At 69.8% G+C, this 113,728-nt stretch carries 96 protein-coding genes (2 of these 96 only partly in view); 57 read left to right on the plus strand and 39 right to left on the minus strand.

From position 1 onward, the window contains the following. Both BM393_RS12675 and BM393_RS26145 read right to left on the minus strand, forming a co-directional pair. Positions 1-1,033, minus strand: partial view of an acyl-CoA dehydrogenase C-terminal domain-containing protein gene (locus BM393_RS12675; protein WP_091726165.1) — the 5' portion only. Its footprint begins 758 nt before the window's first position; the window shows 1,033 of its 1,791 coding nt (coding positions 1-1,033); its start codon is at positions 1,031-1,033; its stop codon lies off the left edge, out of view. Between the two features lie 51 nt (positions 1,034-1,084). Then, positions 1,085-1,825, minus strand: a complete 741-nt coding sequence (locus tag BM393_RS26145; RefSeq protein ID WP_254783436.1) for a TetR/AcrR family transcriptional regulator — start codon at positions 1,823-1,825, stop codon at positions 1,085-1,087. A 282-nt stretch (positions 1,826-2,107) separates the two neighbouring features. On the opposite strand from BM393_RS26145, the gene BM393_RS12685 reads away from it, so the two are divergent. The 10 genes from BM393_RS12685 (at position 2,108) to BM393_RS12730 (ending at position 14,697) form a co-directional block, all read left to right on the plus strand. Further along, positions 2,108-2,638, plus strand: a complete 531-nt coding sequence (locus BM393_RS12685) for a chemotaxis protein CheW (protein ID WP_091731412.1) — start codon at positions 2,108-2,110, stop codon at positions 2,636-2,638. Next, the gene (locus tag BM393_RS12690; RefSeq protein ID WP_091726168.1) at positions 2,635-4,002 is read left to right on the plus strand and encodes a protein-glutamate O-methyltransferase CheR; all 1,368 of its coding nucleotides are present in this window, start codon (positions 2,635-2,637) and stop codon (positions 4,000-4,002) included. Before BM393_RS12685 ends, BM393_RS12690 begins: the two co-directional genes overlap by 4 nt. Continuing rightward, the gene (locus tag BM393_RS12695) at positions 3,999-4,574 is read left to right on the plus strand and encodes a chemotaxis protein CheW (protein WP_175538326.1); all 576 of its coding nucleotides are present in this window, start codon (positions 3,999-4,001) and stop codon (positions 4,572-4,574) included. The genes BM393_RS12690 and BM393_RS12695 overlap by 4 nt, the downstream gene beginning before the upstream one ends. A 16-nt stretch (positions 4,575-4,590) precedes the next feature. Then, positions 4,591-6,051, plus strand: coding sequence for a CHASE3 domain-containing protein (locus BM393_RS12700; RefSeq protein ID WP_091726178.1), 1,461 nt, complete (start codon positions 4,591-4,593; stop codon positions 6,049-6,051). Between the two features lie 36 nt (positions 6,052-6,087). Further along, the gene (locus BM393_RS12705) at positions 6,088-8,259 is read left to right on the plus strand and encodes a hybrid sensor histidine kinase/response regulator (RefSeq protein WP_091726183.1); all 2,172 of its coding nucleotides are present in this window, start codon (positions 6,088-6,090) and stop codon (positions 8,257-8,259) included. Then, a complete protein-coding gene (gene cheB, locus BM393_RS12710; RefSeq protein WP_091726187.1) occupies positions 8,256-9,413 on the plus strand; it encodes a chemotaxis-specific protein-glutamate methyltransferase CheB in 1,158 nt (385 codons plus the stop codon). Before BM393_RS12705 ends, cheB begins: the two co-directional genes overlap by 4 nt. Further along, positions 9,410-12,394: a response regulator gene (locus tag BM393_RS12715; RefSeq protein WP_091726191.1), complete on the plus strand. Its 2,985-nt coding sequence runs from the start codon at positions 9,410-9,412 to the stop codon at positions 12,392-12,394. Before cheB ends, BM393_RS12715 begins: the two co-directional genes overlap by 4 nt. Positions 12,395-12,463: 69 nt before the next feature. Next, positions 12,464-13,189 (plus strand): response regulator transcription factor, encoded by a 726-nt coding sequence (locus tag BM393_RS12720; RefSeq protein ID WP_254783512.1) that lies wholly within the window; start codon positions 12,464-12,466, stop codon positions 13,187-13,189. A 213-nt stretch (positions 13,190-13,402) separates the two neighbouring features. Beyond that, positions 13,403-13,963, plus strand: coding sequence for an HNH endonuclease (locus BM393_RS12725; RefSeq protein ID WP_091726197.1), 561 nt, complete (start codon positions 13,403-13,405; stop codon positions 13,961-13,963). A 266-nt stretch (positions 13,964-14,229) separates the two neighbouring features. Continuing rightward, positions 14,230-14,697, plus strand: coding sequence for a glycine zipper 2TM domain-containing protein (locus BM393_RS12730; RefSeq protein ID WP_091726202.1), 468 nt, complete (start codon positions 14,230-14,232; stop codon positions 14,695-14,697). An 87-nt stretch (positions 14,698-14,784) separates the two neighbouring features. Here BM393_RS12730 and BM393_RS12735 read toward each other — a convergent pair whose 3' ends face one another. From BM393_RS12735 to cyoA, 7 genes are all read right to left on the minus strand, one after another. Continuing rightward, the gene (locus BM393_RS12735; RefSeq protein ID WP_091731416.1) at positions 14,785-15,357 is read right to left on the minus strand and encodes a response regulator transcription factor; all 573 of its coding nucleotides are present in this window, start codon (positions 15,355-15,357) and stop codon (positions 14,785-14,787) included. Continuing rightward, complete coding sequence (locus BM393_RS12740) at positions 15,344-16,756, minus strand: ATP-binding protein (RefSeq protein ID WP_091726205.1); 1,413 nt, start codon at positions 16,754-16,756, stop codon at positions 15,344-15,346. Before BM393_RS12740 ends, BM393_RS12735 begins: the two co-directional genes overlap by 14 nt. 10 nt (positions 16,757-16,766) lie before the next feature. Further along, positions 16,767-17,543 (minus strand): SURF1 family protein, encoded by a 777-nt coding sequence (locus tag BM393_RS12745; RefSeq protein ID WP_091726209.1) that lies wholly within the window; start codon positions 17,541-17,543, stop codon positions 16,767-16,769. Next, positions 17,543-17,953, minus strand: coding sequence for a cytochrome o ubiquinol oxidase subunit IV (gene cyoD / locus BM393_RS12750; RefSeq protein ID WP_091726214.1), 411 nt, complete (start codon positions 17,951-17,953; stop codon positions 17,543-17,545). The genes BM393_RS12745 and cyoD overlap by 1 nt, the downstream gene beginning before the upstream one ends. Further along, on the minus strand, positions 17,950-18,558 hold the full coding sequence (gene cyoC, locus BM393_RS12755) for a cytochrome o ubiquinol oxidase subunit III (RefSeq protein WP_091726218.1): 609 nt from the start codon (positions 18,556-18,558) through the stop codon (positions 17,950-17,952). The genes cyoD and cyoC overlap by 4 nt, the downstream gene beginning before the upstream one ends. Positions 18,559-18,596: 38 nt before the next feature. After that, positions 18,597-20,591 (minus strand): cytochrome o ubiquinol oxidase subunit I, encoded by a 1,995-nt coding sequence (cyoB, locus tag BM393_RS12760; RefSeq protein ID WP_091726221.1) that lies wholly within the window; start codon positions 20,589-20,591, stop codon positions 18,597-18,599. A 67-nt stretch (positions 20,592-20,658) separates the two neighbouring features. Continuing rightward, complete coding sequence (cyoA, locus tag BM393_RS12765) at positions 20,659-21,735, minus strand: ubiquinol oxidase subunit II (protein ID WP_091726225.1); 1,077 nt, start codon at positions 21,733-21,735, stop codon at positions 20,659-20,661. 214 nt (positions 21,736-21,949) lie between these two features. On the opposite strand from cyoA, the gene BM393_RS12770 reads away from it, so the two are divergent. From BM393_RS12770 to BM393_RS12795, 6 genes are all read left to right on the plus strand, one after another. Next, positions 21,950-23,308: an MFS transporter gene (locus BM393_RS12770; RefSeq protein WP_091726230.1), complete on the plus strand. Its 1,359-nt coding sequence runs from the start codon at positions 21,950-21,952 to the stop codon at positions 23,306-23,308. 202 nt (positions 23,309-23,510) lie between these two features. Beyond that, positions 23,511-24,017 carry a MarR family winged helix-turn-helix transcriptional regulator gene (locus tag BM393_RS12775; RefSeq protein ID WP_254783437.1) on the plus strand — a complete coding sequence of 169 codons (507 nt, stop codon included), beginning with the start codon at positions 23,511-23,513 and terminating at the stop codon, positions 24,015-24,017. 25 nt (positions 24,018-24,042) lie between these two features. Continuing rightward, complete coding sequence (locus tag BM393_RS12780; protein WP_091726234.1) at positions 24,043-26,256, plus strand: FUSC family protein; 2,214 nt, start codon at positions 24,043-24,045, stop codon at positions 26,254-26,256. Continuing rightward, positions 26,253-26,471: a DUF1656 domain-containing protein gene (locus BM393_RS12785; RefSeq protein WP_091726238.1), complete on the plus strand. Its 219-nt coding sequence runs from the start codon at positions 26,253-26,255 to the stop codon at positions 26,469-26,471. Before BM393_RS12780 ends, BM393_RS12785 begins: the two co-directional genes overlap by 4 nt. 128 nt (positions 26,472-26,599) lie before the next feature. Beyond that, a complete protein-coding gene (locus BM393_RS12790; RefSeq protein WP_091726242.1) occupies positions 26,600-27,484 on the plus strand; it encodes an HlyD family secretion protein in 885 nt (294 codons plus the stop codon). Between the two features lie 8 nt (positions 27,485-27,492). Further along, a complete protein-coding gene (locus BM393_RS12795; protein ID WP_091726247.1) occupies positions 27,493-29,007 on the plus strand; it encodes a TolC family protein in 1,515 nt (504 codons plus the stop codon). A gap of 148 nt (positions 29,008-29,155) precedes the next feature. On the opposite strand, the gene BM393_RS25270 is transcribed toward BM393_RS12795, so the two are convergent. Next, positions 29,156-31,630 carry a CehA/McbA family metallohydrolase gene (locus tag BM393_RS25270; RefSeq protein ID WP_141225326.1) on the minus strand — a complete coding sequence of 825 codons (2,475 nt, stop codon included), beginning with the start codon at positions 31,628-31,630 and terminating at the stop codon, positions 29,156-29,158. 22 nt (positions 31,631-31,652) lie between these two features. Then, positions 31,653-32,372 carry a PEP-CTERM sorting domain-containing protein gene (locus BM393_RS12805; protein WP_091726250.1) on the minus strand — a complete coding sequence of 240 codons (720 nt, stop codon included), beginning with the start codon at positions 32,370-32,372 and terminating at the stop codon, positions 31,653-31,655. Positions 32,373-32,732: 360 nt separating this feature from the next. Between BM393_RS12805 and BM393_RS12810 the strand changes: the two genes are divergently transcribed. After that, complete coding sequence (locus BM393_RS12810; protein WP_091726253.1) at positions 32,733-33,797, plus strand: flavodoxin family protein; 1,065 nt, start codon at positions 32,733-32,735, stop codon at positions 33,795-33,797. A gap of 63 nt (positions 33,798-33,860) precedes the next feature. Beyond that, on the plus strand, positions 33,861-34,115 hold the full coding sequence (locus BM393_RS12815; RefSeq protein ID WP_091726258.1) for a hypothetical protein: 255 nt from the start codon (positions 33,861-33,863) through the stop codon (positions 34,113-34,115). Between the two features lie 107 nt (positions 34,116-34,222). On the opposite strand, the gene ubiE is transcribed toward BM393_RS12815, so the two are convergent. The 3 genes from ubiE to BM393_RS12830 form a co-directional block, all read right to left on the minus strand. Continuing rightward, positions 34,223-34,954 (minus strand): bifunctional demethylmenaquinone methyltransferase/2-methoxy-6-polyprenyl-1,4-benzoquinol methylase UbiE, encoded by a 732-nt coding sequence (ubiE, locus tag BM393_RS12820; RefSeq protein WP_091726261.1) that lies wholly within the window; start codon positions 34,952-34,954, stop codon positions 34,223-34,225. A gap of 70 nt (positions 34,955-35,024) precedes the next feature. Further along, a complete protein-coding gene (locus BM393_RS12825; RefSeq protein WP_091726263.1) occupies positions 35,025-35,459 on the minus strand; it encodes a gamma-butyrobetaine hydroxylase-like domain-containing protein in 435 nt (144 codons plus the stop codon). 212 nt (positions 35,460-35,671) lie between these two features. Further along, complete coding sequence (locus BM393_RS12830; protein WP_091726268.1) at positions 35,672-37,480, minus strand: S8 family peptidase; 1,809 nt, start codon at positions 37,478-37,480, stop codon at positions 35,672-35,674. Positions 37,481-37,892: 412 nt separating this feature from the next. Between BM393_RS12830 and BM393_RS12835 the strand changes: the two genes are divergently transcribed. The 4 genes from BM393_RS12835 to BM393_RS12850 all read left to right on the plus strand — a co-directional run bounded on the left by BM393_RS12835 (position 37,893) and on the right by BM393_RS12850 (position 44,191). Then, complete coding sequence (locus BM393_RS12835) at positions 37,893-39,929, plus strand: M13 family metallopeptidase (protein ID WP_091726273.1); 2,037 nt, start codon at positions 37,893-37,895, stop codon at positions 39,927-39,929. A 420-nt stretch (positions 39,930-40,349) separates the two neighbouring features. Then, entirely contained in the window at positions 40,350-40,865 is a 516-nt protein-coding gene (locus BM393_RS12840) for a hypothetical protein (RefSeq protein ID WP_091726279.1), read from the plus strand. Between the two features lie 73 nt (positions 40,866-40,938). Further along, complete coding sequence (locus BM393_RS12845) at positions 40,939-41,976, plus strand: tripartite tricarboxylate transporter substrate binding protein (protein WP_091726283.1); 1,038 nt, start codon at positions 40,939-40,941, stop codon at positions 41,974-41,976. Positions 41,977-42,256: 280 nt separating this feature from the next. After that, entirely contained in the window at positions 42,257-44,191 is a 1,935-nt protein-coding gene (locus tag BM393_RS12850) for a Cache 3/Cache 2 fusion domain-containing protein (protein ID WP_091726287.1), read from the plus strand. Positions 44,192-44,349: 158 nt separating this feature from the next. Here BM393_RS12850 and BM393_RS12855 read toward each other — a convergent pair whose 3' ends face one another. Continuing rightward, the gene (locus BM393_RS12855) at positions 44,350-48,252 is read right to left on the minus strand and encodes a DUF3683 domain-containing protein (RefSeq protein WP_404932662.1); all 3,903 of its coding nucleotides are present in this window, start codon (positions 48,250-48,252) and stop codon (positions 44,350-44,352) included. A 409-nt stretch (positions 48,253-48,661) separates the two neighbouring features. Between BM393_RS12855 and ugpB the strand changes: the two genes are divergently transcribed. The 5 genes from ugpB to ugpQ all read left to right on the plus strand — a co-directional run bounded on the left by ugpB (position 48,662) and on the right by ugpQ (position 53,714). Next, the gene (gene ugpB / locus BM393_RS12860; RefSeq protein WP_091726290.1) at positions 48,662-49,984 is read left to right on the plus strand and encodes a sn-glycerol-3-phosphate ABC transporter substrate-binding protein UgpB; all 1,323 of its coding nucleotides are present in this window, start codon (positions 48,662-48,664) and stop codon (positions 49,982-49,984) included. 27 nt (positions 49,985-50,011) lie between these two features. Beyond that, positions 50,012-50,899, plus strand: coding sequence for a sn-glycerol-3-phosphate ABC transporter permease UgpA (gene ugpA, locus BM393_RS12865; protein ID WP_091726295.1), 888 nt, complete (start codon positions 50,012-50,014; stop codon positions 50,897-50,899). A gap of 1 nt (position 50,900) precedes the next feature. Next, on the plus strand, positions 50,901-51,749 hold the full coding sequence (gene ugpE / locus BM393_RS12870; protein ID WP_091726300.1) for a sn-glycerol-3-phosphate ABC transporter permease UgpE: 849 nt from the start codon (positions 50,901-50,903) through the stop codon (positions 51,747-51,749). 21 nt (positions 51,750-51,770) lie between these two features. Further along, entirely contained in the window at positions 51,771-52,856 is a 1,086-nt protein-coding gene (locus tag BM393_RS12875) for a sn-glycerol-3-phosphate import ATP-binding protein UgpC (RefSeq protein ID WP_091726304.1), read from the plus strand. A gap of 81 nt (positions 52,857-52,937) precedes the next feature. Beyond that, entirely contained in the window at positions 52,938-53,714 is a 777-nt protein-coding gene (gene ugpQ, locus BM393_RS12880) for a glycerophosphodiester phosphodiesterase (RefSeq protein ID WP_091726308.1), read from the plus strand. Between the two features lie 46 nt (positions 53,715-53,760). On the opposite strand, the gene BM393_RS12885 is transcribed toward ugpQ, so the two are convergent. The 3 genes from BM393_RS12885 to BM393_RS12895 all read right to left on the minus strand — a co-directional run bounded on the left by BM393_RS12885 (position 53,761) and on the right by BM393_RS12895 (position 57,780). Continuing rightward, complete coding sequence (locus BM393_RS12885; RefSeq protein WP_091726312.1) at positions 53,761-54,375, minus strand: GNAT family N-acetyltransferase; 615 nt, start codon at positions 54,373-54,375, stop codon at positions 53,761-53,763. Between the two features lie 7 nt (positions 54,376-54,382). After that, positions 54,383-55,777 carry an MFS transporter gene (locus BM393_RS12890; RefSeq protein ID WP_091726318.1) on the minus strand — a complete coding sequence of 465 codons (1,395 nt, stop codon included), beginning with the start codon at positions 55,775-55,777 and terminating at the stop codon, positions 54,383-54,385. Positions 55,778-56,148: 371 nt separating this feature from the next. Continuing rightward, entirely contained in the window at positions 56,149-57,780 is a 1,632-nt protein-coding gene (locus BM393_RS12895) for a gamma-glutamyltransferase family protein (RefSeq protein ID WP_091726322.1), read from the minus strand. Between the two features lie 188 nt (positions 57,781-57,968). Between BM393_RS12895 and BM393_RS12900 the strand changes: the two genes are divergently transcribed. Next, the gene (locus tag BM393_RS12900) at positions 57,969-58,241 is read left to right on the plus strand and encodes a hypothetical protein (protein WP_091726326.1); all 273 of its coding nucleotides are present in this window, start codon (positions 57,969-57,971) and stop codon (positions 58,239-58,241) included. A 142-nt stretch (positions 58,242-58,383) separates the two neighbouring features. Here the strand turns inward: BM393_RS12900 and BM393_RS12905 are convergent, their stop codons facing one another. Then, complete coding sequence (locus BM393_RS12905; RefSeq protein ID WP_091726330.1) at positions 58,384-58,623, minus strand: bacterioferritin-associated ferredoxin; 240 nt, start codon at positions 58,621-58,623, stop codon at positions 58,384-58,386. 230 nt (positions 58,624-58,853) lie between these two features. Further along, positions 58,854-59,330, minus strand: coding sequence for a bacterioferritin (bfr, locus tag BM393_RS12910; RefSeq protein WP_067068504.1), 477 nt, complete (start codon positions 59,328-59,330; stop codon positions 58,854-58,856). A gap of 202 nt (positions 59,331-59,532) precedes the next feature. Here bfr and hemP point away from each other — a divergent pair, with 202 nt between their 5' ends. From hemP to BM393_RS12955, 9 genes are all read left to right on the plus strand, one after another. Next, complete coding sequence (hemP, locus tag BM393_RS12915; RefSeq protein ID WP_091726334.1) at positions 59,533-59,757, plus strand: hemin uptake protein HemP; 225 nt, start codon at positions 59,533-59,535, stop codon at positions 59,755-59,757. A 151-nt stretch (positions 59,758-59,908) separates the two neighbouring features. After that, complete coding sequence (locus BM393_RS12920; RefSeq protein ID WP_091726337.1) at positions 59,909-62,134, plus strand: TonB-dependent hemoglobin/transferrin/lactoferrin family receptor; 2,226 nt, start codon at positions 59,909-59,911, stop codon at positions 62,132-62,134. A gap of 15 nt (positions 62,135-62,149) precedes the next feature. Further along, entirely contained in the window at positions 62,150-63,244 is a 1,095-nt protein-coding gene (locus BM393_RS12925; protein ID WP_091726343.1) for a hemin-degrading factor, read from the plus strand. After that, entirely contained in the window at positions 63,238-64,119 is an 882-nt protein-coding gene (locus tag BM393_RS12930; protein WP_091726348.1) for a hemin ABC transporter substrate-binding protein, read from the plus strand. Before BM393_RS12925 ends, BM393_RS12930 begins: the two co-directional genes overlap by 7 nt. A 22-nt stretch (positions 64,120-64,141) precedes the next feature. Next, on the plus strand, positions 64,142-65,215 hold the full coding sequence (locus BM393_RS12935; RefSeq protein WP_091726353.1) for an iron ABC transporter permease: 1,074 nt from the start codon (positions 64,142-64,144) through the stop codon (positions 65,213-65,215). Continuing rightward, on the plus strand, positions 65,215-66,003 hold the full coding sequence (locus tag BM393_RS12940) for an ATP-binding cassette domain-containing protein (RefSeq protein ID WP_091726358.1): 789 nt from the start codon (positions 65,215-65,217) through the stop codon (positions 66,001-66,003). The genes BM393_RS12935 and BM393_RS12940 overlap by 1 nt, the downstream gene beginning before the upstream one ends. Further along, positions 66,000-66,842: an energy transducer TonB gene (locus BM393_RS12945; RefSeq protein WP_091726363.1), complete on the plus strand. Its 843-nt coding sequence runs from the start codon at positions 66,000-66,002 to the stop codon at positions 66,840-66,842. Before BM393_RS12940 ends, BM393_RS12945 begins: the two co-directional genes overlap by 4 nt. Before the next feature lie 12 nt (positions 66,843-66,854). Then, positions 66,855-68,309, plus strand: a complete 1,455-nt coding sequence (locus BM393_RS12950) for a DUF2325 domain-containing protein (protein ID WP_254783438.1) — start codon at positions 66,855-66,857, stop codon at positions 68,307-68,309. A gap of 164 nt (positions 68,310-68,473) precedes the next feature. Then, positions 68,474-72,055, plus strand: a complete 3,582-nt coding sequence (locus BM393_RS12955; RefSeq protein ID WP_091726368.1) for a hypothetical protein — start codon at positions 68,474-68,476, stop codon at positions 72,053-72,055. Between the two features lie 18 nt (positions 72,056-72,073). On the opposite strand, the gene BM393_RS12960 is transcribed toward BM393_RS12955, so the two are convergent. Further along, positions 72,074-72,958 (minus strand): hypothetical protein, encoded by an 885-nt coding sequence (locus BM393_RS12960; RefSeq protein WP_141225327.1) that lies wholly within the window; start codon positions 72,956-72,958, stop codon positions 72,074-72,076. A 393-nt stretch (positions 72,959-73,351) separates the two neighbouring features. Here BM393_RS12960 and BM393_RS25275 point away from each other — a divergent pair, with 393 nt between their 5' ends. Together BM393_RS25275 and BM393_RS12970 are read left to right on the plus strand one after the other, a co-directional pair. Then, the gene (locus tag BM393_RS25275) at positions 73,352-75,706 is read left to right on the plus strand and encodes a hypothetical protein (protein WP_141225328.1); all 2,355 of its coding nucleotides are present in this window, start codon (positions 73,352-73,354) and stop codon (positions 75,704-75,706) included. Positions 75,707-75,771: 65 nt separating this feature from the next. Then, positions 75,772-77,469, plus strand: coding sequence for a phospholipase D-like domain-containing protein (locus tag BM393_RS12970; protein ID WP_091726382.1), 1,698 nt, complete (start codon positions 75,772-75,774; stop codon positions 77,467-77,469). Between the two features lie 293 nt (positions 77,470-77,762). On the opposite strand, the gene BM393_RS12975 is transcribed toward BM393_RS12970, so the two are convergent. The 7 genes from BM393_RS12975 to BM393_RS13005 all read right to left on the minus strand — a co-directional run bounded on the left by BM393_RS12975 (position 77,763) and on the right by BM393_RS13005 (position 85,776). After that, the gene (locus BM393_RS12975) at positions 77,763-78,071 is read right to left on the minus strand and encodes a protease inhibitor I42 family protein (RefSeq protein WP_175538327.1); all 309 of its coding nucleotides are present in this window, start codon (positions 78,069-78,071) and stop codon (positions 77,763-77,765) included. A gap of 136 nt (positions 78,072-78,207) precedes the next feature. After that, positions 78,208-79,416, minus strand: a complete 1,209-nt coding sequence (locus BM393_RS12980) for a C2 family cysteine protease (RefSeq protein WP_186830319.1) — start codon at positions 79,414-79,416, stop codon at positions 78,208-78,210. Between the two features lie 250 nt (positions 79,417-79,666). Next, a complete protein-coding gene (locus BM393_RS25740) occupies positions 79,667-79,993 on the minus strand; it encodes a DUF4148 domain-containing protein (RefSeq protein ID WP_091726393.1) in 327 nt (108 codons plus the stop codon). A gap of 54 nt (positions 79,994-80,047) precedes the next feature. Then, on the minus strand, positions 80,048-80,854 hold the full coding sequence (locus BM393_RS12990; RefSeq protein WP_091726396.1) for an oxidoreductase: 807 nt from the start codon (positions 80,852-80,854) through the stop codon (positions 80,048-80,050). Beyond that, a complete protein-coding gene (locus BM393_RS12995; RefSeq protein WP_091726401.1) occupies positions 80,847-83,960 on the minus strand; it encodes an efflux RND transporter permease subunit in 3,114 nt (1,037 codons plus the stop codon). The genes BM393_RS12990 and BM393_RS12995 overlap by 8 nt, the downstream gene beginning before the upstream one ends. Next, complete coding sequence (locus tag BM393_RS13000) at positions 83,957-85,072, minus strand: efflux RND transporter periplasmic adaptor subunit (RefSeq protein WP_091726406.1); 1,116 nt, start codon at positions 85,070-85,072, stop codon at positions 83,957-83,959. Before BM393_RS13000 ends, BM393_RS12995 begins: the two co-directional genes overlap by 4 nt. Before the next feature lie 86 nt (positions 85,073-85,158). Beyond that, positions 85,159-85,776 (minus strand): TetR/AcrR family transcriptional regulator, encoded by a 618-nt coding sequence (locus BM393_RS13005; RefSeq protein ID WP_091726409.1) that lies wholly within the window; start codon positions 85,774-85,776, stop codon positions 85,159-85,161. Between the two features lie 104 nt (positions 85,777-85,880). Between BM393_RS13005 and BM393_RS13010 the strand changes: the two genes are divergently transcribed. Beyond that, positions 85,881-87,380, plus strand: coding sequence for an efflux transporter outer membrane subunit (locus BM393_RS13010; protein ID WP_091726412.1), 1,500 nt, complete (start codon positions 85,881-85,883; stop codon positions 87,378-87,380). 39 nt (positions 87,381-87,419) lie between these two features. Here the strand turns inward: BM393_RS13010 and BM393_RS13015 are convergent, their stop codons facing one another. Further along, the gene (locus tag BM393_RS13015) at positions 87,420-87,920 is read right to left on the minus strand and encodes an endonuclease V (RefSeq protein WP_175538329.1); all 501 of its coding nucleotides are present in this window, start codon (positions 87,918-87,920) and stop codon (positions 87,420-87,422) included. A gap of 163 nt (positions 87,921-88,083) precedes the next feature. On the opposite strand from BM393_RS13015, the gene BM393_RS13020 reads away from it, so the two are divergent. From BM393_RS13020 to BM393_RS13030, 3 genes are all read left to right on the plus strand, one after another. Continuing rightward, complete coding sequence (locus tag BM393_RS13020; RefSeq protein WP_091726421.1) at positions 88,084-88,539, plus strand: RidA family protein; 456 nt, start codon at positions 88,084-88,086, stop codon at positions 88,537-88,539. Between the two features lie 129 nt (positions 88,540-88,668). Further along, on the plus strand, positions 88,669-89,055 hold the full coding sequence (locus BM393_RS13025) for a response regulator (RefSeq protein ID WP_175538330.1): 387 nt from the start codon (positions 88,669-88,671) through the stop codon (positions 89,053-89,055). Further along, a complete protein-coding gene (locus tag BM393_RS13030; RefSeq protein ID WP_141225331.1) occupies positions 89,055-89,969 on the plus strand; it encodes a hypothetical protein in 915 nt (304 codons plus the stop codon). The genes BM393_RS13025 and BM393_RS13030 overlap by 1 nt, the downstream gene beginning before the upstream one ends. A gap of 77 nt (positions 89,970-90,046) precedes the next feature. On the opposite strand, the gene BM393_RS13035 is transcribed toward BM393_RS13030, so the two are convergent. Further along, entirely contained in the window at positions 90,047-90,277 is a 231-nt protein-coding gene (locus tag BM393_RS13035; protein ID WP_091731432.1) for a DUF3606 domain-containing protein, read from the minus strand. A 359-nt stretch (positions 90,278-90,636) separates the two neighbouring features. Beyond that, positions 90,637-91,515 carry a LysR family transcriptional regulator gene (locus tag BM393_RS13045; protein WP_091726436.1) on the minus strand — a complete coding sequence of 293 codons (879 nt, stop codon included), beginning with the start codon at positions 91,513-91,515 and terminating at the stop codon, positions 90,637-90,639. Positions 91,516-91,628: 113 nt separating this feature from the next. Between BM393_RS13045 and BM393_RS13050 the strand changes: the two genes are divergently transcribed. Continuing rightward, a complete protein-coding gene (locus BM393_RS13050) occupies positions 91,629-92,501 on the plus strand; it encodes an NmrA/HSCARG family protein (protein ID WP_091726439.1) in 873 nt (290 codons plus the stop codon). 31 nt (positions 92,502-92,532) lie between these two features. Here the strand turns inward: BM393_RS13050 and BM393_RS13055 are convergent, their stop codons facing one another. From BM393_RS13055 to BM393_RS25745, 4 genes are all read right to left on the minus strand, one after another. Next, positions 92,533-93,036, minus strand: a complete 504-nt coding sequence (locus tag BM393_RS13055) for a GNAT family N-acetyltransferase (RefSeq protein WP_091726443.1) — start codon at positions 93,034-93,036, stop codon at positions 92,533-92,535. Between the two features lie 25 nt (positions 93,037-93,061). Then, positions 93,062-93,730, minus strand: a complete 669-nt coding sequence (locus BM393_RS13060; RefSeq protein ID WP_091726447.1) for an SH3 domain-containing protein — start codon at positions 93,728-93,730, stop codon at positions 93,062-93,064. Positions 93,731-93,743: 13 nt separating this feature from the next. Further along, complete coding sequence (locus BM393_RS13065) at positions 93,744-94,706, minus strand: hypothetical protein (protein WP_091726450.1); 963 nt, start codon at positions 94,704-94,706, stop codon at positions 93,744-93,746. A gap of 68 nt (positions 94,707-94,774) precedes the next feature. Next, positions 94,775-94,951 (minus strand): hypothetical protein, encoded by a 177-nt coding sequence (locus BM393_RS25745; protein WP_175538331.1) that lies wholly within the window; start codon positions 94,949-94,951, stop codon positions 94,775-94,777. A gap of 94 nt (positions 94,952-95,045) precedes the next feature. Between BM393_RS25745 and BM393_RS13070 the strand changes: the two genes are divergently transcribed. The 11 genes from BM393_RS13070 (at position 95,046) to BM393_RS13120 (ending at position 106,474) form a co-directional block, all read left to right on the plus strand. After that, a complete protein-coding gene (locus BM393_RS13070) occupies positions 95,046-95,921 on the plus strand; it encodes an alpha/beta fold hydrolase (protein WP_091726453.1) in 876 nt (291 codons plus the stop codon). 80 nt (positions 95,922-96,001) lie between these two features. After that, positions 96,002-96,328: a helix-turn-helix transcriptional regulator gene (locus BM393_RS13075; protein ID WP_091726457.1), complete on the plus strand. Its 327-nt coding sequence runs from the start codon at positions 96,002-96,004 to the stop codon at positions 96,326-96,328. 45 nt (positions 96,329-96,373) lie between these two features. Further along, positions 96,374-96,877 (plus strand): arsenate reductase ArsC, encoded by a 504-nt coding sequence (locus tag BM393_RS13080; RefSeq protein ID WP_091726460.1) that lies wholly within the window; start codon positions 96,374-96,376, stop codon positions 96,875-96,877. Positions 96,878-97,017: 140 nt separating this feature from the next. Then, the gene (arsH, locus tag BM393_RS13085; RefSeq protein WP_091726463.1) at positions 97,018-97,794 is read left to right on the plus strand and encodes an arsenical resistance protein ArsH; all 777 of its coding nucleotides are present in this window, start codon (positions 97,018-97,020) and stop codon (positions 97,792-97,794) included. 124 nt (positions 97,795-97,918) lie between these two features. Continuing rightward, positions 97,919-99,037 carry an ABC transporter substrate-binding protein gene (locus tag BM393_RS13090; RefSeq protein WP_091726466.1) on the plus strand — a complete coding sequence of 373 codons (1,119 nt, stop codon included), beginning with the start codon at positions 97,919-97,921 and terminating at the stop codon, positions 99,035-99,037. Positions 99,038-99,239: 202 nt separating this feature from the next. After that, complete coding sequence (locus BM393_RS13095; RefSeq protein ID WP_091726471.1) at positions 99,240-101,204, plus strand: TonB-dependent siderophore receptor; 1,965 nt, start codon at positions 99,240-99,242, stop codon at positions 101,202-101,204. A gap of 10 nt (positions 101,205-101,214) precedes the next feature. Next, positions 101,215-101,790: a YfiR family protein gene (locus BM393_RS13100; protein ID WP_091726475.1), complete on the plus strand. Its 576-nt coding sequence runs from the start codon at positions 101,215-101,217 to the stop codon at positions 101,788-101,790. Further along, the gene (locus tag BM393_RS13105) at positions 101,787-103,637 is read left to right on the plus strand and encodes a bifunctional diguanylate cyclase/phosphodiesterase (protein ID WP_091726479.1); all 1,851 of its coding nucleotides are present in this window, start codon (positions 101,787-101,789) and stop codon (positions 103,635-103,637) included. The genes BM393_RS13100 and BM393_RS13105 overlap by 4 nt, the downstream gene beginning before the upstream one ends. Positions 103,638-103,762: 125 nt before the next feature. After that, positions 103,763-104,881, plus strand: a complete 1,119-nt coding sequence (locus tag BM393_RS13110) for an ABC transporter substrate-binding protein (protein ID WP_091726485.1) — start codon at positions 103,763-103,765, stop codon at positions 104,879-104,881. Positions 104,882-104,974: 93 nt separating this feature from the next. After that, positions 104,975-105,520 (plus strand): DUF2867 domain-containing protein, encoded by a 546-nt coding sequence (locus BM393_RS13115; protein WP_091726489.1) that lies wholly within the window; start codon positions 104,975-104,977, stop codon positions 105,518-105,520. Between the two features lie 102 nt (positions 105,521-105,622). Then, entirely contained in the window at positions 105,623-106,474 is an 852-nt protein-coding gene (locus tag BM393_RS13120) for a class I SAM-dependent methyltransferase (protein ID WP_091726494.1), read from the plus strand. Positions 106,475-106,543: 69 nt separating this feature from the next. Here the strand turns inward: BM393_RS13120 and BM393_RS13125 are convergent, their stop codons facing one another. After that, entirely contained in the window at positions 106,544-107,806 is a 1,263-nt protein-coding gene (locus tag BM393_RS13125; RefSeq protein WP_091726497.1) for an MFS transporter, read from the minus strand. 195 nt (positions 107,807-108,001) lie between these two features. Between BM393_RS13125 and BM393_RS13130 the strand changes: the two genes are divergently transcribed. Both BM393_RS13130 and BM393_RS13135 read left to right on the plus strand, forming a co-directional pair. Further along, positions 108,002-108,868, plus strand: a complete 867-nt coding sequence (locus tag BM393_RS13130) for a CsgG/HfaB family protein (protein ID WP_091726501.1) — start codon at positions 108,002-108,004, stop codon at positions 108,866-108,868. A 37-nt stretch (positions 108,869-108,905) separates the two neighbouring features. After that, on the plus strand, positions 108,906-109,625 hold the full coding sequence (locus tag BM393_RS13135) for an SH3 domain-containing protein (RefSeq protein ID WP_141225332.1): 720 nt from the start codon (positions 108,906-108,908) through the stop codon (positions 109,623-109,625). Between the two features lie 39 nt (positions 109,626-109,664). On the opposite strand, the gene BM393_RS13140 is transcribed toward BM393_RS13135, so the two are convergent. The 3 genes in view from BM393_RS13140 to BM393_RS13150 are tightly spaced (at most 24 nt apart) and all read right to left on the minus strand, a layout consistent with a single transcriptional unit that may run on beyond the window. Beyond that, positions 109,665-112,499, minus strand: coding sequence for an alpha-galactosidase (locus BM393_RS13140; protein WP_091731435.1), 2,835 nt, complete (start codon positions 112,497-112,499; stop codon positions 109,665-109,667). Then, a complete protein-coding gene (locus tag BM393_RS13145; RefSeq protein ID WP_217648440.1) occupies positions 112,496-113,650 on the minus strand; it encodes an amidohydrolase family protein in 1,155 nt (384 codons plus the stop codon). The genes BM393_RS13140 and BM393_RS13145 overlap by 4 nt, the downstream gene beginning before the upstream one ends. Before the next feature lie 24 nt (positions 113,651-113,674). After that, positions 113,675-113,728: the final stretch of an endo alpha-1,4 polygalactosaminidase gene (locus BM393_RS13150; protein WP_091726510.1), read on the minus strand. It continues 762 nt past the right edge of the window; the window shows 54 of its 816 coding nt (coding positions 763-816); its start codon lies off the right edge, out of view; its stop codon occupies positions 113,675-113,677.

Genomic DNA, 113,728 nt, shown 5'->3' on the forward strand with positions numbered 1-113,728 from the left:
GGACGATGATCGGATCGGCCGGCTTGTCCGGCGCCTTCGGGCCCGACAGCGCGCGCATCTGGATGCGGTCCTTGGCGTAGGCGACGGCGTTCTGGTACGCGACTTCGGTCAGGCCCAGCGACTGGTTGCCCACGCCCAGGCGGGCGGCGTTCATCATCACGAACATCGCCTGCAGGCCCTTGTTGGGCTGGCCCACCAGCGTGCCGACGGCGCCGTCCAGCACGATCTGCGCGGTGGCGTTGCCGTGGATGCCCATCTTGTGCTCCAGGCCGCCGCAGTAGACCGGGTTGCGCTCGCCCAGCGAGCCGTCGGCGTTGACCTTGAACTTGGGCACGATGAACAGCGAGATGCCCTTGGAGCCGGCCGGGGCGTCCGGCAGGCGCGCCAGCACCAGGTGGACGATGTTCTCGGCCAGGTCGTGCTCGCCGGCGGAGATGAAGATCTTCTGGCCGGTGATCTTGTAGGTGCCGTCGCCCTGCGGCTCGGCCTTGGAGCGCAGCAGGCCCAGGTCGGTGCCGCAGTGCGGCTCGGTCAGGCACATCGTGCCGGTCCACACGCCCGAGGTCAGCTTGGGCAGGTAGGTGGCCTTCTGCTCGTCGGTGCCGTGCGCATGCAGCGCCTCGTAGGCGCCGTGGCTCAGGCCCGGGTACATCGTCCAGGCCTGGTTGGCCGAGTTCATCATCTCGTACATGCACTGGTTCAGCAGCACCGGCAGGCCCTGGCCGCCATAGGCCGGGTCGCACGACAGCGCGGGCCAGCCGCCCTCGACGTACTGCGCGTAGGCTTCCTTGAAGCCCTTGGGCGCCTTCACCTCATGGGTGGACTTGTCCAGCGTGCAGCCTTCCTGGTCGCCCGACAGGTTGATCGGGGTCAGCACTTCCGCGGCGAACTTGCCGCCCTCTTCCAGGACCGCGTTGATCGTGTCCTCGTCGACCTCGGCATGCGCGGGCAGCAGCTTCAGCTCGTCGACCGCGTGCAGCAGCTCGTGCAGCACGAACTTCATGTCGCGCAGGGGCGGGGTGTACTGAGGCATGAGGACTCTCCTGAATGGTTCTGTGAAGGGATCGAAAGGGACTCGCCCCGCTCAGGCGCGCTTGCGGCTCGGGGCCGGGCTCGCGGAGGCGGAGTGAGGAGGCGTCTGCCGCGTCTGGGCATCGGCCTTGCGGCCGGCCGGCGTGGCGAAGCTGTCGAGGATGCGCTCCAGGCCCGTGCGAGCGCGGGCGAGCGCACCGGGGCTGCGCAGGAAGCGCGCGTCGTGATGCAGCGACAGGATCAGGCCGTGCATCTCGAAAAGCACCTGGTCCGGATCGGCCTCGGGCACCAGGTGGCCGACCTCCTGCGCCAGCAGGATGGCCTTGCGGATCGCGGCGTGCCAGTCGCGCACCATGCCGACCAGCGCGTCGCGCACCGGGCCGGGCCGGTCGTCGAATTCCACCGCGCCGCTGATGTAGATGCAGCCCGAGTCGACTTCCACCGAGGTGCGGTGCACCCAGCGCTCGAACAGCGCGCGCAGGCGCGGCAGGCCGCGCGGCTGGCGGATCGCGGTGTAGAAGACTTCTTCCTCGAACTTGGCGTGGTACTCGCGCACCACCGCGATCTGCAGTTCCTCGCGCGAGCCGAAATGCGCGAAGACGCCGGACTTGCTCATCTTCGTCACATCGGCCAGCGCGCCGATGGACAGGCCTTCCAGCCCCATGTGCGAGGCCAGCCCGAGCGCCGCGTCCAGGATCGCGGCGCGCGTCTGCTGGCCTTTCTGGAGCGAACGGGCGCCACGGCGCGCGACGGCGGCGGCGGGCTTGGCGGCGGTGACGGGGGAGGTGGACACGATGCCCGGAATAATAAAACGAACGATCGTTCTATTTTGAGCAGTTCCGGGTCGGAAAGGCAATCCTTGCCCACCCCTTTTTAGTGGTGCAGACCTAAAAAAGCCAGGCTGCAGACCCGAGTTGGCAGGCTGGGGTCGGGCGATGTCCGAGGGTTTACCCGAACTCGAGGCGTGGACTTCTCTGCGACGCTGGGTGACTCGCGGGCGCGCCGGCCAGTGACCTTCGGCAACGCCTGTCCGCCCGACGCCGGCATAGACTGGCGCAAACAGGGAGCCAGAAGAATGCACAAGCCATTGAATGGCATGTTCCGGGTTCTGGTGTGCCGGGTGCAATCCCGGCTGTGTGGCCTGCCGCTGGATGCCGTCGAGGAGACCCTGCGGCCGCAGCCACTGCGGCCGCTGAAGTCGCCGGCCGTTCATGTCCAGGGGCTCGCGCGCATCCGCGGCGACTGGCTGCCGGTCGTCGACCTGGCCGGCCTGCTGGGACTGACCGAGTCCGGCGTGGTTCCCGCGCCGGCCGACGCCGCGGCGGTGCGCCGCTATGTCGTCGTCCGCGCCGGCGAACGCCGGGTGGCGCTGGCGGTCGCCGAGGTGCTGGGCCTGCAGACCTTCGCGGCGGAGCAACTCCGCGCCCTGCCCCCGCTGCTGCGCGACCGCGACCATGGTGCCGTCAGCGCGCTGGCCGAGCGCGACGATGAACTGATCGCCGTGCTCGACCAGGCCCGGCTGTTTCCGGACGACCTGCCGCCGACCGCGGCCCTCTCCGCCGCGGACGGCGGCGAGGCCGCCAGCCATCGGGGAGCGGCCTCATGACGCGGCCGTCGCCGTCCGATGCCGCCCTGATCTCGCTGCTGCCGCGCCTGCGGACGTTGCTCTCCGCCCGCCTGGGCCTGCAGTTCGACGACCGCCAGGACGACCGGCTCGCCGCCGCGCTGGCGCGGGTGGCCGGGCCGGGCGGTCCGGCGCGCTTCCTGGACCAGATGGAGCAGGCGCCGACGCGCGCCCGGCTCGATGCGCTCGCCGCCGAGCTGACGGTCGGCGAGACCTTCTTCTTCCGCCACCCGGAGCAGTTCGACGCGCTGCGCGTGGACCTGCTGCCGTCGATGGTGCGCCGCGCGACGTCCACCGGCCTGCGGGCGCTCTCGGCCGGCTGCGCGAGCGGCGAGGAGGCCTACACCCTGGCCATCACGCTGCATCGCGCCGGCCTGACGGCGCAGGGCGTCGACTGGCAGGTGCTGGCCGTCGACGTGAACCCGGCGGCGCTGGCGCGCGCGGCCGCCGCCCGCTACGGCGAATGGAGCTTGCGCGCGACGCCGCCGGAGCTGCGCGAGCTGTGGTTCCGCGCAGTCGAACCGGGCGTCTGGACGCCGCTGCCCGCGATCCGCGAGCGGGTCCGCTTCGAGCCCCGCCAGCTGGGGCAGCCCGACGCCGCCTTCTGGACACCGGACCGCTTCGACATCATCTTCTGCCGCAACGTGCTGATGTACCTGGCGCCCACGGCGCTGCGCCAGGCGATCCAGCACCTGGTCGGCGCGCTGGCACCGGGGGGCGTGCTGTTCCTGGGCCATGCGGAGACGCTGCGCGGCCAGTCCGAGGCACAGGCCGCGGGGCTGACGCTGCGCCAGGCGCATGGCTGCTTCTTCTATCGCCGCGAAGGCGCGGACGTGGCGCCCGCCTGGCCCTTTCCCTGGCCGACCCCCGTGCCGGAGCCGGCGACGGCCCCGCTGGCGCACGCGCCGGCATTCGAGGCCACGCCCGTCGACCACGCCGACCAGGCCCTGCTCGACGAGGCGCTGCTGCTGGTCGAGGCCGGCCAGATCGAGGACGGCCTGCGCGCCTGCGCCCGGCTGATCGCGCCGCAGACACCGGCCGCGCTGCAGGCCGAGGTGCTGTTCCTGCAAGGGCTGGCGATGGAGGAGCGCGGCCAGCTCCCCGCCGCGGAATGGCATCACCAGCGCGCCGCCGCCAAGGACGCCGCCTTCGCCCTGCCGCACCTCCGCCTGGGCCTGCTGGCCCGGCGTCGCGGCGAGATCGTCGCCGCGCGGCGCGAACTGGGGCGGGCGCTGGCGCTGCTGGACGACGAATCGCCCGAGCGGCTGCGGCGTTTCGGCGGCGGCTTCGAACGCGACGACCTGCGGCGCCTGTGCCGCGACGAGATCCAGGAGGCCCGCGCATGACGCTCGACCGCTCCGACCGCTCCGACCCGCTGGAGGGCCAGCTCGACGAATGGCGGGCGGCCTTCGACCGCTCCTTCGCCGAGCCGCGACGGCTGGGCGATGACGACGCCGTCCTGGACGTGCTGGGCATCCGGATTGCCGGCGACCCGTTTGCCCTGAACTTGGCCGATCTGGCCGGACTGCAGCCCGCCATGCCCGCCGCGCCCTATCCCGCCACCGCACCCGGGCTGCTCGGGCTCGCCGGGCACCAGGGGCAGGTCTTGCCGCTCTACGACCTGCGCGCGCTGATCGGCCGCGGGGCCGCGACGGCGGTGCGCTGGTGGGCCATCGCGCGCGCCGCGCCGCTGGCGCTCGCCTTCGAGGGCTTCGACGGCCAATGGCGCCTGACGCCTGGCGATCGCCTGCAGCAGAGCGACGCGGCCGGCACCGGCTGGGCGGTCCGCTGCGGCGGCGCGCTGCGCCCGCTGATCGAGCTGGAAGGCCTGATCGCCGCCGTCGCCGGCAGCCAGCTCGGCGAGCCGTCGGCGGGATCCTTCACCACAACGACAAGCGCCGGCGCCGCCGGCCGATGACAGGGAGCACCGTGCCATGTGGACCTTCGGAAGAAAGCTGTCGATGGGTTTCGCGCTGTCCTTCGCGCTGCTGCTGCTCATCGGGACGCTGGCCTATCGCGGCGTCGACCTGCTGACGCAGACCAGCTACCAGGTCACCCGCACCCATGCGGCGCTGACCCACGTCGAGGCGCTGATGAGCCTGATGAAGGACGCCGAGACCAGCCAGCGCGGCTACCTGCTCAGCGGCGAGGATCCTTATCTGGACCCCTATCGCCACGCCGTCGCCAACCTGCCGCGACAGCTGGCCGAGCTCAGGCCGCTGATCCGCGACAACCCCGGGCAGCAGGCCCGGCTGAACCAGGCCACGGCCATGATCGAGGGCCTGATGCAGCTGCACAAGGAGCGCATCGAGTCGCGCCGCACGTCCACCATCGAGGCGGCCATGCGCGTCCAGGGCCTGGGCGAGGGCAAGCGCCGCATGGATGAACTGCGCGCGGTGATCTCCCAGATGGAGGAGGAGGAGAACGACCTGCTGCGCCAGCGCGCGCAGGAGGTCGAGTCCGCCGCCACCGGCGTGCGCATGGCCATCGTCTGGGGCACCGTCGCCGGCGCGCTGCTGGTGCTGGCGGCGGCGCTGACGCTCAACCGCGCGCTCAGCGGCCAGGTGGGCACGGCGGTCAAGCATGTGCAGCGCTCCTCGGCGGAGCTGCAGGCGGCCGCGAACCAGCAGGCCGCCGGCGCCCGCGAGACGGCCACCTCGATGACGGAGATCTCCACCACCATCTCCGAGCTGCTGGCCACCTCGCGCCAGATCGCCGACAGCGCGCAGCGCGTCGTGGTCATCGCCGAGCAGACGGCTGGATTGGCCCGTGGCGGCGACGGCACCCTGCAGGCGGCGCGCGAAACCATCGCCGCGATGCGCCGGCAGATCGACCTGGTGGTCGACCACATGCTGGACCTGGGCCGCAAGTCGCAGCAGATCGGGGTGGTGATGGACCTGGTCGGCGAACTGGCCGAGCAGACCAACATCCTGGCGATCAACGCCACCATCGAGGCCACCGTGGCTGGCGACGCGGGCCGGCGCTTCAGCGTCGTCGCGGACGAGATCCGCAAGCTGGCCGACCGCATGACCGCGTCGACCAAGGAGATCCGCCTGCAGATCGACGACGTGCGCGGCGCGGTCAACACCACGGTGATGGCGACAGAGACCGGCTCCAAGGCGGTCGATGCCGGCGCGCGTCAGTTCGACGACGTGGCCGCCACCTTCGCCAAGATCGCCGGCCAGGTCGTGACCACGACCGACGCGGCGCGCGAGATCGAGCTGTCCACCAAGCAGCAGGCCACCGCGGTCGAGCAGCTCAATGTCGCGCTGTCCAACACCGCGCAGGCCTCGCGGGAGACCGAGGCCAGCTCCGGGCAGACCTCGCAGACGGCCACCGAGCTGGCGGAGATGTCCCGCGACCTGCTGCGCCTGGTGCAGGCCCAGCCGACCTGAGCCCGACCCCTTCAAGAACCGGACACCCCGCGCGCCGTGGCCAAGGACCCCTACCGCTTCTTCCGCATCGAAGCCCGCGATCTGCTGCGGCAGATGAGCGAGGCCGTGCTCGCCGCCGAGCAGGCGCCGGCGCCCGACCTGCCGCCGCGTTTGCTGCGCCTGGCCCACACGCTCAAGGGCGCCGCCAGCGTGGTGCGACAGCCCGGCATCGCGGCGCAGGCGCACGCGATCGAGGACCTGCTGACGCCGCTGCGTGACCGTGCCGAGGCCCCTGGCCGCGCCGACCTCGACGCGCTGCTGGCGCTGATCGACGTCGCCGGCGACGCGATCACCGCGCTGGACGCCCCGGCGGCGGCCGGGGCGCCGACGCCGCCCCGGGCCGAGAGCACTGGCACCAGCACGGGTTCGGGTTCGGGTTCGGCGGCCGCGGCGTATGAGCGCGTCCCCGACCCCGCCGGCGCGAGCGCCGTCAACGCCGGCCTCACGGGCCTCACGGGCCTCGTGGGCCTTCCCGCCGACGCGGGCACCGCCGAGCCGGACGACGCCGGGGACCCGGATCCGATCGGCGCCATCCTGACCATTCCCCAGTTGATGCCGGAGGAGCTGGACGGCCTGCTCGCCGACATCGCGCGCACGCAGGGGCACCTCGCGCCGATCGAGCGCGCCGCAGCGCTGCTGCGCGAGCTGCGCGCCGGCCTGCAGGGCCAGCAGGAGGCCCTGGCCGGCCCGCTGGCGCGGATCGAGGACCAGATCGAGCGCGGCGCGCGCCAGCTCGCGCGCGAACTGGTCGCGCTGCGCGATGGCGCCGAGCAGCTGCGGCTGCTGCCCGCCGCGCAGCTCTTCGCGCCGCTGCAGCGGACCGCGCGCGACGCCGCGCGCTCCCAGGACAAGCAGGCCCGGCTCACCGGCCACGGCGGCGACGTCAAGCTGGAAGCGGCGCTGCTGAACGCCGTCTCCGGCGCGCTGGTGCAGATGGTGCGCAACGCCGTCGCGCACGGCATCGAGCTGCCGGCCGAGCGCATCGCCGCCGGCAAGCCGCCGCAGGGCCGGATCGAGCTGCGGATCGAGCGCCGCGGCCGCGAGGTGCTGTTCTGCTGCGCCGACGACGGGGCCGGGCTCGACCTCGAGGCAGTGCGGCGCACCGCCATCGACAAGGGCATCCCCGGGGCGGCGCGGCTCGATGACGACGCGTTGATCGAGCGCCTGCTGCGCGGCGGGCTCAGCACCGCGCGGCGCGTGGACGCACTGGCCGGCCGCGGCGTCGGCATGGACCTGGTGCGCGACACGGCCGACCGCCTCGGCGGACGCCTGACCTTGAGCAGCCGGCGCGGCGAAGGCACGACCGTCGAGCTCTGCGTGCCGCTGCAACTGGCCGCGTTGCGCGCGATCCGCGTCGGCGCCGGCGCGGTCGCCGCCTGGGTGCCGCTGGACGCGGTCGAGTGCGTGCTGCAGCGGCCGGTGCTCAACGGCGCGCACCTGATCGTCGGCGACGAACTGCTGCCCCACCTCCCGCTGGCCGACGCCCTGCAGCCGGGCCAGACCACCGCGGCGGCGCCGCGCTCGGCGCTGGTGCTGCGCGCCGGTGGACAGCGCGCGGCGCTGGGCGTGGACGCGCTGGACGGCGTCACCAGCGTCGTGCTGCGGCCGCCACCAGCGCTGCTGCCGCCGTCGCCCCTGATCGCGGGCCTGGCGCTGGACGCGGCACAGCAGCCGGTGCCAGTGCTGGCCGCCGAGGGCCTGATCGCCGCGGCGCGCCAGGCGCGGCCACGGCCGGTGCCGGCGCCGCCGCGCACCGGCACCATCCTGGTCATCGACGATTCGCTGACCACCCGCATGCTCGAGCAGAGCATCCTCGAGGCCGCCGGCTACCGCGTGCACATGGCCGCGTCCGCCGAGGACGGCCTGGAGGCGGCGCAGCGCGAGCGCTACGCGCTCATCCTGGTGGACGTGGAGATGCCGGGCATGGACGGCTTCGAGTTCGTCGCCCGCATCCGCGGCGACGCGGCGCTGCGCCACATCCCGGCGGTGCTGGTGACCTCGCGCAACGCGCCCGAGGACCTGGCCCGTGGCAAGGCGGTCGGCGCCGACGGCTACATCGTCAAGGGCGAGTTCGCGCAGAACGAGTTCCTGGCGCAGGTCGCGCAGTTGATGGCACGCTCGGCCGGCACGGTCGACGACGACGCGGCCGTCGAGGAGCCCGCCGCATGAGCGCATCAGGAGGCGTTGGCGGCGGTGGCGGCATCGGCGGCATCGGTGGACTGGGCGGCGCCGCCGGCGCAGCGCCGCCGGCCGGCCCCGGACCGGCCCGGCCGCTGCGGGTGCTGGTCGTGGAGGACTCGATCACGGTGCTGGCGCACATCCGCGAGGTGCTCGCCGCGCACGGCGACATCGAGGTCGTCGGCGAGGCCCACGACGGCGCGCAGGCCGTCGCGCTGTGCCAGCGGCTGCGGCCGGACGTCGTGTCGATGGACATGATGCTGCCCGGCATGGACGGCCAGGCGGCGACCGAGGCCATCATGGCCCACTGCCCGACGCCCATCCTCATCGTCTCGTCGTCGACCAATCGCGGCGAGCTGCTGCGCACCTACGAGGCGCTGGCCGCCGGCGCCGTCGAAGTGCTGGAGAAGCCGGACGCGAACGCGCCCGCGGGCGAGTGGGAGCGCCGCTACGTGACGCTGCTGCGGCTGGTGGCGCGGATCCGCGTCATCACCCATGTGCGCGCTCGCCTGGGCGGGCGCCCCGCCGCCGGCTTGGCGGCCCAGGCGCCGACACCGGCGCGCGCCCTGCTCGCGCTGGGCGCGTCGACCGGCGGCCCGGGCGCGCTGATGAAGGTGCTGCAGTCGATGCCGGCGCCGGCGCCGCTGCCGGTGCTGATCGTGATGCACATCAATGCGGTGTTCAGCCGCGGCTTCGCCGAATGGCTGGACGCGCAGACGCCGCATCGCGTGCGCTACGCCCGGGGCGGCGAGCGCCTGCGCGACCTGGCCGGCCAGGTGGTGCTGGCGCCGCCCGACGTCCACCTGGTGCTGCGCGCCGGCGTGCTCGAACTCAGCCACGCGCCGCCGCGCCACTCGTGCCGGCCGTCGGTGGACGTGCTGTTCGAATCGCTGGCCGCCGAGAACGGCCCGGGCACCGCCGCCGCGCTGCTGACCGGCATGGGCCGCGACGGCGCGCAGGGCCTGCTCGAGATCCGCCGCGCGGGGGGCGCGACGCTGGCGCAGGACGAAGCCAGTTCCATGGTCTACGGCATGCCGCGCGAAGCCGCCCAGCTGGGCGCCGCCGAGCGCATCCTGCCGCTGTCCGACATCGGCCCCGCCCTGATGGGATTGAGCGGCATGGCCTGGGGAGGAGCCCACAAATGAACAAGAGAACCTTCATCGTCGAGGACAGCCTCACGGTGCGGATGGACCTGCGCGAGGCGCTCGAGGACGCCGGCTTCGACTGCGTCGAGTGCGCCACGCTGGCCCAGGCCCGCGCCGCGCTGGCCCAGGGCGTGCCCGCGCTGGTGCTGCTGGACAACCTGCTGCCCGACGGCGACGGCGGCGCCTGGCTGCCCGAGCTGCGCGCCGCGCCGCAGGGCGGCGACTGCGTCGTGCTGATCCTGTCCAACGCCTCGCAGGCCAGCGACCGGCTGCGCGGCCTGGCCCATGGCGCCGACGAATATGTCGGCAAGCCCTATGACCGCCTCTACGTCATCGACCGGGCGCGCGAGCTGGTCCGCCAGCGCCAGGCCCGCCTGGCGACGCCCATGCCGCAACCGGCCTCGGTGCTGCTGATCGACGACAGCGAGACCTTCCGCGAGGCGCTGCGCGACGCGCTGGAGCCGCACGGCTACGGCATCCACACCGCCGCGCACGGCGAGGAAGGCCTGCGCCAGGCCGCCGCGCTGCGGCCCAACGCGGTGATCGTCGACCAGCACATGCCCGGCATCGACGGCGCGGCGGTGATCCGCCGGCTGCGCCTGGATCCGGCGCTGCGCCACACGCCCTGCCTGCTGCTGACCGCCGACGAGGGCCCCGAGGCCGAGCTGCGCGCGCTGGAGGCCGGCGCCGACGCCTTCGCCCGCAAGCAGGACGACGTCGACCTGATCCTGGCGCGCGTGGCCGCGATGCTGCGCAGCGCCAAGGCCAGCCTGCCCGAGCAGGGCGCCAGCCTGCTCGGGCCCAAGCGGCTGCTGCTGGTCGACGACAGCGCCAACGTGCTGGCCGAGCTCGGCGCGCTGCTGCGCGACGACGGCTACGACGTCATCGCCGCGGCCAGCGGCGAGCAGGCGCTGGAGCTGCTCGCGGTGCAGGCGGTGGACGCGGTGCTGCTGGACGTGCAGATGCCGGGCATCGGCGGGCTGGAGACCTGCCGGCGCATCAAGTCGGCGCCCTCGCTGCGCGACATCCCGGTGCTGCTGCTCACCGCCTTCGAGGGTCGCGCGTCGATGCTGGCCGGCCTGGAGGCCGGCGCCGACGATTACGTCGTCAAGGCCAACGGCGAGGTCGAGCTGCTCAAGGCCCGGCTGCGCGCGCAGCTGCGTCGCAAGCAGTTCGAGGACGAGGCCCGGCGCGTCCACGCCGAGCTGCACAACAGCGCGATGGAAGCAGCCGAGGCGCGCGCCGCGCGCGAGCTGGCGGACAGCCGCGCCGAGCTGCTGGCCGCGCTGCAGCAGCGCAACGACGCGCTGGAGCAGCTCAATGCCGAGCTCAGCCGCGCCAGCAGCGCCAAGACCGCCTTCCTGTCGACGATGTCGCACGAGCTGCGCACGCCGCTGAACGCGGTGATCGGTTTCGCCCAGCTGATGCGCGACGGCGCAGCCGGCCCGGTCAGCGATCGCCAGGCCGAGTTCTGCGGCCACATCCACAACGCCGGGCAGCATCTGCTCTCGCTGGTCAACGACCTGCTGGACATGGCCAAGATCGAGGCCGGCCGCGTCGACCTGGACATCGAGCCGGTCGAGCTCGACGAGCTGCTGCGCGACGCGCTCGCGATCGTGCAGGAACGGGCCCGGCTCAACCGCATCGAGATGAGCTTCTTCGGCGTCGGCGGCCACCAGCGGCTGTGCGTGGACCGCCGCCGGCTGCGGCAGATCATCTACAACCTGCTGTCCAACGCGGCCAAGTTCACGCCCAAGGGCGGCAGCATCCGGCTCGAGGCGCGGCGGGTGCCCCGGGCGCGGGCGCGCGAGGCGCTGCCGGGCTTCCCCAACGGGCGGCGCTCCGAGCTGCCCGACAGCGAGCACGCCGAGTTCGTCCAGATCAGCGTCACCGACAACGGCATCGGCATCCCGCCGGACGGCCTGGACAAGCTGTTCCAGCCCTTCAACCAGATCCGCAACGTGCTGACCCACAAGGTGGAGGGCACCGGCCTGGGCCTGGCGACGGTGGCGCGCCTGGTGCAGCTGCACGACGGCGCGGTGGCGGTGAGCAGCCAGCCCGACAAGGGCAGCTGCTTCACCTGCTGGCTGCCGTGGCGCGAGCCGGTGATCCCCGACGTCATCCTGCCCGACGAGACCGGCGAGCGTCCGCTGGCGCTCGTGATCGAGCACAACGAGCAGGCCGCGGCGCTGATGCAGACGCAGCTCAAGGCGGCGGGCTTCCGGGTGCGGCACGTCGCCTCGGCCGAGGCGGCGCTGGAGCTCGCCCCGCACCTGCGGCCCGAGCTGATCACGCTGGAGGTGAACCTGCCGGGGCTGGACGGCTGGGAGCTGCTGTCGCGGCTGAAGAACCTGCCGGGGTGGGCACACATCCCGGTGGTCGTCGTGTCGGTGGACGCGGGGCAGGAAGTGGCGCTGTCGCTGGGCGCCTCCGCGGTGCTGCACAAGCCGGTGTCGCGCAAGGCGCTGAGCAAGGAGCTGGAGATGCTCGGCTTCAAGCCGACCGCGACGCGCAAGTTCCTGGTGCTGGCGATCAGCGACGCGCCCGGCGACCTGCAGTCGCTGAGCGCCCACCTGTCGCAGCCCGGCTTCTCGGTGCTGCGCGCCACCGGCGGCAAGGAAGGCATCGAACTGGCCCGGCGCCACGTGCCCGACCTGATCGTGCTGGACCTGCTGATGGCGGAGGTCGACGGCATCGGCGTCGTCGAGGCGCTGCAGCGCGATCCGCTGACCGCGGCGATCCCGGTGATCGTGGTGGCGGCGTCTCAGCTCACGCCGCGCGACCGCGAGCTGCTCAACCGCCATGTGCAGCGCGCCACCGTCAACCGCGAGACGGCCGCCGCGGCCGCGGCCGGCGGCGCGCCGGTGCCGGCGCCGCCCGGCGCGCGCACGCCGGCCGGGCCGCGGGGCCATTTCATGGACGAGGTGAAACGCGCGATCAGCCGCACCAGCTGGGGCGACCTCGACCCCTTGGACGATTGACACTCCCTGACGAGGGAAACACGAGGGAAACGCGACAGCACGATGCAAGCGAATGCGACACCATTGACCGTGGTCCTCGTCGAGGACTCCTTCACCATCCGCCGGCAGCTGCTGCAGCGGCTCGACACGGTGCCCGGGCTGCGCGTCGTCGGCGAGGCGGCCGACGAGGCGACCGCGCTGACGCTGATCGGCTACCTGCAGCCGGACGCGGTGCTGCTGGATCTGTCGCTCGCGCAGGGCGGCTCGGGCATCGCGGTGCTCAAGGCGCTGCGCAAGCAGGGCTACCGCGGCCAGGTGCATGTGCTGTCCCACCAGACCGAGGCCTATCGCGCCGCGGTGCTGGCCGCCGGCGCCGACGGCTTCTTCGACAAGGCGGAGGAACTCGAGCTCATGCTGCGGCAGCTGACCGGACAGCCGGAGGTGCCGCCGCCTCGCCCGTTCGATGCGGCGGCCCTGCACGAGCGCCTCGACCAGATGGTGCGGCTGGCGGTGCGGGACGGCTCCGACCTCGTCGTGCATGTGCTCGCCGGCAGCGCCGAGGCGCTGCAACCGCTGGCGGCGCGCTTGATCACCGGCCTGGATGGCGGCGACCTGGTGGGCTGGCTCGGCACCTCGGACGGCGCCCGCCTCTGCATCGCCCAGATCGACGGCGAGGACGCCCCGCCGCTGGCTTCGCGTGCGGAGCTCCAGGGATCGGCGCTGCGCCTGGGCCGCGCGCAGCTGCCTGACGACGCGCTGTCGGCTGGGGGACTGGTCACGCTCGCGGAGCTGCGCGCGCTCGGCCGCCTGCCGTGAGGACGCTGCACACCGCTTGACCGCGGTGCGACGCGGCGCCTGGCCCGGACGAGCCCCTCGATCGAGGTCGGTCGGCGGCTTGAACCTCGGCAATCGGGCGCCTATGTTGGGCGAACAGCCTGAATATCGTTCCTGGCGGCGCTTCCCTGCGCGTCCGGCACTTGAGTTGCCCCCTGCGACTGGATTACCCTTTGTCGCTGGAGGTCAACGACCGTGGACGTTCTGCAGCTGGACATCTCGGGCCGCCCGCAGGCCTGGATCTCGACCAAGGAAGCAGCGGTGCTCTATGCCAGCGACGCGATCGCGTGGACGCTGGGCGAGCCCTTCCACGTGCTGCGCGGTGGCTACCAGCGGCTGTCCGGCCTGCAATCCCGCATCGAACTGCACCCGATCGTGGCCGTGCGCGGCGCCATTCCCAGCCGCGCCTGGCGCCAGGCGCCGGCGCTATCCAATTTCAAGCTGTTCGCGCGTGACCGCCATGTCTGCGCCTACTGCGGCCACCGCTTCCACGCCGACCTGCTGACGCGCGAGCACATCCAGCCGGTGTCGCGCAACGGACGGGATTCGTGGATGAACTGCATCACCGCCTGCCGTGCCTGCAATGGCCGCAAGGGCAACCGCACGCCCGAGGAGGCGCGCATGGCGCTGCTGTACCTGCCCTACGTGCCCAGCCTGCACGAGGACATGATCCTGCGCGGCCGGCGCATCCTGGCGGACCAGATGGAGTTCCTGCTGGCGAGCGTGCCCAGGTCGTCGCGGCTGTATGCGTCGTGACCCGGAGAGGGAGCGGTGATCGACGGCGATCGACAGTGTTCAACGGTCTTCGGCAAAGACCAGCTGTGAGCGGCGGCGTGGCTTTCCCGCGCTGACGATGCTGGTGTTACGCCGCGCTTAAGAGCCCTCAAAGGCGGTACCGGTAGAGTGGACCCACGCGCCATTGCTGCGCGGGAAGCCCGAGGGCGCCGAGGTAAAGACTTGTTGCGCGGTCAACGGAATGTCACCGGTCGTCGTTGGCCGGCACATCGATTTGGAGAGACGAGATGAAGAAGCTGCTGATTGCCACCCTGGTGGCCGCCCTGGCCGCCTGTTCGACGACGAACCCGGACGTGATCCAGCGCGGTGACGCGCAGCGCCTGTCGCAGGTGCAGGATGCGACGGTGCTGTCGGTGCGGCCGGTGACGGTGGACGGCTCGCAGAGCGGGGCCGGCGCGGTGACGGGTGCGGTCGTCGGCGGTGTGGCCGGCGGCAGCGTCGGCGGCAGCCGCGAGGGCGTGATCGTCGGCGTGCTCGGCGCGGTGGCCGGCGCGGCGCTCGGCAACGCGGTCGAACGCGGCGTGACCAAGGAACAGGCGGTCGAGATCCTGCTGCAGCTGCGCAACGGCGAGCGCCGCGCGATCGTCCAGGCGCAGGGCAACGAGAACTGGGTCTCCGGCGAGCCGGTGATCATCGTCACCACCGGCGGCAAGGCCCGCGTGGTGCGCGCGCCGGCGGCGACCCGCACGTACTGAGCGCGCTGCGCTCATCAACGACCAGGGGCCCTCGCGGCCCCTGCGTCGTTTCAGCGCCGCGATGGTCGGGGCGCGCGTCGCCGCGCCTCACTTCACCCGCTGCTTCTCCAGCTTTCTCGCCAGCGTGCGCCGGTGCATGCCCAGCCGCCGCGCGGTCTCCGAGATGTTGAAGTCCGTCGCCGCCAGCGTCTCGTGGATGTGCTCCCACTCCAGCGTCTTGATGGAGGTGGTCGCGCGCTCGGTGACCTCGACCTCGGCGTCGCCCTGGGCGCGCGCGAAGGCGGCCTCGATGTCATCGGTGTTCGCCGGCTTGGCCAGGTAGTGCCGCGCGCCCAGCTTGATCGCCTCCACCGCCGTGGCGATGCTCGCGTAGCCGGTCAGCACCACGATCACCATCTCGGCATCGTGCTCGTGCAGCGTCTGCACGCAGGCCAGCCCGGAGCCGCCCCCGGCGAGCTTCAGGTCAACGACCGCGTACTCCGGCGCCTCCTCGGGACCGCGCTCGGCCAGCAGCTTCTGCACCTGCTCCACCGTCGTCGCCCGCAGCACCTGGTAGCCGCGGCGCTCGAACGAACGCGACAGCGTGCGCGCGAAGGCGTCGTCGTCCTCGACGATCAACAGCAGGCGGTCGGTATCGGCGGCAAGGTCATCCGGCGTCATGAGCGGCATTGTCAGGCAGTCCTAGAGGCTCGAGCGCGGACAGGGGCATGCGGATCTCGACCTCCGCGCCGCCGCCCTCCTCCGCCAGCCGGTTGCGCGCCTGCAGGCGCCCGCCCAGCGAGCGCACGACGTTCAGCGCCAGGAACAGCCCCAGCCCGCCGCCCGCCCGGCCCTTGCTCGATTGATACGGCTTGCCGAAACGCTCCAGCATCTCCGGCAGGAAACCAGCGCCGCGATCGGTGACGCGCAGCACCAGCTGACCGTCCTCGACCAGCGCGCGCAGCGACACCGGCTGGCCCGGCGCGGCCTCGAGCGCGTTGTCGAGCACGTTGTCGATCATCTGCTTGAGACCGACGTCCGACACGATGCGCACCTTCGGCAGGCCGGCGTCCGGCAGGTAGTCCAGCCCGTGATGCGGCCGCGTCGCGCGCCAGTGCGTCACCAGGTCGTCGAGGAAGGCCTGCAGCGTCGTCACCACCGGCGCCTCGCCGCGCAGCTCGCCCGCCGACATCAGGATCCCGCTGACGATCGCCTTGCAGCGCCGCAACTGGACCTGCATCTCCTCGATCTCCTCGCGCAGCTCGGGATCGCCGGCGAAGGGTGCCATCCGCGACCAGTCCCCGAGGATCACCGACAGCGTCGCCAGCGGTGTGCCCAGTTCATGCGCGGCGCCCGAGGCCAGCAGGCCCATGCGCACGATGTGCTCCTCCTCGGCCGCGCGCTGGCGCAGGTCGGCCAGGCGCGCGTCGCGCTGGCGCAGGTTGCGCCCGATGCGCTGGATGAAGATCACCAGCAGCGAGGCGTTGATCGCGAAGCAGATCAGCAGGCCGCCGATGTAGTGCGTCGGCAGCGACAGCCCTTCCATGTCGGGCACCAGCAGCGGCAGGTGCCACTGCGTCAGCGCGACGAAGCAGCCCCCCGTCACCGCGACCGTGAACCAGATGTAGCGCGAGGGCAGCAGCACCGCACCCACCGCGATCTGCAGCAGGAACAGGAAGATGAAGGGGTTGGTGACGCCACCGCTGTAGTAGAGCTGGCCGCTCAGCACCGCGATGTCGACCAGCAGGCCGGCGAAGAGCTCGGCGTTGCGCACGCTGGGCACCCAGCGGGTGCGCAGCCAGCAGGCCAGGTTGAAGAGCACCAGCACCGCCAGCAGCGTCAGCATCTCCGGCATCGGCAGCCGGATGTGCAAGGCGTAGTGCACCGAGAGCACGGTGCCGAACTGCCCCGCCGCCGCCAGCCAGCGCAGCTGCACCAGCTGCTGCAGGTTGTTGCGGCCGGCCTGCAGCGCGCGGCCCTCGCCGGAGGATTCCTCGATGCCCAGCGCCCCGGCGGCGCCGTCCAGGTAGCGACTGTCGTCGGGGTGGTCGTCGTCCGGATCGGGACGGCTCAGCGGCATGGTCGCGGCCTCAGTCCGCGGCCGCGTCCAGGCCGAGCGCGCGGCGGCGCTCGACCCGCCACAGCCAGACACCGATGCCTGCGGTCATCGCCGCCATCGCGAACCAGGTCAGCGCGTACTGCAGGTGATGGTTGTTGAAGCGCACCACCGTCAGCCCGCCGCGCGGCCAGCGCGTGCGGTCGTCCGCCGCGGCGGCGTCGACGAAGTACGGCGCCACGGGACCCTCGACGATCCGGCGCGCCTGGGCGATCGCCTCGACGTCGCGCGAGTACCAGCGCTCCTGCGCCGGATCGTTCTTGCGCAACAGGCTGCCGCCGGGCTCGCTCAGCCGCAGCAGCCCGACGACGCGGTCCTCGCCCTGCGTCTCCGACGCGGTGCGCGACGCGCGCGTCTTGAATTCCGGCGGCACGAAGCCGCGGTTGACCAGCACCCAGTCGCCGCGCACGGTGCGCAGCGGCGTCAGCACCCAGTAGCCGGTGCCCAGCTCGGTGCTCGCGCCGACCAGGGTCTCGCGCGAGTGGTCGAAGGTGCCGTTGAGCACGACCTTGCGGTACTCGTCGCCGGCCTTCGTGATCGCGTCCCAGCGGTCGGCGCCGGGCGCGCGTTCCGGCTCGGCGGCCAGGCGCTTGTCCAGCCGCGCGATCAGGTCCTCCTTCCACGCCAGCCGCTGCAGCTGCCAGGCGCCCAGCGCGAGGAAGGCCGCAAACAAAAGGGCCGCGCCCAGCAGCAGCGCCCAGAAGGCGGTGCTGCGGCGCGGCCGCGGCGGTTCCGGATGAACGGCGGTCATCAGGGCATGTTGCGCATGTCGTGGACCGGCATCATGTTGCTGTTCAGGTGGAACATCACCCAGATCGAGCCGGCCAGCATGATCACCACGACGGCAATCGTGAAGATCAGCGACAGCATCGACCAGCCGCCCTCGACCTTCGAGTTCATGTGCAGGAAATAGACCATGTGCACAACGATCTGCACCGCCGCGAAGATCAGCAGCACGATGCCCATCGCCTGCGACGAGGCGATCGACTTGGTCATCACCAGGAAGAAGGGGATGGCCGTCAGGATCACCGACAGCAGGAAGCCGATCAGGTAGCCCTTGACGGTGGCGTGGTAGCCGACGTCGTCGTGGTCATGGTCGTGCCCGCCGTGGCCCTGGTCGTGGCCGTGCGAGTCATGCTTGTGGTTGTGGTCGGCGCTCACGGCAGCACTCCCATCAGGTAAACGAAGGTGAAGACACCGATCCAGATCACGTCCAGGAAGTGCCAGAACATCGACAGGCAGATCAGGCGGCGCTTGTTCTCCTTGGTCAGGCCGAATTTGGACACCTGGACCATCAGCGTCACCAGCCAGATGCAGCCGAAGGTGACGTGCAGGCCGTGGGTGCCCACCAGCGTGAAGAACGAGGACAGGAACGCGCTGCGCTGCGGACCCGCGCCTTCATGGATCAGGTGCGCGAACTCATAGAGTTCCACCGCCAGGAAGCACAGGCCCAGCACGCCGGTGATCGCCAGCCAGGCCAGCGTGCCCGACTTCTTGTTGCCCAGCATCTTGATCATGGCGAAGCCATAGGTGATCGACGAGAGCAGCAGGAAACCGGTGTTGAGCGCCACCAGCGGCAGGTCGAAGAGGTCGGCGCCCGACGGGCCGGCGGCGTAGCTGCGGCCCAGGACCGCATACGTCGCGAACAGCACCGCGAAGATCAGGCAGTCGCTCATCAGGTAGATCCAGAACCCGAGGAGCGTGCCGTGCTGCGGATGGTGGTCGCCGTTGTCGTAGAACACCGGCGCGCCGGTGTTGTTCGTCATGGTCGTTGCTTGCATGTTGGATATCGCTCGCTGCGGAATCAGGCCTGGGCGGCCAGCACCTTCGTGCGGGCGTCCTCCGTGCTGGCCACTTCATCGGCGGGGATGTAGTAGTCGCGCTTGTAGTTGAAGGTGTGGACGATCGCGGCGATCACGGTCACCGCGAAGGCGACACCCGCCACCAGCCACATGTGCCAGATCAGGGCGAAACCGAACAGCGTCGACAGGCCGGCCAGGATCACGCCCGCGCCGGTGTTCTTCGGCATGTGGATCTCCTTGAAGCCGCCGACCGGCCGCTGGTGGCCGCGGGTCTTCATGTCGTGCCAGGCGTCGTGGTCGTGGACCACCGGCGTGAACGCGAAGTTGTACTGCGGCGGGGGCGACGAGGTCGACCACTCCAGCGTGCGGCCGTTCCACGGGTCGCCATCGACGTCACGCAGCTGCTCGCGCTTGAGGAAGGACACCACCAGCTGGATCAGGAAGCAGCCGATGCCGGCGGCGATCAGCAGCGCGCCGAAGGCGGCGACCTGGAACCAGATCTGCAGCGAGGGATCGTCGAAGTGGCTCATGCGGCGCGTCACGCCCATCAGGCCCAGCACGTACAGCGGCATGAAGGCGACGAAGAAGCCGATCTGCCAGAACCAGAACGAGGCCTTGCCCCAGAACGGGTCCAGCTTGAAGCCGAAGGCCTTGGGGAACCAGTACGAGATGCCCGCCAGCAGGCCGAACAGCACGCCGCCGATGATCACGTTGTGGAAGTGCGCGATCAGGAACAGCGAGTTGTGCAGCACGAAGTCGGCAGGCGGCACCGCCAGCAGCACGCCCGTCATGCCGCCGATCACGAAGGTGACCATGAAGCCCACGGTCCAGTACATCGGGACCTCGAACTTGATGCGGCCGCGGTACATCGTGAACAGCCAGTTGAAGATCTTCGCGCCCGTCGGGATCGAGATGATCATCGTCGTGATGCCGAAGAACGAGTTGACGCTGGCGCCCGAGCCCATCGTGAAGAAGTGGTGCAGCCACACGAGGTAGGACAGGATCGTGATCACGACCGTCGCGTAGACCATCGAGGCGTAGCCGAACAACTTCTTCTGGCTGAAGGTCGACACGACTTCCGAGAAGATGCCGAAGGCCGGCAGCACCAGGATGTAGACCTCGGGGTGACCCCAGATCCAGATCAGGTTGACGTACATCATGGCGTTGCCGCCCAGGTCCGTCGTGAAGAAGTTGGTGCCGGCGTAACGGTCCAGCGACAGCAGCGCCAGGGCCGCGGTCAGGATCGGGAACGAGGCCACGATCAGGATGTTCGAGCACAGCGAGGTCCAGGTGAAGACCGGCATCTTCATCATGGTCATGCCCGGCGCCCGCATCTTGATGATGGTGGCGATCAGGTTGATGCCCGAGAGCGTCGTCCCCACCCCGGCCACCTGCAGCGACCAGATGTAGTAGTCCACCCCCACGCCCGGACTCGCGAGCAGGCCCGACAGCGGCGGATACGCCAGCCAGCCGGTGCGCGCGAACTCGCCGACGAACAGCGAGGCCATCACCAGCACCGCGCCGCCGGTGGTCATCCAGAAGCTGAAGTTGTTCAGGAACGGGAAGGCCACGTCACGCGCGCCGATCTGCAGCGGCACCACGTAGTTCATGAAGCCTGTGATCAGCGGCATCGCCACGAAGAAGATCATGATCACGCCGTGGGCGGTGAAGACCTGGTCGTAGTGATGCGGCGGGAGGAAGCCGAGCTGGTCGCCGAAGGCGATCGCCTGCTGGGCGCGCATCATGAGCGCGTCGGCGAAGCCACGCAGCAGCATGACCAGGCCCAGCACGATGTACATGATGCCGATCTTCTTGTGGTCGATGCTGGTCACCCAGTCCCGCCAGAAGGGGCCCCAGAGCTTGTACTTCGTCATCATCGCGAGGACGAAGAGGCCGCCCAGGACGACCATCGCGAAGGTGCCGACCAGGATCGGCTCGTGGAGCGGAAGCGCCTCTAGGCTGAGGCGTCCGAAGATGAGCTTTTGAGCGTCAATCATCTTGGATCTCGGTAGTGCTTGCGGTCCCGGCGCGGCGATTCATCGCGGTCGCGCCGGGGGACGCCAATCAATTACGGGTGGCCGAGGCCTGCCATTGCGACGCGTACTGCCCCGCGTTGTCAGGCGTGCACAGCGCGGCCACGAAGATCCGCTTCTGCTCGTTGCTCCAGGGCTTGCTGGCCAGGCCGTCGATCGCGCCCTTGCCGCCGCCGCCCGCGGCGTCGATGGCCATCATCTGGCCCATGCACATCTTGGTGCCGTCGACGCAGCGGTTCACGACCGCGTCGAACAGGCCCGGCGCGACGCTGGCGAAGCGGCGCACCGGCTGGCGCTCGGACGGCTTCTCCAGGTCCAGGTACAGCTCCTTGGTCAGCGCGACGCCGTCGGCCTTGTTGCGCTCGACCCAGGCGGAGAACTCGTCGTTGGACAGGCCGTGGAACTTGAAGCGCATGTGCGAGAAGCCATCGCCGCTGAAGTTGGCCGAGAAGCCGTCATACACGCCGGGCTTGTTGATCACCGCGTGCAGCTGGCTCTGCATGCCGGGCATCGCGTAGATCATGCCGGCCATGGCGGGCACGTAGAACGCGTTCATCACGGTCGACGAGCTGATCTTGAAGTGGATCGGGCGGTCCACCGGCGCGGCCAGTTCGTTGACGGTGGCGATGCCCTGCTCGGGATAGATGAACAGCCACTTCCAGTCCAGCGCCACGACCTCGACGGTCAGCGGCTGCACGCCGGCGGGAATCGCGCGCTGCGCGTCCAGGCGCTCCAGCGGGCGGAAGGGATCGAGCTTGTGGGTGCTGATCCAGGTCATCGCGCCCAGCGCGATGATGATCAGCAGCGGCGCGCCCCAGATGATCAGCTCCAGGCGCGTCGAGTGGTCCCACTCTGGCGAGTAGGTCGCCTGCGTGTTGGACGCCCGGTAGCGGAACGCGAAGACCAGCGTCAGGATGATCACCGGGACGATGATCAACAGCATCAGCAGCGTCGAGGCGACGATGAGCTGCGCCTGCTGGTTCGCGATGTCGCCGGACGGCTTCATCACGACCATGTTGCAGGCGGACAGGGGCAGCGCCAGGGCCAGCAGCCCGAGACGGGCGAGTGGGCGGGCGAGACTTGTTTTTGGAGAGGCTTTGAGGTACATGGGACTTCAGCAGACCAGCAGGCGTAGTTCACGCGGAGCCCCCTTTGACCACCGCACCTGGCAGTGGGTTCCCGCCGTCCGAAACCTGGGGTTTCCTCTGGAGGGAAAGCGATAAAGGGGAAAACGACACTTGTCGACCGTTGCACGCCGGGCGCAGATTTTGCCCGATTGACTCAAACCAACTATTGGACATTTTGTCCCAGGTAGGAGACGTATGAACAGCAGCACCCTTTCGACAGCCGGGCAACACCTCTCGACCGTGGGCCAGCCGCTGCCGCGAGGCAGCGGGGTCGCCACGCAGGAGGAGCAGGACGCGATCGCCCCTGGCGACATCGCCGTCGGCGTGGTGATCGGGCGGGCGTCCGAGTACTTCGACTTCTTCGTCTACGGGATCGCCTCGGTGCTGGTCTTCCCGTCCATCTTCTTCCCCCACATGGAGCGGCTGGAGGGCACGCTGTACGCCTTCGCGCTGCTGGCGCTGGCCTTCGTGGTGCGGCCGATCGGCACGCTGGTGGGGATGGACATCCAGCGGCGCTTCGGCCGCAGCGTGAAGCTGACGGTGGCGCTGTTCCTGCTGGGCATCTCCACCTGCACGATCGCGGTGCTGCCCGGCTTCAACACCTGGGGCGGTGCGGCCATCGCCCTGCTGGCCGCCTGCCGGATCGGACAAGGCCTGGCACTGGGCGGGTCCTGGGACGGCCTGCCCTCGCTGCTGGCGCTGAACGCACCGGAAGGCCGCCGCGGCTGGTACGCGATGCTGGGGCAGCTCGGCGCGCCGATCGGCTTCCTGATCGCGGCCGCGCTGTATGCCTACCTGTGGAGCAGCCTGGATCCGATCGACTTCCTGAGCTGGGGCTGGCGCTACCCCTTCTTCGCGGCCTTCGCGATCAACGTCGTGGCGCTGTTCGCGCGGCTGCGCCTGGTGGTGACGCACGAGTACGAGAAGAACATGGAGGAGCACGAGCTCGACCCCTGCGACACCGACGAGCTCTTCGCCCAGCAGGGCACCACGCTGTTCATCGGCGCGTTCGCGGCGCTGGCCAGCTATGCGCTGTTCCACATCGTCACCGTGTTCCCGCTGTCCTGGGTGCTGCTGTACGGCGACCAGAACGTCACCCAGTTCCTGACCGTGCAGGTCATCGGGGCGCTGCTGGCCGCTGCGGCGATGCCGATCTCCGGGATGATCGCGGACCGCATCGGCCGGCGCAGCACGCTGGGCACCCTGGCCACGACGATCGGGATCTTCAGCCTGTTCACGCCCATCCTCCTGGACAGCGGCGCGATGGGCCAGAACATCTTCATCCTGGTCGGCTTCGTGCTGCTGGGCCTGTCCTACGGCCAGTCCTCGGGGGCGGTGACGTCCAACTTCCTGCCCCACTTCCGCTACACCGGCGCGGCGCTGACCTCCGACCTGGCCTGGATCATCGGCGCGGCCTTCGCGCCGCTGGTGGCGCTGGGACTGTCGGCGAAGTTCGGCCTGTGGGCGGTGACCGCCTACCTGCTGTCGGGCGCGATCGTCACCCTGGTGGCGCTGCGCACCAACCGCATGCTCCAGATGAAGGACAAGGACTGATCCCCGGGGCCGATGAGCCCCGAACCCGCGACATGGGCTTGACAGCCCGCGACGCGAAATAACAACGGCCGGTCGACAAGACCGGCCGTTCTGCTTTCTGCCTCGAGACGGTGCCTCGTCCTGCCAGCCGCTCCCGGCTTCCGCCATTCGCCCAATAACCCCACCGAAATAGATAGCAAGCTAACTATTTAAACTCGCCGGCATGAACACCTCCAAGGACAAGCCGGCCCGCTCGCTGACGCGCACCGCGCGGGAATCGGCGCTGATGACGGTCGGGATGATGCTGCCGGTGCTGGAGCGGGCGTACCGCGCCCGCGCCAACCTGGCGATGGCGCACGTGGGCCTGTCGCAGGCGCTGGCCTGGCCGCTGGTGATGATCGGCCGCCAGGGCGACGGCATGCGCCAGGGCGAACTGGCGACGCTGCTGGGCATCGAGGGGCCGTCGCTGACGCGCTCGGTGGACCAGTTGATCACCGGCGGCTACATCGAGCGCCACGAGGATCCCGACGACCGTCGCGCCAGGACGCTGCACCTGACGGCGCTGGGCGCGGACGCCTGCGAGCAGATCGAGGTCACGCTGCGCGACCTGCGCAATGAGCTCTACGAAGGCATCGCGGACGCCGACGTCGAGGCCGCGCTGCGCGTCTTCTCCACGCTGGCGGAGCGCGTCGGCGCGCCGACGCCGGCCGTGCCGCCGCGGCGCAAGTGAGGGTGCCCGTCGCGCCTCACAGACCATGAAATTCCCCGCTCTCTCCTTTCCCGCGATCCGGCTACCCACGCTGCGGCTGCCCACACTGCGGCTGCCTGCGATCCGGTTGCCCGCGCCGCCGAAGCTGCCGGCCGCGCTGCGGCCCGGCTTCACGCGCGCCGAATGGATCTTCTCGATCAAGGCCTTCGCCGCGGCGATGCTGGCGGTCTTCCTGGCGAGCTGGGCCGGCCAGCCGCGGCCGTTCTGGGCGCTGATGACGGCCTACATCGTGGCCCATCCGATGGCGGGCGCGGTGCGCTCCAAGGGTGTGTTCCGCGTCGCGGGCACGCTGGTCGGCGGCATGGCCGCGGTGCTGCTGGTCCCGAGCCTGGCCAATGCGCCTGAACTGCTGAGCCTGGCCCTGGCCTTGTGGGTGGCGGGTTGCCTGGTGCTGTCGCTGCGCGACCGCACGCCGCGCGCCTATGCCTTCATGCTGGCGGGCTACACCGTGGCGCTGATCGGTTTCCCGGCGGTGGACACGCCGCTGACGATCTTCGACACCGCCGTCGCCCGCCTCGAGGAGATCGGCCTGGGCGTGCTCTCGGCCACGCTGGTACACAGCCTGGTGCTGCCCAACAGCCTGGCGGGCTCGGTGCTGGGGCTGCTGGATCGCACGCTGGGCGACACCCGCGCCTGGCTGACCGACATCGCCGCGCGCCGCGATGGCGGCGCCGACCGGCGCCGTGTCGCCGGCGACATCTCCCAGCTGCGGGTGCTGTCGACCCACATCCCCTTCGACACCAGCCACCTGCGCTGGACCGCCGACGCGGTGCATGCGATGCAGGACCACGTGGCCGCGCTGACGCCGCTGCTGGCCGGCGTGGAGGATCGTCTGCGAGCGCTCGAAGCGCATGGCGGCCTGCCGGACGACGTGCGCGCGCTGCTGGATCGCCTCAGTCCCTGGCTGACGCTGCCCGCCGATCAGGCCGAGGCGCGCTTGCCCGCGTTGCGAGCGCAGCTCGACGCGCTGACCGGCGCGGACGCGCGCGACCGCCTGGCCGGCGATCCCTGGGCGCGGCTGCTCCGCGTCGCGCTGGCGCAGCGGCTCGGCGAGCTGCTCGACGGCTGGCTGCACTGCGTCCACCTGCGCGCCGACATCGACCGCGGCCTGTCCGGCGCACCGATGCCCGCGCGGCCCGCGCCCGCCCCGGGCGGGCCCAAGCTGCACCTGGACCTGGGCATGGCGCTGTGGTCCGGCGCGGCCGCGCTGATCGCGATCCTGGTGTGCTGCGCCTTCTGGATCCTCACCGGCTGGCCGATGGGCGCGGCCGCCGCGATGATGGCCGCGATCTTCTGCTGCTTCTTCGCGTCCATGGACGACCCGGTGCCGGCCATCAACGGCTTCCTCGCCTGGACGCTCTGGTCGATGCCCTTCGGCGCGCTCTACGTGCTGGTGCTGCTGCCGCTGGTGCAGGACATGTGGACGCTGATGGCGGTGTGCGCGCCGGTCTTCCTCCTCCTGGGCGCCTTCATCGGCCGCCCGGCGACCGTCGGCGCGGCGCTGCCCTTCCTGTTCGGCGTCATGGGCACCCTGGTCATGCACGACACCGCGCAGGCGGATCTCACCAGCTACCTGAACTCGATGTCGGGCCAGCTGGCCGGCATCTTCGTCGCGGCGCGCGTCACGCGGCTGATGCGGTCGGTCGGCGCCGACTGGAGCGCCCGCCGCATCCAGCGCGCGACCTGGCGCGAGCTCGACGACCTCGCGCGCCTGCCGCGCCCGGCGGGCCGCGGGCAGGCCTACCTGCTGCGCATGGTCGACCGCATCGCGCTGCTGGCGCCGCGCGTCGCGCAGTCGGGCGGCTCGGTGCCCGGTGTGCCCACCGATGACGCGCTGCGCGACCTGCGCATCGGCGCGGACCTCGTCGCGCTGCAAAGCGTGCGCGGCCAACTGCCGGCCTTGGCGCAGCGCCCGCTGGGGCCGCTGCTGAGCGCGCTCGGCGACTGGCTGCGCGCCCGCATCGACGGCCGTCCCGGCGCGCTCGACGAGTTCGACGCACCGCCGGCATCGCTGCTGGAGCGCCTGGACGCCGCGCTCGCCGGATTGCTCGAGGCCTACGCCGGCGCCGGCGACCTGCCCGCCGAGGCACATCCCGCGGCCGGCGCGCTGATGGGCCTGCGTCGCAACCTGTTCCCGGATGCGCCCGTGCCGGCGCTGCCGCCGCGCACCGTGGACAACGACAAGGAGGACCGGCCATGACCGGCGCCGTGGATTTCTTCGGCCTCTACCTGCCGTGGCTGATGCCGCTCGCGGCCCTCGCGCTGATCGCGCTCTCCGCCGTGCGGCGGCTGCTGGCCTGGGTCGGTGCCTACCGCTGGATCTGGCATCCGGCGCTCTTCGACCTGGCGATCTACCTGCTGCTCCTCTGGGGCTTGAGCAACGCCTCGCTGCGCGTGCTGCACGGACCCGGGTGACGACGCCCGCAGCAAGGAACCGCAGGGCCCACCGGTCCGGACTCCGCTGAAACCGCCCTGTCGCGCATCGCCTCACCGCAGCGTGGCCTTTCCCAATCAACGATGCCGGCCTGGCCGACCCCGACGACATGAAGCCTTCCTCCTTTCCCTTGCGACGCGTGATCTCGATGGCCGTCACGCTGGCCGCCGTCGGCGGCGCGCTGTGGGCGGCCCAGCAGCTCTGGGACCGCTACGAGCTCCAGCCCTGGACCCGCGACGGCCGCGTGCGCGCCAACGTCGTGCAGATCGCGCCGGACGTCTCCGGCCTCGTCACCGCCGTGCCGGTGCAGGACAACCAGCGCGTCGCCGCTGGCGCGCTGCTGTTCGAGGTCGACCGCGCGCGGTATGAGCTCGCGCTGCGGCAGGCGCAGGCACAGCTCGCCGCGCAGAAGGTCGCGCTCGCGCAGTCGCTGCGCGAGGCCGAGCGCAACAGCGGCCTGGGCAGCCTGGTCTCGCAGGAGTCGCGCGAGCAGACGCGCAGCCGCGCCGAGCAGGCGCGCGCCGCCGTCGCGCAGGCCGAGGTCGCGGTGGACGCGGCGCGGCTCAACCTCGCGCGCGCCGAGATCCGCGCGCCCTCCTCCGGCACGATCACCAACTTCGACCTGCGCCAGGGCGCCTACGCCAGCGCCGGGCATCCGGTGCTCGCGCTGGTCGACGCGGATTCGCTCTACGTCGAGGGCTATTTCGAGGAGACCAAGCTCGCGCGCATCCACATCGGCGATGCCGTCGAGGTCAAGCCGATGGGCGCGAGCCGCGCCCTCACGGGCCGCGTCGAGAGCCTCTCGGCCGGCATCGCCGACCGGGACCGCAGCACCAGCGCGAATCTGCTGCCCAGCGTCAATCCGACCTTCAACTGGGTGCGCCTGCCGCAGCGCGTGCCGGTGCGGGTCAAACTCGATCCGCTGCCGCAGGGCGAGCGGCTGGTCGCCGGGCAGACGGTCACGGTGCAGGTGCTTGGGGGAGCGAAATCGTGAGCGGCCCAATGAAGCACACGCTGGCGATCCTGGCCACGGCGGCGCTCGCGGCGTGCTCGACCGCGCCGAAGGGGCCGGACTATCGGGTGCCCGCGGAAGCCGTCGTCATGAAGCCCGCAGCGGCGACGCCCTTCCTTGAGCAGCAACGGGCCGCGCAGGCCGCCGGGGCCGGCGAGATCTCCGAGCCGGGGCAGAACGGCGGCGGGGCAAGCGCGAGGCCCCTGCCCTTCGACAACGCGCCACTGCCGCCGCACTGGTGGCGGCTCTTCCACGACCAGACGCTCGACGCGCTGGTCGAGCAGGCGCTCGCGCGCAACACCGACCTGCGACAGGCAGCGGCCAACCTCGAGCGGGTCCAGGCCCTCGAGTCCGAGGCGCGCGGCGGCGCGCGGCCCGCGATCAGCGTCAACGGCGGGCCCAGCTTCGGCCATCCGTCGGGCCTCTCGATGCTGAAGAAGGACGACGTGCCGCCAGACACCTTCCGCTACAGCGCGGGCGTCGGGCTGTCGTACCAGCTCGATCTCTTCGGCCAGATCCGGCGCGCCATCGAGTCCTCGCACGCCAGCACCGAAGCGGCCGCCGCGGCGCTGGACCTCGTGAAGGTGAACGTGGCCGCCGGCACGGCGCGCGCGTATGCCGAGGCCTGCGCGACGGGGCAGCGACTGGCGTCGGCGCGGCACTCGGTGGACCTGCAGCGCGAGGCCGTGTCGGTCACCGAGCGGCTGCAGCGCGCGGGCCGGGTCGGCGACATCGACGCGGCGCGTGCGCGCAGCCAGCTCCAGCAGCTGCAGGCGGCGTTGCCGCCGCTGCTGGCGCAGCGACAGTCGGCGCTGTATCGGCTGGCCACCTTGACCGGCGAGCTGCCGGCCGACTTTCCGCGCGGGCTGGCGGAATGCCACCTCGCGCCGCGCGTCGCCGGCACGATCCCGGTCGGGGACGGCGCCGCGCTGCTGCGCCGGCGGCCTGACATCCGCCAGGCCGAACGGGAGCTGCATGCGGCGACGGCGCGCATCGGCGTGGCGACCGCGGACCGGTATCCGAAGATCACGCTGGGCGTGTCGGCGGGTTCGGCGGGCACGCTGGCCGGGTTCGGCAGGAGCGACACGCTGAGCTGGAGCCTCGGGCCGCTGATCTCGTGGACGATGCCGAGCAACGGCGTCGCCGACGCGCGCATCGCGCAGGCCGAGGCGGGCACGCGGCAGGCGGCGGCCAGATTCGATGGCGTCGTGTTGAATGCGTTGCGAGAGACCGAGACGGCGCTCAACCAGTACGCCCGGGAGCTGGACCGGCGCTCGGCGCTACAGGCCTCGCGCGACGAGGCGGCGACGGTGGCGGGACAGGCGCGGCGGCTGTATCAGGGCGGCAAGGTCGGCTATCTGGATGCCTTGGACGCGGAGCGTGCGCTGGCGGCGAGCGATGCGGCGCTGGCGGCGTCAGAGGCCGCGTTGATCGACGAGCAGGTCCAGCTGTTCCTGGCACTGGGCGGCGGGTGGGAAGTGGAGGAGTCGACCAGCGCGCAGTAGGGAAAGGCGGCTGCACTTCATCGGCCGCTGGCCCTCACCCCTGCCCTCTCCCGCAAGCGGGAGAGGGAGAAAGAAAAAGAGAGCAGCGCTGCGTGCGGCTGCTCTCTTCAAGGCGGGAAGGCGGACGGGCGGTGCGCCCGTCGCGGCGTCAGGGGTAGCTGATGGTCAGCTTGTACGGGGACGTGGTGCTCGAGCCGGCGTACGACATCACCTTGATGTAGACCGTCTGCGCGCTCGTGCCGTTCTGGTACGTCAGCGACTCGGTGCTGCCCACCGCCTCCGAGCGCGCCAGACCCGTGCCCGTCGACCTCACCACGTACAGGTCGTAATCGATGCTCGACGAGGTCGGCCCGGTCATGTCCACGCGCAGCCGCTGGTTCGCGGCCAGCGTGACCTTGAAGAAGTCGACGTCGCTGGCGCTGCCGATGAAGCCGGTCAGCTGGTTGCGGCTGCCGACTGCGTTGGCTGCGGAGATCGTGTTGTTGGGCTCCACCTCGTCCGCCGCGTCGACGACGTTGTTGACGTTGAAGCTCACCGGCGCGGAGGTCGTCGTGTTGCCCGCCGCGTCATAGGCCTTGGCCACCAGGCTGTGCGTGCCGTTGGTCAGCTGCGTCGAGTTGACCGCGATCGAATACGGCGCCGTGGCGTCGACCTCGCGCAGCGCGCCGTCCAGCCAGAACTCCACCTGCGTCACGCCGACGTTGTCGCTCGCCGTGGCGGAGAAGGTGATCGTGCCGCTGGTGCCGTTCACCGCCGCGGTCACCGAGGGCGGCGTGGTGTCGCCGCCGCTGACGCCCTGGTTGACCCAGATCGGCGCGGACCACAGCACCTTGCCGTCGTCCTGCGTGACCTTGGCGTAGTAGAAGTGCTTGCCGTTGGCCGGCGTGATGGTCGCCGTCGGGTTGCTGCCCAGCAGCGTGACCGTGCCGTTGCGGCCCGGCACGCCTTCCCAGATCTCGGTCGACACCACCGTGCGGCCGCTCGGGTTGTAGAAGCCGACATTGAGCGCCAGCGCGCCCGCGTTGTCGAAGCGCTCGCCCATGATCCGGCCGTTGGCGCTGAAGATCAGCTGCGACTGCTTGTCCATCGTCGCGAAGACGCGGCGCGCCTTCAGCGCGTCGACCAGCGCGGCCTTGCTCAGCGCGGTGCCGGTCGGGATCAGCACGGCGGTCCGGTTGGTGTAGGACTTGCCCCAGTTGGCGCAGTGGTTGTCCTGGTTGGTCGCCGGCGCCACGTGGAAACCTCGCTCCAGCAGCTTCTTCCACGAGCCCTCGTAGGAGCTGCGCGAGGTCTCGCTCTCGCTCGTGTTGGACGAGAAGGCCGAGGTGTTCATCACCTCCGCCATCACCATCACCTCGTCACCGTCGGCGCTGTAGGCCATGTCGGTGCCGTTGATGATGAACTGGCCGCTCGAGTCCGGATGGTTGAACTGCCCCACCAGGCCCTGCGCGCGCATCACCGAGTACAGCGTCGCGTAGTCGTTCTTGGCGATGTAGCGATCGCCGAAGAGCTCGTTCTGCGCGTTGTACTCCCACGAGAACAGCTCGTTGCTGTTGAAGATGTTCAGGTGGCCGCCGTTGCTGATGACGCCCCACTCCATGCCGTACATCGCCAGGAAGCCGGGGTTGACCGCGGTGACATCCGCCGCGATCTGCAGGCCGCGCTGGTAGCGCGCCTTGGCCGCGGTGGCGCTGCCGCTGGTGTTGGTGCTGGACGAGCCGTCGTAGTAGTGGTTGTGGTCGGTGTTGGCGAAGATGTCCAGCCCGGCGTCCTTCGCATACGGGAAGGCGACGTCGGGGCCGTAGGCGCCGCTCTGCGCCGGCTGCGACGAGTTGCAGCTGCCGATCGCGCCGCCGCCGTCGGAGTCGTTGGTCTGGCCGTGGAAGCTGCCGTAGTAGATGGTGTAGGGCCAGGAGCCCGCGCCCACCGCCGCCGACTGCGCGCGCACGCGCTGGTCGGCCTCGCCGGTGGCGCCCATCGCCAGCGGACGCAGCGTGCCCATCGCGACCTTGGCCGGCTTGCCGACGGCGAAGTTCCAGCTCTGCTCGACCGCATGGCCGTGGCTGTCGCCCGACTGCTGCGCGGCCAGGATCTCGGCGAACTGCGCGTCCGCGCCGCTGGCCTTCAGCGCCGTGCCCGCCTTGGCGCTGAGCGCGGTCAGCGTCGCGGTGTAGACGCCATCGGCCAGGCTCGCGTCGCCGCGGCCGGCCCAGTCCAGCGTGACCGTGCGCACGTCGCCGGCATAGGACTCGACACCGCTCCATCGCTTGACGAGCGCGCCGCCCGGGGCGCGCAGCTCGACGCGATAGGCCAGCAGCGTGCCCGCGGGCGCGCCGACGTAGTCCAGGTGGACCTTGAAGGCGCGCGCGCCGGTGGCCTCGGCGCCGGTGAAGGGCACGTCGAGGGCGGCGTCGAACTCGTGGTGGTCGGGGTACTTGGCCGCCGGATCGGCGACCTGCGCGGTCGCGCGGTCATCCGGCGCCGCGGCTTGCGGCTGCGCGGACGACTTGTCGCCGCCGTTGAGGCCGCCGCCGCAGGCGGTCAGCACGACGGCCATCGCGCTCAGCGTGGTGACGCGCAGCGCGGCGCGACCGGTCAGGGCAATCAGGGCACGGACTCTCATGGGGAAGGCTCCTTGGTCATGATCAGGCTTGCTTGCGGCGGCGGACCACGGCGCCCATCGCGCCCAGGGCGGCCAGGGTCAGCGCGATCGAGGCGGGCTCCGGAACTTCCGGCACGACTTCGGGGATCAGCGAGCCGGCGAACTGGACCATGTCGTAGCGGATGGTCCCGGCGGTGCCGTAGTTGTTGCTGGTCCCGGCATAGGCCTGCGTGTTGGGCGCGAACATGCTGACCAGCTGCACCGCGAAGTTGGCGTTGTCGTCGACGCCGGCGATGTCGGAGAAGTCGAAGCCCAGGCCCTTCACGAAGACGCTGTCGCGCACCATGCGGAAGGTGGTCGCCTCGACCCAGTTCTCGCCGTCGATGGTGTAGCGCAGCGCGGTCCAGGCGGACGCGGTGCCGCTGTTGCGCTGGTCGAAGGTCAGGACGATGTCCTGGAAGCCGGAGGTGTCGACCGAGAACTGCACGCCGGCCGTGCGGTCGCCAGTGCCCTGCGCCGCATAGCCCGAGGTGTTCAGCGCGGAGCTGCCGGCGGTGGTGTCGGACGAGCCCCCCTGGCTGGCGAAGGTGGTGGTGACGTTGCCCACCGTGCTGAAGAACGCGCCGCCATGGTCGGTGTAGGTCGGCTTGGTGGTCGGCGTGCCGGTGCGGTCGGGATTGAAGCCCCACAGCGCGACGGTGTCGGCCTGAGCCGCCCCGGCGAGCAACAGCCCGGCGGCGAGCAGGATGGATTTCAGATGCATGGCGACCCTCGACGTCAATAGTTAAAACAAATGTTTGCGCAAACGTTTACGGCAAAACTTTGTCAGCAAATGTGAGCTTGTGCGCTTGACTTGGCGCAGCAATGGAACGGGCGGAGCGTAGGGTCGCTTGGTGACAAGCAGGTTGCGGGGAAGCCCGGAGGAGGGAATGCCGCACCCCGCATTCGAGGGGGGTGCCCGCACGGTCGCGGTGCGGGTCACGCGGCCTTGTCCGGGGCCGGTGCAGCTCGCCCCAAGGTGGGCACCGCGTAGGACGAGGCCCGCCTGACAACCCGCGCTCGTCCGACGACCGGTCGGCGCAGGGCCTCGAATACTGGGCGCATCGTCACTCCAGGACCGTCGATGACCGAGATCCGCAAAGGCCAGCAGCCGGCGGAATTGACCCGCGAGCAATTCCACGAGCGCTTCATGCGGCGGTTCATGGATCCGGCCTACCGCGTCGAGCATGAGGCCATCGCGCGACTGGAGACCATCGCCTGGCAGGCGATGAAGGATGGCCGCAAGGCGCCGATCACCCGGCGCGCCGGCAACGGTTTCCAGGATCCTGACTACGAGGCCTCGGTCGAGTGGCTCGACACCCACCAACGGCTGAAGCAGGCCCAGCAGCGCTGGGCCGATCCGGCCACTCGTTCGCGGGTGCTGCTGGTCTGCGGCAGCGACCGCAACGATGGCTCCTGCCCCGGCGAGATGTCCAAGACCTGGCGCCTGACGCAGCTCGCGAAGGAACAGCTCGGCCGCCGCGACCTCATCGTCGACGTGCTGGACCTCAGCCTGATGACGTCGGAATACGGGCGCGAGATCCATCCCTGCAAGGGCTGCGTCTCCACCGCGATGCCGCTGTGCCACTGGCCCTGCAGCTGTTATCCGAACCATGCGCTGGGCCAGTCCAGCGACTGGATGAACGAGATCTACGAGCGCTGGGTCTCCGCCCATGGGGTGATCCTCTTCACCCCCACCTATTGGTATCAGTCACCCAGCGCGCTGAAGCTGATGATCGACCGCCTGGTCTGCGCCGACGGCGGCAACCCGGACCCGACCTCCACCCACGGCAAGCGCGTCGAGGAGGCCAAGGCGATCGAGGCCCGCGGCTGGCATTACCCGAAGCACCTCGAGGGGCGGGTTTACGGCCTGGTCGTCCACGGCGACGTGGCCGGCGTCGAGGCGCAGCGCCGCAACCTGGGCGACTGGCTCGACTGGATGGGCCTGGTGGACGCCGGCGACCTGTCCCGGCTGGACCGCTACCTCGGCTACTACGCGCCCTACTACGACAGCCACGAGGCGCTGGACCGCGACGAGGCCCTGCAGCGCGAGGTCCGGCTGGTGGCCGACCTCGTCGGCGACGCGGTCAAGCAGTTGCGGGAGGGAAAGCTGCCCCGTTCCAATCGCAAGGCCGTCCGCCCGAAATGACGGCGGCTTGCCATTCCGCACGACCTCCCCTTCCACGACCTCTTGGACTCAAGGAGCACTCCGATGGCCGCTTCCCACTCGCCCTCCCGATCGACGCAGCAACTCCGGCCCGAACTGCCGGCCGACGTGCCGCCCTTTCCCACCACCGATGCCGAAATCGATGCCGACGACCTCGACAGCGTCTACGGCCAGCTCGTGAAGGGCGTCGGTCATGAATACGTCAACGACCGCAACGTCGACGAGCTCGCCCGCCGCGCGGAGGAGGACGGACACCCCATCCTCGCCACCGAATTGAGGGAGTGGAAGTCGCCCTGCTGACGCCCGCGCTGCTCGGCACCCCCAGGGCGGCAGCCCAAAAGCAAAGGGCCCCTATTGGGGCCCTCTTCATGGCGGGCGATGGCGCCGCGGCGCCGCGCCAGGTCAGGTCAGCACTTGATGCCGGCATGCAGGGCCACGACGCCCCCGGTCAGGTTGTGCACGTCGACATGGCCGAAACCGACGCTCTTCATCAGCGCCTTGAGCTCGGCCTGCGGCGGGTGCATGCGGATGGACTCGGCGAGGTAGCGGTAGCTGTCCGCATCGCCGGCGATCAGCGACCCGATGCGCGGCAGCACCTTGAAGGAGTACCAGTCGTAAGGCTTGCGCAGCGGCTCGGCCACCTGCGAGAACTCCAGCACCAGCAGCCGGCCGCCGGGCCGCAGCACGCGGTTCATTTCGGCCAGCGCCTTGTCCTTGTGGGTCATGTTGCGCAGGCCGAAGGCCACGCAGACCAGGTCGAAGGAGCCCTCCTTGTAGGGCAGCGCCTCGGCGTCGCAGAGGTTGGTGGGCAGCACCAGGCCCTCGTCGATCAGGCGCTCGCGGCCGGTGCGCAGCATCGCCTCGTTGATGTCGGTGTGCACGACCATGCCACGCTCGCCGACCCTCTTCGCGAACAGCCGCGCCATGTCGCCGGTGCCGCCGGCGATGTCCAGCACGCGGTCGCCCGGCTTGAGGTTGGCCACGGCCAGCGTGTAGCGCTTCCAGGCGCGGTGCAGGCCCATCGACATCAGGTCGTTCATGACGTCGTAGCGCGAAGCGACCGAGTCGAACACGCCGCGCACGCGCCGGGCCTTGGCGGTCTCGTCGACGGTCTCGAAGCCGAAATGGGTGGAGCTCATGGGGATGTCCTGCTGAATGGGGGGCGTCGGGGCGATGGCGACAAGGCGGTCGGCCGGTCGTCGACGCCGGTCAATGGCTGGCGCAAGCGCCGCCGCCATGCGAATGGCCACCGGCCGCCTTCGCCGGCATCGGCGCGTCGCGGTCCAGGCCCGCGGCGGCCAGCTTGTCTTCGTATTCGCGCATCAGGCGGTCCTGGTCGCGACCCAGCTCATAGAGATAGGCCCAGGTGAACAGGCCGCTCTCATGGCCGTCGGAGAACAGCGGCTGCAGCGCGTAATGGCCCACCTGCTGCACCGCGACGATGGACACCTCGCGCTTGCCGGTCTGCAGCGTCTCCTGGCCGGGGCCGTGGCCCTGGACCTCCGCCGACGGGCTGTACACCCGCATCAGCTCGAACGGGATGCGGAAGCGCGCGCCGTCGCTGAAGGCGAGTTCCAGCACCTTGGACTGCTGGTGCACGACGATGTCGGTGGGGAGCGGGGTGGTGGAGTCGAGGCCGGCCATGGGGAAAGCGCGGTGCGGCGCGGCAAGCGCGCGGGAGGTCAAGCCCCGCAGTGTAGCGGCCCCTTCCGGGGGAGCGGCCGCCCCTCCTCCCCGCCGGGGGAATGAAAAAAATCCCGCCGGCTTGCACCGGCGGGATTCAACGGGAGCCCCGTTCGGGCCCGAGGCACCCGGCTTACCAAACGAGGAGAGTGGCAAACCTGGTTGGCGGCTCCTTACCAGCTCAGGCCCAGCGAGTAGGTCCCGCTGGTGCCCGAGTAGTAGAGGACCCGCACGTACACGGTGATCGAGGTCGATCCGCTGTTCGTGTAGGTGAAGCTGTCGACCGCGCCGGCGGCGTTCTCGCTGGCACGGAGCTGCGAGCCGGTGCTGCTTTGCAGGTACAGGTCGAAGTCCTTGCCGCTGGCCGGCGTCAAGCTCGCGCTCAGGGTCTTGCCGGCCGGGAGCGTGATCTTGAAGTAGTCATTGGTGTCGGAGGTCGACAGGCTGCCGGTCACCGTGGCCGGGGCGCTGATCGTCTGCGGCGCGGTGCGGCTGTCGTTGGGCTCGACCTCGGCGACCGTGCCGCCGCCACCGCCGCCGCCCTTGATCGCGGTGACCGCCGCGTTGGCGTCCAGCAGGCCGCTGCCGCACTGGCTGCAGGTGCCCGGGAAGGCGCGGGCGCTGCTCTTGAGCGCGGCCGTGATCTCGTCCGGCGTGGCCGTGGGCTTGGCGCTGTACATCAGCGCCGCGACGCCGGCCACGTGCGGCGTGGCCATCGAGGTGCCCTGGTAGTACGCGTAGCTGTCCGCGCCCGGCGTGCTGGTGCCGGCGTTCAGCGTCGACAGGATGCCGTTGCTGGCGCTGGAGCGCACGTCGCCGCCGGGGGCCGCCAGCGCCACGACCGAACCGTAGTTCGAGTAGTACGCGCGGGCGCCGTAGCGGTCGGTGGCCGCCACCGCCACCACGCCGGAGCAGTTCGCCGGGTTGGAGTTGGAGGCGTTCTGGTTCTCGTTGCCCGCCGCGACGATCACGCTGGCGCCGCGCGAACGGGCGCCGTTGATGGCCGTCTGGGTCGTGGTACCGCAGGCGCCGCCGCCGCCCAGCGACAGGTTCAGCACCTTGGCCGGCGTCGCGTTGGCCGGCAGGCCGGACACGCTGCCGCCCGAGGCCCAGGTGATGCCGTCGGCGATGTCGGAGGTGTAGCCGCCGCACTTGCCCAGCACACGGACCGGCTGGACCTTGGCGTTGAAGGCGATGCCCGCCACGCCCAGCGCGTTGTTGGTCTTGGCCGCGATCGTGCCGGCCACGTGGGTGCCGTGCCAGCTCGAGGTCGAGGCCGGATCGCCGGCCTGGCACTCGTTGGCGGCGCTGTAGTCGCCGGGGTCGCTGGGGTCGTTGTCGCGGCCGTTGCCGTCCACCGAGACGGCGGTGTCCGAGATCATGTCGTAGCCCGCGACGATCTGGCCGGACAGGTCCGCATGCGGCCGGTAGCCGGTGTCGATGACCGCCACCACGACGCCGGTGCCGGTGGCCTGGTCCCAGGCGGCCGGGGCGCGGATGCCGCCGACGCTGTCAAACAGGTCCCACTGCGAGTTGTAGCTCGTGTCGTTGGGCGTGAACATCGCGTACATCTTGCGGTCGGGCTCGACGTACTCGACGTTGGCGTCCTGCGCCTTGATGCGCTCGCCCAGTTCACGCAGCTGCTCGATGCTCATCCGGCGATCCAGCCGGAACACGTGGGCGCCGGTGCCCATCTGGCGCACCAGCGACAGCCGGGTGCCCAGCGGGGCGGCCAGCTGCTGCAGGCGCTCGGTGCGGGCGCCGATGGCGTCGCTGGCCAGCGGCTGCGCCTGGACGGCGGCGCCCAGGCGCCCTTGCACGACGGTGCTGCCGTCCTTGTACTTCACGATCAGCCGGTCGGTCTGGCTGCTCAGTTCCCGCGGGGCCTTGTCCACATCCACCGACGACACGCCCGCCTGGGCCGCGCCCATCGTGACGAGACCCAGAGCCAGCGCGCAGCTGAGCTTGTTCAATCGCAACATGCTTGTCATCTCCAGAGTTTTCCAACGACGCCAGGTTCCCCGACGTCCGCCAAGCCCGACACCCTGGCGCGTTGGCACCTCTGGCGGGGCACGCCGATCGGCCCAATCCGAGCGGTGTGCGGCGCAGTGTAGGAAGCTGATCGGGCGACAACCGCCCCCCCTGCAACAGTTAACAGGAAGGAATACCCCTATAACCGTTTTGTGTCGAAATGCTCACTTTGATCCGCCAATCGCCCCTTTCTTACGGCTAAAGCCCTGATTCGTAAGGTTTGCGCGCAGTTTGCGAGGCTGCGCGAACGGCGTGCCCGGGGTGTCGGAAGCCATCCACGGGACGGCGCCGATGGCGGGGCAAAAGGGGCTCGTTTAGCCTGTGCGGCTTGTCGTTTTCGCCACACATTGGTGACAAATAACCATGTTCCCTCTACGCCTGATCGCCGTCGCGGCCGGCGCCGCCCTCGCCTTGAGCGCCCTGCCGGCCCGCGCGCTGGATGTCGCAAGCTTCTCCACCGAGGTCTCGCCCTGCGCCGATTTCTATGACTACGTGAACGGCCCCTGGGTCGACCGCACCGAGCTGCCGGCCAACCGCACCCGCATCGGCAGCTTCGACGCGCTGCGCGTGGCCAACGACCGCCTGCTGAGCCAGGCGCTCGCGGAACTGGTCGCCCAGCCGGCGCTGCAGAAGACGCCGGGCCTGAAGCAGGTCGCCGCCTATTACGCCAGCGGCATGGACCTGGCCGCGATCGAGGCCCAGGGCCTGAAACCGGTGAAGCCGCTGCTGGACCGCATCGCGTCGATGAAGTCGGCGCAGGACCTGCCCTACCTGCTGGCGCAGCTGGGCCGCGTCGGCATCGCCGCGCCGGTGGGCAGCTTCGTCCGGGCGGACGTCAAGAACACCCGGGTCAACGTGCTGACGCTGGGCCAGGCCGGCCTGGGCCTGCCCGACCGCGACGACTACTTCAAGGACACCGACATCGCCAAGAAGCTGCGCGCCGCCTACCGGCTGTATGCGCAGCGGCTGCTGGCCTCGGCCGGCTTCGAGGCCACGCCGGCGGTGCTGGACGCGCTGATGGGCTTCGAGTCCCAACTGGCCGAGGCCACGGTGCCGCGCGCGCAGCTGCGCGATCCGCTCAAGGTCTACAACCCGATGACGACGCCCGAGCTGGCCGACAAGGCGCCGGGCCTGGCCTGGGAGGCCTACCTGAAGGCGCTGACCCGCAGCGACACCCGCGCCGGCGGCGTGGAGCGCCTGATCGTGGCGCAGCCGACCTTCATGACCCGCGTCGCGCTGATGGCCGAGCACATCCCGCTGGCGACCTGGCAGACCTACCTGCGGGTGCGGGTGCTCGAGAACAGCGCCGCGCGCCTGCCCCAGGCCTTCGCGGACGCCGATTTCGACTACCGCGGCGTCGCCATCAACGGGCTCGAGCAGCACGCGCCGCGCGACGAGGAGGTCATCCTGATGATCGGCGGCCGCACCGGCGGCAGCCCGCTCGGGCTGGCGCTGGGCGAGCTGTTCGTGTCCAAGGCCTTCTCGCCCGAGGCGCAGCGCCGCGCGACGCTGCTGATCGGCGACGTGAAGGCGGCGATGAAGACGCGGATCCAGAACCTGAGCTGGATGAGCCCGGAAACCAAGCTCAAGGCGCTGGAGAAACTCGAGGCGATGCAGCCCAAGATCGGCGCGCCGCCGACCTGGCCCCGGTTCGAGGGCCTGGCGCTGGATCCGAAAGATTTCGCCGGCAACCAGCTGCGCGCGGCGGCCTGGTTCCACGGCGAGCAGATCAAGGACCTGGACCGCCCGAGCGACCGCACCCGCTGGACGATGTCGCCCCACATCGTCAACGCGCAGGCGGGCGGCCTCAACGAGATCACCTTCCCGGCCGGCATCCTGCAGCCGCCCTTCTTCGACGCGAAGGCCGACGACGCGGTGAACTACGGCGGCATCGGCATGGTGATCGGCCACGAGATCGTCCACCACTTCGACGATCGCGGCCGCCAGTTCGACAGCATCGGCAGCCTGCGGGACTGGTGGACCGCCTCGGACGCGGAGCACTACCAGGCGCTCGCGGACCGGGTGGTGGCGCTCTACGGTCGCTACGAGCCGGTGAAGGGCACGCCGATCAACGGGCGGCTGACGCTGGGCGAGAACATCTCCGACATGGCCGGCATGCCGATCGCCTTCGACGCGCTGCAGAACGCGCTGCGTCGCAGCGGCAAGACCGACAAGATCGACGGCTTCACGCCCGAGCAGCGCTTCTTCCTGTCCAACGCGCTGGTGTGGCGCAACAAGTCGCGCGAAGCCGCGCTGCTGAACCAGCTGCGCACCGATCCGCATTCGCCGGGCAAGTACCGCGTGCTCGCGCCGATGTCCAACATGCCGGAGTTCGCCAAGGCCTTCGACTGCAAGCCGGGCGATGCGATGGTCGCCGCGGATCCGATCAAGGTCTGGTGACCGGCAGGTCCGCCGCGGCCCGCCGGGTCGTGGTCGCGGGGCCCGCGCGCCGTGAGGCGTGGCGGGCCCCGTGCCATTCGGGACCCCTGTCTTCCGGGACGGGTCGGCGGAAGTCATGGATCGCCGGAGCCAGGGCGCGGGGACAGGTCTTGCCACCTGCGTGTCACATCGATCGACATGACGATCGATGACCGAGGCCAGCATGACTTTTGACCCGATGGATACGGGGGAAAGTCGATTCGCGGCTCATCGCGTCGGCCTGCGTTTCGTCGCGGCAAAGCGGCGCTCCAGCCCTCGCCTTCAACGCTTGGTCGCCCGCCGCTTGGTGGCGCTGCCCGCGCTGCCTACGCTGAAAAAAGACCGATCGCATGGACGCCAGGAAGCGCGCCACGACGGTCCCCCCGTCTTCAGGAGCACGACATGCAAGCGACCACCCGCCCCTCCCACACGACCCTCGCCCGCGCCGCGTTCGCCGCGCTCCTCGCCGTGCTGGCCACCGGCGCCGCGCAGGCCGCGCCCGACGACCTGCAGCGCGTGGAGATCTCCGGCCGGCGCCCCGGCGAGATCCCGCGCACCGACGTGCGCGCCACCTGCCCCGGCGTCGACCAGGCGCTGTTCGACCGGCTGGCCCGGCAGCAGTACATCGAAGGCAAGGAAGGCCTGACCACGGTGAGCTTCCGCCTCAACGGCAGCACCATCTCGGACGTCCACCAATCCCGCGGCCCCTGGGTCTACGCGGCCGCCGTGCGTCGCGCGGTGCGGAGCCTGGCCTGCCAGGGCGCCGAGCGCGACACGCTCTACGTGATGCAGATCGCGTTCCGCAACCAGGACAGCGGCAGCGACATGAACCAGCGCGTGGCGATGATGGAACTGGCCCCGCCCGCCGCTGGCGCCGCCGACATCGCGGCGAGCGCGGCCGCGGTCGACGGGCGCTGATGGGGTTGTCCCCCAAGGGGGCGCTCGCGGGGCTGGCTAGGATGGCCGCCATCGCCACCCGGAGAGCTCCTTCATGCCCACCCATCAGACCGATACGGCCACCGATGCGACCACCGATGCGGCCACAGATGCCGTGCGCCGCTCCCTGCTGATCACCGGTGCCCTCGGCGCCAGCGCCGCGGCGCTCGGCTGGCCCGGCGCGGCGCGCGCGGACAGCTGGCCGAGCCGGCCGGTGCGCTGGGTCGTGGCCTACCCGGCGGGCGGCGGTTCGGACTTCCTCGCCCGCCAGCTCGCGCCGGTGCTGGGCAAGGCGCTCGGCCAGACCCTGGTCATCGACAACAAGCCCGGCGCGGCCGGCATCATCGGCACCGACAACGCCGCGAAGTCGCCGCCCGACGGCTACACGATCCTGACCGGCGACAACGGCGCGATGGTCTTCAACAGCGCGCTCTACAAGAAGCTGCCCTACGCGCCGTCGGACTTCGCGCCGGTCGGCTTCATGGCCCGCTTCCCGCTGCTGCTGGTGGTGAACCCGGGCGCCGGCTTCACCAGCGCGAAGCAGTGGCTCGAGACCATCAAGGCCAAGCCCGGCAAGTACAGCTACGCGTCGCCCGGCGTCGGCAGCCCGCACCACCTGGCGATGGAGCTGCTGAAGGACCGCACCCACAGCTACATCGTCCACGTGCCCTATCGCGGCACGGCCTTCTCGACCCAGGACCTGATCGCCGGCGTGGTGCCGATGGGCATCCTGGACACCGCCGCCGCGCTGCCCCACCTGCGCGCCGGCAAGCTCAAGGCGCTGGCGGTGCTCGCGCCGCGCCGCATCGCCGCGCTGCCCGACGTGCCCAGCTTCGACGAGACGGGCATCAGCGGCGTGGAGGTCAGCGCCTGGCAGGGCCTGTTCGTGCCCAAGGGCACGCCGGAGGCGATCGTCTCGCGCCTGGGCGCGGAGCTGGCGAAGGCGCTGGCCCAGCCCGACCTGAAGGCCCGGCTCGAAGATTTCGGCCTGGAGGTCGCGCCCGGCGACGCGGCGTCCCTCGCGCGCTTCATCCAGGCCGAGACCCAGAAGTGGCATGCGCTGATCCGCAGCCGCGGCATCTCCGCCGAGTGAGGGCGGCCGGCGCCGCTGCGGGGCGATCTTCAGGAAAAGCCGACCGCCCGGTCGGTCGCCGTCGCGCGGGCGATAGCGCTGTCCTCCCCTCGGAAGACGGCCGCGCATTACTTCACGGGGGGATCGAATAGCTGCGGGTTATCCCTTGAAGTGCGGTCACAGGAAGCTGCGCGGCACGGCTCAAGGGGAATAAAGTTTGACCGGGCGCAAAGACAAAACGACAACGACGCGCCAGGAGACCTCCCCTCACTCCCGCCCGCGGCGACGCGGCCGTCCTGTCATGAACAACAACAACGCCGTTCGCGCGACGGTGGCCCGTCGCGTTTCCATCTGGTCGAGCGTCGCGATCGCGGCGCTGCTGATCGTCATCTGCGGCGCCCTGTCCTGGGTGCTGACCAACCAGGCGCAGCAGCGCACGCTGGACTACATGTCGGCCGAGGCCTCGTCGGTCGCCCGCGTCGCCGACGCGCTGGACCGCACCGCGCGCGACTCGGCCAACCGGCTGTACGACGTGCTGGCGGGCGACTTCGCCGGTGGGGCCTTCACGCTGGAAGGCGACGGCGAGCTGGCCTTCAACGGCCAGAAGCTGAATGGCAACTTCGAAGCGGTGGACCGCTTCACCCGCCTGACCGGCGGCAACGCGACGATCTTCGCGCGCAAGGGCACGGACGACTTCATCCGCATCACCACCTCGGTGAAGAAGGAAGACGGCTCGCGCGCGGTCGGCACGACGCTGGACCGCGCCGGCGCCCCCTACGCCAAGCTCGCGGCCGGCGAGACCTATGTCGGCCCGGCGACGCTGTTCAAGGTGCCCTACATGACGCGCTACTCGCCGATCAAGGACGCGGGCGGCAAGGTCGTCGGCATCCTGTACATCGGCTTCGACATGCGCGGGCTGCACCAGGAACTGGTCAAGATGGCCGACGCGGTCAAGCTCTACGGCTCGGGCGGCCTGTACCTGCTCGATCCGGGCAAGACGCCGGCCGACGCGCTGCTGCGCGCGCATCCGCGCGCCCAGGGCAAGAAGCTGTCGGAGCTGATGCCGGCCGACCAGGCCGAGCGCTACGTCAAGACGGTGACCGAGGACGCCGACGGCGTGCTGGAGGAGGTCCAGGCGGTCTACGGCGACAGCTACCAGGACGCGTTCGCGGTGGCGCGCAAGTCGCAGGCCACCGGCTGGTGGGTGGTGGCCGAAGCCTCACGCGCGCAGGCGCTGGCGGCGCATAACACCACGCTGTGGGTGCTGTGGGGCCTGATGCTGGCGACGGTGGTGCTGCTGGGCCTGGGCGTGACCTGGATGCTGGGTCGCTGGGTGGGCCAGCCGCTGGCCGACCTGAACGAGGCCGTCGGCGCGGTCGCCAATGGCGACCTGACGCGGCCGGTCCTCGTGCGCCAGCAGGATGACCTGGGCGCGCTCGCCGCGGGCGTCGAGCGCATGCGGCTGCAGCTGTCGCGCACGATCAACGAGGTGCGCCAGGCCAGCGATTCCATCGGCACGGCTTCCGCCGAAGTCGCCGCCGGCAGCCGCGACCTGTCCTCGCGGACCGAGCAGTCGGCCAGCCATCTGCAGGAAACCGCGTCGGCGCTCGAGGAACTCGCCAGTTCCATGAGCCAGACGGCGGCGTCGGCCGCGCAGGCGCATCAGCTGGTCGGCGAGTCCGACCGCGCGGCCCAGCGCGGTGGCAACGTGGTCGCGCAGGTGGTGACCACGATGGACGAGATCAGCACGGCCAGCCGCCAGATCGGCGACATCATCGGCACGATCGACTCGATCGCGTTCCAGACCAACATCCTGGCGCTGAATGCCGCCGTCGAGGCGGCGCGCGCCGGCGAGCAGGGCCGCGGTTTCGCGGTCGTGGCCGCGGAGGTGCGTCAGCTGGCGCAGCGCAGCGCGGAGGCCGCCAAGCAGATCAAGGCGCTGATCACGGCCAGCGGCGAGCGGGTCGAGTCCGGCGCCAAGCTGGTGGGCGACACGGGCGAGGCGATGCGGGACATCGTGGCCAGCGTCAAGCGCGTGACCGACATCATCGGCGAGATCTCCACCGCGGCCCGCGAGCAGTCGCAGGGCGTGACGCGCATCAACGGCGCCGTGGCGCAGCTGGACCAGGGTACGCAGCAGAACGCCGCGCTGGTCGAGGAAAGCACCGCCGCCGCCGAGAGCCTGCGGGAGCAGGCGCATCGGCTGGTGGAGCAGGTCGGCCAGTTCCGGGTCTGATCCACGGCTGCTGGCCCTCACCCCTGCCCTCTCCCGCAAGCGGGAGAGGGAGTCATCGGGCGAGCGTGCTGGCTGCAAGCCGCGGTGGCAACTTCTCCCTCTCCCCGCTTGCGGGGAGAGGGTTGGGGTGAGGGGCGTGTCCTGCCGCGCCAGCCGCGTCAGACCAGCACGCGCTCGATCCCGCCGTTGTTGGCCTTGGCCACGTACTCCGGCATCCAGTTCTCGCCGAGGATCTTGCGGGCCATCTCGACCACGATGTAGTCCGCCTCGAGCAACCCGTTCTGCAAGTCCCCGCCGTAGCGGCTCAGGCCTTGCAGGCACGACGGGCAGCTGGTCAGGATCTTCAGGTTCTCCTGCGCCCCCACCTTCCCCGCCGAGCGCAGCTGCGCCTCGGCCTTGCGCAGTTCCTCTTCCTTGCGGAAGCGCACCTGCGTCGACACATCCGGCCGCGTGACCCCCAGCGTGCCGCTCTCGCCGCAGCAGCGCTCGCTCTTCATCACCTCCGGCCCGACCAGCGCCTTCACCGTCTTCATCGGCTCCTGCAGCTTCATCGGCGAGTGGCAGGGGTCGTGATACAGATACGCCTGCTTCGAATCGAGCTGGATGCCCTTCTCCAGCAGGTATTCATGGATGTCGACGATGCGGCAGCCCGGGAAGATCTCTTCGAACTTGTAGCCCTGCAGCTGGTCATAGCAGGTGCCGCAGCTGACCACCACCGTCTTGATGTCGAGGTAGTTCAGCGTGTTGGCCACGCGATGGAACAGCACCCGGTTGTCGGTGATGATCTTCTCGGCCTTGTCGAACTGTCCGGACCCGCGCTGCGGATAACCGCAGCACAGGTAGCCCGGCGGCAGCACCGTCTGCACGCCCGCATGCCAGAGCATCGCCTGCGTCGCCAGGCCCACCTGGCTGAACAGCCGCTCCGAACCGCAGCCCGGGAAGTAGAAGACCGCCTCCGCATCCGCCGAGGCCTTCTGCGGGTTGCGGATGATCGGGACGTAGTTCTTGTCCTCGATGTCCAGCAGCGCGCGCGCCGTCTTCTTCGGCAATCCGCCCGGCAGCTTCTTGTTGATGAAGTGGATCACCTGCTCCTTGACGGGCGCGACGCCCACCGTCGCCGGCGGCGCGCTGGTCTGCTTGCGCGCCACGCGCTTGAGCAGGCTGTTGGCCACGCGCTGCGCCTTGAAGCCGACGCCCACCATCGCCGCGCGGGCGATCTTGATGGTCTCCGGATTGGTCGCGTTGAGCATGAACATCGCCGCCGCATTGCCGGGCTTGAAGCTCTTCTTGCCCATCTTGCGCAGCAGGTTGCGCATGTTCATCGTGACGTCGCCGAAGTCGATCTTCACCGGGCACGGATTCACGCACTTGTGGCACACCGTGCAGTGGTCGGCGACGTCCTCGAATTCCTCCCAGTGCTTGATCGACACGCCGCGGCGGGTCTGCTCCTCGTAGAGGAAGGCCTCCACCAGTAGCGAGGTTGCCAGGATCTTGTTGCGCGGGCTGTAGAGCAGGTTGGCGCGCGGCACATGCGTCGCGCAGACCGGCTTGCACTTGCCGCAGCGCAGGCAGTCCTTGATGGACTCGCTGATCGCGCCGATGTCGCTCTGCTGCATGATCAGCGACTCGTGCCCCATCAGCCCGAAGCTGGGCGTGTAGGCGTTGGTCAGGTCGGCGAAGGTGTGCTGGCTGCCATGGCCGCCGGTGCCGGGCCGCAGCAGCTTGCCCTTGTTGAAGCGCCCTTCCGGGTCGACCTTGGCCTTGTAGCCGGCGAAGCCCGCCAGCTCGTCGTCGTTGAGGAACTCCAGCTTGGTGATGCCGATGCCGTGCTCGCCCGAGATCACGCCGTCCAGCGAGCGCGCCAGCGTCATGATCCGCGCCACCGCCTCGTGCGCGGTCTGCAGCATCTCGTAGTTGTCGGAGTTCACCGGGATGTTGGTGTGCACGTTGCCGTCGCCGGCATGCATGTGCAGCGCCACCCACACCCGGCCGCGCAGCACCTCCTTGTGGATGCGCTTGCACTCGGCCAGGATCGGCGCGAAGGAGGCGCCCGCGAACACATCCTGCAGCGGCTTGAGGATCTGCCGCTTCCAGCTCGCGCGCAGCGTGTAGTCCTGCAGCTGCTCGAAGTAGGTGCGTTCGCCGTCACGTGGGACGTCGAGCTCCTGCATCCAGGTGCGCCACTGCGCGCCGACCTCGTCCAGCAGCGCCAGCGCCTGCTGCACGCGGTCCTCGAGCAGTTCGGCGCTGGGGATCTCGCCGGCGTCGTCGCTCTTGCCCAGCGGCAGGTTGCCCGCGGCGAAGAAGGCGCGCAGCGCCTCCACCAGCGCCAGCTTGTTGCGCAGCGACAGCTCGATGTTGATGCGCTCGATGCCCAGCGTGTACTCGCCCATGCGGGGCAGCGGGATCACCACGTCCTCGTTCACCTTGAACGCGTTGGTGTGCTTGGAAATCGCCGCCGTGCGCTTGCGGTCCAGCCAGAACTTCTTGCGCGCGTCGGCGCTGACCGCCACGAAGCCCTCGCCCGAGCGGCCGTTGGCCAGGCGCACCACCTCGCTGGTGGCGCGCGCGACCTCATCGGCGTCGTCGCCGACGATGTCGCCGATCAGCACCATCTTCGGCAGCCCGCCGCGCTTGCTCTTGGTCGCGTAGCCGACCGCCTTCAGGTAGCGGTCGTCCAGATGCTCCAGGCCCGCGAGGATCGCGCCGTTGGGCTTCTTCATCTCGCCGAACATGAAGTCCTTGATGTCGACGATGGACGGCACGCAGTCCTTCGGATTGCCGAAGAACTCCAGGCAGACCGTGCGCACGTGCGCCGGCATGCGGTGCACGATCCAGCGCGCGCTGGTGATCAGGCCGTCGCAGCCTTCCTTCTGGATGCCGGGCAGGCCGGCCAGGAACTTGTCGGTGACGTCCTTGCCCAGCCCTTCCTTGCGGAAGGTGCGACCGGGGATGTCCAGGCGCTCGGTGCGCTCCAGCGTCTTGCCGGTCGCGTCGTAGTAGTGGAGGTCGAAGCTCGCGACCTCGACGTCATGGATCTTGCCCAGGTTGTGGTTGACCCGCACCACCTCCAGCCACTTCGCGTCCGGCGTGACCATGCGCCACGACGCGAGGTTGTCCAGCGCCGTGCCCCACAGCACGGCCTTCTTGCCGCCGGCGTTCATCGCGATATTGCCGCCGATGCACGAGGCCTCCGCCGAGGTTGGGTCGACCGCGAACACGAAGCCGTGCAGCTCGGCCAGGTCGGACACGCGCTGCGTGACGACGCCGGCCTCGGTCCAGATGGTCGGGACCTCGCGGTCCAGGCCCGGCAGCGTCTTCATCTCGACGCCGCGCATGGCTTCGAGCTTCTCGGTGTTGATCACCGCGCTGTTCCAGACCAGCGGCACCGCGCCGCCGGTGTAGCCGGTGCCGCCGCCGCGCGGGATCACCGTCAGGCCGAGCTCGAAGCAGCCCGCCACCAGCGCGGCCATCTCGGCCTCGGTGTCGGGCGTCAGCACGACGAAGGGGTACTCGACGCGCCAGTCGGTCGCGTCGGTCACGTGCGAGACGCGCGACAGACCGTCGAACTTGATGTTGTCCTTCGCGGTGGTCTTCGCGAAGACCTTGACCGCGCGCTTGCGCAGCTCCGCGACCTGCTCGAACTGGTGCGAGAACGCGCCCACCGCCGCTTCGGCCGCGGTCAGCAGCTCGCCCACCCAGGCGTCGCGCTTGGCGTCGTCCTCGGGATGGCGGCGGCGCTGCACCTCGCCCAGGCGATGCCGCAGCGCGCCGATCAGCGCCTCGCGGCGCTTGGGGTTGTCCAGCAGGTCGTCCTGCAGGTAGGGGTTGCGCTGCACCACCCAGATGTCGCCCAGCACCTCGTACAGCATGCGTGCGGAGCGGCCGGTCTGGCGCTCGCCGCGCAACTGGTCCAGCAGCTCCCAGGCGCGGGCGCCGAGCAGGCGAAGGACGATTTCGCGATCGGAGAAGGACGTGTAGTTGTACGGAATCTCGCGCAGCCGGGCGGCGGGCGTGGGCGTCGGGGTCACGTCGCCGGCCATCGCGGGGTCGGCGGGCATCAGCAGATGCGGTGCGTTCATGGCGGCCAGGTGCTCGCGCACCGGGGTTGCGGCAGGCCGGCGCCCTCGGACAGGGGCCGATGCCAGGCTGGGGGAAAGCATGAGGCCCGGTGCCGGACGCCGCCCCGGACTTGTGGTCCCCGCGCCCGCTGGACACGGGGTTGGAAGGGGCGTTCGCGATGGCCGCGATCGGCGGCCGGCCCGGTTCGGGCAATGGGCGGAATCCTACCGCAGCGCCAGAGGGCCATCCCCGGCGAGGGACTCTAGGGAAGCCTGGCTTCGCACCCTGCGATGGATGGTTCGCCAGTGTCACAATGCGCCGATAAGCTCGCCGGCCCCCGGTGGCTCGTCCACCCGACGATGTCCGCCCCGGGACCGCAGAACCACCCTCCCCGAGCATCGGAGACCCATGAAGCCCGTCAAGACTTCCCTGCTGGCCGCATCCGTCGCGGCCGTCGCGCTGATGACCCCCTTCACCGCCTCGGCCCAGACCGAGATCCAGTGGTGGCACTCGATGGGCGGCGCCCTCGGCGACTGGGTCAACGACCTGGCCAAGGACTTCAACGCCAGCCAGAAGGACTACAGGATCGTCCCGACCTACAAGGGCAGCTACGACGAATCGATGGCCGGCGCCATCGCCGCCTTCCGCGCCGGCAACGCGCCGCACATCCTGCAGGTCTTCGAGGTCGGCACCGCCACGATGATGGCCAGCAAGGGCGCGATCGTGCCGGTCGGCCAGGTGATGCAGCAGGCGGGTGTCAAGTTCGACAACGCCGCCTACGTCCCCGCCGTCGCCGGTTACTACACCGCGCCCAACGGCCAGATGCTGAGCTTCCCGTTCAACAGCTCGACCACCGTCTTCCACTACAACAAGGACGCGTTCAAGGCCGCCGGCCTGGACCCCAACAAGCCGCCGAGCTCCTGGCCCGAGGTCGCCATCGCCGCGGCCAAGCTCAAGGCCGCCGGCCACAAGTGCCCGTTCACCACCAGCTGGGTGAGCTGGACGCAGCTGGAGAGCTTCTCCGCCTGGCACAACGTCGAGTACGCGACGAAGAACAACGGCTTCGGCGGCCTGGACGCGCGGCTGGCGTTCAACTCGCCGCTGCACGTGCGTCACATCGAGAACCTGGCCAACATGGCCAAGCAGGGCCTGTTCGTCTACAAGGGCCGCGGCAACACGGCCGACGCGACCTTCTATTCGGGCGAGTGCGCGATGATGACCGGCTCCTCGGGCCTCTACGCCAACATCAAGAAGAACGCCAAGTTCGCCTCCGGCATCGCGCCGCTGCCCTACTACCCCGACGTGCCGGGAGCGCCGCAGAACACGGTGATCGGCGGCGCCAGCCTGTGGGTGATGGCAGGCAAGAAGCCGGCCGAGTACAAGGGCGTGGCCGCGTTCTTCCAGTACCTCTCCAAGGCCGAGGTCGCGTCCGAGAGCCACAAGCGCACCGGCTACCTGCCGGTGACCAAGGCGGCCTACGAGCTGACCGAGCAGAGCGGCTTCTACAAGCAGAACCCGGGCACCGACGTGGCCGTGCAGCAGATGATCCGCAAGACGACCGACAAGTCGCGCGGCGTGCGGCTGGGCAACTTCGCGCAGATCCGCACCATCATCGACGAAGAGATGGAGCAGGTCTGGGCCGGCAGGAAGCAGCCCAAGGAAGGCCTGGACGCCGCCGTCAAGCGCGGCAACGAACTGCTGGAGCGCTTCCAGAAGTCGGCCAAGCTCTGAATCCCCTGACGACCTGAAAGAGACCTGATGTCCCAGCAGAAGCGCGTGGTCTTCCGATCACGCTGGCTGCCCTGGCTGCTGCTCGCGCCGCAGGCCGCGGTGATCGGCGTGTTCTTCTTCTGGCCCGCCAGCCAGGCGCTGGTGCAGAGCCTGCAGCAGCAGGACGCCTTCGGCCTGTCCACCGAATGGGTCGGCCTGGACAACTTCCGCCAGCTGTTCAACGACGCCAGCTACCTCGCCTCGTTCAAGACGACGGCGGTGTTCTCGCTGCTGGTGGCGGTGCTGGGGCTGGCCGTCTCGCTGCTGCTGGCCACCATGGCCAACCGCGTGGTGCGCGCCGCGCCGGTCTACAAGACGCTGCTGATCTGGCCCTACGCGGTGGCGCCGGCGATCGCCGGCGTGCTGTGGCTGTTCATGTTCGCGCCGTCCATCGGCGTCGTGGCCTACGGCCTGCAGCGGATGGGCATCCAGTGGAATCACCTGCTCGACGCCGACCACGCGATGGCGCTGGTGGTGATGGCCGCGGTCTGGAAGCAGGTCTCCTACAACTTCCTGTTCTTCCTGGCGGGGCTGCAGTCGATTCCCAAGTCGCTGATCGAGGCCGCCGCGATCGACGGCGCCGGCCCGTGGCGCCGCTTCTGGACCATCACCTTCCCGCTGCTGTCGCCGACCTCGTTCTTCCTGCTGGTGATCAACGTCGTCTACGCGTTCTTCGACACCTTCGGCATCATCGACGCGGCCACCCAGGGCGGCCCCGGCAAGGACACCGCCATCCTGGTCTACAAGGTCTACTACGACGGCTTCAAGGCGCTGGACCTGGGCGGCTCGGCCGCGCAGAGCGTGGTGCTGATGGCCATCGTCATCGCGCTGACCGTCATCCAGTTCCGTTTCGTCGAAAAGAAGGTGCAGTACTGACATGGTCGAGCGCCGCCCCGCCCTCACGCTGCTGTCCCACCTGATCCTGGTGCTCGGCGTCCTGATCGTCGCCTTCCCGCTGTACATCGCCTTCGTCGCCTCGACGCAGACCGCCGCGGAGATCGTCCAGTCCCCGATGTCGCTCACCCCGGGCGCGCACCTGGTGGACAACTACTCGGCCGCGCTGTTCGGCAGCAGCGGCGCCGGCTCCAAGGCGCCGGTCGGGCAGATGATGTGGATCAGCTTCGTCTCCGCGATGGTCATCGCCGTGGGCAAGATCGCGATCTCGCTGCTGTCCGCGTTCGCGATCGTCTACTTCCGCTTCCCCGCGCGCAATTTCTTCTTCTGGGCCATCTTCGTCACGCTGATGCTGCCGGTGGAGGTGCGCATCGGGCCGACCTACCAGGTCGTCTCCGACCTGAAGATGCTCAACACCTACGCCGGCCTGACGGTGCCGCTGATCGCCTCGGCGACGGCGACCTTCCTGTTCCGGCAGTTCTTCCTGACCGTGCCCGACGAACTGGTCGAGGCCTCCCGCATCGACGGCGCCGGGCCGATGAAGTTCTTCCGCGACGTGCTGCTGCCGCTGTCGCGCACCAGCATCGCGGCGCTCTTCGTCATCCAGTTCATCTACGGCTGGAACCAGTACCTGTGGCCGCTGCTGGTGACGACGGACGAGCAGATGTACCCCGTGGTCATCGGCATCAAGCGGATGATCAGCGGCGGCGATGCCGCCAACGACTGGAACGTGATCATGGCCACCGCCATGCTGGCGATGATCCCGCCCGCGCTGGTGGTGGTGCTGATGCAGCGCTGGTTCGTCAAGGGCCTGGTCGACGCCGAGAAGTAAAGAACACGAGAAGAGACTCCGATGGCAAGCATTTCCCTGCGCAAGGTCGTCAAGCAATACGGCTCCGGCGCCAAGGCCAACCCGGTGATCCACGGCGTCAACGCCGAGATCGCGGATGGCGAGTTCGTCGTCATCGTCGGGCCGTCGGGCTGCGGCAAGTCCACGCTGCTGCGCATGGTCGCCGGGCTGGAGGAGATCAGCGGCGGCGAGATCGCCATCGGCGACCGCGTCGTCAACGAGATCGAGCCGGCCGATCGCGACATCGCGATGGTGTTCCAGAACTACGCGCTCTACCCGCACATGAGCGTGTTCGAGAACATGGCCTACGGCCTGAAGATCCGCAAGCTGCCGCCCGAGCAGATCCGCGCCCGCGTGGACAAGGCGGCCGGCATCCTGGAGCTGTCGCACCTGCTGCAGCGCCGGCCGCGCGAGCTGTCCGGCGGCCAGCGCCAGCGCGTGGCGATGGGCCGCGCGATCGTGCGCGACCCGCAGGTCTTCCTCTTCGACGAGCCGCTGTCCAACCTCGATGCCAAGCTGCGCGTGCAGACCCGGCTGGAGATCCAGAAGCTGCACCGCGAGCTGGGCGTGACCTCGCTCTTCGTCACCCACGACCAGGTCGAGGCGATGACGCTGGCGCAGCGCATCGTCGTCATGAACGGCGGGCGCATGGAGCAGTTCGGCACGCCGGAGGAGGTCTACGGCCGTCCAGCGACGACCTTCGTGGCGAGCTTCATCGGCTCGCCGGCGATGAACCTGCTCAAGGGCCGCGTCGAGGGCCGGCGCTTCCATGTCGGCGGCACCTCGCTGCACCTGCCGCTGGCGGCGCCGCGCGAGGGCGAGCTGACCCTGGGCCTGCGTCCGGAGCATGCGCTGCCGCACGATGGCCAGGCTGTCGCCGCCGACGCCACCGCCTGGCCGCTGAAGGTGGAGATGGTCGAGATGCTGGGCGCCGAGCGCCTGGTCTACGGCCGGCTCGGCGAGGCCGCCTTCACGCTGCGCATCGATGGCACCGACACGCCGCCGCGCCCCGGCGACGAGGTGCTGCTGCAGGCGCCCGGCGAGCGGCTGCACTGGTTCGACCCGGCGACCGGGCAGCGCGTCGACTGACGCGCGGCGCCATCGACGCGCCCTCCACCGCGGCCGGCGGCCACAGACAAACGATCCGCGACAGCGATCAGGGAGAACGACATGACGGTCTCGACGCATGCCCTCGACGAACCCAGCTGGCCCTGGTCGCTGCCCTTCTGGGTGGCCCATCGGGGGGCCGGCAAGCTGGCGCCCGAGAACACGCTGGCCGCGTTCCGGGAAGGCGCGCGGCATGGTTATCGCGCCTTCGAGTGCGACGTGAAGCTGAGCGCCGACGACGTGCCCTTCCTGCTGCACGACGCGACGCTGGACCGCACGACGACCGCGCGCGGCCGCGCCGCCGACCGCAACTGGAGCGAACTGTCGCGCTTGGACGCCGGACGCTGGCACAGCCGCGCCTTCGCCGGCGAGCCGCCCGCCAGCCTGGAGAGCATCGCAGCCTTCGTGCGCCGCAACCAGCATGCGCTGAACATCGAGATCAAGCCCACGCCCGGCGACGAGTTCCGCACCGGCGAGATCGTCGGCCGGGAGGTTCTGCGGCTGTGGGAGGAGACGGCGCCGGTGTCGGTGCTGTTCAGCAGCTTCCAGCCGGAAGCGCTGCGCGGCGCCCGCGAATCGGCGCCGCAGGTGCCGCGCGGGCTGCTGCTCGACAAGCTCGACGGCGACGGCTGGCTGCAGCTGGCCCAGTCGCTGGGCTGCCGCGCGGTGATCACGCATTACGCGCTGATGGACCAGGCGCTGGTCACGCGGCTGCGCGAGGCCGAGATGAAGGCGCTGGTCTACACCGTCAACGATGCCGCGGCCGCGCAATGGCTGATCGCCAACGGCGTGGACGGCATCATCACCGACGCGGTGGACCGCTTCAGCCCGACCGCCTGACGGTCCGCGAAGTCGCCACGGCGCCAGGTCGCCAGGACAGTGCCGGTCAGCGTGCCGGCTGGCGCAGGTCGGCGAGGTCCGTCATGCCGTAGACGCAGCTGTCGCAGGGCTGGCCCTCGACGTCGAGCGCGTCGCGCCGCAGCACGCCTTCGAGCGTGAAGCCGCAGCGCTCGGCCACCGCGCGGCTGGCCGCGTTGCGCGAGTCGGTGCGGATCTCCAGGCGGCGCGCCCGCAGTTGCTCGAAGCCCAGGCGCACCAGCGCGGCCACGACCTCGACCACCAGCCCCCGCCCCGTGTGCGAGGGCACGATCCAGTAGCCCAGCTCGAAGCGGCGCACCTGCCAGTCCGGCGAATGCAGTCCCGCCCCGCCGATCAGGCGCCCGGGCCGCCCGTCGGCGCCGCGTTCGTGCAGGTAGTAGCCCAGGTGCTCGCGTTGCAGGAACTGCGCCTGCATGCGCCGCGCGACGCCCTCCGACTGCTCGACGGTGGGCGTCTCGTGCGCCCACGGCATCCAGGGCTTCAGATGCTCCTGGGCCTCGAGCACCGCGCGGTTCAGCGCGGGGCCGAGCCCGGCGCGCGACGACAGCAGCACGAGCCGGGCGGTGTCGATCCGCTCGGGGACCTCGACCAGGAGCGGATCGGGGGCGGTTTGAACGCGCATGGGGACCTCAGTTGCCGTTGGCGGGTTGTAGCTGCGCGGTGCCCGTGGTCGGGGCCGGCGTCACGCCGGGCATGGCCTCGGCGCCCAGCGGCGGATCCTCGCCCTCGACCTTGGGCAGCACCTTCACCAGGCGGATCGCCTGGACCTGCCAGGCCAGCACCGCCAGCAGCAACGCACCGACGCCCGCGAAGGCCAGCGCGGCGCGCAGGCTGACATGCTCGCCGAGCCAGCCGCCGATCAGCGCGCCGGGACCGGCGGGGATCAGGATCAGCCAGCGCATGGTGCTGGTCATCCGGCCAAGCAGCGGGGCGGGCGTCACCGCCTGTCTCAGCGACAGGAAGTTGATGAAGATGAGCACCGCGCCGACGCCGAACATGAACAGCGTGAAGGCGAAGGCCGCGACGCCGACCGCGTTGGCCGGCGCGACGCACAGCGCCGCCCAGCCGATGCCGCACATCGCGAAGCCGCCGATCAGGCTGGGGCCGGGGCCGAAGCGCGCGCTGATGCGGTGGCCCAGCGCGCTCGCCAGCACCGTGCCCGCGCCCAGCGCGATGTAGGACAGGCCCACGCTCTGCGCCGACAGTCCCAGCACCCGCGTCGCGAAGAGGATCTGCACCACCTGCGCGGCCTGGTTGAACATCTGCCAGCCGCCCACCGCGCAGGCCAGCGCGACCAGCATGCGCTTGCCGCGCACGAACGCGACGCCGGCCTTCAGGTCGCGCCAGAAGTCGGCGCCGTCCAGGCGATGCAGCGTCTCGGTGACCTTCACCCCGCGCAGGATGAGCGCGGACGCCACCAGCAGCAGCGCATCCACCGCCAGCGCCAGCGGCGCACCGACGAGCTTGATCAGCGCCCCCGCGACGCCGGGGCCCGCGACCTCGGCGCCGGACGAGGCCAGCGCGTTCTTCGCATGCGCCTCGACGAGGCGGTCGCGGCTCACCACCTGCGTCAGCACGATCTGCGAGGCGCTGCCCGCGATCGTGTAGACCGTGCCGAGCAGGAAACCGACGAAGTACAGCCACGGCATGCCCAGCCAGCCCATCCAGTGGGCCACCGGCACGCTGCCCACGGCGACGGCCAGCGTGAGCTCGCCCACGATGTAGACCGGCAGCTTGCGCACCCGGTCCAGCCAGACGCCGGCCGGCAGCGAGAACAGCACGAAGGGCACCAGCTCCATCGCGGTCAGCACGCCCATCTGCGTGGGCGAGGCATGCAGCAGCACCGCCGCGGTCAGCGGCAGCGCCAGCAGCGTGATCTGCCCGCCCAGCGAGCTGATCAGGATCGACGTCCACAGACGCCGGTAGACGAGGTTGCGCAGCAGATCGCCGGCGGGCAGGCGCAGGAGATCGAGGAAGCGGTCGAGCAGACGGTCGACCCACGTGGATGCCTTGATCGGCAGCATGTTGACACTCCGGATGCGGTCCGCGCGGGGCGTCGTGCGCCGGGCGCGGATCGGGCGAGCGGGACGCGGTGGGCGTCGCCGTCGCGAAAAGCCAGGGACCTGGGAACCGGCCGTGGCAGGCCGGCGGGCGTCGTCCAGACGCCTACGGTCGTCGCGCCCAGCCGGATGGCCCAAGCGCGCGCACCGACGCCCGGGCGTCGTGTTTGGTGCGGTCCAGCAGCTTGGTCATGGGGTCGGCTCCGATCGGGGATCGTGGCGTGAGAGCTTCCGGGGAGGAAGAAGGCGCCGATGCTATCAGCGCCCTTGCGGCTGCCACAAGTGAGGAAAGACAGGGGAACCCGGGCGCCGGCGGCCAGCCCGGGAGTCGCCGTTCACCAGCCCGCGGCGGCGCCGTCGCGGCGCGGGTCGCTCGCGGCGACGTAGCCCTCCACCGCCGGATCGCCCAGGCGCCAGATGAACTGCCCGGCGCCGAAGTCCTGGTAGCTGTCGTGGATGTCGCCGATCTGGTGGCCGAGCGCGCGCAGGCCGTCGATGGTCTGCGGCGCCATCGAGGGCTCGACGTTGATCGACAGGCCTTCGTTGAAGCGCCAGCGCGGCGCGTCGCAGGCGGCCTGCGGATGCTGGCGGTAGTCGAGCATCCGCACCAGCGTCTGCAGGTGGCCCTGCGGCTGCATGTTGCCGCCCATCACGCCGTAGCTCATCTGCGGCTGGCCGTCCTTCATCAGGAAGGCCGGGATGATGGTGTGGAACGGCCGCTTGCCCGGCGCGACGACGTTGGCATGTCCGGCCTCGCGGGTGAAGCCGTGGCCGCGGTTCTGCAGCGACAGCCCGTAGCCCGGCACCACGACGCCTGAGCCGAAACCCATGTAGTTGCTCTGGATGAAGCTGACCATCATGCCGCTCTCGTCCGCGGCGGTCAGGTAGATGGTGCCGCCCTTGACCGGATTGCCGGCCTGGAAGTCCTGCGCGCGCTTCATGTCGATGAGCTTGGCGCGGCTGGCCAGGTAGCCCGGATCCAGCAGCTCGGCGACCTGGACCTTCATCGTGCGCGGATCGCCGACATGGCGGTAGACATCGGCGAAGGCCAGCTTCATCGCCTCGATCTGCAGGTGCTGCGACGCGGTCGAGTCCACCGGCAAGGCGCCGATGTCGAACTGCTTCAGGATGCCCAGCGCGATCAGCGCCGCGATGCCCTGCCCGTTGGGCGGGATCTCATGCAGCGTGTGGCCGGCGTAGTCCATCGAGATGGTGTCGACCCACTGCGGCGCGTAGGCCGCGAAGTCCGCGGCGGTGATCGCCCCGCCGGTCTCGCGCGCGAAGGCGGCGGTGGCCTCGGCGACCTCGCCCCGGTAGAAGGCCTCGCCCTTGGTCGCGGCGATCAGGCGCAGCGTGCGCGCCGCGCCGGGGAAGCGGAACAGCTCGCCCACCTCGGGCGCCCGTCCGCGCGGCAGGAAGGCCTCGGCGAAGCCGGGCTGCGCGACCAGGTCCGCCACTTCGGAAGCCATGCGCCACTTGCTTTGCACGATCACCGGCACGGCATAGCCGCGCTCGGCGATCTCGATGGCCGGCGCCATCAGGTCGGAGAAGGGCAACTTGCCGTAGCGCTCACTCAGCGCGACCCAGCCGGCCACCGCACCGGGCACGGTCACCGCATCCCAGCCGCGGCGCGGCATCGCGTTGCCGACGCCGTGCTTGCGGTCGAAGTAGTCGGGGGTCCAGGCCTGCGGCGCGATGCCGGAGGCGTTCAGTCCCTGCAGCGACCGGCCGTCCCACACGATGGCGAAGGCGTCGGACCCGAGCCCGTTGCTGCAAGGCTCGACGAGCGTCATGCAGGCGGCCGTGGCGATGGCCGCGTCGACCGCGTTGCCGCCCTGGCCCAGGATGCGCAGTCCCGCCTGCGCGGCCAGCGGGTGGGAGGTCGACACGACGTTGCGCGCGAAGACCGGGCTGCGCTGGCTCGGGTAGCCGCGGGTCCAGTCGAAGGCATGGGCGGGGGCGGTCATGGGATGTCTCCTGTAGGGGTGCGGGGCATCTTGCCCGATGGCCGTCGCCGCCGACAGCGCGCAAGACCTGGCGCGTGAAGGACCCGTGCGGATTGCGTAACCCATTGCAAAGCTGCGAACCCATGTCAACACACACACATGCGGCGTCGTTGTTCGCTCACCTTGTTCAACCTGCTGGAGTAAACCAGATGCAAGCCTTCAAGACCGTCAAGACCCTGGCCCTGATTCCCGCCCTGCTGATCGCCGGCGCCGCGATGGCCCAAGGCACCACCACCCCGGCCGCGCCCGCGACCCAGGCCGCTCCGGCCGCGACGACCGCCCCGGCCTCCGATGCCAAGGCCGAGCACAAGACCGCCAAGCACCACAAGGCCGCCGGCGAGAAGGCCACCGGCGAGAAGGCGACGCACAAGACCCACAAGAAGGCCGAGAAGCCCGCTGAAGGCGCTTCCGCCGCCAAGTAAGCGGTGATGGCGTGAGGACGTCGCTGGCGACGTCCTCGGCGATTCCAAAAAAAGAAACCGCAGCACCGGGTGACCGGTCTGCGGTTTTGCTTTGTCCGGCGCCTGGCCGGAAGCGGCCTGGAGGCCGCGTGCCGACGTTGGATCAGGCCGCGGCCATCTGGGCGATCGGGATGACGCGGGCGCTGCTCGCGCAGGTCACGCCGTGCGCGGCGGCGCAGGCGCGCCGGGCTTCATCGAAGATCTCGCGGGCGCAGTCGTGGCAGCTGCCGCAGGCCGACGCCACCTGGGTCTCGTCCTGGAGCACCTCGAAGTTGTGCACGCCATCGGCCACGGTGCGGCGGATGTCGCGGTCGGAAACTCGGTGGCAGAGGCAGACGATCATGGCGGCGAAACAGGAATGAACCTGGAATGGCCGCGATACTAACGCAAACGCGAATTCCTCTCAATTAGGTCACAGAGCCCCTGCGCGGCGTCCGGCCAATGTCGGTGAACTGCGACACGGCGCCTCCACCACCCCGCCTTGCGCCGACGCGCGGACGAAAAAAAGCCCCGGCAAGCGGGGCTTCGGGGTCCCTGGCGACGGCTGGGCCCCAGGATGGGCGTGGCTGGCGTTCAGCTGGCGTCGCCCATCTGGCTTTGCAGCCAGTTCTGCTCGCCGACCTGGGCGATGAGCTCGATCTGGGTTTCCAGATGATCGATGTGCTCCTCCGTGTCGGACAGGATCTCCTCGAGGACCTCGCGCGACACGTAGTCGCGCACGGACTCGCAATAGGCGATGGCTTCCTTCAGCAGCGGATGGCTGCCCATCTCGATCTTCAGGTCGCAATGCTGGACCTCGACGGCGTTCTCGCCGATGTACAGCTTGCCCAGGTCCTGCAGGTTCGGCAGGCCTTCCAGCATCAGGATGCGATCCATCAGCTTGTCGGCGTGCTTCATCTCCTCGATGGACTCGGCGTACTCGTGCTTGGCCAGCTTCTCGAAGCCCCAGCTCTTGAGCATCCGGTAATGCAGGAAGTACTGGTTGATCGCGGTGAGTTCGTTCTTCAGCTGCGCGTTCAAGTACTCGATGACCTTGGCATCGCCCTTCATGTTCTTCTCCTGGAAATCGTACGGAATGGCGCGCATTGTCCTCATCCCTACGACGAATGGGGACAAGACCCGCCCCGTCCGCTCTGCATGCGAAGTATTCGCAGCACGTTCCTCGCTCCGGCGAGTCGCCATCGATCAAGAAAAAAGCCATCGCCGCGATTCTCGGTTGCTATTGCGAATGGTTCTCATTAAGATGCTTCGCATGAATGCCCATCACCACTCCCACATCGAAGCCCTGCAAGCCGTTGCGCTGGATGGCGCCCGGGTCGCCGCAGGTTCGCCGCGTGAAGCGGCTCCGCTGGTCCAGCGCCGGCGCATCAGCAGCCAGGCGCTGATGGGCAATGACCGCGAGGTCGAGATCGAGCACGCCGGCCAGCTCTACCGCCTGCGCGTGACGTCGCTGGGCAAGCTGATCCTGACCAAGTGACCCGCTGAGCGGCGGCCGGCCGAGGACCGCCCCGCCGCTCACGTCCCGTTCCGTTCCCCTGCCCCGAACCGGCCGTCCGAGAGGACCGCCCGCACCAGCCCGCGCCGCGCCAGCCCGTGCGAGATCCAAGAACTACAAGGATTTCGACACCATGCACCTGCGCCCGACGCCCGTCGCGCTCGCCCTGTCGTTGGCATTTCCGCTGGCTTTCCCGCCGGCTTTCGCCCAGACGCCGGCTTCCACGAACCCGCCGACCGCCGAGTCCCCCCAGCCGCTCGGCGAGCTGACCGTCTCCGCGACCCGCACCGAACGCTCGATCGACGCGGTGCCCAACACGGTCACGGTGAAGAACCGCAAGCAGCTCGAGCGCCGCGATGCGCGCGACCTCAAGGACCTGCTGTCCGACGAAGTCGATCTCGACGTCAAGGCGACGGCGCCGCGCTTCACCGCCGCCGGCGCATCCACCGGACGGCCGGGCAACGAGGGCCTGAACATCCGCGGCCTGGAGGGCAACCGGGTGCTGATGATGGTCGACGGCATCCGGCTGCCGCAGGGCTACGCGTTCGGCGCGTTCGCGAGCGGCCGGGCCGACTTCGTCGACCTGAACAGCCTGTCGAGCGTCGAGGTGCTGCGCGGCCCGACCTCGACCTCCTACGGCAGCGACGGCCTGGCCGGCGCGCTGAGCCTGCGCACGCTGTCGCCGGAGGACCTGCTGGTGAATGGCAAGACCTTCGCCGGCTTCGCGCGCCTGGGCGCGGCGAGCGTCGACAACTCCCGGCAGGCGAGCGCCGCGGTCGCCTTCGGCAGCGGCGACTGGAGCAGCCTGGTGCAGGCCACCGTCCGCCGCGGTCACGAGACGAAGAACGAAGGCGACAACGACGCGCGCAACGCCAACCGGACCCGGCCCAACCCGGCCGACGTCGACAGCAACAGCGTGATGGCCAAGGTCGGTTATCGCGTCAACGCGAACCACCGGCTGAGCGGCACGCTGGAACATCGCGAGCGCAAGGTCGACACCGAGGTGCTCAGCGCCATCACCGCGCCGCCGGCCAGCGGCACGCTGCCGGCCACGGCGGTGCTGGGCCTCACCGCGCGCGACCGGTCGGAGCGCACCCGCGCCTCGATCGAACACCGCTACGAGGACCTCAACGCGACCTGGCTGCAGCAGGCGACCACCCACCTGTACGTGCAGGACAGCGAGACGCGGCAGTTCTCGTTCGAAGACCGCAACGGCGCCGCCGACCGCACCCGGCTGGGCACCTACAAGGAGCGCCTGGTCGGCCTGAGCGCGCAGGCGCAGACGCAGCTCGCCAGCCAGCGGCTGAGCTACGGCGTCGACGTGAGCCGCAACACGATCGAGGGCGTGCGCGACGGCACCGTGCCGCCCGCGGGCGAGACCTTCCCCAGCAAGCCCTTCCCCGACACGACCTACACGCTGGCCGGCGCCTTCGTGCAGGACGAGATCGAGGCGGGCGACTTCAGCGTCATTCCGGCGCTGCGCCTGGAGCATTACAAGCTCAAGCCGAAGTCGGCCGGCTACAGCGGCAACGCGGCCCCGCTCAGCGACCACGCGGTGACGCCGCGCGTCGGCGTGATCTGGCGCGCGCTGCCGGCGTTGCAGCCGTACGTGCAGTGGGCGCAGGGCTTCCGGGCGCCGGCGCCGGACCAGGTCAACAGCGGATTCGAAAACCCGTTGCAGGGCTACCGCTCCATCGCCAATCCCGGCCTGAAGGCCGAGCACTCGACCAGCTGGGAGCTCGGCCTGCGCGGGCGCTTCGAGCAGGTCCTGCGCTGGCAGCTGAGCGCCTACGACAACCGCTACCGCGACTTCATCTCGCAGGAGCAGGTCAGCGGCTCGCTGACGCCGGCCGACCCGGCGATCTTCCAGTACGTCAACCTCGCGCGGGCGCGCATCAAGGGCGTCGAGGCGCGCGCGGTCTGGGACCTGCGCCCGGGGCTGAGCCTCAACGCCGCCGTGGCGAAGTCGCGCGGCCACAGCGACTTCAATGGCGAGCGACGCCCGCTCAACAGCGTCCAGCCGCTGCGCGGCCAACTCGGCGTGCGCTACGAATCGGGCCCGTGGACGGCCAACGCCAGTTGGGTCCACAGCTCGGGCAAGAAGCCGTCCGACATCTACGTGGCGCCGCGCACCACCCAGTACGCGCCGTCGAAGTACGACGTCGTCGACGCGGGCGGCAGCTACCGCCTCTCGCCGACCTGGACGCTGGCCGCCTACGTGACCAACCTTTTCGACAAGAAGTACTGGCGCTGGAGCGACGTCCAGGGCGCGGCCGGCAACGCGGCCGGCCTGGCCGTCGTCGACGCCTTCACCGCCCCGGGCCGCGCCGTGCAGGTGTCGCTGCGCGCCGATTTCTGATCAGGAGCTCTTCCCATGCATGCCAGCTTCACCGCACTGCGCCAGGCCTTCGCCACGGCGCGCCATGAGCGCAAAGCCCGCCACCGCGACATCGCCAGCGCCCTGAGCATTTCCGAAGGCGAGCTGCTCGCGGCCCACGCCGGCTCGTTCGCCGAGGACGAGTCCCCGCTGCGCGCGCGCCGGCTGCGCGCCGACTGGCAGGACCTCGTCGCCGCGCTCGAGCCGCTGGGCCCCGTCATGGCGCTGACCCGCAACGAGTCCTGCGTGCACGAGAAGGTCGGCGTCTATCGCGAGGTCAGCGCGCAGGGGCCGCAGCGCCTGGTCGGCCTGGTGCTGGGCGGCGCGATCGACCTGCGCGTCTTCTACAGCCACTGGCGCCACGGCTTCGCGGTGGCGGAGCGCCTGTCCGACGGCGCGGTGCAACGCAGCCTGCAGTTCTTCGACGCGGCGGGGCAGGCGATCCACAAGGTCTTCATGAAGCCCGAGAGCGACCTGGCCGCCTACGAGGCGCTCGTCGCGCGCTTCCTGGCCGAGGATCAACAGCCCGGCTTCGAGCCCGGCGAGGCCTGGCGGGAACCGACGCCGACGCCCGATGCCCGCGTCGACGTCGCCGCCTTCCGCGCGGAATGGGCCTCGCTGCGCGACACCCACGATTTCTTCGGCCTGCTCCGGCGCCACGGCCTGAGCCGCACGCAGGCGCTGCGCCTGGCGGAGCCGCGCTTCGCCCAGCCGGTGGCGCCGTCCAGCGCGCAGGAGCTGCTCAGCCGCGCGGCGCAGGAAGGCGTCTCGCTCATGGTCTTCGTCGGCAATCCCGGGATGATCCAGATCCACAGCGGCCCGGTGAACAAGGTCGCGATGATGGGACCGTGGATCAACGTGCTGGACCCGGGCTTCAACCTGCACCTGCGCGAGGACCACATCGCCGCGGCCTGGCTGGTGCGCAAGCCGACGGTGGACGGTCTGGTGTGCTCGCTGGAGCTGTTCGATGCCGAGGGCCGCACCATCGCGATGCTGTTCGGCGAACGCAAGCCGGGACAGGCCGAGCGCTGCGACTGGCGCAATCTCCTGGAGAGCCTGGTCGAGGGCGCGCCGGAGGCGGTGCCATGCTGAGCCGCCGCGACCTGCTCTCGTTGGCGCCGGCCGCGGCGCTGCTGACGATCAGCGGTCCGGCGCTGGCCGCGCCGCGGCGCGTCATCAGCGTCGGCGGCGCGCTGACCGAGCTGATCTACGCGCTGGGCGCGCAGGCCGAGCTCGTCGGCGTCGACAGCACCTCGCTGTATCCGGCGGCGGCGACGAAGCTGCCCAATGTCGGCTATGCGCGCACGCTCGCGGCCGAGGGGCTGCTGTCGCTGGCCCCGACGATGATCGTCGCGACCGAGGAGGCCGGCCCTCCCGCGGTGCTGCGCCAGCTGGAGGCGGCCCAGGTGCCGCTGCACGTGCTGCGCGCGGAGCACCGCTTCGACGGCGTGCTCGATCGCACCCGGCGCCTGGGCGACTTGCTGGGTCGCCCGCAACAGGCGGCGGCGCTGTCCCAGCAGCTGCAGACCGAGTGGACGGCCAGCCGCGCGCAGGTCACCCGGCTCGCCGCCGGACACCGCCCGCCGCGCGTGCTCTTCGTGCTGTCGAACGCGGCCAACCAGGCGCGCATCGCCGGCGCCGCGACGGCGGCGGACGCCATGATCGGCTACGCCGGCGCGGTCAACGCGCTGGGCGACACGCAGGGCTACAAGATGCTCTCGCCCGAGGCGGCCATCGCGGCAGCGCCGGACGTGATCCTGGCGACCACGCAAGGCGTGGAGGCCAGCGGTGGTGTCGACGGGCTGCTGAAGCTGCCTGGACTGGCACAGACCCCGGCGGGCCAGCATCGACGCGTCCTCGTCCTCGAGACGATGGCGCTGCTCGGCTTCGGACCGCGCGCGCCTCAGGCGCTGGCGGCCTTGGCGCGGGGCCTGCATGCGCCGGCGGGCACGGGCCAGCCGGCGTGAACGTCGATCGACGGACGACGCGATGAGCACCGTCGGATCCGCCCTGCCGTCGCCGGTCGCCGTGGCGCCGGTCCGCCGCGCCTGGTCGCGACCGGTGCTGCTCGCGCTCACGCTGGTGCTGGCGGTCCTCGCGGCGGTGCAGTTCGGCGCGGTGCCGATCTCGGCCGCCGACTGGCTGAACGGTCCCTGGAGCGACGCGCCCAAGACCGGTGGCGCGCACGTGCTGTGGCAGCTGCGACTGCCGCGCCTGGGCCTGACCCTGGCGGTCGGCGCGGCGCTCGGCCTGGCCGGCGCGCTGAGCCAGGCGCTGTTCCGCAATCCGATGGCCGAGCCCAGCCTGCTCGGCGTTACGAGCGGCGCGGCGGCGGCGGTCGCCCTGACGCTCACCGTCTTCGCCGGCCTGCACGCCGCGCTGCCGGCCGAGGTGCGCCTGTGGTTGCTGCCGCTGGTGGGCTTCTGCGGCGCGCTGGCGGTGTGCTTCGCGCTGGACCGGCTGTCGCGCTGGCTGGCGCCCGGGTCGATCGCGGCGTTGCTGTTGTGCGGGCTGGCGCTTCAGGCGATGACCTTCGCGATCGTCGGCCTGTGCAGCTTCATCGCCAACGACGAGCAGCTGCGCGCGATCAACTTCTGGACGCTGGGATCGCTGGCCGGCGCGAACTGGATCATGGCCGCCGTGATGGGCGGAGCGCTGTTGGTGCTGGGGGCGCTCGCGCTGCGTATCGCCCCGCGGCTGAACGCCCTTGCGCTCGGCGAGGCGGCGGCCGCGCATGTGGGCATCGACGTCGAGCGGCTGCGCTGGCAATGCATCGGCATGGTCGCGCTGCTGTCGGCGCTCGCGGTGGCCTGGTGCGGGAGCATCGGTTTCATCGGCCTGATGGCGCCTCATCTGGCGCGTCAGCTCGTCGGTGCGGACCAGCGCCGGGTGCTGCCCAACGCCATGCTGGCCGGCGCCTTGCTGCTGGTGGTCGCGGACAGCTTCGCGCGCACGCTCGCGGTGCCGGCGGAGATCCCGGTGGGCGTGTTCAGCGCGCTCATCGGCGCACCGTGGTTCCTGGTCCTGCTGCGCGGCGCGGTGCGTCGCATGGGGAGCGCGTGATGGCCTCGCTGCTGACTTTGCAGGACGTGCGCGTGACGCTCGGCGGCACGGCGATCGGGCCGGTGACGGTGCGCGTCGAGCCCGGCGAGCGCATCGCGATCCTCGGTCCGAGCGGCGCCGGCAAGTCGACGCTGCTGCGCCTGATCGCGCGGGAACTGCGTCCCTCGGCCGGCCTGCTGCATTTCGAGGGACGGCCGCTGGCCACGTGGTCACCGACCGACCTTGCGCGACGCCGCGCGGTGCTACCGCAGCAGCATGGCGTCGCCTTCGGGCTACCGGTGGAGCTGGTCGTCGCCCTGGGCCGCGTGGCACGTCAGGGCGATGGCCAGCAGGACCGGATCGTGCGCGAGGCCCTGACGCACGCCCAGGCCGAGCACCTGCACGGCCGCCGCTTCGACACCTTGTCCGGCGGCGAGCAGGCGCGCGTGCAGCTGGCGCGCGTCTTCGCGCAGGCCTGGGATGCGCGCGACGGGCTGCTGCTCGTCGACGAGCCGGTCGCCGCGCTCGACCCCGGCCTGAGCGTCTCGCTGATGGCCGCGATGTCCGACTTCGCCGCGGCGCGCGGCCATGCGCTGGTCGCGGTGCTGCACGACCTCAACCTGGCGCTGAACCATTTCGACCGGCTCTGGCTGCTGAAAGCGGGCCGGATGCTGGCCGACTGCGACGCGCTGCCGTCGACGCTGCCGCTGCTCGAGCAGCTCTACGACACGCAGCTGCGCCTGCTGGCCGACGACCATGGGCTCGCGATCCTGCCGCTGCTGGGCCACCTGACGGGAGCGCGCGCGTGACCGCGCCCGCACTGCGCCTGCACGGACTCGCGCCGCGCTGGAGCGGCTGGGCGATGACCGCTGCGGTCCACGCGGCGATGCTGCTCGCGCTCGCCAGCGCCTTCGCACCGCAGCGCTCCGCGCCGGTCTCGATGGCGCCGACGGGCATCAGCGCGCGGCTGCTGCCGTTCACCACGACGTCCGCCGCCGCCGCGATGGCGCCATCGGCGACCACGATGTCGCCGATCGCCTTGCCGCGCTCCGCGCTCGATGCAGCGCCGGTTCCCGACCTGCCGCCGCCCCTCGTCGAGATCGCCGCGACTCCCCCGCTCTCTCCGCCAGCCTCATCGCACTTGGACACCCCTGTGGCCAGCGGCGTGACCAACACCGGCGCCAGCAGCGCCACCAGCACGGCCACCGCCCCTGCCGCTGGCGCCACGGTCGCTGTCGACACGAACGCCATGCCCGCGCGCCAAGCCGCGGCGGCGACAACGACCACGGCCGTGGCGCCGCTGCCCGCCGTGGTGCAGCCACCCTCACCGACTGCCACCGACCTCCCCGCCACGCTGCCCGCCGATCACCGCTTGTGCAGCGAGCGCCAGACGGCCCGCCACTACCCAGCACTGCTGCGCGATCGCGGCATCCAGGGCCTGGTCCGACTGCGCGTGAAGGTCGATCCCGAGGGGCGCGCGGCCGAGGTCGTCATCGCTGGCGGCAGCGGCTGGCGCCTGCTCGACGAAGCGGCGCGTCGCGTCGCCGAGTCCTGCCCGTACACCCCGGCCCGCCGCGGCGACCAACGCCTGGCGAGCTGGATCGAATACCCGGTGCGCTTCGCGCTCCAGGCCGCCCCCTTGCAGTAAGGAGTCCTCGCCATGTGCGACAAGTCCACTTCCCCTTCGTTGTTGAGCCTGCTGGCCCGCGCCGACGCCGGCCTCGGCGGGGCGCCGGGCGACGCCCCGTTGCCGATGGCGACCCGCAGCCCGGTGACTGGCGCCGGCGTCTTCATGCAGGAAGGCGAGGCCGTGCCCGCCGCGGTGGCGGGGCTTCCGCTCGCGCAGGCGCTGGCACGCGGCGAGGCTCCCGCGTCGACCGCGGCGCCGAATGCCGAGGACACGCCGGTGCCGCGCGGCTCGCGCCGTCGACGCCTGTGGGAACTGCCGTCGCAGGCCCTGTGCCCGGTGATCGGCGTGTGCCTGCCGATGCCGGTGCTGCGCCGCAAGCTGGGCAAGCTGCTCGGCGGTCAGGCCCTGAGCAACGACTACGAGATGCACTGCGGCGCGATCAACGAGTGCGCGCGGCGCGGGCCGGTGTCGGAGATGCTTCAGAAGGAGCTGGACCAGCGCTTCGCGATCGCGCTGCGGCAGTCGTCGCAGCACAAGACCGCGGAGGCGCTGACGCGCTGGTGGCATGCCGCGCAGCAGGGCAACGACGTCGGCGGCGCGCTGTGGGGTGCGCTGACGCATGCGCGCTGCGACGCCGCGCTGCAGGAGCAGATCCTGCGCGACATCCACATGCTCCAGCACCAGGTCGGCGCCGCGAATCGCGCGGACCTGCAGCGGCTCGACGAACTGCAGGACGAGCACGCGGTCCTCACGCGCGAGCTGGCGCAGGCCCAGTCCCGCAGCACGCGCCTGCTGGCCGAGCGGGCACGCGAGCTCGAAGCCTCGCAGGCCGAATGCCTGCGCCTGCGCGGCGAGCTGATGGCGCGCGACACCCTGGCAGCGGGGCTGCGCGAGGAGCTGCAGCAGCTCGAGGACAGCATCCCGGGACTGCGGCATCGGCACGAACAGGCCAAGCATCTGCAGACGCAGCAGGAGCGCATCCATCAGCTGGAGCGAGCGCTGCTGACCGCCCGCCAGCAGGCCGAGCGCGAACAACGGCGCGCGGACGAGCTGCAGCAGGCGCTCGCGCTGGCGGAGCGGCAGTTCCAGCCACCGATCCGGGAAGCGCACGACGTCACGACGTCGACGCTGCCGTCGCTGGATGAGCGCTCGGTGCTGTGCGTCGGCGGCCGGCCGGCAGTGGTGCCGATCTACCGCCAGTTGATCGAGCGCACCGGCGGCCGTTTCCTGCATCACGACGGCGGGGAGGAGGACGCGGTGTCCAAGCTCGACGCGAGCCTGGCGGCCGCGGACCTGGTGATCTGCCAGACCGGTTGCATCAGCCACGACGCGTACTGGCGCGTGAAGGACCATTGCAAGCGGCACAACAAGCAATGCGTCTTCGTGGACAAGCCGAGCGCGAGCGGTCTGCGCCGAGCGCTCGGCTCACTGGGTCAGGCTGACGCCGCGGAAGCGACGGTCACTCAGTCGGGTCCTCAAGACTGAGTCCAGCCTGAGCCATGTAGCCGCCCGACGGCCCGCTGCCCCAACCTCCCGCCAGCGCTCCGCGGCAGGATGAATCAGCCCACTTCGCAATAGGCGCCTCGCCTTCGCTGCCGCCCGGCGTCGGGCAGGCAAGCCGCCTACTGTTGCTCCGTCAAGGAGCACCCATGCCTGAATGGCTCAACGCGCGCCCGCTGAGCGCCACCCTCGTCGTGCCGGGCACCGAGCGCACGCGGGAACACCCCGAGCAGCCCGCGGCCCCGAAGCTGCTGGGCGATGCCGACCATCCCCTGCGCTCACGCGCGCAGCGCGAGCCCGATCAGGCCGAGGTGCTGAAGGTGTCAGGACGGGCCATGGCCGATGCGCCGTCGAACATGGACCGGCCAGGCAGCTCGAAGTTGCGTCGTCGCGTGGCCGCTCATTCGCCGGCGGGGCTGATCCCTTCGGCCTTTCCGGCGCCGATGTCCAGCTTTCTCACCGGCGAGAAGCATGGCGTCCCAGTGCCGCTCGGGGCGCATCAGTCGAGTGGTGGCATGCACCCCGTCCACCACAGCCGCGCGGCGGAGGTGGTGCGCGCGCCGGTCGATCCCGGTTTCAGCGAACGGCTGGATGCCGCCAAGAACGCCTTCGATGCCGCAGCGCGCGAGCACCGGGCCGCACCGGGAGGAGACACACACCACACGCTGCGCGCGGCGGCCGCCGATCTCGATGCGGTGCTGTCCTCGGCGCAGCTGCGCAATCTCGGAGCGGCAGCCCGCATGCACACGGCGACGCGAGTACGGCTGGACTTCGCCGTCGGCGAGCTCGATCGCGTCGACCAACAGCTCGGTGCGGCCGGTCCTGGGCACCGACCGGCGCTCGAGGAGGTGAAACGTCAGCGGCCGGCGATGCAGGCGGCGGCCGAAGGCGCGCAGCACATCCAGGAGTATCACGACGCGGCACTGAATGCGGCCGAACATCGCCTGGTGGCGTTGATGCAGGCGCATCCGCCTGGCTTCATGGCCACCGAGCCCACCCCCGCGCTCACCGCCCAGCTGAGGGCGCTGGCGCATCGGTTGCCCAATCAGCCGCTGAAGGAGGCGATGTCGCGGTCGTCGATGGTCGAGGCCACCTCCCGCATGCTGGCGCATGTCACGGGCGGCGACGCCGCGCGCGGTGCCGACGCGCTGCGGGCGTTGATGGACGCGCCCACCTTGAGCTGGATGTCGACCGCCGGGAATGATGGGGCTGCGCAAGCCGAGGCCGACGTGCAGGCGCTGTTCCGCCTGGCGAGCGGCGTGCACCGCGGCACCGAGGTGCTGATGCTCGCCGCGCGCGACCAGGCCACGATCGCGGAGGTGACACCACAGTCGCTCGATGTGCGGGCCTTCTGGCGCGCCGATCTGGCGCAGCGCCAGGAGTCCTCGGAACCCGTGCGAGCCTGGCTCGAAGGCGCCAAGCGCGCGGCCATGGCCAGCGCCGAATCGGGCACGGACGCGGTGATCAGCCAGCGCGACCTGGCGGCGCTGCGCGCGGTGCGCATGGGCTTCGTCTCCAATGCATCGGACTCGCACTACGGCCGCGTCAACAAGCGCTTGACCAAGATGGTCACGCAATGGATCGACCGGGCGCAGGAGCCCGAGGCTGGAATGGCGAGCCGGGTCCAGCAGATGCTCGGCCTGGGCGGCGCGTCCGCGGCGGACCTCGAGCGGGGTACCACGCGCCAGCGACAGGAGCTGGACCCGCCCACCCTGAATCCGCTGGGCAAGAAGACGCCGCTGCGTGCGGGCGTGCTGGAGCGGCTCGACACGGTGGGGGCTTCCGTTGGCGTGCGCACGCCGTCGGTGCAGGTGCGCGAGCACCTGGTCGCCGCCGCCCATGCGCTGGAGCAGGCCGGTGGCCAGCTCATCGACCAGGCCTTCGCACGGCGCGAGGCCCCGTCGCCCGAGATCGCCATCGGCCGCGCGCTCGGTGCCTTCATGCAGGCGCACCCCGATCTGCCTCCGACGCACACGCCGACCAGCGCCGAGATGGCGTCGATCCGGGCGCAGGCTCGCGAGGCCCTGCAGGGCGCGCCGGTGCCCATGCCGCCCGCCGGGTCGCTGCTGGCCATGGCGATGCGCGCGGCCTCCATGCTGCAGGCCGTCTCGGCCCGATCCCCGCAGCCCGCGACGCAGGACGAGGCGCAGGCGGCCGCGTTGGTGGCCCGGGCGAATGAAGGCCTGTCGGCGGCCCATCGCTTGCTGTCTCCGGCGACCGATGCTCGACAGCGCTTCGTCGACGATCTGTGCGCCAAGCTCGACGGCTGGGACCTGCGCACCCGGCTGCGCGCCAGCGACGGTGGCGTCATCGGCGCGGGCTTGCTGTCGAACATGTCGATCTCAACGCCGGCGGCGGGCCATCCGCTGATCACGCCCGTGGCGAGCGCTCAGGTCAAGCGCGAAGCCTTCATCGACATCTTCCATCCCATGCAGGGCCTGCAGATCACCGCCGGCTCGATCCGGCAGGCCGGGGGCGAGTTGGGGCTGAGCGCGGGGCCGACTTTCAAGCTCGCCGAGGACGTGCTGGGCTTGCGCCTCTCCGGCGGCCTGAAGGGCGGCTACAACAGCACGCAGGTCGACGGCGCCATCATGCGCATCCGCCGTGAGCCGGGGCGCCTGCCCGAGATGATCGAGCACCTGAAGAACGTGGTGCGCGACCTCGCCCAATGGGACACGCTGCGGGACGAACGCGGACAGCCCTTCGACGATGCGGTCGCCGCCCTGCTGGCGCGCAATGGGAAGCTGATCATTTCCGACATGACGCAGGACACCTCGAGCAGCGTGCTGGAGCTGTCGGCGTCCGCCGGCCTCAGCGTGGGTGACCCGCGCCCGGGCCGCCGCAATGCCACCATCGGGCCGAATGCCTCGGTGCAGCTGTCGACCGAGCGGCAGCAGCAGCTCTATGCGGACCATTCGGGCAACGTGCGCGTGCTCAATGAACAGGTGTCGATCGCGCATCACAAGTTCCGCGCCACGGCCAGCCTCACGGCCAACGTGGGCGACCCGAACAACTACCCGCGTCCGCCGCATGCCCCGCACGTGGAACCGGCCCATGCATCGGCCCATGCTCCGGCGCCGTCTCCCGCGGCTGCGCCGCCGGAATCCACCGAGATCACCGGCGTGAAAGGGCCGATGCTCCTTTCCGGCACCCGCGAATTCGGCCAGTCCTACGAGAAGGTGTCGGTGACGGTGCTCGACTTCGCCGGCACCATCGATGCGGACCACGACCGCTTCTACAACTCACCGCAGCCCTTGATGGCCGAGGTCGAGCTCAATCGCGAGCAGTGGATCCAGCGCTACCTGGAAACGCTGAGCGGCTGGACCGAGGAACAGAAGCAGACCCAGGGCCGCGACCTCGCCCACCGCGACCTCGACCGTTTCCTCGAGCAGGCCCAGGCGCTGCAGACCAGCAACTTCGCGCACTACAACATCCACGACACGATGATGCCGCAGGCCTCGGGGCACTTCGAGACGCTGTACATGCTCAAGGACGTCGCCAGCGTGACCGGCAATGACGCGATGGCCCAGTCGGTGAAGGCTGACCGCGATCAGCTGCTGAACGAGCCGTCCACGTGGCGGCGTTCGACGATGAACCTCTTCGAGCGCGGCAGGTCTTCGGCCATCGACGGGATCAACGTCGTCATCAAGGCAGGACGCACGCAGGGGGCCGACGCGCAATTGCAGATCGCCGAATACCCGTCGCGCAATCCCGCGCCGCCGCCGGCTTGAGCCGGAGCGAATTCCGCGCTACTGAATCTGCGCCGTGCCGCCGGGACTGGCGGCGGCATCGCGCTTGCGCTGCCGCGCGCGCTTGATGGCCATCACGGCGGCACCCGCGGCAAAGCACAAGCTCCAGAGGATGAAGGTCAGCCCCAGCGACATCGCTGCCTGGCGCACGCCTTGAATGACCGAAAGGCTTGCCCATCTCAGCGCCTGGTCCTCGTGCGCGAAGCCGTACCAGCCTGCGACGCCGCACACCAAGCCGACGAACGCCAGCCCGCCAGCAAGACGCAGCATCGGAGCCGACCGCACATAGAGCCGCTGGTTGAGCTGTTCGTTGCCGATCTTCTCGCCCAGCGCGCTCCGTCTCAGGATTTCGAGCGTGTCGGGCTCAATGACGTGCGCCAGCGTATGACTCAAGATCAGGGCCGACAGCTGCGGCATGTTGGTCATCCCCGGTTCCACCCGGATCACGTGCTCGCTGGCCGTGTGCAGCCGGAACCATCCGCGTGGCTGGGAGGTGTGATCCACCTTGACGATCTGCGTCCAGGCGGCGGATCGCCACCAGCCGAGGATGCCGCGTTGACGCACACCCAGTTCGTTGGCAGTGACCTTGCCGACGAGGTACAGCCAGATGAGCAGCACCGACAGCGCCATCAGCGCGCCCAACACCGGCGCCACCTTGCCGAAAGCCGCGGGCGACGACCGATGCAAGGTCCACAGGATGCCGCCGAAGAACATGCTCCATGCGCCACCGAGGAATCCATAAAGGGGGCTGACGCGGCACGTCAACGTCGTTCCACCTGCTTGCACCGGGGCACGGAGTTCCCGCCGCAACAGCCACGCTTGATGCGCGATGGTCAAAACGGCCGGCACCAGCAGACAGGCGATCAGGAAGAGGAGGAATTTCATGGCTGGCGCGGATCGTATCGCTCGCGGGGGCGATCGAGCGATTGGGTGCCGAGGAATGGGGAAGCCCTGTGGACTCCTGCCGCGATCCTGAGCCAGCTGGAAGCTGACCTTCACGGGATGAGCTCTTGCGCCAGAGCGCAGCAGCATCGCCCAGAACCGCTGGCGACGAGCAGGTGGCCATCATGTGCTGTCAAACGACGGCTTTCTGGGGGAATAGATGAACTGCGGGTCCCGGCCACAAGCGGTCGTACAGAAAGGTCAGCTTTGCGCCTGCTACAAACCGCCCCTTGGTTTGCATGGCGCAAAACGGCGCGTATACGCAGTATTGAGGATGTAGACGTAACGAATCGTCTTTAACGTACCCGTTCGACGTGTCAGTCGAAGGGGCGGGAGATGAACAAGAAGACGCTAGCCGCACTTGCGGCGCTTTCTGTTGCGGGCTGCACAAGCCCCCTGCACTTCAAGCAGACCCCCGAAGGAAGTCAGACGGTCGAAAACCTCGATGAGGCTGGCTCCGTTCACGTTGCCGTGCTGGCGGTGACCCCATGGGATGAAGTCAAAGCGAAGCTCCGCCCGAACTTAAAGATTGACGATAAGGACCTCAGGAACCAAGCGATTCCGGTCACGTTCACGCTGCTGGACAAGTACCTCGACATCCTTCGGTTCCAAGCCTCGCTCGCTCCCACCGTCGTCAAGAACACTGCTTCATCGTCCACCACGACGGAGACTGGCAAGGAGGACGTTACTAAGACCACGACCTCTCAGGAAACTGCACCTGGTCAGGCGCGAAAGACCGATCTGGCTGGTGCGCTGCCGGCCGGATCCGCACCCTCCGTAGCTGCGTCAGGCATCAGTGCCATCAACTCGTCGCTCACAGCACGAGCCATGGCATCTTTCGTTCAAGACGTCCAAGCGCTGAATGCGGAAGTCGACGGAGCAGCGAAGCGGACCGGGTTCACACCCTACCTTTTTCGAGTTCAGGTCAGCGTCATGCCGCGCCGGCGGCACCTCGGATACGACGTCTACTCAAATCTGAGCTTCTTCGGCTACGAGGGCGCATTCGACGCGGCCACTGGGGCCGCGACATCACGGACTCATGTAAATGGCACCCCCTTCGTGGTCCCCTTGCTCTCCAGTGACTCGATAGAAACCGCCCAGCGCTCGCAGAGCATCGAAGCTATCCGAGACGTGGGCGTAGCTCTGGACCTCGTGAAGGGATTCGGTGCGGCAGGCTTCTCCGTGGGCTCCCAGAAGGACAGGCAGCAGGCGCTTCAAGGGTTGGACGTCAACTCCGTCCTCACCCTTGGACGACTTTCTGACAACACGTTGAGGGTCCGCTTTGGTGCGGCGTACGACCCAGGTGGCGGGTTCGCGGTGCATCCACGCACGAATACCATTTCCGTACTCGTCTTCTTCCCTACGAAGGCAACACAGACCCGAGTGGTCTCTCGCTCCGCTTGGACAAACGTGTTAGACGGAACGGTACTTGAGCGTTCGGCCGAGCGCTACCGCGCAAAGCTCCAGCCCATCGTCGACCAATGGAAGCATCTGGGCGTTGATATCCCGCTTCTTGAAAGAATCGACGAGCTCCCGACCGAAGGCAATTACGGCAGCTTCGTGAAACTCATGGACAAGAGCCTCGCCCGCTACTGCGAAGCGAAGACATCTGGAGCTCCATCCCCCGAAGATCGGTCGGCAAACTGCACAGGAAGCGTTCATCGCCTTTCGGCTGATGACAACAAGTACGAGAGGGACCGCAACTACACCTACCTATGGTCCCACCTTCTCTCCGTGCTTCCCGGAAGTCGCTTCAGCACCACCGTAGTTGACCTGCCTCGGCTCGCTCCCATTTGCCCGGTGGGCAAGCAGCTTGCGGCCTACGTCGAAGACGACAAGGGCTTGTCGGTGGCGCTGCGCGGTGGCAACGACCTGGGCGTTGGAACGCTCAAAGCGGTCATGCACTGGGGCTACCTAGGTGCGCTGAAAATCCCTGCCCCGGCAAATCCACAGGCGCAAGCTCACGCCCAGGCCGACAAGAATCAGCAAAAGGCGGTCGAAAGTAAACCAGCAACTAAGCCTGCGGCTTCCGCCAAGCCAGCTGACGCGGAGAAGCTTGCAGTCAAGGGCTACGCCGGCGCTCAAGTGGCTTCGGAAATCACTGTTTCCGATGACCGCAAGTCAGCGACGTTCTCCTTCGCTGCTGACCGGATGGTGCCGGTCAGCTGGTCTGATAACGGGAAGGTCCTAGCACCGGTTGCAATCGAGGTTGCAGGCTGCTACTCGGGGACTGCGGAGGCGTTGCCAACGGAGTTGACAGGAGCAAAGCGGGCATTTGATGACAAGTCTCAGGTCTACGCGCTAAAGGTGTTTGTTCCCAAAAAGGACAAGGCTGATAACAAGGCAAAGCCCACCGTCTCATTGAGCGTCAGCTCGACGGACCTCATCGCCTCCCCCGGCGGCGTTGGGGCCACGCGCGTGACGGTGGACCTCGGCGAGAGCCCGACGACTGGGTTCGCGCTCACCGCTAGCGGCGCCGTCATCCAGCTAGTTGGACCGGCCGCAAGCATCGAGCAGCGGGCCGATGGCTCCTACTTGGTCAAGAAGTCCGGGACCGTTGACATCACGTTCATGAACGTGAGCGAAAACAAATCCATCGACATTGACCTCAAGCCGGTTGATGAGAAGGGCAAGCTCGGTGGCTCTGCGGCCAAGGTCTCGCTTTTGGGACGCAAGAGCAATAAGGGCTAAGTCCGCTCGCGACCGCGTTGACCGCTTAGTAGTGTCACTGCACTGAATACTCAAGGGAGATTCCTATGCCGAGCGTTGAACTCAAGGCCTACTGCAACATCGATGACGCCTTTCTGGTGTGGCGTGCTGGCGAGATCGACGGATGCATAGGCTTCGCTATCGAGCGGCAGTGGCTAGAGACTAAGGTTCCTGGCCGTGCAACGAACACGCCCGAGTACCTGTTGAACCGGGTTGGATTCAAGGTGGATGCGGTAGGCGGCCCCAATCAATGCCAGCCTTCGAACGTTTGGCCGTTCCAGCGTTACAACTGGACTGACCACGAGGTCTCATTTGGCGACAAAGCTCAGTACCGCATCGTCCCGATGGTCGGTAAACCTAGCCAGCTGAAAGCAGCAGAAAACCTTGCCAGTCCATGGGTCGACGTTGATGCCAGCGAGGAGCCAGACCATGGCAAGGTCAGCTGCTTCTTCAACCGTCCTATGGCGGCCTCCCCCTGGATGGCTCGGGTCGCGCAAGAGGAAGGAATACGCACATCAACCGACCTAGTCAATCAGATTGGACAGGAATCCAGCGAGGCGCTGCGTGAGTTCTGCGGTGGCACTCTCATCTATGCCCTGCGCAACCTCTTGGAGTACGCAAAGGAGAACAATGAGGTTCACCTGTATGCCGCGCTCTTTGAACTCAAAGATGAAGAGGTCACCAAGCACTTCTGCCAATTAGGACCGCGCGCTCATATCGTGCTCTCCAACGGCAGTGCCAGTGCCAAGGAAGCCGATCCGAACAAAGAAGCACGCACGGCGGTCCACGCGGCGGGCTGCAACGTCGTGGACCGCATGACCGCAAGTGCTGACGATCGCGGCAACCTCGGCCACAACAAGTTCATCCTCGTCGAGGAGGCAGGGGTGCCTGTGCGAGTTTGGACCGGCTCGACAAACTTGACGCCAACGGGCCTTTTTACTCAGGTTAACAATGCCGTACTGATTGAAAGCACGGACCTCGCAACCCAGTACCTGGCACAGTGGAAACGCCTTCACGATGCGGGTAGCGAAGTCCCTTCCAGCCTCAAGAAGACGAATGCTGCGCCAGACAAGGGCATCGCCGCGCCAGTGCAAGCTCAACCCTGGTTTACCCCAACCATCAAGCAAAACGACCTCAAGCGTCTTCAAGAGCTTGTCGAAGGTGCCAAAGAGGGCATCCTGTTCCTGTCCTTCATGCCAGGCCCTTCAGGCCCCGTGTTTGACGTCCTGGAGGAACGCGCCGCCGGTAGGTACGTAAGAGGGGTTGTCAATCAGTGGGTGGGCGGCACGAAGAGCAAGCTGCTGGGCATCCTTGTCGGAGGGAGCAAGTCCGACCCCATGAATCTCGACGCCTTTGAGCCCAACGGCATCAAAGAGCAGTTCGCCTTCTGGGCCGACGAGTTCATGCAGGGCGGCAAGATTTCCGTGCTCATCCATAGCAAGGTGATGTGCATCGACCCTCTTGGGGACCATCCAGTTGTCGTCACAGGGTCACACAACTTCTCAACTGCTGCGTCCGAGAGCAACGACGAGAACTTCCTGATCATCGAGGGCGACAGGCAGCTTGCCGAGGCGTACGCAGCTCACATCATCTCCGTCTACAACCATTACCGCTGGCGCCAGTACGTCGGCTTGAAACACGCCGCAGGCGAAACGCCCTGGAGCTTCCTGGAGGACAAGCCCTCCTGGCAAAAGGACCGTCTGAAATCTCCAAGGCAAATCGAGGAGTGGAAGTTCTGGATGTAGCGGTCACTCAGGGCTGGTCGAGACAGTTGTCTCGGCGGCGGGCATCGGTTGCGCTGATGTGTCGTTGGATGAGGTCACAGCGCTCAGTCAAGGCTGATGCGCCACCGACCGGTTTGGGGCGGTCAATCCGACCAAGCCGAAGACCGCAATGGGTCGATAGCGGTCAGCCGGCGGCCGCTGTGTGGAGTACCGCAATCAGCCTTCTGCCGTAGCTCACGGTCGCGAACTGAGCGGCAGCATCGGATTGCGAGCGCCATTTCGCCGAGAGAAGCAGCAGTCACTCATAGCCAGCGCTAAGCCGAAATCACCAGTCCGACTTCACATCGCTCCGTCACCGCCCCCTCCCCTTCCCATTCCCGCCAGTGCTTGAGCCTCAGCGTCGTCGCGCCCGGTACCGCGGCCTTGATCGACCATTGCGACTCGCCGCCGCTGCCGACCGTCTCTGCCGAATGGACGTGGCGTTTCTCGCTGATCTCCACCAGACGAGGATCGGCATCGAGGGTCCAGCCGTATCCGGTGCTCGGGTTCTCAGGCAGGCGCAGCAGTACCGAATGACCGACTCGCAGGTCAATCGTCTTGCCGTTGTCGGCCACGCTCAGCACTGGAACCATCCTGGCGCCTTTCCGATGTCAACGCCGGTCGGCGAATCGGCGCGACGACAACGGCCTCCGCGCCTGGATGGAGCCAGGCGCGGAGGCCGTCACGGGACCCGCTTTTGGAGCCATGCGCTCCGGACGCTCAGCTCGCCCAGCCGAACTGCCAGTAGTACTTCTTGAAGGTGCCCGCGGGAATCGCGAAGACACCGCCGGCATTCAAGGGCACCGAGCGCCAGAAGCTCGTGTCATACGCCGACCAGTTGCCCGGGAGGCTGTTGATGACCGGGCTGTTGTGTCCCCACGGATTGCGAAGCACGATGTACTTCGTGTTGTTGACGTAGGCCCAGCCCAGGATCGTGTAGGCGTGATAACCGACGATGCCCGTGCCGCTGTATTCCACCGGCGATGGCGTCTGGCAGAAGGTCCATGCAGTCATCGGATTGAAGGTGCGATACGACAGGCAGTTGGACCGCACCGCCGTCCAGATGTCGTCCTCGCTGAGCGCCGAGCAGGTCTTGGTGACGCCCGTCAGATTGGTCAACTCCGTCGTCGCCTGCACCGGCCAGCCGCCGGCAATCGGCCCGTAGTTCGGCTCGTCGGTCGCGTCATTGGTCTTCCACTTCGCGAAGGCCTTCTCGTAGACCGCCGGCCAGATCTCGCCGGCTTCGGAAGAGCGCGCATAGATCCAGGCATTCGTGCTCGTCACGAGTGGCACGCGCTCCGACACCTCCATCGTCTTCAGGCCGCCGGAATAGAAGTCGATGCGATCGACGAAGCTCGCCGCCGCGGCGCCGGTGGCGCGCGAGCGCTGCATGATCACGTAGGGACGCGACCACGCCACCGCCGACAGCGCGGCGATGAAGTAGCAGTCGCCCAGCGCGCCCTGGACCGGGTCGAAGTACTCGGCAGCCTCTTCGAAGAAGTCGCCGGGATCGGCCCAGACCGCCCCTGGCGGCGTGTATCCGGGCGCCGTGACGCCCTTGGCCGCAGTGGCCGACGGCGCGCTGCCCTTGTCCCCGCCGGCCAGTGCGCCGACGACACGTTGCAGGGCGTCCGGAGACAGCTTCGACAGCACCGCCTCCATCGGGCTGCCCTTGGCCATCGACCCCAGGGCCTTGGCCCGTTGGTCGGGCTTCATCTCCTGGATGCCGGCGAGCGATCCCTGAGAGTCGGCCAGGCCGCTCACGAGGAGGTTGCCGGGGACCGGCTTGGACAGCTCCTCGACCGACGCACCGAGCGTTTTCTTCACGAAGGCATCTCGATCCGTGACCGCACTCCAGCGCACGTTCCTGCCCAACGCGAGTTCAGCAACCGCGTAGGGATTCGCCAGGCCAACTTTCGGCTCATTCATTGAAGTCTCCCTGTTCATTGACGCACCAGAAGCAGCGTCGAAAGCGGCGGACGTCGTGACCGGAGGATCCGGCCACGACTCGCCACTCGACTGCCAATCTAGGCGTCACCGGGAGGCCCCTCAACTTGACATCTAGGGGGCGGCGCCGCGCTCAGGGGCGCGCCATCCTCAACCTTGCTGATGCGAGGTCGGACAGACGGCACCGAGGGAGATCACACTGGCTCGTCGCCGATCGGGCGCACCTCGATCGTCAACGGGCGGCAGCGCTCGCGGCGGACGCCGATGCCGCCGATGCGGCCGCCGCTGCCGGCGTTGCCGGCGCGGATTCGCAAAGGGGTCGCGCGCCCGCAGGCGGTGTGGAGCTGATGTGGTAGTCCATCTCGCCTTCCGCGCGTGCACGCACCATCTCGGCGACCACCGCCTCGCGGGTCAGCGGCGCGCCGGAGCGGATCTCCGCGCTGACGTTGCGGCAGTTCTTGGCGACCTTGGAAGGCGCCGGCTCCGTCTTGGGTTGAGACATCGCCAGCAGGGGCGCAAGCGAGAGCAGCACGGCGGCTGAAGCAGTGACCAGGCGCATGGGAACCTCCTCATCAAGGAACGAAAAGACCGGACGCGCACGGCGTCCGGGGCATCAGGACAGTCCGAAGTTCTTCCGCAGTCCCGCATCGACGGGACCCGCCGGCATGAAGCGGCGCAGCCGTTTCAGCAGCGTGGCCTCGCCCTTGGGCGTGGTCCGCATCCGCCACGGACCGAGCGCCGCGTCGACGATGGTCCGCGCCACGCCCTCGGGCTCCGGCGCCTTCTTGACGTTCTTCTCCATCGCGGCGACCACGGTCCGACGCTCCGCGTCATAGGCGGCAATGGGCGAGGCCGCCTGCGGCGCATTCAGGTCCAGATTGGTCCGCGTGAACGACGGCTCGACCAGCGCGACGCGGATGCCGAAGGCCCGCAGTTCGTGGTCGAGCGTCTCCGACAGGCCCTCGACCGCGTGCTTCGACGCCGAGTACACGCCCATGTACGGCGCCGGCAGGAAGCCCAGCACGGAGCTGACATTCACGATCCTGCCCGCGCGGCGCTTGCGCATCGACGGCAGCACCGCCTGCGTGGTGCGAAGCACGCCGAACAGGTTGGTGTCGAAGAGCGTCTTCGCTTCTTCCACCGACGTCTCCTCGGTCGCACCGAGCAGCGTCACGCCCGCGCTGTTGACCAGCACGTCGATGCGCCCGGTCTGGTTCAGGACCGCCAGGATCCCCTCCTCCACCGACGCGCTGTCGCGGATGTCCATTTCCACCAGGGTGACGCCCGCGATGGGCGAGGCCTTGGCGACATTGCGCACGGTGCCGAACACCTTGCAGCCGCGCTTGGCGAAGAGCTCAGCGCTTGCTCGACCAATGCCGGACGACACGCCGGTGATCACGACAACTTGGGAATCAGACATGGGCATCCTTTGCAGCGGGAAAGAGAGGAGAGGTGGACTCGACCGTGGCATCGCCCGGCTTGAGCTTGAACCAGATGGCGTACATGGCGGGCAGGAAGACCAGCGTCATCGCGGTGCCCGCCAGGGTCCCGCCGATCAGCGTGTAGGCCAGCGTTCCCCAGAACACCGAATGGGTCAGCGGAATGAAGGCCAGGATGGCGGCCAGCGCGGTCAGGATCACCGGGCGGGCGCGCTGCACCGTGGCCTCGACCACCGCGTGGAAGGGCGTCAGGCCGGCCTGCTCGTTGTGATGGATCTGCCCGATCAGGATCAGCGTGTTGCGCATCAGGATGCCCGACAGCGCGATCAGCCCCACCAGCGCATTGATGCCAAATGGCTTCTGGAACAGCAGCAGCGTGGGTACGACGCCGATCAAGCCCAGCGGACTCGTGAGGAAGACCATCACCATCGCGGACAGCGAGCGCACCTGCAGCACGATGATGAGCAGCGTGAGCGCCACCATGATCGGGAACAGCGGCAGCATCGCCGTCGTCGCCTTGCCCGACTCCTCGATCGAGCCGGCCTGCTCGATGCGATAACCGCTGGGCAGCTTCGCGATCAGCGGCTGCAGCTGATGCGAAATGGCTGTCGACACGTCCGGTGGCTGCAAGCCTTCAGCGATGTCGCCCCGCACCGTGATAGTCGGCACGCGGTCGCGCCGGCGCATGACGGCCTCTTCGGGACGGACCTCGATCTCGCCCAGCTGCGACAGCGGGATGCGCTGCCCGTTGGCGCCGGTCAGCGTGAAGTCGCCGAGCTTGGCCGGGTCGAGCCGGAAATCGCCAGCGGCGCGAGCGATGACCTGCACGCTGCGGATGTCCTGCCGCACCACCGTGACCGGCACGCCGTTGAGCAAGAACTGCAGTTGCTGCGCCACCGCGCTGGAGCTGAGGCCGACGGCCTGCAGGCGGTCCTGCTGCAAGCTGAAATGCAGCGCCGGGACGCGCGAGTTCCAGTCCGTATTCACCGTGCGCATCAGCGGACTGGCATTCATCACCTGCTTCACTTCGGCGGCGATCCCGCGCAGCACCTCGGGGTCGGGACCGCTGACGCGGTAGGCCACCGGATACGGCGAGTAGGGGCCGAAGACGAGTTGCGTCACGCGCAGTTGGGCCTCGGGCGCGAGGCCGTCGGCGATGGCCCGGCGCAGGCGCAGCTTCAGGGCCTCGCGCTCGTCCTGGCTGTCCGTCCGGATGACGATCTTCGCGAACGAGGGATCGGGGAGCTCCGCGCCCATCGAGAAGTAGAAGCGCGGCGCGCCCTGGCCGATGTAGGACGTGACGATCTTGGCCTCGCCTTGCTTGGCCAGCCAGGCTTCGACCTTCGCGGCGGCGCCGCTGGTCTGGGCGATCGACGAGCCATAAGGCATCTGCACCTCGACCAGGACCTCCGGGCGATCCGAGACCGGGAAGAACTGCTTCTTCACCGCGCCCATGCCCAGCACCGAGAGGACGAAGAGACCGACGACCGATCCGGCGACCAGCCATTTGCGCGCGATGACCCAGCCCAGCATGCGGCGGAAGCGCTGGTAGTTCGGCGTGCCGTAGAGCGCGTCATGCCCGCCCTCGACGCGCTTGAGCTCCGGCAGCATCTTCACGCCGAGGTAAGGCGTGAAGACCACCGCCACCACCCACGACGCGATCAGCGCGATGCCGACGATCCAGAACATGTTGCCGGTGTATTCGCCGGCCGAGGACCGGGCGAAGCCGTTGGGCATGAAGCCCACGGCGGTGACCAGCGTGCCCGAGAGCATGGGCGCCGCGGTGTGGCTCCAGGCATAGGCGGAGGCCGCGACGCGGCTGTAGCCCTCTTCCATCTTCACCACCATGGTCTCGATGGCGATGATGGCGTCGTCCACCAGCAGGCCCAGCGCCAGGATCAGCGAGCCCAGCGTGATGCGGTCGAAGTTCTTGCCGGTGGCCAGCATCACGACGAAGACCACCGCCAGCGTCAGCGGCACCGCCGCGGCGACCACCAGGCCCACCCGCCAGCCCATGCTGACGAAGCACACCAGCATCACCACCATCAGCGCGGCGAAGAACTTGACCATGAACTCGTCGACCGAGGCGTCGATGTTGACGGCCTGGTCGGTCACCTTGGTCAGGGCCTGGCCCAGGGGCAGGCCGGCGTTGATCGCGCCGACCTCCTGGTCCAGCGCCTTGCCCAGGTCCAGCCCGTTCCATCCCTCGCGCATGACGACGCCCAGCAGCAGCGCGGGCTCGCCGCCGTTGCGGATCAGGAAGGTCGCGGGGTCCTCGTAGCTGCGCTTGACCGTGGCGATGTCGGACAGCTTCAGCGTGCGCCCCTGCGCCACCAGCGGCGTGTCGCGGATCTTCTGCAGCTCGTCGAAGGCGCCGTCCAGGCGGATGGACACCTGCGGCCCGCGCGTCTCCACCGAGCCGGACGGCGTCAGCGCGTTCTGGTTGTTGAGCGCGGCGAAGACCTCCTGCGGCGAGAGGCCCAGGGTCGCGAGGCGCTCCTGCGAGAACTGCACCTCGATGCGTTCGGACTGCTCGCCGACGATGTTGACCTTCTTGACGCCCGGCACGTGCAGCAGCCGCTGGCGCAGCGTCTCGGCGTCGCGCACCAGCAGGCGCGGCTCCTCGCCCTTGGCCTTGAGCGCGTACAGCGCGAAGGTGACGTCCGAATACTCGTCGTTGATGAAGGGGCCCATCACGCCGGGCGGCAGGTTGCGCGCCTCGTCGCCGATCTTCTTGCGGGCCTGGTAGAACTCCTCCTGCACCGCGGAGGGCGGCGTGCTGTCCTGCAGCGTGAGCGTCGTGAAGGCCAGTCCCGGGCGGGTGTAGGTCTCGCTGCGGTCGTACCAGCGCAACTCCTGCAGACGCTTCTCGATCTTCTCGGTCACCTGGTCCTGCATCTCCTGCGCGGTCGCGCCGGGCCAGGCCGTGATGATGGTCATCACCTTGATGGTGAAGGAGGGATCCTCGGCGCGCCCCAGCTTGAAGAACGAGACCACGCCCGCCAGCGAGATCAACAGGATCAGGAACAGCGTGATGGCCCGTTCGCGCACGGCGAGGGCCGACAGGTTGAATCGGCCTTCGCTCACGGACGGGCTCCCGCTGTGGACGCCACCGCCGCGCCGGAGCCGACGCGGACCTGCTCGCCCTCGCGCAGCAGATGCGCGCCGAGCGTGACGATCCGGTCACCCTGCTTGATCTGGCCGCCGATGTGCGCGCCTTCCTCGTCCAGGCGCTGGACCGCGACCGGCCGCCAGGACACCTTGGCCGGCTCCCCCTGCACGACCCACACGCCCGGCCCCTTGCCGGCGTCGAACAGCGCGCCCAGCGGCACGTAGGCGCCGGCGGCCGGCGACGCCGGCCCTTCCGGGATCTGCACGGTGACCGTGGCGCCGAGCGGCGCGCTGGCGAGCTCGCCCTCCAGCACGTAGCGGGCCTCGAAGGTGCGGGTCAGCCGATCCGCCGCGTTCGAGAGCTGCCGCAGCTTGGCGGGCGATGCGTCGCCGCCGCGGCCGAAAAGCGTCGCCTGGGCGCTGGAGCCCAGGGCCGGGCGCAGCGTTTCGGGCAACTGCACGATCGCCTCGCGCCGTCCCGCGTGTGCCAGGCGCAGCACGGGCTGTCCCGCCGCGACGACCTGGCCCGGTTCCGCCAGCGTCTCCATGACGACGCCGTCGCCATCGGCCAGCAGCACCGCATAGCGGCTGGCGTTGCGGGCGACATCGGCCTGGGCCTCGGCCGCGCTGAGCTGGGCCTGCGCGGCGTCGGCCGCCGCCTTGACCTGGTCATACGCGGACACGGAGATGGCGCCGGTGCCGCGCAGATCGCGATAGCGCGCCTCGTCCTCGGAGGCCTGCCGGGCCCGCGCCCGCGCCGCCGCCACCGCCTCCTGCTGCGCATGGGCGGCCAGCTTCAGGTCCTCGGGATCGATGCGCATCAGCGCCTGGCCGCGCTTGACGGTCTGCCCGGCGTCCACCAGCCGCTCCAGCACCTTGCCGGGAACGCGGAAACCCAGATCGCTCTGGACCCGGGCGCCGATGGTGCCGGTGAACGACCGGGTCGCGGGCGCCGCGGTCTGCACCGTGGCCACGCGCACCAGCGGCGCCTCGGTCCGGGGATCTGCGACGGGCTTCTCGCCACAGGCCGCGAGCAGGACCGGCAGGCTGAGAAGAAGCGTGGAAACGGGAAGGCGGCGCCGGCGCATGAAAGCCCCAATGACGAGTGATCAGGCTTTCATTCTGGAACTAGTGACCAATTTAGTCAACGGTCACTCGAAGAAAAAACGCAGGCTCAGGGTGACAGGCTTCTCAGAACGAGGCTCGAGAGATGCGCCGGCGCTTCCTCCGCCAGATGCAGGCTGTGCTGGAGCATGAGCGGGTTGAAGCAGGGACGCAGGGCCAGGTAGATGGCCATGACCGTCTCGTCGAGCGGGGTCTTGCGCTCGAAGTCGCCGCTGGCGCGGCCTTCCTGGAGCACGTCGCGGAGCAGCTGCTGCACGCGCTGGTCATAGGCGGCGACCACGGCCCATTGCTCCGTGGCGGCCGAGGCGGCGATCTCATAGAGCTTGCGGTCCTGGAAGAGCAGCCGCAGGCTGGCCTCGGTGAAGGCCTTGAACAGGCGGCGGATCTTGTCTGGCGGCGATGCCGCGTCCGCCAGCGAGGCTGCGACCGAGGCCTCGATCTCCGCGATGCACTGGGCGCAGATCATTTCGCCGATGGCCTGCTTGGACTCGAAGAACTTGTAGATGTAGGCCTTGGAGAAGCCGATGGCCTTGGCGAGGTCGGACACCGTCGTCTTCTCGTAGCCATAGCGGCTGAAGTGCTCGGTGGCCGCGGCGACGACCTGGTCGCGGACCTCGTGGTCGACGGGGCCGCGCGAGGGGGTTGGGGAACTGCTAGTCGGTTTCATCACGGAAAGCTTACGCGAGCCGACCCGAATGGACAACGAGTGACCATTTGGTAATATAGTCACTCGAAACATTCAGATCACATCCAGCTCTTGAGAGGTCCCCCATGTCGCGCAGCCTCGCCGCCGCATCCCTTGTTGCATCGCTGATGGCGGCCGGCCTGGCCGGATGTGCCGTCGGTCCCGATTACGTCCAGCCCCGGCCCGTCCTGCCGGAGCGCTTCCATGGGCAATCCCAGCTGGACCAGCGACAGGCGGCGGCGGACGCCGACCTGGTGCGCTGGTGGGAAGGCTTCGGCGACCCGCAGCTGACGCGGGTCGTCACGCTGGCGCTGGCGCAGAACCTGGACCTCGCCCGCGCGGCAGCGCGTGTCACCCAGGCGCAAGCGGGCGTGGGCGCCGCCAACGCCGCACTGCTGCCCATCGGCAGCGTCAGCGGTCAGGCGGCGCGCGCCTACCAGTCCGTCGAAACCCCGCTCGGGCGCATCCTCGATTCGCGACCGGGATTCGATCGCCACGGCAGCGCTTACGAGCTGAATGGCAACGCGAGCTGGGAACTGGACATCTTCGGCGGCCTGCGCCGTGAGCGGGAAGCCGCGATCGCGGAATACCAGGCTTCGCAGGCCGGCGCCGTCGCGGCGCGGCTGGCCGTGGCCGCCCAGACGGCCGATCTCTACATCGCCCTGCGCGGACTGCAGGCGCGCCTGGCGATCGCCCGGGACCAGGTCCGCACGCGCGAGGACCTGCTGTCCACCGTCCGTCTGCTGAATGGGAAGGGATTGGCGGCCGACTTGCAGGTCAGCCAGGCCGAAGGCGCACTGGCGCAGGCGCAGGCCACCATTCCTGAACTCGAGCAGGGCTTGGACGCGGCCAGGAACGCGCTGGACGTGATGCTCGGGAGCCCGGCGGGCACCGATGCGGCCAGGCTCGCGGACGCGGAGGTGCCCATCGCGCCGGGCATCGCCGGCATCGGCGCCCCGGCCGACCTGCTTCAGCGGCGCCCCGACCTGATCGTCGCCGAGCGGCATCTGGCCGCCTCGAACGCGCGCATCGGCGCGGCCATGGCCGAGTACTACCCCAAGCTCTCGCTGAGCGGCCTGATCGGCAATGCGACGTCGGTGTCGGCGGGCCAGCTCTTCAGCGGCGGCGCGAGCCAGGCGGCCGGCGTCGTCGGCCTGCGCTGGCGGCTGTTCGACTTCGGCCGCATCGACGCGCAGATCCGTCTGGCGCGGGGCCAGGAGGCCGAGATGCTCGCCGCGTACCGCCTGGCCGTGCTGCAGGCGGGCGAGGACGTCGAGAACGCCCTCACCGCCCTGGTGAAGCGCGAAGCGCAGGCGGCGGTGCTCGCCCAGGGCGTGGATGCCCTTCGGCGCGCTCGCGGGGCCTCCTTCGCCGCCTATCAGAAGGGCGTCGTCAGCCTCATTGAAGTGCTGCAGGCCGACGAGAACCTGCTCCGCGCCTCCGATGCGCAGGTCCAGGCACGCACCGGCTCGGCGCGCGCCGCCGTCGGCGCCTTCAAGGCGCTCGGTGGCGGGTGGAGTCCGGACGCGGAGACGATCCCCCGCGACCAGCAAAGCGCTTCGATGTGGAAGCCCAGCCGCGAATGAAGGCGTGACATCGGCATCGGGCGGCCGAGCCGCCCGGCCTCACTCCTTGTTCTTCGCGAGACGTGCCGCGAGCTTCATGAGCGTCGGCACCCGCTTCCTGCCGTGCATTGACCGCAGCCGCACCTTCGCCGCGCCAATGTCGATCCCCGCGCAGGTCACCACCAAAGGCGGCGCTTCGTCTTCCCGCAGGACCTCCGACTGCGCCGACAAGCCCGGCAGGCTCTTCTTCGACACGCCGACGACCGGGATCGCACCGCCGAGCGCCTCATGCAGATGCCGGCCCACGCCCGGCGTTTCATCGGTATCCAGATGGACGAAGCCGTCGATCAGGAGCAGCTCGGGCGTGAGGCCGTGCTCGCGCAGCAGCTGCATCACGCAGCTGACTTCCCTCAGGTCGACGGCACCCCGGACGGCCTTCTCGACCGGCGCGATGGGCGAGACATAGGTCTTGATCGGCTCCGCCGCATCCCAGGCGTCGAAAGCCACCGCCGCGGCATTCGCCTGGGCACCATCGAAATGAACTGCGACAACGAGTTTCATGCGCGGAATTATCAGCGTGCACTGCGCGCCGCCCTGCATGACAACGCCCGCGGGCATCCGCCCATTTCGAGCGAGTTCCCCTCTCTCCAAGTGGGCTGGCGCGTGCGTGCCTGGCGCGGCAGCATGGCCTCTTCATCCCCCGAATCCAGATGGAGTCAACGTCATGTCCGACAAAGCAGGCACCGCAGTGAAGGAAGTCGCCAACCTCGGCGTGCCCTGGGAACAGGCCTATGGCTACGCGCAGGCGGTGAAGGTCGGCAACATCATCCATGTGTCCGGGCAGCTCAGCCACGATGCCGCCGGCGCCCTGGTCGGGCCCGCGCCCCTGGACGAGAACGGCCGGCCCAAGGACTTCTCCAACATGGCGCTGCAGATGCAGACGACCTATGACAACGCCCGCCGGCTGCTGTCGCACTTCGGCGCCACCTTCGACCAGGTCGTCGAGGAGACGCTGTTCGTGCTGGACGTGGATGCGGCCTTCGCGGTCGCGGGCGAGGTTCGGCGCCGGGTCTACGGACCGACGCCGGCCGTGGCGAGCAACCTCATCGGCGTGTCCCGCCTCGCCTTCCGCGAGCAACTCATCGAGATCGCCTTCCGCGTGGACCTGTCCCTCGCCTGAGGATCCGCGACGACGTCCGGGCACCGAGGCCCGGCACCGGGATTGCCGCATGCCTGCCATTGCCGCCGCGAACTGCGCTGAAGGTGAGGAATGGCGATGGAGGCGCGACACTCTTCCAAGACTGATCTGGTGGGGAAGGTCCTCTACATCGAGGACAACCCCGTCAACATCCTGGTGATGCAGCAGTGGGCGACCCGGTTCCCCGGCCTGCACTTCGAGGTGGCGGAAACGGGATCCGATGGCGTCGAGCGATTCCAGCGCTTCCGCCCGGACGTCGTGCTGCTGGACATGCAGTTGCCCGACTGCGATGGCCTCGAGGTCCTGCGCCGGCTGCGTTCCCTGCCCTCGGACAGCCGGGTGCCGGTGGCCATGGTGACGGCCTTCTCCGCGGAGACCGACCGGCGCCGAGCGCTGGAGGCGGGCGCCGCCGCCTATTGGCTCAAGCCGGTGGACTTCAGCCACCTCGAGCGGGAGCTGAGCACCTTGCTGTCGCGGGATGCCGAGCGGAGGCCGTGATGCTGCGCCGGGGCTCCGCACCTCAAGCCGACTCGTCCACACGGACGGGCGGCCGGATCGCCTCGCCAAGGCCCCGGACGACGCCACGAGCGCCGAGCGGCTGGGGAGCCCATTCCACCGTCGGGCTGCTCCTCGCCGCGCTGTTGATACCGGCGGCGGCGATCGCCCAGGAGCCCGGCCCCGGCTACGTCGTGCTGAACAGCTACTCCCAGCCGCCCTTCGTCCAGGCGGGCGAAGCCGCCGAGAGCGGCCTGGCGCCGACCTTCGTCCGGCTGCTGCGAGACGCGTCCAGGCTGCCGATCCCATTGACGCTGGAGACCGTGCCGCGCAAGCGCCTGGAGTTGAGGCTCGAAGGCCCGCGGTTTCAGGGGCTCGCCGTGTTTCTCGCGCCCGAGTTCCTGTCGGAGGAAGCCAGGGCCGGCAAATGGTCGGTGCCGCTGCTGGTGGACGAGAACGTGCTGGTGAGCCTGCGCCCGCTGCCGATGTCCTCGCCGGAGGACCTCGTCGGCATGCGCTTCGGCGCGATTGCCGGGCACATCTATCGCGTGCTCGGCCCGTATGTCGAGGCACGGAAGATCAAGCGGGAGGATGCGCCCGACCACGTATCCAACCTGAAGAAGCTCTGCCTGGGACGGGTGGACTTCGTGGTGATGAGCCGCTCCGAGCTGGCCGGCAGCGGCGAGCTCGCGGGATGTTTTCAGCCCTTCAAGTGGCGGTCGTTCCCGGAACCGCAGGTCATCGTGCGCCGCGTGGTCATCCGGGTGCCCGATGAGCGGGTGACGGACCGGCTGCTCGCCGCGACGGAAGCGGTGGCCTGCAGCCCGGCGTGGCACGCAGCCCTGCAGCGACACCAGCTCTCGACGGTGGGATGCAATTCGCCACGCGGCGCGCAGGACCCCGCGCCGCGGCGCTGACTACGCGATGCGGCAGCCCCCGAGCTCAGCGCTCGCCTTCGGCGCGACCGCGGCGGGGCCGGCAATCGCTCGCGCCGTCAGTTCGTCCCGGCACTGGACGTCCTGTCCGCATTCGTGGTCGCGCGAGTGCCCTTGAGGTACTCCTCGACGTTGGCGGCCGAGGTCCCGACGGCGGCGACGGCCTCCCGGATCTGCTGCGGCGACACATCGAGCTTCCTGGCCCACGCGTCCACCTGCCCAGGGTCGCCGATATCGACGAGTGGCCCGAGTTCACCGGAGGGCGAGGCGAAACTTGCTTCTTCGGACATGGCCTGCTCCCGGGCCACGACGCGGGCCCGCTCGCAGGCTGAGCGGCATGCTGCGTTCCCGCGGGCGACCCCGTTTCAAACTCGCCATGCGAGTGGCCCTGGGCTCGCGCTTCGACTCACTTCTTCCGGTTCTTCTTCTCTTTGTCGTAATGCCATTTGATGGCGAAGAACATGCCGGTGCCGAACACGAGCAGCTTGAACGTCACCAGGACGATCGGGATCCATTCCATCATTTCTGAATACTTCCGGACTTTGACTGGGCGCCGTCATTCGCGAGGATCGCGACGGGTTGGCGCTCGGGTGCCGTCGATGCGGCCGGCGAATTCTCGCTTGCCGGCGAAGCCCTTGCCGCGCGCCGTCTAACCGGCGAGCACCAGCTGGCCATCGGGATAGCGCGATGACATGAAATCCACGAAGGCCTTGACCTTCGGGCTGGCCAGTCGTCGCGAGGTGTGGAGCACCCACAGATCCACCTCCTTGCCGCCCGTCGCGCCCCATTGCACCAGCGCGCCCTTCGCGAGCTGGTCCCAGACGATCGACTGCGGCACCTGCGCGACGCCGGCCCCGGCGATCGCGGCGTCGCGCAGCATCAGCATGGACGACAAACGCAACACGGGCACCGGCTCCAGCGTCAGGCCGGTGCCGTCCAGGGGCCAGGTCTCGCCGTCGCGAAAGGCATTGACCACGGCAGGCACCCGCACCGGTGTTCTGCTTCGCCGCGGCTTCGCGATCGACGGCGCCGCCACCACGACGAGCCGGTCCTTGGCGAAGCTCCTGCCCACGAGCGTCGTGTCCGGCCGGGGGTTGGGACGGATCGCCACGTCGAATTGCTCTTCGACCAGGTCCACCACCCGATCCTCCGCCACCACCTCGACCGTGACGCCCGGATAGCGCTGGCGGAACTCGGCGCAATGACGCCCCATCGCGAGCTGCGAGAAGAGCACCGGGGCGGCCACGCGCAGCCGGCCGGCCACCTGGCCGTCGCCCTCCCGCGTCGCGGTGAACGCGTCCAGCACCTCGCCCATCGGACCCGCGGTCCGGCTGAGCAACTGCCGGCCAGCGTCGGTCAGCTCCAGCCCCTTGGCGCTGCGCTCGATCAGCCGCACGCCGAGCTGCTCTTCCAGATCCGCCACGCGACGCGACAGCGTGGCCTTCGAGCGGCGGCTGGCGCGACTGGCGCGCCCGAAGCCGCCGTGGGTGGCCACCAGGTTGAAGTCCACCAGGGCATTGAGGTCCATGTGTTCCGGATCCGAGACGGTATGTCTCGATTCTGGCGGCTGTGTTCATCGTCTGCAACGGCCTATCTTTCGTCCGTCACCCCGACACACCCTTTCTTCAAACGGAGTTTCAAATGAGCATCCTCGTCATCGGTTCCACCGGAACCATCGGTTCCCTCGTCGTTCGCAGCCTGGCCGAGCAAGGCGCCCAGGTCCGCGCCCTGGTCCGTCAACCCGGCAAGGCGTCGCTGCCTGAAGGCGTCCAGGCCGTCGTCGGCGACCTCACCGACGTCGCCTCCCTGCGGGCGGCGATGACCGGCGTGCGCACCCTGTTCCTGCTCAACGCACTGGTGGCCGACGAGCTCACCCAGTCGCTGCAGGCGCTGAACGTGGCGCGCGAGGCCGGCATCCAGCGCATCGTCTATCTGTCGGTCATCAACGCCGACAAATATCCGGAGGTGCCGCACTTCACCAGCAAGCACACGGTGGAACGGATGATCGACCGGCTCAACCTGCCCGCGACGGTCCTGCGTCCGGCGTACTTCATGCAGAACGACATCGGCATCCAGCCGGTCATCGAGGGCTACGGCGTGTTCCCGATGCCCATCGGCGCCACCGGCGTCGCGATGGTCGACGCGCGCGACATCGCCGACATCGCCGTGGCGGAACTGCTGCGCCGCGACCGCGCGGAAGGACCGCTGCCCGCGGTCACCCTCGACGTCGCCGGCCGGGAACTGTTCACCGGGGAATCAGCGACGGCTGTCTGGAGTCAGGCGCTGGGCCGCCAGATCCACTACGGCGGCGATGACGTCGCCGCCTTCGAGGCACAGCTGGTCCAGAACCATGTCCCGCCCTGGATGGCCTATGACCTGCGGCTCATGATGGCGCGCATCCAGCAGGTCGGCCAGATCCCGGCCAACGGCGCCGTGCAGCAGCTGGAAGCGATCCTCGGCCGACCGATGCGCACGTATCAGGCCTTCGTCGCCGAGCAGTTGAAGAGGGCCTGACGAGGCAGGCCGTGCCGCCACGCGCGCCCCGTCACGCGGGCGGCATGACGATGAACTCGTGCAGGTCGGGATCCTCCGACGGCGACTCCTCGTGGACCGATGCGAACGGCAGGCGTTCGAACGCGCGACGCCAGAAGCGCAGCGCCTGCTCGTCCGCCCGGAACACGCAAATCAGCCACGGGTGGTCCGAGGCCAGCACCACCTGGCGCACCACCTCCGAGGCGATGCCGCGACCGCGGAACCTGGGCAGCACGTACAGGTCGCAGAACTCCATGATCGACTGGCCGCGCAGGTTCTGGTGGCCGACCAGCAGCAGGCCGGCGAGCTGGCCTTCATGGCGGATCAGGTAGGCCCAGTCGAACGGGTCGGGCGTGCCCAAGCGCTCGAGGAAGTCGTCCAGCGAGCTGAATCGACCCGTCTCGTCGATGTCCTCGCCGGACCAGAACGACGACTCGAGTTCGTAGAACTGCCAGAGCCTGTCGAGGAGCGCTGCGTCAGCGGGCGTCACGCGGGTGAGCGTGAGGATGGGAGTCATGATGGGTGGGAGCCCGCGCCGTGCGCTACTTCGCGTCGAGCGACGACGACCCGTCGCAGGTGGTCTCCTGGATGCCGCAGATCTGATCCAGCCAGGCACGGAAGCGGCCCTTGGGTTGGCCGGCACGCGCGGCGGGCGAAACCTGCAGGTAGGGCCGCATCTCGGCGGAGAAGCGGGATTCGTCGTAATCCACCTGCACCCAGCTGCCGCGGCAATCGACGAGACGACCCGCCGTCATCGTGCTGCTGCCGTCGAAGACCAGGCCGTCCTTGAGCTGGACGGCGACGGGCGCCTTGGGATCGGGGCGGGTGCGGCCGGCGTTGGCCTGCGACTTCACGATGAGCTTGCGTCCGCTGACCCAGCCCTCGCCTTCGTAGACCGGTCGCGCCGGCTGGCCCGTCAAGGCTTCATCGTCGAAGGCCTCGCGGACGCGGAACCAGCCGTTCGAGCTTGCGGTGACCTTCACCAGCACGCGCGCGCGCATGCCGGAGCCATCGGTCCAGACGGGCGGCAGCTTGCCCAGCACCGGCGCGGCGCTCGACGGCTCCGCGCGCACGTTGAGCCCCGCGGGATCGGTCTCCTCGACGAAGGCGGCGAAGTCGCAGCTGGCCGGCTCCGGCGGGCCGCCGGAAGCCAGGGCCGCTCTACCGATCCCGAGGCCGATCGCCAGGATCAGCGCTCGGCTCGGCAGCAAGGACAGGGTCCGGTCATTGGCCATCGATCAGCACGTAGAAGAAGGAAGGGTTGCGGCCGACGGCCGAAAGGAAGCTGCCGTAATGGTTCCGGGGAATCGTCTGGCAACCGGCAGACCAGGTGTTCACGACGGGCACATTGTCAGCGCCGCCCCAATGGATGTACATCGTCCGACCCACGAGCTTCGAATCGATGCGGGCCGCGTCGTTGAGCAGGAAGCGGCCGTCGCCGTCGGTGTCGCGCTCCACGGTCTGGTTTTCCGTCGACCTGAAGGCGCGGGCGTCCAGGAAGCCGTCGGGCTTCTCCTTGAAGAAGTAGGTGCCGGCACGCAGCCGCCCCGCATCCTTGAGACCGTCGGCATTGACGTCTTCGCCTGCCACCAGGGAGGCCTTCTTGAACGCGACGCCCTTGTAGCGATCGTCGATCGGCTTGCCGGCCTTGAGCTGGGCGCGATGCGCGTATTGGGCCGAGGGTTCAGTATTGCCAGGGAAGAAGGCGACGCTGCCACGCCGTTGCCAGCCATTGAGCACGACGATGTGATCGTCATAGCTGCCGCGGCCCTTGTTGACCAGCGTGCTGGTGTCGCGGCGCAGGCCGAGAACGAGCAGTCGCCCCTGGCGAAGCGCATTGGCGGCCTGACGGGAGCCGCGTTGCTGCACGAGGCTGGCGCAGTACTGGTAGGCCGCGCGTTGAGACAGGAAGGGCAGCCGGGGCAGCGCCGGCCGCTGTTGGCGATCAGCGGCCCACTGGCGCAGCACGACAGAGCCTTCCGGGGTTGCATTGAGCGCGAGGCGCGCGGGCCAGGCCAGACGAGCCTCGGCGAGGCGGTGAGCGGTCTCGCGCATCGGGGCGTCCAGCTGCGCGAGGCCGTCCTCCCAGGCTCGCAAGGCGGCGGAAGCGTCCTGGGCGGCACTGGCGGCGAAGGTGGCGGCCAGTTGGTCCAGGTCGGGGTCGATGAGGGTCTGGGCGAGGCTCATGGCGGCAGTACCGAAACGGTCCGGATGACCAGTGGCGGGAATTCTGCGAATGCGGCCGCACCGACGCATTAGACAAAGGTCATGTGCGATGTCGCGCGAAGGCTCGGAAAGCGCCGGTGTCGGCGAGCGAGGTCAGGGAAGATGCGCTGCCCGCGTCCGGCCAGTTGCGACATCGACCCGGTCGGCGGCGGGCCGGTGACGAGTTCGGTATCGAGCGAACCGGTGGTGGCGCGCAGCGGCGTCATCCGAGAGATCCAGCACTTCGTCCAGGGATTTCGGTGGTGTCGTCGGGGACGACCCGCTACGGTGCCCGATCCAGCAGCAAGACAGGAGTTCCCCATGGACACACGCGTGCGACACCGTCGCATCCAGGTTGGCGACGTGGACACCTTCTATCGCGAGGCAGGACCGGCGCAGGCGCCGGTCCTGCTGTTGCCGCATGGCTACCCCTGCTCGTCCTACGAGTTCCGCAACCTCATGCCGCGGCTGGCGGATCGCTGGCGGCTCATCGCGCCCGATTACCCGGGCGCCGGCTACAGCGCGACGCCCGAGTCCTTCGACTACAGCTTCGACGGCTACGCCGCCTTCCTCGACGAATTCGTGCGGACGCTGCGGCTCGAGCGCTACGTGCTCTACCTCCACGACTTCGGCTCGCCGATCGGCACCCGGCTGGCGATCCGCGCGCCGGAGCGCGTCGTAGCGCTGGTCATCCAGAACGGCGACATCCCTTATGAAGATGCGCTCGGCCCGAAGTACGCGGAGATCGAATCGACCTGGACGCTCCCCGCCGACGAGATGCGCGCCAAGCTGGCGGAAGCGATCCAGGAGCCGGTCTTCAAGGAGGAATTCCTGAACGCGGTCGACGCACCGCTGGTCGAGCGCATTCCCCCGGACCTGTGGCAGTTGCACTGGTCGCTGATGACGCCCCAGCGCCGCAAGATCGCCATCGACCTGATCGCGGGTCTCAAGGACAACCGCGCCTGGTTCCCGAAGCATCGCCAGTACCTGCGCGAGCACCGTCCGCCCACGCTGATCGTCTGGGGCCCGCACGACCATTACATGCCGGAGCAGTCCGCGAGGGCCTACCTGCGCGACCTGCCGGACGCCGAGCTGCATCTGCTCGACGGCGGCCACTGGCTGCTGGAAACGCATCTCGACGAGGTCGTACCGCTGCTGCGCGACTTCCTCGGACGGGTCGCTTCGGGCAGTGCCTAGCCACGGCGCTTGCCCGTGATTTCCTACCCCGAGGGATCGGGGGCATTGCTCGCCGTCATCATTTCGACTATTCTCGAAAAATGGAACAAGACGACGTCGTCCGCGCCCTGGGCGCCCTGGCCCAGCCGCTGCGCCTGCAGATCTATCGCGCGCTGGTCGTTGTCGGCGACAGCGGCCTGACACCCGGTGCGATCCAGGAGGGGCTGGGCGTGCCGGCCGCGACGCTGTCGTTCCACCTCAAGGAGCTGGTGGGGTCGGGGCTGGTGACGCAGGAGCGCTCCAGCCGCAACCTCATCTACCGCGCCGCCTACGCCCGCATGAACGAGCTGCTGGGCTACCTCACCGAGAACTGCTGCCAGGGCGCGTCCTGCGCCCTGCCGTCGGCCCCGTCCGGCTGCGGTTGCTGAATGCCCACGCCGTTGTCGCCCTCACCTCCCGGAAGCCGCTGAACCATGACTGTCCATGTGCTGATCCTCTGCACCCACAACTCCGCGCGCAGCGTGCTCGGCGAGGGCATGCTCAATCACTGGGCAAAGCACCTCGGCAAGGACGTGCGGGCCTTCAGCGCCGGCAGCGCGCCCAGCGGCCGCGTCAACCCACTCGCCCTCGAGGCGCTGCAGGCCGCCGGCGTCGACACCGCGGGCTGCCGTAGCAAGAGCTGGGACGAGTTCACCTCATCGGACGCGCCGCCGCTGTCCATCGTCATCACCGTGTGCGACAGCGCCGCGGCCGAGCAGTGCCCGGTCTTCTTCGGCGGCACCGGTCAACCGGTCAAGGTGCACTGGGGATACCCGGATCCGTCCGATGCCGAGGGGGGCGAGCCAGGCAAGCGCCGCGCGTTCGAGCTGACGCGGCAGGCCATCGGCTACCGCATGCTGCAGTTGCTGCAACTGCCGCTGGCGACGATGGGTCGGGCCGACCTGCAGCAGGCGCTGGCCGCCATCTCGCGGAGCTGACGCGATGGACCTGCGTCGCCAACTGCTCGCGGAGGGCCTTCGCATCGGCGCGGTCCTCGCCGTGGCCGTGAACCGCTGCCTGTCCCCGCCTCCCGGCGAGCTCCGCCACGCCCCTTCCCCCACCTCGACACCCGCGCCCCATGTCTGATCTCCTCTTCCCCGACGCCGACTTCCCCGCGCTGGACGGCGCGCTGTTCGACGTGCCCAGCCAGGATCGCCTGGCCGTGCCCGCGCCGTCGCGGCATCGGCCGCGCATCCTGATGCTGTACGGTTCGCTGCGCGAGCGTTCCTACAGCCGGCTGCTGACCTTCGAGGCCGCCCGCCTGCTCGAGGCGATGGGCGCGGAGGTGCGGATCTTCAATCCGGCCGGCCTGCCGCTGCCGGACGACGCTCCCGAGTCGCATCCGAAGGTGCAGGAGCTGCGCGCGCTCGCCGCCTGGTCCGAGGGCATGGTCTGGTGCTCGCCGGAACGCCACGGGGCGATGACTGGGATCATGAAGTCGCAGATCGACTGGATCCCGTTGTCGACGGGATCGGTGCGTCCGACGCAGGGCAAGACGCTGGCGGTGATGCAGGTGTCGGGCGGATCGCAGTCCTTCAATGCGGTGAACCAGATGCGGGTGCTGGGCCGCTGGATGCGCATGCTCACCATCCCGAACCAGTCGTCGGTCGCCAAGGCCTTCGCCGAGTTCACCGAGGCGGGCCGCATGAAGCCCTCCGCGTTCTACGACCGCGTGGTCGACGTGATGGAGGAGCTCTTCAAGTTCACGCTCCTGACCCGCGACCTGGGCCCCTACCTGCTGGACCGCTACAGCGAGCGCAAGGAGAGCGCCGCGGCGCTGGCCAAGCGCGTCGATCTCGCGGCGGCGACCGGCTGCTCGCCGGGAGCGGGAGCTAGCCGCTGCGGATGCGCTTGACGGCACGGCGGCCGGGGTCGCGACCGGTCCTTGAGCACCGCGCGTCCTCCCCTCGCCCAGCCGTTATGACTCCCGCGGCCGCATTGACGACAATGCGGGACCCCGCACGCCCGCCGTCACGACCATGACCCTCGCCCTCCCTCGCGCTGCCCGCCGCCTGCTGGCCCTCCTCTGCCTGGCCGCCGCGCCGGCGGTCCATGCCGACATCGTCGTGGGCCAGGTCGCCCCGTTCAGCGGGCCGCAGGCCGTCACCGGCAAGGCCATCCGCGCCGGCGCCAAGCTCTGGATCGACGAGGTCAACGCCCGCGGCGGCGTCCGCGGACAGCGCATCAAGTTCGTCACCCGCGACGACGCGCAGAAGCCCGAGGAGACGGTGCGGCTGGTCAAGGAAATGATCGCCCAGGACGCCCCGACGGCGCTGATCGGCACCGTCGGCACCTCCAACCTGGAGGCCCTCAAGCAGGACGGCGTGCTCGAGAAGACCCACGTCTCCATGGTCGGCGCGATCTCCGGCGCGACCAGCATCCTCACGGCGCGCGGCATGTATCCGGTCAAGGCGAGCTACCGCGAGGAAGTCGAACGCCTGTTCCGCCAGCTCGGCGAGATGGGCCGCACCCGCGTCGCGGTCGTCTACCAGGACGACGGCCTCGGGCGCGACGCGCTGGCCGGCGCGCAGGCCTCGGCCAAGACCCACGGCCTCACGCTGGTCGCCCAGTCGGGTTACGCGCGCAACACCACCGAGGTCGGCAAGGCGGTGGACGAGATGGTCAAGCAGACGCCGGACGTGATCTTCCTCGCCGCCACGACCGCCGCCGCGATCGAGTTCACCAGCCGCTACCAGGCCGCCGGCGGACGCGCCGGGCTGTACGGCATGTCCATCATCGACGTGCAGGCGCTGCTCAAGAAGCTCGGACCCGAGCGCGCGCGCGGCTTCGCCTTCTCGCTGGTGCTGCCGACCGACGACCGCCTGGACCGCGAGGTGGTGCGCGACTACCTGCGCCTGAGCCAGAACACCAAGGATCCGGAACTGTCCTCGCGCTCGCTGGAGGGCTTCATCGCCGCCAAGGCGCTGGTGCGCGCCCTGGAACGCAGCAGCCCGGGCGCGGCGGGCCTGACCGAGACGCTGGAACGCGGCTTCGAGACCGACGTCGGCGGCCACCGCCTGACCTTCGGCAAGGGCCAGGCGCCGTCGCGCTACGTGGACTTCGCCGTGCTCGGCGTCGGCGGCCGGCTGGTGCGTTGAGCACCGCGGAGCTCGCGCCACGCCGTGGGCCTTCGCGGCGAGCGGCGGCGCCGCCGGATCTAGGTCCGGCTTCCGAACAGTGCAACCGTCCCCGCCGTTCGTGTCGCTTCCGTGAAGTCTGACAGCGCGCTTTCCGGCCTCCGTCGCTAAGCTTCGCGACCTCCCCACCACCACCGCCGTTGCCGCCGCACGGCGTTGCCTCGTGAAGTACCTGATCGCATTGGCCGCATGCGGCCTGCTGGGCCTGCTCACGCACGCGGGCGCCCATGCGGCGCCGGGCGCGGAAGACGAGGACCAGCTCGAGGCGCTGCTCCGGCGCGAGGTGCAAGGCCCGTCGCGTTACGCCCAGAGCCTGATGGACGCGCCCGCCGCGGTCAGCGTGATCACCCGCCAGGAGTCCGCCGCGCTGGGCCACCAGACCATCGGCGACATGCTCGGCCGCCTGCCCGGCGTCTACCTCGGCAACACGCGCAGCTACAGCAACCTCGGCGTGCGCGGGTTCAACCGGCCCGGCGACTACAACTCCCGCGTGCTCATGGCCATCGACGGCCAGCGCGTCAACGACGCCATCTACGACCAGGGCCTGCCGCAGCTGGAATTCCCCGTCGTCGCGGAATGGGCCAAGCGGGTGGAGCTGGTCCAGGGGCCGGGGTCGTCGATCTACGGCAGCAACGCGCTGCTGGGCGTCGTGAACGTCGTCACGCTGGACGGCGCCGACGCGCCGGGCCTGTCCGTGCTCGGCAGCGCCGGCTCGCGCGGGCAGCGCCGCGTCGAGATGCATTACGGCGCCACCGACGCCGCGGGCGGCGACCTCTTCATCGGACTGAACCTGCAGCGCACCGCCGGCGAGACGCTCTTCCTCCCGGAGCTCGGCACCGCCGACGGCTGGATCCGCGGCCTGGACGGCGAGCGCCAGGCCGCGGTGCTGGCCAAGTACCGGCTCGGCCGTTGGAAGCTGTCGATGGCCGCGGTGCAGCGCGACAAGGACGCGCCGACCGCCCCCTACGGCACCCTGCCCGGCGTGTCCGGCACCCGCTACACCGACCGCCAGCTGATGGTCGAGGCCGCCTACGACGAGGGCTGGCAGGACGACCTGCGGCGCAGCCTGCGCCTGGGGCTGTCGCAGTACGACTTCCGCGGCCGCTACGTCTTCGGCCAGTCGCCGGACGTCGTCGACCGCGACGAGGCCTATGCCCAGTGGCTCACGCTCGACGCGCGCGTGCTCTGGCGCGGCCTGCTCAACCACGAGCTGATGGCCGGCGCGGAGATCCGCACCTCGCCCTACGGCATCCAGCGCAACTACCAGGTGGCGCCCTACGAGTCGCGGCTCGACAGCGACGTCTCGCAGGATTCCGCCGCGCTGTCCGTGCAGGACCAGTGGCGTTTGTCGCAGCACTGGCAGCTGACGACCGGCCTGCGGCTGGACCACGCGCGCGGCTTCTCGCCGGCGCTGTCGCCGCGCACGGTGCTGGTCTTCCGGCCGGACGAACGCCAGACCCTGAAGTTGATGTGGGCGCGCTCCTTCCGCTCGCCCAACCTCTACGAGCGCTATTACGACGACGGCGGCCAGACGCAGCTGGCCAATCCGGGGCTCAAGCCCGAGCGGCTCGGCTCCGCCGAGCTCGCCTGGGAATACCTGCTCGCCTCGGGCCAGGCGCTCAGCGCCAACCTCTACGACACCCGCCTGAACCGCCTGATCGAACAGGTGCCGCTCAGCGACGATCCCGACGCCGTGGTGCAATACGTCAACCGCGGCCGCGTGCGTCTGCGCGGCCTGGACCTGGGCGTGGAGCAGCGCGTCGAGGGCGGCTGGCTGTGGCGCGCCAGCGCCTCCTGGATGGACGCCCGCGACGAGCAGGGCCGGCGCCTGAGCAACGCGCCCACGTGGATGGTCAAGGGCCATGCGATCACGCCGCAATGGCGAGCCTGGCAGCTCGGCGTCGAGTGGACCGCGCTGGGCACGCGGCTGGGACGCGTGAAGGTGCCGCCGGCCTGTTTCGTCAACGCCCAGCTGAGCTACCGCATCGACGCGCGCCAGAGCCTGGCGTTGCAGGTGGACAACCTGCTGGACCGCGACAACCTCGACCCCTCGTCCCCCGACGCCGCGCTGAGCGCGATCCCGCAATCGCGCCGCGCCTGGCGCCTGGCCTGGCGCACCGCCTTCTGAGTCGCCGACGATGCCGATGCGCGCTCGCCCGCCCCGACGACCGACCGACCTGCGCCCCTGGCGCATGGCGGCGCTGCTGCTGCTCGCGCTCGCAGGCGCGGCACCGCTGCGCCCGGTCGCGGCGCAGGCCGCCGGACCGGACGGCCTGAAGGCCGAGGTGGTCTACCGCGCGCTGATGTTCGTCAACTGGCCCGCGGAGCGGGAACACGGCCGCGCGCTGCAGCTGTGCACCGCCGGCGACAGCGGCCTGGAGACGGCCTTGCAGGGACTGGCGGGGCGCTCGATCCGGCACCTGGCGATCGAGGTGCGCCGCCTTGCCCGCCCGGACCAGCTCGCCGGCTGCCACCTGCTCTACCTGTCCGAACCCAGACCCGCCTGGCGCGCCCTGCTCGACCGGCAGCCCGTGCTGGTGCTGTCCGACCAGGCCGGCATGCTGGACCAGGGCGCCATGCTCAACCTCCAGATCGAGGACGGGCGTATCGTCTTCGACGTCGACCTCGACGCCGTCCGGCGCGCCGGCCTGGCCATCAGCGCGAAGCTGCTGCGCCTGGCGCGCTACGTGCGTCACCCCGCCACTTCGCCATGAACGCCAAGATCCTCGACGCGCTGGAACGCTGGCGCGAGCTGGCCGTGTCGCTGGCCGCGCTGCTCACCTTCGCCCTGCTGCTCAGCGTGATGCAGTACTGGCGGTTGCAGCAGCGCCAGCTCGAGGACCTGCGCACCCAGGCCGGCATCGTGGCGCAGACGGCCTCCGCCGCACTGGTCTTCGACAGCCGCGACGAGGCCGGCGAGATCCTGCAGGCGCTGCGCCAGAATCCCGCCACGCTGCGGGCGCGGCTGCTCAAGCGCGACGGCCAGCCGTCCGCGGTCTACACCCGGCCGGCCGCGCAGCGCTCGCGCCTGGAGGCCTGGGTCGGACAGGTGGCGCTGGAGGTGCCGGTGATGGCCGACGGCCAGGCGGTGGGCACGCTGTCCGTCGAGGCCAGCCGGCTGCCGATGTGGTGGGACCTGGCGCAGTTCATCGGCGCGACGCTGGGCACGCTGGCGGCGACCGCCGGCCTGGCCTGGCTGCTGTCCAAGCGGCTGCGCGCGCAGATGCAGGAGGCGGAGCGCCGCACCCGCTACCTCGCCCGCTTCGACGCGCTCACCGACCTGCCCAACCGCGAGCACCTTCGCCGGCTGCTGGAGAAGGCGCTGCGCCAGGACGGCGGCGCAGCGCTGCTGCTGCTGGACCTGGACAACTTCACCCAGATCAACGACCAGTTCGGCCACGCCGCCGGCGATGCGGCGCTGCAGGCCACCGGCCAGCGCCTGCGCCAGCTCTGCCGGCCCGGCGACGCGGCCGCGCGGCTGTCGGCCGACGAATTCGCGGTGCTGCTCTCCCCGCGGCCCGACGCGGCCGCGCTGCAGGCCTACGCGCAGCGCCTGCAGGCGGGCCTGGCCCAGCCGCTGTTCTTCGACGGCCACTGGCTGCACCTGCATGCCAGCACCGGCGCCGTGCTGCTGCCCGACCAGGCCGACGACGCCAGCGATGCGATGCGCTGCGCCGACGCGGCGATGCGCCAGGCCAAGCAGATGGGCAAGGACACCTTCCAGCTGTTCACGCCGCAGCTGGGCGAGGCGCTGCAGTCGCGCCTCGCGCTCGAGAACGACCTGCGCGAGGGCCTGATGCAGGGCGAGTTCCAGCTCGCCTACCAGCCGCAGTACGACGCCACGCGCCGCATCCGCGGCTTCGAGGCGCTGGCGCGCTGGCGCCATCCGGAGCGCGGCTGGGTCTCGCCGGCGGACTTCATCCCGGTGGCTGAATCCTCCGGCCTGATCGTGGAGCTGGGCCTGGCGATGCTCGGCCAGCTGCGCCGCGACCTCGACGGCTGGAAGGCCAAGGGCCTGGGCTGCCCGCCGGTGGCCATCAACCTGTCCTGGGAGCAGTGCCGCAAGCCGCAGCACCGCGAGCGCTTCCTGCAGCAGCTCAAGGCGCTGCAGCTCGGCCCGGGCGAGGTGGAGTTCGAGCTCACCGAGAGCCTGAGCTTCGAGGACATCGACAAGCCCGATTCCTTCGTCTTCACCCTGCAGGGACTGGGCTACGGCCTGGCGATCGACGACTTCGGCACCGGCTACAGCTCGCTGGCCTACCTGCGCCGGCTGCGCTGCCGCAAGATCAAGATCGACCGGCTCTTCGTGCACGGGCTGGCGGCCAACGACGACTCGCGCATGCTGGTGGAGTCGATGGTGCGGGTGGCCCATGCGATGCGCATGTCGGTGGTCGCGGAAGGGGTCGAGCTCGACGCCGACGAGGCGGCGCTGATCGCCATGGGCTGCGACCTGATGCAGGGCTTCGGCTTCTGCAAGCCGGTCCCGCCGGCGCAGGTCGAGGCCTTGCTCGCCGGGGGCCTGGCGCGGCCGGTGTCGCCCGCGGAACCCGCGGCGGATTGAAACCGTCGTGAATTTGTCCACGGTCAATCTGGAAAATCCGGAGTTGTGACAAGTACGCACATCTTCTGTCGGCGGCATCACGGAAGATCCTGCCCTTTTCAGAAGTGCCAGGAAGTGCCACGCCCATGAACCGCCGTCACCTGCTCCAGAACTTCGCCGCGCTCGCAGGCGCCGGCAGCCTGCCGGCCTTCGCTGACAGCACCCGCATCCTGCTGGGCCAGTCGGCGCCCTTCAGCGGCCCGGCCCGCGAACTGGGCGAGCAGTTCAAGGAAGGCGCGATGCTGGTGTTCGACCAGGTCAACCAGCGGGGCGGGGTGAACGGCCGGCGCATCGAGTTGCGCAGCCTGGACGACGGCTACGAGCCCGAGCGCTGCGCGGCCAACACCCGGCGTCTGATCGAGGACGGCGTCACGGCGCTGTTCGGCTACGTCGGCACGCCCACCACGCTGGCCGCGGTGCCGCTGCTGACGGCCGCCAAGGTGCCGCTGGTGGCGCCCTTCACCGGCGCCGAGGCGCTGCGCACGCCCTTCAACCGTCACCTCTTCCACATCCGTGCGTCCTACAACGACGAGGCGGCCGAGATCGTCAAGCAGCTGATGGCGGTGGGCATCAAGCGCGTCGCGGTGTTCCTGCAGAACGACAGCTACGGCCAGTCGGGCCTGGCCGGCGTCACGGCGGCGCTCAAGCAGCACAACCTGGCGCCGGTGTCGCAGGGCACGGTGGAACGCAACTCGGTGGACGTCAGCGGCGCGCTGGGCTCGATCATGGCCGGCCAGCCGGAGTGCGTGGTCCAGATTGCCGCCTACAAGTCCTGCGCCGCCTTCATCCGCGCCTCGCGCAAGGCCGGTTTCCTGGGCAACTTCTACAACCTCTCCTTCGTCGGCGCGCAGGCGCTGGCGGCCGAGCTGGGCAAGGATGCGCGCGGGGTGGTGGTGTCGCAGGTGGTGCCCTTCCCGTTCTCCGGCCTCACGCCGGTGGCCGGCGAATACATCCAGCGCTGCAAGGCCGCCAACAAGGAACTGGGCTACACCGGCATGGAAGGCTTCATCGCCGCCAAGACCATGGTGGAAGGCCTGCGCCGCGCCGGCAACAACCCGACGCCCGACAGCGTCATCAGCGGCCTGGAAGCCCAGAACGAGCTCAACCTCGGCGGCTTCTACATCAACTTCTCCAGCCAGCGCCACGCCGGCTCGCGCTACGTGGACATGACCATCCTCACCGAGGACGGCAAGGTCCGGCGCTGATCGTCCAGGCAGCGGGCGGCCGCGCTTGCCCCTGAAGATCACGACATCGTGATCGCTGAAGTCGCGAGGTGAAGTCGTGATGGAATGCGGCGGATGTCCTCCCCCGTCCGCCGCGTGCTCCCACCGCTCGACAGCCGGCTCGCGCCGACCTATGGCGGCGCGAACCTGGCCGACGCCTTCGCCATCACGCTGTCGGACGGCGCGCCCGACGACGCGATGGCGCTCGCCCGCGCGGCGCTGGCCGACCCGCCGTCCTGGTTCCGCGCGCTGCTGGCGATCCGCGACGCCGCGGTCAGGCCCTTCGGCCTGAAGACCTCGGCGGCGATGCGCCGGCACCTCGACGAGATCGGCGTCGCCCATGTCGACATCTTCCGGGTGCTCGAGGCCTCGCCTCGGGAGGCGATCTTCGGCGAGCAGGACCGGCACCTGGACTTCAAGCTGTCGATCCTGATCCGCCAAGTCGACGGATCGACGCGCCGGGAGGCCGTCGTCACCACGGTCGTGCACTGCCACAACCGGCTCGGACGGTGTTACCTCGCGCTGATCCTGCCGGGGCATGTGCTGGTGGTGCGCTCGCACCTGGCGGCGGCGGCGCGGCGGTTCGGAGCGAGGGACGGCACGCGGGCCGGGGGCGACTGAGGCCCACCCGGCCCTGGGGTCTCTCCCCGTCAAGCGCGCGGGCGGACGGGCCAGAATCCGCCTCCATCGGCGCAACCGGCGCAACCGGCACAGGGGCAGCAGATGGACTGGCGATTCAAGGTAGGTCGGCAAGCGGTCCTGGCGCGATTGCCGTTCGGGCAGGGCCTTCGACGCGCGAAGCGCCAGCTGTTCGGCTACCAGCCCGACGAGGACAACCTGCGCAGCACCATCCAGGCCTGGACGCAGATGCGTCGGGGCCTGGAGCGCTCCGGCGGCGCGATCGAAGGCGCCACCGTGCTGGAGATCGGCACCGGCTGGTTCCCCACCATCCCCGTCCTGCAATGCCTGCAGGGCGCCCAGCGCGTCTACATGTCCGACCTCAACGTCCATCTGGACGAGGTCAGCTTCGCCGCGACGCTGGCGTTCCTGCGCCAGGCCTGTCCCGACGAGGCGCGGTTGCGCGCGATCCAGACGCGCGCCGACCTGCCGCTGACCTACCTCGCCCCGTTCGACGTGAACGAGCTCGCCGACGGCTCGATCGACCTGGTGACCTCGCGCACGGTGCTCGAGCACATCCCGCCGGGCGACCTGGTCCAGCTCTTCAAGGCGCTGCGGCCCAAGCTCTCGGCCCGCGGCCGGATGGTGCACCTGGTGGACCACTCCGACCATCTGGAGCACTCGGACAAGTCGATCACCAAGATCAACTTCCTCACCTGGCCCGAGCGCAAGCATGCGTGGGTCAACCGCCTGACGCGCGAGGGCGAGAACCGCCTGCGCCACCACGAGTACCCGGCGCTCTTCGCCGAGGCCGGTTATCGGGTCACGCTGGAGGAACACATGGTCCATGAGCCGACGCGCCAGCTCGCGAAGTCGCTGCCGCTGCAGCCGCACTACGCGGCGATGACGCCGGAGCAGCTGGCGACGATGGCGTCGCTGTACGTGCTCGAACCCTGATCAGCGCCGGCGCTCGTCGGCTCGTCGGCTCCACGGACCGCGACGGCGCTCCACGCGGCTCGCGCCGGCTCACCCGGCCGGCGCCACCCGTTCCTGCGAGCGACGGCCGGCGGTGAGCCACAGGACCAGCGCGAAGACCGCGCCGCCGACGCTGGCCAGGCCGAAGAACAGCATCATCGATTCATAACCGGCGGGGTTCTGCGCGCTGGCGCCGGCGCGGTCGTTGAGCCAGCCGGCCACCAGGTTGGCCCCGGCGATGCCGGCGTTCTGCGCCACCCACATCAACCCGATCGCCGTGCCGAAGCGCGACGGCGACACCAGCCGGCTGGCCAGCGGCCACATCACCGCCGGCACCAGCGAGAAGCTGACGCCGATCAGCGCGGTCGAGACCCACAGGCTGGCGGTGGTCAGCGCCATCAGCGCCATCGCGACCGGCAGCAGCGCCGCGCCGAAGGCCAGGAAAGGCGCGTAGCGGCCGACCCGGTCGCACAGCCAGCCGAAGGCCGGCGTCGCGAAGACGGCGGCGAGGAACACGTAGCTGTTCATCGCGCCGGCGGCCGCGAGATCCAGGCCATGCGCGTGCTGGAAGTACTTGATCGCGAAGGTGCTGCGGAAGGCCAGGATCACCGAGTACCAGAGCACGCACAGCGCGAGCAGGAACCAGTAGGCCTTGCCGAAGTGCAGCAGGTCGCGCCAGGCGAAGGGTTGAGCCTGCTGCTGCGCGGCGCCCTTGTCGGCGGCGGCGACGCGCCGGTCGAGCCACCAGTACAGCAGCGCGCCGCCGAAGGAGGCGGCCGCCATCGCCGCCGCGATCAGCAGCGGCGGCTGCCAACCCTGGGCGTAGGCGTGGGGGAACCAGGTCGGCGACATGTCGGACGAGAAGGAGCCGAGCCGGCCGATGGACAGGGCCAGTCCCATCGAGAACGCCACCTTGCCGCCGACGAAGTACTGCGCGAGCGCCGCCAGCGTGGCGATGCCGAAGGTCTCGGCGCCGATGCCGAACAGCAGCCGGCCGGCGGCCATGCCGACGAAGCCGGGGCTCAGCGCGGTGAGCAGCGCGCCGAGCAGGCAGACGGCGGCGGTCCACAGCGTCATGCGCGCGGCGCCGAAGCGGTCCACCAGCACGCCGCCGACGAGGATCAGCACGACGTTGGGCAGGCTGTAGATCGCGTTGAGCAGGCCGATCTGCTGGTCGCTGAAGCCGCGCTGGCTTTGCAGCGCGTCGGCGACGGGGCCGATCGAGTCGTAGACGTAGTAGTTGCCGTACAGCGACGCGGCCACCAGGGCGCACACCAGCCACGCGATGGCGCGGCTCGGGGACTTGTCGTTCATGGTCGGGTTCTTGGGCGGTCGCTCGGACCGAAGGGGCGGATTCTCGCCGCGGCGCGGTAACCAGCCGTAAAGACGCCGTCAGGACACGACATTCAGCGACGCGACCACCCATCGGTGGGGGCCGCATCCCCCATCAAGTGCGCTATGGTCCCGCCCGTTTCTGGCAATCGCAGCCCTTGCATTCAGGAGATCGGCATGGCAATCGCGCGCTCCCTCGTTTCCTTCGGCCCTTCCCTGCCCCGGGTGGGCGGCCTTGTCGCCGCCGGCGTGGCGCTGGTCCTGCTCGCCGCCTGCGGCAAGCAGGGCGCGACGCTGGGGGACGGCAGCTCGGAGATCACCGGCTCGGCCGGTCCGGCGGGCGCGAACAAGGCCAACCGCGAACTGATGAAGTGCGAGGCGCCGGTGGCGACGCTGTCGCTGATGGAGAACCCGAACGGCTACACCATCAGCGCGCCCAACGGGCTGCCGAATTCGCCGCTGCCGCTGGTGCGGCTGCTGGCGCAGCAGAGTGGCTGCTTCCGCGTCGTCGACCGCAACTCCGGGCTGAAGGCCACGATCCGGGAGCAGGAGCTCAAGGACAGCGGCATCCTGCGCCAGCAGGGCAGCACGGTCCATAAGGGCAAGGGCTACGAGGCGCAGTACACGCTGATCCCCAGCCTCACCTTCAGCGAGCAGGATGCGGGCCGGCAGGTGGGCGGCATCCTCGGGATGATTCCGGTGCTCAACAAGTTCGTCGGCGCGGCCGAGCACATCAAGCTCAAGGAAGCGCAGGTGGCGCTGCTGCTCACCGACAACGAGACCACCGAGCAGGTCGCGGCCGCGACCGGCTCGGTCCGCGTCACCGACCTGGGCATGGGCGGCCTGGTGCTGGGCAAGCTCGGCGGGGCGGCCGGCGCGGGCTGGGCCAACAGCAACGAGGGCAAGGTCATCGCCGCCGCCTTCCTGGACGCGCACAACCAGCTCGTCGTCCAGGCCCGCATGCTGCAGGCCAAGGAGCTGCCCGATCCGGTGCCGATGAAGAAGGCGGGGGAGTCCGGCAAGAAGGTGGCGGCGGGCGCTTGAGTCGACGCCCGCGAGCGTCTTCACTATGTCCTCGTCGATGGCTACTGATCACCGCCTGCGCAACGCCGCGCTGCTGCTCGCGACCGCCGGCTTCGCCACGCTGGCGAGCTGCGCGGGCACGGGCGACCCAGCCCTGCCCGCGACGACGACCGCCGAGCCGCCTGCCAGCACCTGCAGCTTCGGCGCCTTCGTTGCCGAGACCGATCCCGCCGGACTCAACGTCCGCAGCGCGCCGAAGGCCACCGCCAAGGTCCTCGGCAAGCTGCCGCCCACCTTTGTCGAACCCTCGATGAACTACGGCGTGCGGGTCGAGGTCGACGTCGTCGGCGCGCGCAGCGGCTGGTTCCTGATCCGCAACGCCCGCGACAACGAGGCCTTGACCGACCGCCCCGCGCGTCCGATGTTCTCGGGCGAAGGCTGGGTCAGCGGCAGCAAGCTGACCGTGAAGTCACAGGCCGACGTCGGCCGCGCGCGGCCGAGCCCGAAGGCGCCCGCCGTCCTGCGCATCGGCGACAACGAGACCTTCGACAACGACGTCGTCATCGAGGCCGGACGACTCGCCGACTGCAACGGCAAGTGGGCCCAGGTGGAGTTCGCGGATCAACGCTTCGCCGCCAAGGATCGAAGCTCGCTGAAGATCGACGCCGCGGCGCGCGCCGGCTTGCCGCCGGGCCGCTTCCGGGCCTGGGTCGACCGCCTCTGCGGGATCCAGGAAACCAGCTGCGACGGTCTGGCGGGCGGGGACCCCGCGCCCTGAGGCCGTCCCCCCCCCCGCTGAGCCGGGGGTGCCGTCCCGCTATGCCTCGAGCCGCAGCTGACCAAACGCCGCCGGCACGTGGAAGTTGGGCTTTTCGCTGCCCGTCGGATTCCACGCGCTGAACTGCCGCGTCTCCTTGTTCCCCTCGATGCGGAACAGGTTGATGCGCCACCCGTCGAGCGGCTGGGGACCGCGCGGCATCGGCACCACCAGTTCCGCCGTCCACAGGCGATGGCCGGTATCGACCGCCGTGCGCGCCCGGCTTTCGCCGACGAAGCGCCGACGCCCGGCGCCGCGCACCTCCAGGTCCATCACCAAGCCGTTGGGTGACACCTCCACCTCGCGGTAGCGGTCCGACCCGGCGTCCTGCGGCGCCTGCAGGAAGACCTCCACCACGTCGCGCTGCCACAGCGGCCAGATCTCCGTCGAGGACTGCTCGCGATCGAAGGTGCTGAGCGCGTTGTAGCGACTGCTGAAGCGCAGGTGCAGCGCGCCGTCCGCATGCAGCAGCTGCACCCGCGTCGACTGCGTCCCGGTCAGCGGCCGGCCGCGCCAGTCGTGGGCGAAGAACATCGCCGGCGCGTCCTCCCAGGCCGAGGCCAGCGCGAAGCCGTCCCGCCCGATCAGCCGCGACGGCAGGCGCGCCGCGCGCGCCAGCGGGCGCTCGACCGCCGCCTCCAGCACCGCCTCGATCAGCAGGTGCTCGCGAAACGCCGCCTTCAGCGTCGGCCTCGCGGCGTCGACGCGGCCGAGGTCCACGCCATTCACGTAATCACGCACGCGCCACATGCCCGGGCCCAAGCCGCGCAGCGTCACCGTGCCGTCGAAGCGCGGCGCATAGAACGCGTAATGCATCACCCCGTTCTTCTCGACCACATGGGTCTCCGGCTTGTCGAAGGCGATGTCGTAGAGCTCGCCGCGATACACGCCATCCGACAGGCCCTTCGCGTTGTGCGCCGCGATCCACTTGCGCCAATGTGACTCGCGCTCCGGCGTCAGCAGGAAGGAGTCCTTGGGCTTGGGATCCTCCGGCCAGGTGAATTTGGTCGACACCACCGCGCCCACGCCGACGGCCGACGCGAAATCCATGCCGCCGGTCGACAGCTCGACGTGGTCGCCCGCGTAGGCCGACCAGCGTCCCATCTGCGCCTTCAGCGCCTTGCCCTTGTGCCGCACCTGCCAGCTCGACAGCGGGTCCGACGCCGGCGCCTGGTCGATCCACGGCATGTTGTGGAAGGCGTAGCTCGTGCCGCAGGGGCAGACCTCGACCACCGCTTCCGGATTCACCGCATGCGCGGCCTCGAACATCGCGCGGTAGAAATCGGCCATCTGCTCGACGGACTCCTCCGGCTTCGCATGCCGGTGCTTCGGGTTGAAGCACGGCGCCACGCCGTTGAGATGCTGGCCGTCGACCTTCACCCCGTCGAAGCCCCAGTCCTGGATGATCTTGCGGAACATCGCCGCCGTGCGCTCGCGTGTCTCCTTCGCGCCCGGGCACAGGTAGAGGCAGTTCCACCAGGTGATCATCTGCGGCGCGCCGTTCTGGTCGAGCAGCAGCAGGTCCGCGTGTTCGTGCAGCTCGTCGCTGCCCGGCGCCACCGCCAGAGGCGCGATCCACAGCCGCGCCTTCATGCCGCGCGCGTGGATGTCGGCCACCAGCGCCTTCATGTCCTCCTCGCCGCGCGGGAATTTCTTGAGGTCGATGTCGAACCAGTCGCCGGTCTGACGCTGCCAGCCGTCGTCCAGCACCGCCCACTTCAAACCGAGTTCCCGCGCCTTGGGCAACGTCGCGCGCACGCGGTCGAGCGAGAAGTCGCGCTCGTACCCCCACGCGCACCAGACCGACTCATGCGCGCTGCGCGGCGGCTCAGGCGCTGCCAGCCCCTGCGCGTTCATCAGACGCCGGTAGCGGTCCAGCGGGACGAAGCAGTCACCCTCATGCACGGCGATGAAGGCCAGCGGCAGCGCGAGCGTCTCGCCCGGTGCCAGCGTGCGCGGCTCATCGCCGCGCATCGCGATGTCCACCTGCTCACCCACCGCCTTCACCGGCAGCGAGACCAGGCGCGGCAGGGTATCCAGATGGCCGATCGCCACGCCCAGGTCGCGCCGCCACACGTCCACCAGCGGCGTGCCGCCGCCGTAGTCGGACGAATCCATGCCGAGGAAGTTGCGCTGCTGGAAGCCACGCTTGACCGGCTGCATCCAGTCGCGCCGGTCGGTGTGCGTCGCGCCCGAGTAGGTCCACCACCCGCCCGCATGCCGGGGCGCGGCCAGCAGCCGGTGCGCGGCCACCGTCCAGCCCTGCACCGTCAGCGGCCTGTCCGAGCGGTTGACGAAAGCGACCGCCATCAGCGCGACGCCGGGGTGCTCGTCCAGCAGCGTCACCGTGACTGTCTTCGCGACGGCCGCTCCCTCGGCACGGCCGGTCAGCACGAGTCGCTGGCCGGCGCCGAACGGCGTCGCACCGCTGCTCGGAACGGCGCTCGCGAGCGCGAAGCGGTCGAGCGTCCTCGTCTTCACAGCACCGGCGCTCGCACCGCCCGCCGGCGTGACACCAGCCACCGGCGCCGGTCCGCCCAGCGCAGCTGTATCTCCGGCCAGCCCCTGGCCATCGACGATCACGATCGACTCGCCCGCATCGAAGCCGGTGAGCGCCAGCGGCCGCGGGCCGCCCAGACGCACGAGACGGCTGCGCATCCGGTCATCGAAGTGCAGCGACAGCCGCTCATCCTGCAGACGCACGTGTCCGCGTCCGAGGTCCGCGGCGCGGGCCGACGCGGCGGCGCCCGCGCTCGCGGCGAACGCCACACGCGGCGCGACGGTGGCCACGGGCGCGGCGCCCAGCCACTGGAGGAAGGCGCGGCGGCCGGTCATCGGGCGGCCTTCCACGCGGTCGGGAAGCTGCGCGCCGCATTGAGGTGGTACAGCTTGTCCACGACGGCCTTGGGCAGGCCCAGGCCCTGCACCGGTTGCTCGAGATCCGACACCTTGAACGTCTCCTCCGTGTTGAAGTAGCGCCAGTGCATGCGCCACACCGGCTCGACTTCCTTCAGCAGCTCGGCGCCCGATTGTTGCGGCGGCTGTGAGACGTCGGTGCCGTACATCAGGCGGTCCTGGTACTGGATCATGAAGCGGCGCACCTTCTCCCGGTCGCGCTGGCTCTGGTACTGCAGCTGGCCGATGCGCGCGGCCAGGTCCACCTTGGCCAGCGGGAAGCGGTCCAGGAAGGCCGCCAGCTCGTCGACGTTGCGCTCCAGCGAGGCCATGTGCATGCCGATGAACTTCAGCTTCGGATGCGCCGCCACCATGCGGTCGCGCGCGGCCATCTGGTCCTCCCAGCTGGGCATCTCCGGGTGCAACGCCATGTGGTACTGCGGGTGATGCGCGAAGTAGTCGCGGTCGTTGAGGACCGTCATCTGGTCCAGCGGCAACCAGCAGTTGTGGGGCTCGCCCTGATGGCCGAGCATCGGGATGCCGCGTTCCTCGAACCAGCTGAACAGCGGCTGGAAGCGGGCGTCGTCGATCATCACCAGCTGGCCCTGCGGGTCGCGCAGGCTCATGCCGATGTTCTTCCACACCTTCACCCCGACCGCGCCGGCGCGCAGGCCGGCATAGATGCGCTGCTTCGTCGCATCGAGCCAGCCCGGCCAGTCGGACGTGTCCGACGAGAAGCTCACCGCCCAGGCCACCGCCGCCGGCCGCGCCTGGCGCAGCGCGACCGCCACCCGCTGCTGCTCGTCCAGCGGCGGGAAGTCGGGGTAGTCGACGTTGATCGTCAGCACCTGGAAGCCGAGCCGCCGCGCGGCATCGACGAACGCCGGATCGGCGTTGTGCAGGTGGACGTGCGCGTCGATCTTGGGCACCTTGGCGAAGTCCGCCATCGTGTAGCGGTCCTCGCCCGCAGCGGTCGCCGCCAGGGCACCAGGGACGGCGCCCATCGAAGCGACCATCGCCGTCGCCATCAGGCTGGCGGCCAGCCAGGCCGGCAACGCGGCGCGGGAGGGAGTTCTCGTCGTGTCGGTCATCGTGGGAAATGCAGGTTCAGGCGATCAATCGCAGCTGTAGCGATAGGCGTCGTTGAGGTCCAGCGGCAGCACCAGCGT

The sequence above is a fragment of the Mitsuaria sp. PDC51 genome, from assembly GCF_900113225.1.
In the GTDB taxonomy this organism is placed as follows: domain Bacteria; phylum Pseudomonadota; class Gammaproteobacteria; order Burkholderiales; family Burkholderiaceae_C; genus Roseateles.

What these genes read in the sequence shown, in the direction of transcription:
- BM393_RS12825 (WP_091726263.1), bottom strand. Translation starts at nt 35,459, where the DNA reads ATGGCCGGCCTCGACTCCACCACCCCGCTCCCCACCGACATCGTCGTG.
- hemP (WP_091726334.1), top strand. Translation starts at nt 59,533, where the DNA reads ATGAATGCCCATCACCACTCCCACATCGAAGCCCTGCAAGCCGTTGCG.
- BM393_RS13140 (WP_091731435.1), bottom strand. Translation starts at nt 112,499, where the DNA reads ATGACCGGCCGCCGCGCCTTCCTCCAGTGGCTGGGCGCCGCGCCCGTG.
- BM393_RS13090 (WP_091726466.1), top strand. Translation starts at nt 97,919, where the DNA reads ATGACCCTCGCCCTCCCTCGCGCTGCCCGCCGCCTGCTGGCCCTCCTC.
- BM393_RS13015 (WP_175538329.1), bottom strand. Translation starts at nt 87,920, where the DNA reads ATGAAACTCGTTGTCGCAGTTCATTTCGATGGTGCCCAGGCGAATGCC.
- BM393_RS12815 (WP_091726258.1), top strand. Translation starts at nt 33,861, where the DNA reads ATGGCCGCTTCCCACTCGCCCTCCCGATCGACGCAGCAACTCCGGCCC.
- BM393_RS13105 (WP_091726479.1), top strand. Translation starts at nt 101,787, where the DNA reads ATGAACGCCAAGATCCTCGACGCGCTGGAACGCTGGCGCGAGCTGGCC.
- BM393_RS12885 (WP_091726312.1), bottom strand. Translation starts at nt 54,375, where the DNA reads ATGCGCGTTCAAACCGCCCCCGATCCGCTCCTGGTCGAGGTCCCCGAG.
- BM393_RS12850 (WP_091726287.1), top strand. Translation starts at nt 42,257, where the DNA reads ATGAACAACAACAACGCCGTTCGCGCGACGGTGGCCCGTCGCGTTTCC.
- BM393_RS12695 (WP_175538326.1), top strand. Translation starts at nt 3,999, where the DNA reads ATGACGCTCGACCGCTCCGACCGCTCCGACCCGCTGGAGGGCCAGCTC.
- arsH (WP_091726463.1), top strand. Translation starts at nt 97,018, where the DNA reads ATGTCTGATCTCCTCTTCCCCGACGCCGACTTCCCCGCGCTGGACGGC.
- bfr (WP_067068504.1), bottom strand. Translation starts at nt 59,330, where the DNA reads ATGAAGGGCGATGCCAAGGTCATCGAGTACTTGAACGCGCAGCTGAAG.
- BM393_RS12745 (WP_091726209.1), bottom strand. Translation starts at nt 17,543, where the DNA reads ATGACCGCCGTTCATCCGGAACCGCCGCGGCCGCGCCGCAGCACCGCC.
- BM393_RS25740 (WP_091726393.1), bottom strand. Translation starts at nt 79,993, where the DNA reads ATGCGCCTGGTCACTGCTTCAGCCGCCGTGCTGCTCTCGCTTGCGCCC.
- cheB (WP_091726187.1), top strand. Translation starts at nt 8,256, where the DNA reads ATGAGCGCATCAGGAGGCGTTGGCGGCGGTGGCGGCATCGGCGGCATC.
- BM393_RS12890 (WP_091726318.1), bottom strand. Translation starts at nt 55,777, where the DNA reads ATGCTGCCGATCAAGGCATCCACGTGGGTCGACCGTCTGCTCGACCGC.
- BM393_RS12690 (WP_091726168.1), top strand. Translation starts at nt 2,635, where the DNA reads ATGACGCGGCCGTCGCCGTCCGATGCCGCCCTGATCTCGCTGCTGCCG.
- BM393_RS12715 (WP_091726191.1), top strand. Translation starts at nt 9,410, where the DNA reads ATGAACAAGAGAACCTTCATCGTCGAGGACAGCCTCACGGTGCGGATG.
- BM393_RS13070 (WP_091726453.1), top strand. Translation starts at nt 95,046, where the DNA reads ATGGACACACGCGTGCGACACCGTCGCATCCAGGTTGGCGACGTGGAC.
- BM393_RS12775 (WP_254783437.1), top strand. Translation starts at nt 23,511, where the DNA reads ATGAACACCTCCAAGGACAAGCCGGCCCGCTCGCTGACGCGCACCGCG.
- BM393_RS12770 (WP_091726230.1), top strand. Translation starts at nt 21,950, where the DNA reads ATGAACAGCAGCACCCTTTCGACAGCCGGGCAACACCTCTCGACCGTG.
- BM393_RS13075 (WP_091726457.1), top strand. Translation starts at nt 96,002, where the DNA reads ATGGAACAAGACGACGTCGTCCGCGCCCTGGGCGCCCTGGCCCAGCCG.
- cyoB (WP_091726221.1), bottom strand. Translation starts at nt 20,591, where the DNA reads ATGATTGACGCTCAAAAGCTCATCTTCGGACGCCTCAGCCTAGAGGCG.
- BM393_RS13010 (WP_091726412.1), top strand. Translation starts at nt 85,881, where the DNA reads ATGTCGCGCAGCCTCGCCGCCGCATCCCTTGTTGCATCGCTGATGGCG.
- BM393_RS25745 (WP_175538331.1), bottom strand. Translation starts at nt 94,951, where the DNA reads ATGACGCCGCTGCGCGCCACCACCGGTTCGCTCGATACCGAACTCGTC.
- BM393_RS12785 (WP_091726238.1), top strand. Translation starts at nt 26,253, where the DNA reads ATGACCGGCGCCGTGGATTTCTTCGGCCTCTACCTGCCGTGGCTGATG.
- BM393_RS13100 (WP_091726475.1), top strand. Translation starts at nt 101,215, where the DNA reads ATGCCGATGCGCGCTCGCCCGCCCCGACGACCGACCGACCTGCGCCCC.
- BM393_RS12780 (WP_091726234.1), top strand. Translation starts at nt 24,043, where the DNA reads ATGAAATTCCCCGCTCTCTCCTTTCCCGCGATCCGGCTACCCACGCTG.
- ubiE (WP_091726261.1), bottom strand. Translation starts at nt 34,954, where the DNA reads ATGAGCTCCACCCATTTCGGCTTCGAGACCGTCGACGAGACCGCCAAG.
- BM393_RS12855 (WP_404932662.1), bottom strand. Translation starts at nt 48,252, where the DNA reads ATGCCCGCCGACCCCGCGATGGCCGGCGACGTGACCCCGACGCCCACG.
- BM393_RS13000 (WP_091726406.1), bottom strand. Translation starts at nt 85,072, where the DNA reads ATGCGCCGGCGCCGCCTTCCCGTTTCCACGCTTCTTCTCAGCCTGCCG.
- BM393_RS13080 (WP_091726460.1), top strand. Translation starts at nt 96,374, where the DNA reads ATGACTGTCCATGTGCTGATCCTCTGCACCCACAACTCCGCGCGCAGC.
- BM393_RS13045 (WP_091726436.1), bottom strand. Translation starts at nt 91,515, where the DNA reads ATGGACCTCAATGCCCTGGTGGACTTCAACCTGGTGGCCACCCACGGC.
- BM393_RS13030 (WP_141225331.1), top strand. Translation starts at nt 89,055, where the DNA reads ATGCTGCGCCGGGGCTCCGCACCTCAAGCCGACTCGTCCACACGGACG.
- ugpA (WP_091726295.1), top strand. Translation starts at nt 50,012, where the DNA reads ATGTCCCAGCAGAAGCGCGTGGTCTTCCGATCACGCTGGCTGCCCTGG.
- BM393_RS13145 (WP_217648440.1), bottom strand. Translation starts at nt 113,650, where the DNA reads ATGACCGACACGACGAGAACTCCCTCCCGCGCCGCGTTGCCGGCCTGG.
- BM393_RS25270 (WP_141225326.1), bottom strand. Translation starts at nt 31,630, where the DNA reads ATGAGAGTCCGTGCCCTGATTGCCCTGACCGGTCGCGCCGCGCTGCGC.
- BM393_RS12925 (WP_091726343.1), top strand. Translation starts at nt 62,150, where the DNA reads ATGCATGCCAGCTTCACCGCACTGCGCCAGGCCTTCGCCACGGCGCGC.
- BM393_RS13125 (WP_091726497.1), bottom strand. Translation starts at nt 107,806, where the DNA reads ATGAACGACAAGTCCCCGAGCCGCGCCATCGCGTGGCTGGTGTGCGCC.
- cyoA (WP_091726225.1), bottom strand. Translation starts at nt 21,735, where the DNA reads ATGTACCTCAAAGCCTCTCCAAAAACAAGTCTCGCCCGCCCACTCGCC.
- BM393_RS12960 (WP_141225327.1), bottom strand. Translation starts at nt 72,958, where the DNA reads ATGAAATTCCTCCTCTTCCTGATCGCCTGTCTGCTGGTGCCGGCCGTT.
- BM393_RS12830 (WP_091726268.1), bottom strand. Translation starts at nt 37,480, where the DNA reads ATGTTGCGATTGAACAAGCTCAGCTGCGCGCTGGCTCTGGGTCTCGTC.
- BM393_RS12840 (WP_091726279.1), top strand. Translation starts at nt 40,350, where the DNA reads ATGCAAGCGACCACCCGCCCCTCCCACACGACCCTCGCCCGCGCCGCG.
- BM393_RS12930 (WP_091726348.1), top strand. Translation starts at nt 63,238, where the DNA reads ATGCTGAGCCGCCGCGACCTGCTCTCGTTGGCGCCGGCCGCGGCGCTG.
- BM393_RS13020 (WP_091726421.1), top strand. Translation starts at nt 88,084, where the DNA reads ATGTCCGACAAAGCAGGCACCGCAGTGAAGGAAGTCGCCAACCTCGGC.
- BM393_RS12810 (WP_091726253.1), top strand. Translation starts at nt 32,733, where the DNA reads ATGACCGAGATCCGCAAAGGCCAGCAGCCGGCGGAATTGACCCGCGAG.
- BM393_RS12805 (WP_091726250.1), bottom strand. Translation starts at nt 32,372, where the DNA reads ATGCATCTGAAATCCATCCTGCTCGCCGCCGGGCTGTTGCTCGCCGGG.
- BM393_RS12685 (WP_091731412.1), top strand. Translation starts at nt 2,108, where the DNA reads ATGCACAAGCCATTGAATGGCATGTTCCGGGTTCTGGTGTGCCGGGTG.
- BM393_RS13065 (WP_091726450.1), bottom strand. Translation starts at nt 94,706, where the DNA reads ATGAGCCTCGCCCAGACCCTCATCGACCCCGACCTGGACCAACTGGCC.
- BM393_RS12905 (WP_091726330.1), bottom strand. Translation starts at nt 58,623, where the DNA reads ATGATCGTCTGCCTCTGCCACCGAGTTTCCGACCGCGACATCCGCCGC.
- BM393_RS12970 (WP_091726382.1), top strand. Translation starts at nt 75,772, where the DNA reads ATGCCGAGCGTTGAACTCAAGGCCTACTGCAACATCGATGACGCCTTT.
- BM393_RS13115 (WP_091726489.1), top strand. Translation starts at nt 104,975, where the DNA reads ATGTCCTCCCCCGTCCGCCGCGTGCTCCCACCGCTCGACAGCCGGCTC.
- BM393_RS12845 (WP_091726283.1), top strand. Translation starts at nt 40,939, where the DNA reads ATGCCCACCCATCAGACCGATACGGCCACCGATGCGACCACCGATGCG.
- BM393_RS13110 (WP_091726485.1), top strand. Translation starts at nt 103,763, where the DNA reads ATGAACCGCCGTCACCTGCTCCAGAACTTCGCCGCGCTCGCAGGCGCC.
- BM393_RS12990 (WP_091726396.1), bottom strand. Translation starts at nt 80,854, where the DNA reads ATGTCTGATTCCCAAGTTGTCGTGATCACCGGCGTGTCGTCCGGCATT.
- BM393_RS12835 (WP_091726273.1), top strand. Translation starts at nt 37,893, where the DNA reads ATGTTCCCTCTACGCCTGATCGCCGTCGCGGCCGGCGCCGCCCTCGCC.
- BM393_RS12735 (WP_091731416.1), bottom strand. Translation starts at nt 15,357, where the DNA reads ATGACGCCGGATGACCTTGCCGCCGATACCGACCGCCTGCTGTTGATC.
- BM393_RS13130 (WP_091726501.1), top strand. Translation starts at nt 108,002, where the DNA reads ATGGCAATCGCGCGCTCCCTCGTTTCCTTCGGCCCTTCCCTGCCCCGG.
- BM393_RS13120 (WP_091726494.1), top strand. Translation starts at nt 105,623, where the DNA reads ATGGACTGGCGATTCAAGGTAGGTCGGCAAGCGGTCCTGGCGCGATTG.
- ugpQ (WP_091726308.1), top strand. Translation starts at nt 52,938, where the DNA reads ATGACGGTCTCGACGCATGCCCTCGACGAACCCAGCTGGCCCTGGTCG.
- BM393_RS12795 (WP_091726247.1), top strand. Translation starts at nt 27,493, where the DNA reads ATGAAGCACACGCTGGCGATCCTGGCCACGGCGGCGCTCGCGGCGTGC.
- BM393_RS12935 (WP_091726353.1), top strand. Translation starts at nt 64,142, where the DNA reads ATGAGCACCGTCGGATCCGCCCTGCCGTCGCCGGTCGCCGTGGCGCCG.
- BM393_RS25275 (WP_141225328.1), top strand. Translation starts at nt 73,352, where the DNA reads ATGAACAAGAAGACGCTAGCCGCACTTGCGGCGCTTTCTGTTGCGGGC.
- BM393_RS13055 (WP_091726443.1), bottom strand. Translation starts at nt 93,036, where the DNA reads ATGACTCCCATCCTCACGCTCACCCGCGTGACGCCCGCTGACGCAGCG.
- BM393_RS12730 (WP_091726202.1), top strand. Translation starts at nt 14,230, where the DNA reads ATGAAGAAGCTGCTGATTGCCACCCTGGTGGCCGCCCTGGCCGCCTGT.
- BM393_RS12980 (WP_186830319.1), bottom strand. Translation starts at nt 79,416, where the DNA reads ATGAATGAGCCGAAAGTTGGCCTGGCGAATCCCTACGCGGTTGCTGAA.
- BM393_RS12740 (WP_091726205.1), bottom strand. Translation starts at nt 16,756, where the DNA reads ATGCCGCTGAGCCGTCCCGATCCGGACGACGACCACCCCGACGACAGT.
- BM393_RS12790 (WP_091726242.1), top strand. Translation starts at nt 26,600, where the DNA reads ATGAAGCCTTCCTCCTTTCCCTTGCGACGCGTGATCTCGATGGCCGTC.
- BM393_RS12920 (WP_091726337.1), top strand. Translation starts at nt 59,909, where the DNA reads ATGCACCTGCGCCCGACGCCCGTCGCGCTCGCCCTGTCGTTGGCATTT.
- BM393_RS12875 (WP_091726304.1), top strand. Translation starts at nt 51,771, where the DNA reads ATGGCAAGCATTTCCCTGCGCAAGGTCGTCAAGCAATACGGCTCCGGC.
- BM393_RS12940 (WP_091726358.1), top strand. Translation starts at nt 65,215, where the DNA reads ATGGCCTCGCTGCTGACTTTGCAGGACGTGCGCGTGACGCTCGGCGGC.
- BM393_RS13135 (WP_141225332.1), top strand. Translation starts at nt 108,906, where the DNA reads ATGGCTACTGATCACCGCCTGCGCAACGCCGCGCTGCTGCTCGCGACC.
- cyoC (WP_091726218.1), bottom strand. Translation starts at nt 18,558, where the DNA reads ATGACGAACAACACCGGCGCGCCGGTGTTCTACGACAACGGCGACCAC.
- BM393_RS13050 (WP_091726439.1), top strand. Translation starts at nt 91,629, where the DNA reads ATGAGCATCCTCGTCATCGGTTCCACCGGAACCATCGGTTCCCTCGTC.
- BM393_RS12700 (WP_091726178.1), top strand. Translation starts at nt 4,591, where the DNA reads ATGTGGACCTTCGGAAGAAAGCTGTCGATGGGTTTCGCGCTGTCCTTC.
- BM393_RS12900 (WP_091726326.1), top strand. Translation starts at nt 57,969, where the DNA reads ATGCAAGCCTTCAAGACCGTCAAGACCCTGGCCCTGATTCCCGCCCTG.
- BM393_RS12955 (WP_091726368.1), top strand. Translation starts at nt 68,474, where the DNA reads ATGCCTGAATGGCTCAACGCGCGCCCGCTGAGCGCCACCCTCGTCGTG.
- BM393_RS13035 (WP_091731432.1), bottom strand. Translation starts at nt 90,277, where the DNA reads ATGTCCGAAGAAGCAAGTTTCGCCTCGCCCTCCGGTGAACTCGGGCCA.
- BM393_RS12895 (WP_091726322.1), bottom strand. Translation starts at nt 57,780, where the DNA reads ATGACCGCCCCCGCCCATGCCTTCGACTGGACCCGCGGCTACCCGAGC.
- BM393_RS13005 (WP_091726409.1), bottom strand. Translation starts at nt 85,776, where the DNA reads ATGAAACCGACTAGCAGTTCCCCAACCCCCTCGCGCGGCCCCGTCGAC.
- BM393_RS12950 (WP_254783438.1), top strand. Translation starts at nt 66,855, where the DNA reads ATGTGCGACAAGTCCACTTCCCCTTCGTTGTTGAGCCTGCTGGCCCGC.
- ugpE (WP_091726300.1), top strand. Translation starts at nt 50,901, where the DNA reads ATGGTCGAGCGCCGCCCCGCCCTCACGCTGCTGTCCCACCTGATCCTG.
- ugpB (WP_091726290.1), top strand. Translation starts at nt 48,662, where the DNA reads ATGAAGCCCGTCAAGACTTCCCTGCTGGCCGCATCCGTCGCGGCCGTC.